Origin of the sequence: Pseudomonas grandcourensis (genome assembly GCF_039909015.1) — a bacterium.
GTDB classification, from domain to species: domain Bacteria; phylum Pseudomonadota; class Gammaproteobacteria; order Pseudomonadales; family Pseudomonadaceae; genus Aquipseudomonas; species Aquipseudomonas grandcourensis.
In genome coordinates, this window is the sequence record NZ_CP150919.1 from 2,903,418 (window position 1) to 3,018,383 (window position 114,966).

Annotated in this window: 98 protein-coding genes and 2 pseudogenes (2 of these 100 running past the window's edge); 53 read left to right on the top strand and 47 right to left on the bottom strand. The window is 59.8% G+C overall.

The features are described from left to right. The 10 genes from AABM52_RS13100 to tssB all read right to left on the bottom strand — a co-directional run. Window positions 1-4, bottom strand: partial view of a DUF2283 domain-containing protein gene (locus AABM52_RS13100; protein WP_008017511.1) — the 5' portion only. The gene continues 248 nt to the left of window position 1, outside the view; 4 of the gene's 252 nt are visible here — the first part of the coding sequence; its start codon is at window positions 2-4; its stop codon lies beyond the left edge, outside the window. Between the two features lie 52 nt (window positions 5-56). After that, the gene (locus AABM52_RS13105) at window positions 57-362 is read right to left on the bottom strand and encodes a hypothetical protein (protein ID WP_347912161.1); all 306 of its coding nucleotides are present in this window, start codon (window positions 360-362) and stop codon (window positions 57-59) included. Between the two features lie 90 nt (window positions 363-452). Next, window positions 453-662, bottom strand: a complete 210-nt coding sequence (locus tag AABM52_RS13110) for a hypothetical protein (RefSeq protein WP_347912162.1) — start codon at window positions 660-662, stop codon at window positions 453-455. A gap of 69 nt (window positions 663-731) precedes the next feature. Further along, a complete protein-coding gene (gene tssH / locus AABM52_RS13115; RefSeq protein WP_347912163.1) occupies window positions 732-3,275 on the bottom strand; it encodes a type VI secretion system ATPase TssH in 2,544 nt (847 codons plus the stop codon). A 2-nt stretch (window positions 3,276-3,277) separates the two neighbouring features. Then, a complete protein-coding gene (gene tssG / locus AABM52_RS13120) occupies window positions 3,278-4,303 on the bottom strand; it encodes a type VI secretion system baseplate subunit TssG (RefSeq protein WP_347912164.1) in 1,026 nt (341 codons plus the stop codon). After that, complete coding sequence (tssF, locus tag AABM52_RS13125; protein WP_347912165.1) at window positions 4,267-6,060, bottom strand: type VI secretion system baseplate subunit TssF; 1,794 nt, start codon at window positions 6,058-6,060, stop codon at window positions 4,267-4,269. The genes tssG and tssF overlap by 37 nt, the downstream gene beginning before the upstream one ends. Further along, a complete protein-coding gene (tssE, locus tag AABM52_RS13130) occupies window positions 6,044-6,484 on the bottom strand; it encodes a type VI secretion system baseplate subunit TssE (protein ID WP_347912166.1) in 441 nt (146 codons plus the stop codon). Before tssE ends, tssF begins: the two co-directional genes overlap by 17 nt. Window positions 6,485-6,499: 15 nt before the next feature. Next, window positions 6,500-6,997 carry an Hcp family type VI secretion system effector gene (locus AABM52_RS13135; protein ID WP_008046674.1) on the bottom strand — a complete coding sequence of 166 codons (498 nt, stop codon included), beginning with the start codon at window positions 6,995-6,997 and terminating at the stop codon, window positions 6,500-6,502. A gap of 77 nt (window positions 6,998-7,074) precedes the next feature. Continuing rightward, window positions 7,075-8,556, bottom strand: coding sequence for a type VI secretion system contractile sheath large subunit (tssC, locus tag AABM52_RS13140; RefSeq protein WP_008017523.1), 1,482 nt, complete (start codon window positions 8,554-8,556; stop codon window positions 7,075-7,077). A gap of 28 nt (window positions 8,557-8,584) precedes the next feature. After that, window positions 8,585-9,127 carry a type VI secretion system contractile sheath small subunit gene (gene tssB, locus AABM52_RS13145; protein WP_008046673.1) on the bottom strand — a complete coding sequence of 181 codons (543 nt, stop codon included), beginning with the start codon at window positions 9,125-9,127 and terminating at the stop codon, window positions 8,585-8,587. A gap of 227 nt (window positions 9,128-9,354) precedes the next feature. On the opposite strand from tssB, the gene AABM52_RS13150 reads away from it, so the two are divergent. The 5 genes from AABM52_RS13150 to tssA are packed head-to-tail and all read left to right on the top strand — an operon-like array spanning window position 9,355 to window position 16,879. After that, a complete protein-coding gene (locus AABM52_RS13150) occupies window positions 9,355-9,804 on the top strand; it encodes a type VI secretion protein (protein ID WP_347912168.1) in 450 nt (149 codons plus the stop codon). Window positions 9,805-9,858: 54 nt separating this feature from the next. Further along, entirely contained in the window at window positions 9,859-11,190 is a 1,332-nt protein-coding gene (gene tssK / locus AABM52_RS13155) for a type VI secretion system baseplate subunit TssK (RefSeq protein WP_347912169.1), read from the top strand. A gap of 18 nt (window positions 11,191-11,208) precedes the next feature. Then, window positions 11,209-11,976, top strand: coding sequence for a DotU/TssL family secretion system protein (locus AABM52_RS13160; protein WP_347912170.1), 768 nt, complete (start codon window positions 11,209-11,211; stop codon window positions 11,974-11,976). Further along, window positions 11,973-15,794 (top strand): type VI secretion protein IcmF/TssM N-terminal domain-containing protein, encoded by a 3,822-nt coding sequence (locus AABM52_RS13165; protein WP_347912171.1) that lies wholly within the window; start codon window positions 11,973-11,975, stop codon window positions 15,792-15,794. The genes AABM52_RS13160 and AABM52_RS13165 overlap by 4 nt, the downstream gene beginning before the upstream one ends. Then, window positions 15,791-16,879, top strand: a complete 1,089-nt coding sequence (gene tssA, locus AABM52_RS13170) for a type VI secretion system protein TssA (RefSeq protein ID WP_347912172.1) — start codon at window positions 15,791-15,793, stop codon at window positions 16,877-16,879. Before AABM52_RS13165 ends, tssA begins: the two co-directional genes overlap by 4 nt. Here tssA and AABM52_RS13175 read toward each other — a convergent pair. The 3 genes from AABM52_RS13175 to AABM52_RS13185 form a co-directional block, all read right to left on the bottom strand. After that, complete coding sequence (locus AABM52_RS13175; protein WP_347912173.1) at window positions 16,876-17,847, bottom strand: 2-hydroxyacid dehydrogenase; 972 nt, start codon at window positions 17,845-17,847, stop codon at window positions 16,876-16,878. The two genes, tssA and AABM52_RS13175, sit on opposite strands and share 4 nt — an antisense overlap. A 184-nt stretch (window positions 17,848-18,031) precedes the next feature. Continuing rightward, complete coding sequence (locus AABM52_RS13180; RefSeq protein ID WP_347912174.1) at window positions 18,032-18,619, bottom strand: TetR/AcrR family transcriptional regulator; 588 nt, start codon at window positions 18,617-18,619, stop codon at window positions 18,032-18,034. A gap of 28 nt (window positions 18,620-18,647) precedes the next feature. Further along, window positions 18,648-19,031 (bottom strand): tautomerase family protein, encoded by a 384-nt coding sequence (locus tag AABM52_RS13185; protein ID WP_347912175.1) that lies wholly within the window; start codon window positions 19,029-19,031, stop codon window positions 18,648-18,650. Between the two features lie 347 nt (window positions 19,032-19,378). On the opposite strand from AABM52_RS13185, the gene AABM52_RS13190 reads away from it, so the two are divergent. The 6 genes from AABM52_RS13190 (at window position 19,379) to AABM52_RS13215 (ending at window position 25,589) form a co-directional block, all read left to right on the top strand. Then, window positions 19,379-20,080 (top strand): TetR/AcrR family transcriptional regulator, encoded by a 702-nt coding sequence (locus tag AABM52_RS13190; protein ID WP_347912177.1) that lies wholly within the window; start codon window positions 19,379-19,381, stop codon window positions 20,078-20,080. 289 nt (window positions 20,081-20,369) lie between these two features. Further along, window positions 20,370-20,852, top strand: a complete 483-nt coding sequence (locus AABM52_RS13195) for a VOC family protein (RefSeq protein WP_347912178.1) — start codon at window positions 20,370-20,372, stop codon at window positions 20,850-20,852. Beyond that, window positions 20,849-22,069: an FAD binding domain-containing protein gene (locus AABM52_RS13200; RefSeq protein ID WP_347912179.1), complete on the top strand. Its 1,221-nt coding sequence runs from the start codon at window positions 20,849-20,851 to the stop codon at window positions 22,067-22,069. Before AABM52_RS13195 ends, AABM52_RS13200 begins: the two co-directional genes overlap by 4 nt. A 31-nt stretch (window positions 22,070-22,100) precedes the next feature. Beyond that, window positions 22,101-22,463 carry a DUF485 domain-containing protein gene (locus tag AABM52_RS13205; RefSeq protein ID WP_347912180.1) on the top strand — a complete coding sequence of 121 codons (363 nt, stop codon included), beginning with the start codon at window positions 22,101-22,103 and terminating at the stop codon, window positions 22,461-22,463. Further along, a complete protein-coding gene (locus AABM52_RS13210; protein ID WP_347912181.1) occupies window positions 22,460-24,115 on the top strand; it encodes a cation acetate symporter in 1,656 nt (551 codons plus the stop codon). Before AABM52_RS13205 ends, AABM52_RS13210 begins: the two co-directional genes overlap by 4 nt. 136 nt (window positions 24,116-24,251) lie before the next feature. Beyond that, a complete protein-coding gene (locus tag AABM52_RS13215) occupies window positions 24,252-25,589 on the top strand; it encodes an OprD family porin (protein ID WP_347912182.1) in 1,338 nt (445 codons plus the stop codon). A 230-nt stretch (window positions 25,590-25,819) separates the two neighbouring features. Here the strand turns inward: AABM52_RS13215 and AABM52_RS13220 are convergent, their stop codons facing one another. From AABM52_RS13220 to AABM52_RS13230, 3 genes are read right to left on the bottom strand one after another with little or no spacing between them, the layout of a single operon-like run. Further along, window positions 25,820-28,075 (bottom strand): molybdopterin cofactor-binding domain-containing protein, encoded by a 2,256-nt coding sequence (locus AABM52_RS13220; protein ID WP_347912184.1) that lies wholly within the window; start codon window positions 28,073-28,075, stop codon window positions 25,820-25,822. Then, on the bottom strand, window positions 28,072-28,536 hold the full coding sequence (locus tag AABM52_RS13225) for a (2Fe-2S)-binding protein (protein WP_347912185.1): 465 nt from the start codon (window positions 28,534-28,536) through the stop codon (window positions 28,072-28,074). The genes AABM52_RS13220 and AABM52_RS13225 overlap by 4 nt, the downstream gene beginning before the upstream one ends. A 5-nt stretch (window positions 28,537-28,541) precedes the next feature. Then, the gene (locus AABM52_RS13230) at window positions 28,542-29,807 is read right to left on the bottom strand and encodes a c-type cytochrome (RefSeq protein WP_347912186.1); all 1,266 of its coding nucleotides are present in this window, start codon (window positions 29,805-29,807) and stop codon (window positions 28,542-28,544) included. A 287-nt stretch (window positions 29,808-30,094) separates the two neighbouring features. Here AABM52_RS13230 and AABM52_RS13235 point away from each other — a divergent pair, with 287 nt between their 5' ends. From AABM52_RS13235 to AABM52_RS13285, 11 genes are all read left to right on the top strand, one after another. Further along, entirely contained in the window at window positions 30,095-30,739 is a 645-nt protein-coding gene (locus AABM52_RS13235; RefSeq protein WP_347912187.1) for a DsbA family oxidoreductase, read from the top strand. 37 nt (window positions 30,740-30,776) lie between these two features. After that, window positions 30,777-31,889 (top strand): alkene reductase, encoded by a 1,113-nt coding sequence (locus AABM52_RS13240; RefSeq protein WP_347912188.1) that lies wholly within the window; start codon window positions 30,777-30,779, stop codon window positions 31,887-31,889. Between the two features lie 53 nt (window positions 31,890-31,942). Continuing rightward, the gene (locus tag AABM52_RS13245) at window positions 31,943-33,085 is read left to right on the top strand and encodes an FAD binding domain-containing protein (RefSeq protein ID WP_347912189.1); all 1,143 of its coding nucleotides are present in this window, start codon (window positions 31,943-31,945) and stop codon (window positions 33,083-33,085) included. 114 nt (window positions 33,086-33,199) lie between these two features. Beyond that, window positions 33,200-34,099: a LysR family transcriptional regulator gene (locus AABM52_RS13250; RefSeq protein ID WP_347912190.1), complete on the top strand. Its 900-nt coding sequence runs from the start codon at window positions 33,200-33,202 to the stop codon at window positions 34,097-34,099. Window positions 34,100-34,590: 491 nt separating this feature from the next. Further along, window positions 34,591-35,871: a serine/threonine transporter gene (locus tag AABM52_RS13255; RefSeq protein ID WP_347912191.1), complete on the top strand. Its 1,281-nt coding sequence runs from the start codon at window positions 34,591-34,593 to the stop codon at window positions 35,869-35,871. Between the two features lie 359 nt (window positions 35,872-36,230). After that, complete coding sequence (locus AABM52_RS13260) at window positions 36,231-37,022, top strand: aldolase/citrate lyase family protein (protein ID WP_347912192.1); 792 nt, start codon at window positions 36,231-36,233, stop codon at window positions 37,020-37,022. A gap of 68 nt (window positions 37,023-37,090) precedes the next feature. Beyond that, a complete protein-coding gene (locus tag AABM52_RS13265; protein ID WP_347912193.1) occupies window positions 37,091-38,011 on the top strand; it encodes a branched-chain amino acid transaminase in 921 nt (306 codons plus the stop codon). A gap of 197 nt (window positions 38,012-38,208) precedes the next feature. Beyond that, a complete protein-coding gene (mdeB, locus tag AABM52_RS13270; protein WP_347912194.1) occupies window positions 38,209-40,917 on the top strand; it encodes an alpha-ketoglutarate dehydrogenase in 2,709 nt (902 codons plus the stop codon). 86 nt (window positions 40,918-41,003) lie between these two features. Beyond that, window positions 41,004-42,347: a dihydrolipoyllysine-residue acetyltransferase gene (locus tag AABM52_RS13275; protein WP_347912195.1), complete on the top strand. Its 1,344-nt coding sequence runs from the start codon at window positions 41,004-41,006 to the stop codon at window positions 42,345-42,347. 453 nt (window positions 42,348-42,800) lie between these two features. After that, window positions 42,801-43,280: an Lrp/AsnC family transcriptional regulator gene (locus AABM52_RS13280; protein ID WP_347912196.1), complete on the top strand. Its 480-nt coding sequence runs from the start codon at window positions 42,801-42,803 to the stop codon at window positions 43,278-43,280. Window positions 43,281-43,444: 164 nt separating this feature from the next. Further along, the gene (locus AABM52_RS13285) at window positions 43,445-45,097 is read left to right on the top strand and encodes a SulP family inorganic anion transporter (RefSeq protein ID WP_347912197.1); all 1,653 of its coding nucleotides are present in this window, start codon (window positions 43,445-43,447) and stop codon (window positions 45,095-45,097) included. Between the two features lie 171 nt (window positions 45,098-45,268). On the opposite strand, the gene acnB is transcribed toward AABM52_RS13285, so the two are convergent. Then, window positions 45,269-47,869 (bottom strand): bifunctional aconitate hydratase 2/2-methylisocitrate dehydratase, encoded by a 2,601-nt coding sequence (gene acnB, locus AABM52_RS13290; RefSeq protein ID WP_347912622.1) that lies wholly within the window; start codon window positions 47,867-47,869, stop codon window positions 45,269-45,271. 458 nt (window positions 47,870-48,327) lie between these two features. Here acnB and AABM52_RS13295 point away from each other — a divergent pair, with 458 nt between their 5' ends. Next, a complete protein-coding gene (locus AABM52_RS13295; RefSeq protein ID WP_056727706.1) occupies window positions 48,328-48,798 on the top strand; it encodes a DUF1289 domain-containing protein in 471 nt (156 codons plus the stop codon). Window positions 48,799-48,945: 147 nt separating this feature from the next. On the opposite strand, the gene AABM52_RS13300 is transcribed toward AABM52_RS13295, so the two are convergent. Then, a complete protein-coding gene (locus AABM52_RS13300) occupies window positions 48,946-49,809 on the bottom strand; it encodes a universal stress protein (RefSeq protein ID WP_347912198.1) in 864 nt (287 codons plus the stop codon). A gap of 162 nt (window positions 49,810-49,971) precedes the next feature. Here AABM52_RS13300 and AABM52_RS13305 point away from each other — a divergent pair, with 162 nt between their 5' ends. After that, window positions 49,972-50,580: a tRNA isopentenyl-2-thiomethyl-A-37 hydroxylase MiaE gene (locus tag AABM52_RS13305; RefSeq protein ID WP_347912199.1), complete on the top strand. Its 609-nt coding sequence runs from the start codon at window positions 49,972-49,974 to the stop codon at window positions 50,578-50,580. 15 nt (window positions 50,581-50,595) lie between these two features. On the opposite strand, the gene AABM52_RS13310 is transcribed toward AABM52_RS13305, so the two are convergent. Then, window positions 50,596-51,087, bottom strand: coding sequence for a GFA family protein (locus AABM52_RS13310; protein ID WP_347912200.1), 492 nt, complete (start codon window positions 51,085-51,087; stop codon window positions 50,596-50,598). Window positions 51,088-51,378: 291 nt separating this feature from the next. Here AABM52_RS13310 and AABM52_RS13315 point away from each other — a divergent pair, with 291 nt between their 5' ends. The 3 genes from AABM52_RS13315 to AABM52_RS13325 all read left to right on the top strand — a co-directional run bounded on the left by AABM52_RS13315 (window position 51,379) and on the right by AABM52_RS13325 (window position 54,574). Then, the gene (locus AABM52_RS13315) at window positions 51,379-52,263 is read left to right on the top strand and encodes a LysR substrate-binding domain-containing protein (RefSeq protein WP_223458118.1); all 885 of its coding nucleotides are present in this window, start codon (window positions 51,379-51,381) and stop codon (window positions 52,261-52,263) included. Window positions 52,264-52,364: 101 nt separating this feature from the next. After that, the gene (aguA, locus tag AABM52_RS13320; protein ID WP_347912201.1) at window positions 52,365-53,474 is read left to right on the top strand and encodes an agmatine deiminase; all 1,110 of its coding nucleotides are present in this window, start codon (window positions 52,365-52,367) and stop codon (window positions 53,472-53,474) included. A 2-nt stretch (window positions 53,475-53,476) separates the two neighbouring features. Further along, window positions 53,477-54,574 carry an extracellular solute-binding protein gene (locus tag AABM52_RS13325; RefSeq protein WP_347912202.1) on the top strand — a complete coding sequence of 366 codons (1,098 nt, stop codon included), beginning with the start codon at window positions 53,477-53,479 and terminating at the stop codon, window positions 54,572-54,574. A gap of 68 nt (window positions 54,575-54,642) precedes the next feature. On the opposite strand, the gene AABM52_RS13330 is transcribed toward AABM52_RS13325, so the two are convergent. From AABM52_RS13330 to AABM52_RS13375, 10 genes and pseudogenes are all read right to left on the bottom strand, one after another. Beyond that, window positions 54,643-55,260 (bottom strand): DNA-3-methyladenine glycosylase, encoded by a 618-nt coding sequence (locus AABM52_RS13330; RefSeq protein ID WP_347912203.1) that lies wholly within the window; start codon window positions 55,258-55,260, stop codon window positions 54,643-54,645. 4 nt (window positions 55,261-55,264) lie between these two features. Beyond that, a complete protein-coding gene (locus AABM52_RS13335) occupies window positions 55,265-56,077 on the bottom strand; it encodes an isocitrate lyase/phosphoenolpyruvate mutase family protein (RefSeq protein WP_347912205.1) in 813 nt (270 codons plus the stop codon). A 35-nt stretch (window positions 56,078-56,112) separates the two neighbouring features. Further along, on the bottom strand, window positions 56,113-57,195 hold the full coding sequence (locus AABM52_RS13340; protein WP_347912206.1) for a trifunctional transcriptional activator/DNA repair protein Ada/methylated-DNA--[protein]-cysteine S-methyltransferase: 1,083 nt from the start codon (window positions 57,193-57,195) through the stop codon (window positions 56,113-56,115). Window positions 57,196-57,277: 82 nt separating this feature from the next. After that, window positions 57,278-57,532 (bottom strand): annotated as a pseudogene (locus AABM52_RS13345) (LysE family translocator); the annotation flags it as partial. A gap of 178 nt (window positions 57,533-57,710) precedes the next feature. Beyond that, complete coding sequence (locus AABM52_RS13350; protein ID WP_347912207.1) at window positions 57,711-58,136, bottom strand: hypothetical protein; 426 nt, start codon at window positions 58,134-58,136, stop codon at window positions 57,711-57,713. Window positions 58,137-58,144: 8 nt separating this feature from the next. After that, on the bottom strand, window positions 58,145-58,666 hold the full coding sequence (locus AABM52_RS13355; protein WP_347912208.1) for a thioesterase family protein: 522 nt from the start codon (window positions 58,664-58,666) through the stop codon (window positions 58,145-58,147). Next, entirely contained in the window at window positions 58,663-59,217 is a 555-nt protein-coding gene (locus tag AABM52_RS13360) for a helix-turn-helix domain-containing protein (RefSeq protein ID WP_339493143.1), read from the bottom strand. Before AABM52_RS13360 ends, AABM52_RS13355 begins: the two co-directional genes overlap by 4 nt. A 541-nt stretch (window positions 59,218-59,758) precedes the next feature. Next, window positions 59,759-60,799 (bottom strand): alpha/beta fold hydrolase, encoded by a 1,041-nt coding sequence (locus tag AABM52_RS13365; protein ID WP_347912209.1) that lies wholly within the window; start codon window positions 60,797-60,799, stop codon window positions 59,759-59,761. Window positions 60,800-60,964: 165 nt separating this feature from the next. Next, window positions 60,965-61,333: pseudogene (locus AABM52_RS13370) on the bottom strand (LysE family translocator); the annotation flags it as partial. Between the two features lie 91 nt (window positions 61,334-61,424). Then, window positions 61,425-62,321: a DMT family transporter gene (locus AABM52_RS13375; protein WP_347912211.1), complete on the bottom strand. Its 897-nt coding sequence runs from the start codon at window positions 62,319-62,321 to the stop codon at window positions 61,425-61,427. 89 nt (window positions 62,322-62,410) lie between these two features. Between AABM52_RS13375 and AABM52_RS13380 the strand changes: the two genes are divergently transcribed. Both AABM52_RS13380 and AABM52_RS13385 read left to right on the top strand, forming a co-directional pair. After that, on the top strand, window positions 62,411-63,742 hold the full coding sequence (locus tag AABM52_RS13380) for a PLP-dependent aminotransferase family protein (RefSeq protein WP_347912213.1): 1,332 nt from the start codon (window positions 62,411-62,413) through the stop codon (window positions 63,740-63,742). Window positions 63,743-63,828: 86 nt separating this feature from the next. Continuing rightward, on the top strand, window positions 63,829-64,416 hold the full coding sequence (locus AABM52_RS13385) for a LysE family translocator (protein ID WP_347912215.1): 588 nt from the start codon (window positions 63,829-63,831) through the stop codon (window positions 64,414-64,416). Between the two features lie 6 nt (window positions 64,417-64,422). Here the strand turns inward: AABM52_RS13385 and AABM52_RS13390 are convergent, their stop codons facing one another. Continuing rightward, a complete protein-coding gene (locus tag AABM52_RS13390; protein ID WP_347912216.1) occupies window positions 64,423-65,268 on the bottom strand; it encodes an AraC family transcriptional regulator in 846 nt (281 codons plus the stop codon). Window positions 65,269-65,301: 33 nt separating this feature from the next. Beyond that, window positions 65,302-65,805, bottom strand: a complete 504-nt coding sequence (locus tag AABM52_RS13395; protein WP_347912217.1) for a VOC family protein — start codon at window positions 65,803-65,805, stop codon at window positions 65,302-65,304. A gap of 266 nt (window positions 65,806-66,071) precedes the next feature. On the opposite strand from AABM52_RS13395, the gene AABM52_RS13400 reads away from it, so the two are divergent. From AABM52_RS13400 to AABM52_RS13425, 6 genes are all read left to right on the top strand, one after another. Next, complete coding sequence (locus tag AABM52_RS13400; protein ID WP_347912218.1) at window positions 66,072-66,320, top strand: transmembrane sensor/regulator PpyR; 249 nt, start codon at window positions 66,072-66,074, stop codon at window positions 66,318-66,320. After that, window positions 66,320-67,474, top strand: a complete 1,155-nt coding sequence (locus AABM52_RS13405; protein WP_347912219.1) for an NnrS family protein — start codon at window positions 66,320-66,322, stop codon at window positions 67,472-67,474. Before AABM52_RS13400 ends, AABM52_RS13405 begins: the two co-directional genes overlap by 1 nt. Before the next feature lie 172 nt (window positions 67,475-67,646). Beyond that, entirely contained in the window at window positions 67,647-68,102 is a 456-nt protein-coding gene (locus AABM52_RS13410; RefSeq protein ID WP_347912220.1) for a (2Fe-2S)-binding protein, read from the top strand. Between the two features lie 7 nt (window positions 68,103-68,109). Further along, window positions 68,110-70,278, top strand: coding sequence for a xanthine dehydrogenase family protein molybdopterin-binding subunit (locus AABM52_RS13415; protein WP_347912222.1), 2,169 nt, complete (start codon window positions 68,110-68,112; stop codon window positions 70,276-70,278). Window position 70,279: 1 nt separating this feature from the next. Further along, window positions 70,280-70,861, top strand: a complete 582-nt coding sequence (locus AABM52_RS13420) for a hypothetical protein (RefSeq protein ID WP_347912223.1) — start codon at window positions 70,280-70,282, stop codon at window positions 70,859-70,861. Between the two features lie 73 nt (window positions 70,862-70,934). After that, window positions 70,935-71,516, top strand: a complete 582-nt coding sequence (locus AABM52_RS13425; RefSeq protein ID WP_347912224.1) for a GGDEF domain-containing protein — start codon at window positions 70,935-70,937, stop codon at window positions 71,514-71,516. 117 nt (window positions 71,517-71,633) lie between these two features. Here the strand turns inward: AABM52_RS13425 and AABM52_RS13430 are convergent, their stop codons facing one another. Next, window positions 71,634-72,059 (bottom strand): VOC family protein, encoded by a 426-nt coding sequence (locus AABM52_RS13430; protein ID WP_347912225.1) that lies wholly within the window; start codon window positions 72,057-72,059, stop codon window positions 71,634-71,636. Window positions 72,060-72,171: 112 nt separating this feature from the next. Here AABM52_RS13430 and AABM52_RS13435 point away from each other — a divergent pair, with 112 nt between their 5' ends. Further along, window positions 72,172-73,038: a LysR family transcriptional regulator gene (locus AABM52_RS13435; RefSeq protein WP_347912226.1), complete on the top strand. Its 867-nt coding sequence runs from the start codon at window positions 72,172-72,174 to the stop codon at window positions 73,036-73,038. 220 nt (window positions 73,039-73,258) lie between these two features. After that, on the top strand, window positions 73,259-74,356 hold the full coding sequence (locus AABM52_RS13440) for an RHS repeat-associated core domain-containing protein (protein ID WP_347912228.1): 1,098 nt from the start codon (window positions 73,259-73,261) through the stop codon (window positions 74,354-74,356). Window positions 74,357-74,423: 67 nt separating this feature from the next. On the opposite strand, the gene fabI is transcribed toward AABM52_RS13440, so the two are convergent. The 8 genes from fabI to gloB form a co-directional block, all read right to left on the bottom strand. Further along, window positions 74,424-75,218 carry an enoyl-ACP reductase FabI gene (gene fabI, locus AABM52_RS13445; RefSeq protein ID WP_046037212.1) on the bottom strand — a complete coding sequence of 265 codons (795 nt, stop codon included), beginning with the start codon at window positions 75,216-75,218 and terminating at the stop codon, window positions 74,424-74,426. Window positions 75,219-75,237: 19 nt separating this feature from the next. Beyond that, window positions 75,238-76,848 (bottom strand): ABC transporter ATP-binding protein, encoded by a 1,611-nt coding sequence (locus AABM52_RS13450; RefSeq protein ID WP_347912230.1) that lies wholly within the window; start codon window positions 76,846-76,848, stop codon window positions 75,238-75,240. Window position 76,849: 1 nt separating this feature from the next. After that, window positions 76,850-77,869: an ABC transporter permease gene (locus AABM52_RS13455; protein ID WP_347912231.1), complete on the bottom strand. Its 1,020-nt coding sequence runs from the start codon at window positions 77,867-77,869 to the stop codon at window positions 76,850-76,852. Between the two features lies 1 nt (window position 77,870). Continuing rightward, on the bottom strand, window positions 77,871-78,944 hold the full coding sequence (locus AABM52_RS13460; RefSeq protein ID WP_347912232.1) for a microcin C ABC transporter permease YejB: 1,074 nt from the start codon (window positions 78,942-78,944) through the stop codon (window positions 77,871-77,873). Window positions 78,945-78,948: 4 nt separating this feature from the next. Then, on the bottom strand, window positions 78,949-80,790 hold the full coding sequence (locus AABM52_RS13465; protein ID WP_347912233.1) for an extracellular solute-binding protein: 1,842 nt from the start codon (window positions 80,788-80,790) through the stop codon (window positions 78,949-78,951). After that, entirely contained in the window at window positions 80,787-82,616 is a 1,830-nt protein-coding gene (locus AABM52_RS13470; protein ID WP_347912234.1) for an extracellular solute-binding protein, read from the bottom strand. The genes AABM52_RS13465 and AABM52_RS13470 overlap by 4 nt, the downstream gene beginning before the upstream one ends. A 174-nt stretch (window positions 82,617-82,790) precedes the next feature. Then, a complete protein-coding gene (locus AABM52_RS13475; RefSeq protein ID WP_347912236.1) occupies window positions 82,791-84,221 on the bottom strand; it encodes a LysM peptidoglycan-binding domain-containing protein in 1,431 nt (476 codons plus the stop codon). A gap of 99 nt (window positions 84,222-84,320) precedes the next feature. Beyond that, window positions 84,321-85,088 (bottom strand): hydroxyacylglutathione hydrolase, encoded by a 768-nt coding sequence (gene gloB / locus AABM52_RS13480; protein WP_347912237.1) that lies wholly within the window; start codon window positions 85,086-85,088, stop codon window positions 84,321-84,323. Window positions 85,089-85,153: 65 nt separating this feature from the next. Here gloB and AABM52_RS13485 point away from each other — a divergent pair, with 65 nt between their 5' ends. The 5 genes from AABM52_RS13485 to AABM52_RS13505 all read left to right on the top strand — a co-directional run bounded on the left by AABM52_RS13485 (window position 85,154) and on the right by AABM52_RS13505 (window position 90,336). Further along, window positions 85,154-85,912 carry a class I SAM-dependent methyltransferase gene (locus AABM52_RS13485; protein ID WP_007988453.1) on the top strand — a complete coding sequence of 253 codons (759 nt, stop codon included), beginning with the start codon at window positions 85,154-85,156 and terminating at the stop codon, window positions 85,910-85,912. Window positions 85,913-86,004: 92 nt separating this feature from the next. After that, window positions 86,005-86,457, top strand: a complete 453-nt coding sequence (gene rnhA, locus AABM52_RS13490) for a ribonuclease HI (RefSeq protein WP_007979123.1) — start codon at window positions 86,005-86,007, stop codon at window positions 86,455-86,457. Between the two features lie 72 nt (window positions 86,458-86,529). Then, window positions 86,530-87,288 (top strand): DNA polymerase III subunit epsilon, encoded by a 759-nt coding sequence (gene dnaQ, locus AABM52_RS13495; protein WP_347912238.1) that lies wholly within the window; start codon window positions 86,530-86,532, stop codon window positions 87,286-87,288. 163 nt (window positions 87,289-87,451) lie between these two features. Continuing rightward, on the top strand, window positions 87,452-89,707 hold the full coding sequence (locus AABM52_RS13500) for an arginine/lysine/ornithine decarboxylase (RefSeq protein WP_347912239.1): 2,256 nt from the start codon (window positions 87,452-87,454) through the stop codon (window positions 89,705-89,707). A 14-nt stretch (window positions 89,708-89,721) separates the two neighbouring features. Then, entirely contained in the window at window positions 89,722-90,336 is a 615-nt protein-coding gene (locus AABM52_RS13505; protein ID WP_347912240.1) for a GNAT family N-acetyltransferase, read from the top strand. Here AABM52_RS13505 and AABM52_RS13510 read toward each other — a convergent pair. Next, the gene (locus AABM52_RS13510; protein ID WP_347912241.1) at window positions 90,302-91,195 is read right to left on the bottom strand and encodes a LysR substrate-binding domain-containing protein; all 894 of its coding nucleotides are present in this window, start codon (window positions 91,193-91,195) and stop codon (window positions 90,302-90,304) included. The genes AABM52_RS13505 and AABM52_RS13510 overlap by 35 nt on opposite strands. Window positions 91,196-91,283: 88 nt before the next feature. Further along, complete coding sequence (locus tag AABM52_RS13515; RefSeq protein WP_347912242.1) at window positions 91,284-91,511, bottom strand: hypothetical protein; 228 nt, start codon at window positions 91,509-91,511, stop codon at window positions 91,284-91,286. A 175-nt stretch (window positions 91,512-91,686) separates the two neighbouring features. Between AABM52_RS13515 and AABM52_RS13520 the strand changes: the two genes are divergently transcribed. Beyond that, window positions 91,687-92,247: an NAD(P)H-dependent oxidoreductase gene (locus tag AABM52_RS13520; RefSeq protein ID WP_347912243.1), complete on the top strand. Its 561-nt coding sequence runs from the start codon at window positions 91,687-91,689 to the stop codon at window positions 92,245-92,247. Between the two features lie 2 nt (window positions 92,248-92,249). On the opposite strand, the gene AABM52_RS13525 is transcribed toward AABM52_RS13520, so the two are convergent. Further along, window positions 92,250-92,930 carry a TetR/AcrR family transcriptional regulator gene (locus AABM52_RS13525; protein WP_347912245.1) on the bottom strand — a complete coding sequence of 227 codons (681 nt, stop codon included), beginning with the start codon at window positions 92,928-92,930 and terminating at the stop codon, window positions 92,250-92,252. Between the two features lie 54 nt (window positions 92,931-92,984). On the opposite strand from AABM52_RS13525, the gene AABM52_RS13530 reads away from it, so the two are divergent. Next, window positions 92,985-94,088 (top strand): DUF2855 family protein, encoded by a 1,104-nt coding sequence (locus AABM52_RS13530; RefSeq protein WP_347912247.1) that lies wholly within the window; start codon window positions 92,985-92,987, stop codon window positions 94,086-94,088. Window positions 94,089-94,137: 49 nt separating this feature from the next. Here AABM52_RS13530 and AABM52_RS13535 read toward each other — a convergent pair whose 3' ends face one another. Continuing rightward, window positions 94,138-95,088: a DUF1853 family protein gene (locus tag AABM52_RS13535; RefSeq protein ID WP_347912248.1), complete on the bottom strand. Its 951-nt coding sequence runs from the start codon at window positions 95,086-95,088 to the stop codon at window positions 94,138-94,140. A 117-nt stretch (window positions 95,089-95,205) separates the two neighbouring features. On the opposite strand from AABM52_RS13535, the gene AABM52_RS13540 reads away from it, so the two are divergent. The 8 genes from AABM52_RS13540 (at window position 95,206) to AABM52_RS13575 (ending at window position 106,366) form a co-directional block, all read left to right on the top strand. Continuing rightward, the gene (locus tag AABM52_RS13540; RefSeq protein ID WP_008016128.1) at window positions 95,206-96,096 is read left to right on the top strand and encodes an NAD(+) kinase; all 891 of its coding nucleotides are present in this window, start codon (window positions 95,206-95,208) and stop codon (window positions 96,094-96,096) included. After that, window positions 96,096-97,067 carry a metallophosphoesterase gene (locus AABM52_RS13545; RefSeq protein ID WP_347912249.1) on the top strand — a complete coding sequence of 324 codons (972 nt, stop codon included), beginning with the start codon at window positions 96,096-96,098 and terminating at the stop codon, window positions 97,065-97,067. The genes AABM52_RS13540 and AABM52_RS13545 overlap by 1 nt, the downstream gene beginning before the upstream one ends. Then, complete coding sequence (locus AABM52_RS13550; protein ID WP_347912250.1) at window positions 97,064-97,933, top strand: rhomboid family intramembrane serine protease; 870 nt, start codon at window positions 97,064-97,066, stop codon at window positions 97,931-97,933. The genes AABM52_RS13545 and AABM52_RS13550 overlap by 4 nt, the downstream gene beginning before the upstream one ends. Before the next feature lie 33 nt (window positions 97,934-97,966). Then, window positions 97,967-98,227, top strand: coding sequence for a DUF1315 family protein (locus AABM52_RS13555; RefSeq protein WP_347912252.1), 261 nt, complete (start codon window positions 97,967-97,969; stop codon window positions 98,225-98,227). Then, window positions 98,224-99,054 carry a DUF2797 domain-containing protein gene (locus tag AABM52_RS13560; RefSeq protein ID WP_347912254.1) on the top strand — a complete coding sequence of 277 codons (831 nt, stop codon included), beginning with the start codon at window positions 98,224-98,226 and terminating at the stop codon, window positions 99,052-99,054. Before AABM52_RS13555 ends, AABM52_RS13560 begins: the two co-directional genes overlap by 4 nt. 10 nt (window positions 99,055-99,064) lie before the next feature. Then, the gene (pepN, locus tag AABM52_RS13565) at window positions 99,065-101,722 is read left to right on the top strand and encodes an aminopeptidase N (protein WP_347912256.1); all 2,658 of its coding nucleotides are present in this window, start codon (window positions 99,065-99,067) and stop codon (window positions 101,720-101,722) included. Between the two features lie 1,178 nt (window positions 101,723-102,900). Then, window positions 102,901-103,953, top strand: coding sequence for a YCF48-related protein (locus AABM52_RS13570; protein ID WP_347912257.1), 1,053 nt, complete (start codon window positions 102,901-102,903; stop codon window positions 103,951-103,953). A gap of 28 nt (window positions 103,954-103,981) precedes the next feature. Further along, a complete protein-coding gene (locus tag AABM52_RS13575; RefSeq protein ID WP_347912258.1) occupies window positions 103,982-106,366 on the top strand; it encodes an RND family transporter in 2,385 nt (794 codons plus the stop codon). A gap of 90 nt (window positions 106,367-106,456) precedes the next feature. On the opposite strand, the gene AABM52_RS13580 is transcribed toward AABM52_RS13575, so the two are convergent. From AABM52_RS13580 to AABM52_RS13590, 3 genes are all read right to left on the bottom strand, one after another. After that, window positions 106,457-111,211, bottom strand: a complete 4,755-nt coding sequence (locus AABM52_RS13580) for a DUF6543 domain-containing protein (protein ID WP_347912259.1) — start codon at window positions 111,209-111,211, stop codon at window positions 106,457-106,459. A gap of 276 nt (window positions 111,212-111,487) precedes the next feature. Then, window positions 111,488-112,207, bottom strand: coding sequence for a FadR/GntR family transcriptional regulator (locus AABM52_RS13585; protein WP_046037183.1), 720 nt, complete (start codon window positions 112,205-112,207; stop codon window positions 111,488-111,490). Window positions 112,208-112,387: 180 nt separating this feature from the next. Continuing rightward, complete coding sequence (locus tag AABM52_RS13590; protein ID WP_347912260.1) at window positions 112,388-114,124, bottom strand: IlvD/Edd family dehydratase; 1,737 nt, start codon at window positions 114,122-114,124, stop codon at window positions 112,388-112,390. Between the two features lie 194 nt (window positions 114,125-114,318). Between AABM52_RS13590 and AABM52_RS13595 the strand changes: the two genes are divergently transcribed. Beyond that, on the top strand, window positions 114,319-114,966 hold the beginning of the coding sequence (locus AABM52_RS13595; protein WP_347912261.1) for an MFS transporter. Its footprint extends 660 nt past the window's final position; the window shows 648 of its 1,308 coding nt (coding positions 1-648); it begins with the start codon at window positions 114,319-114,321; the stop codon falls past the right edge of the window.

Genomic DNA, 114,966 nt, shown 5'->3' on the forward strand with positions numbered 1-114,966 from the left:
TCATTATGCTTCCTCGTTGCTTTAGAAGTCTTCATCTGGCCGGGGGTGTTTTAATGTTATGTCCACCAGACCGTTACTACATGTGTGCCGGTTGCGTCTGTAACGACGGAAACTGAAAATGTATTTAAAATCACCTGATAGTTAAAAAGTGGCATGTAGTAGAAGTCGAATAATTGCTGGCCAAGATAGTTTAGTACAGGAACGGCTATGGTGCTTTGATACTGGTATGTGGCGTTGTAAAGTCTGGTGTTATGTGCCTGTAAGACATAATTTCCTGCGCCTACGGTTGCCTCCACAAAAGACGTGGTTATGCTTCTCTCATACATGCGATCAATGGCGTGCTGTGAGTAGGTTAGTGGCATATCTCCTCCTGAGTTACAGTGTTTTCGTGAGGCTGTCGGATCAGGGTCTGGATAATATTTTTTTATTCCAGCTCCCACTGAATCAAGTTCTTAGTCATCTGCGTCATCACAGTGAAAAAAGAAAAAAGGGGCAGATTTATTTTCACCTGCCTGGGTGATCCAGGCTTGTAGGTTGTTAAAGGAGGTTGTGACCGCAGCTACAATGGCCCCCTGATTTTGCGGGGTTGAGTCGGCCCAGAGTTGCGGGTCAGTGCGGCTGCTATTAATCCGAGCCGCCAGTTGTGTGGTTGTAAATGCCATATAAACACTCCTTGTTTCCACTGCATTGGTTTGCATTGCCCTAAAAACGGGGTGGGCTTCATGCTGTCTTCACTCCAACACCCACTCCGCCAACTTCCCCGTCACCTGCGTCATCAAAACATTCTCGACATCCCGAGCCCCGGCAGCACTGCACTTGGCCAACACCGCCTGCACAATCCCGGCATCGAACTCGAACTGCTTTCCGGTCGCGGCCTTATACCTCCCGCGCAATTTCTCCAGCTTCGCCAACACAATCCCTTCCAGCGTCGCCTCATCCAGCGGTCGATAAGCGACCACGGTCATGCGCGCGAGAAACGCCGGGCGGAAGGCTTGCAGCAGAACCTTGTGCAAGGCTTCGTTAAAGGTATCGGTTCCAAGTTGTGCCACCGGTGTGTCGAGCAACAGTTCGGCGCCCACGTTACTGGTGGCGAGCATCACAGTGTTTTTGAAGTCCACCACCAATCCGGTGCCGTCTTCCATCACGCCTTTGTCGAACACGTTGTAGAAGGCTTCGAGCACATCCGGATGGGCCTTCTCGATTTCATCCAGCAGAACCACCGAATAGGGTTTGCGCCGTACCGCTTCAGTCAGTACGCCGCCACTGCCATAACCGACGTAACCGGGCGGGGCGCCCTTGAGTTGGCTGACGGTGTGGGCTTCCTGGTATTCCGAGAGGTTGATGCTGATCAGGTTGCGTTCGCCGCCATACAGTGCGTCGGCCAAGGCGTAAGCGGTTTCGGTTTTACCGACGCCCGTAGGGCCGACCAGCAGAAACACGCCGACCGGTTTTTGCGGGTCGGTGAGGCCGGCGCGGTAAGCCTGCAGGCGCTGGGCGATGGTACCCAGCGCGATGCTTTGGCCCATGACGCGTAACCCCATGCGCTGGCCGAGGGTGCGCACGGCGTGGGCTTCGTCGGCGAGCATTTTGCCGACCGGGATGCCGGTCCAGCCGGCGATGACAGCGGCGACGGTTTTTGCATCGACCTGTTCCGGCACCAGTGGATCGTCCTGGCGAATGGCGTCGAGTCCGGCTTCCAGGCGCACCAGTTCGGCGGCCAGATGGTCGATGCGGCTGTCGATGGCTTCGTCCGGTTTGTCGCTGTCGGCGCGTTCGCTCAAGGTCAGCAATTCACTGCGGGTTTCCAGCAGTTCGCGCACCGCAACCCGTTCTTCATTCCAGCGCACTTCCAGTTCGCGGATCGCTTGCACATTCGCCACGGATTCGGTTTCAAGCAGGGTGATGCGCTCGCGGTGATCGAGCCCGGTAGCCTGTTCGCGGCGCAGGCGTTCGACTTCGTCCTTGAGGCTGTTCTGCCGGTGACGCAGGCTTTCCAGCGGTGGCGGCACATCGTGCTGACCGAGGGCGACCCGGGCGCAGGCGGTGTCGAGCACGCTGATGGCTTTGTCCGGCAACTGGCGCCCGGAGATGTAGCGGTGGGACAGTTTCACCGCTTCGTGGATGGCCGCGTCGAGCACTTGCACGCCGTGGTGCTGTTCGAGTTTGGCGGCAACCCCGCGGAGCATTTCCACCGCAGTGGTTTCGTCCGGTTCCTCGACTTGCACCAGTTGAAAACGGCGGGCGAGGGCCGGGTCTTTCTCGAAGTATTTTTTGTACTCCAGCCACGTGGTGGCGGCCAGGGTGCGCAACTCGCCACGGGCCAGCGCCGGTTTGAGCAGGTTGGCCGCGTCGCTGCCGCCTTCCGCACCTCCGGCACCGATCAGGGTGTGGGCTTCGTCGATGAACAAGATGATCGGTTTTTCCGCGCTGCGTACGGCGTCGATCACCCCTTTGAGACGTTGTTCGAACTCGCCCTTGACCCCGGCGCCGGCCTGCAGCAGGCCGAGATCGAGCACACGCAAGCTGACTTCCTGCAAGGACGGCGGCACATCACCGGCCGCGATGCGCAGGGCCAGGCCTTCGACCACGGCGGTCTTGCCCACGCCCGGAGCGCCAACCAGAATCGGATTGTTCTGCCGACGGCGCAGCAGGATGTCGATGCATTGGCGAATCTCGCCGTCGCGGCCGACGATGGGGTCGATGCACCCGGCGTGGGCGTCGGCGGTCAGGTCCTGGGTGAACTGCTCCAGAACGGAGTCCTGTTTCGGTGCCGGGCTGCCGGCACTCACCGTACGTTTACCGCCGACGTGCTCGCGAGAGTTTTCGGTCCATTCCAGCAGGTTGCTGCGCAAAGCCTCCCGGGGAATCTTCAACAGTGATGACGCGCTGTTGAGCAACAGGCTGCGGCGCTCGTCACGGTCGATCAAGGCAAGTAGCAGCAACCCTGAGCGAATGCTCTCCAGCCCCAGCACACTGGCCTGCACCACCGCGTCTTCGAGCAACCCGGTGGTGTGCGACGACAATGCCGGAGTGCGCGTGCTGCCGGACTTGAAGAGCTCCAGCGCTTTGTTGATTTCCGCCGTCAAGGCGTCGCGCTCCAGGCCGAAGCGCGGCAGCAGATAAGCGAAGTCTCCGCCCTCGATGTCCAGCAACTCCAGCAGCAGGTGTTCGATTTCAACGTAGTGGTGGCCTCGCTGCAGACAGCGTTGTGCGGCCCGCTCCAGGGCGCGGCGGTTGTCCGGATTGAGGCGTCCGATCAGGCTGGCCAGTTCCATGTTCAGGTGATCTCCAGCTGACGAAGACGGGTTTCGATGCGTTGCACCGCCAGGCTGGTCTGGCGTTGCAGGCCGCCATTCCAGCTGAGCAGTGGCGGCGCCTGGCGACCGAGTTTGATTGGGCCGGCACCGCGCACCAGCAGCACCAGGGTGCAATCCAGGTCCGGGCCAAAATACAGTGCGCTGAGGCTGGCCAGCACCGGGTGGGACTCGCCATCGGGCAGGAACCGCGCCGCCTGGGCAGAGGTCAGCGGGCCAAGGGTCAGGCGGATGCCGGCATGTTCATCCCAGACCCGGGTACCGGCCACTGCCGTGCGACCCAGTTGCAGGTTGCGGCCGCCGGGGATCATGCGGCTGCGACTGGCGGGCGGGATCTCGCGCCAGGCACCTTCGTAGGCGCTGAGTTCAACCGGCAGTTCGAATTGCTCACGCACGATGGCGGCGAAACCGGCGAGGGAGCGGCGCCCATCGGCGAACAGCGCGCTGCACGCCAGCACGGCACAATCAGGTACGGCCTGACGCTCGCGCAAGGCTTTGGGCAGCAACCCGGTCAGGGCCCGCAACTGCGACTGCACCGCTGAGGCACCGGGGACGGTGAACCCCACGGCAATCCGGTGTTTGCGCATCACTTTGTACAAAAGGCTCAGCAGCCGATGCTGAAACAGATCGAGAAATTCAGCGGGCGCGTAATCCTTGGCCCGCGCGCGTTGCTGCAACCATTCCTGATAGGCGTAGGGCAGCGGGCCGTCGGGACCGCCGAGGCCGAACACCGGGGTACTGAGGACCGGTTGCTGGCCGGGCTCCTGGGTCAGGCTTTCGATTTCGCTGGCGGCAAACAGCGGCGTCAACGGGCCGCGCAGGCGCAGTGCTTCCGCTTGCGGGGCGGTGCCGCTGCCCAGAGATTCGGCTTGCGGATGTTCGCGCTCGAGCAGCAACAGTGCCTGCAACAGTTCGAACCCTTGGGGATCCCGGCGCAGTCGTTGGCTCAGGCTCAGAGGGACAGTGGCATGCCGGCTTGGGGTTGCCATGTCTTCACCTCCCTGTCTGATTGAACCAGCACCGTGCGCACGAAACGGTTAGCGGTGGCATAGAGTGAAAAGAACTGCGCAAGCACCGCTGAAAACAACACCGCGCTGCTGCCGACGAAATGCTGCGGGTCAAGTTGCAGGCGCACTTCCAGTCCATTGCGCCAGCCACGCCAGGCGTCTTCGCCGACATGGGCGATGACGCGCTCACAACCGAGGCTGAGCAGGCCTTCGATTTGCCGCCAGGCGCTGGCCTCGTCACGCAGGTTGTGCAGCTGGAGGATTTCCTTGAGTGCATCCAGCGCCTGTGGACCTTCGACCAGTGACAAATGATTGAGGGTCAGTTGTGAGACCAGCCGCCAGCGCGACTCGCCATCCAGTCGCGGCACACTTTGCGGGCTGGGCGGGTTGCGCAGGCGTGCCCAGGCCACCGGGCCCGGGCGTTCAAAGCCTAACGGTGTGCCGGCCGGCAGGCTTTGCGCCAGGTGCCGATTGGTGCAGAGCAGTTCAGCGGTGAGGCTGTAGTCGACGGCCTCGGACAACGGGTCGAATCGGGTGTCCACCAGGCTCACCAGCAAGTCGGTGCCTAGACGATTGGGGGTCATGCCGCTGACACGTCGGGCATGCCAGTAGCACTGTTTATCGGTGCCGCCATGTTGGCTGCCGTAATAGGCCGGAACTCGCTGAACCCCGCGACTGGACGTGGCGCGCATTGCCCGGATGCTATGGATCTCGACGCTGTTTTCCCGGTGGCTGTCGGCGACCAGGCGGTATTCGCTGCGGGTTCCGTCCGGGCGCAGTGGCTCTGAGGTTCGCGGGAACAGATTGATCACCGGCGTGCAGCCCAGTGCAAGATCGCTGGCCTGAAGGTGCAGGCGATTGGTCGGGGCGCGGTCGAAGATGATGTACAGGTAAAGCGCCTGACTGTCGCTGGCGGCGCTCGCCAGTGGCAGGTCGAAGAAGTTGAATTTGTCCGCGAAGGCAAAGTACTCGGCGAGCAGGCGCATGCCGGGGTGCACGCCATCCTCGTCCGGCAGCAACCCTTCATCGCTGGCAAAACCGACGATCTGCGGCAGCCCGACAAGGGCTTTCGGCACGCTGCCGACGGGGCCGGCCAGGACCTTCACGGCATGGGCGCCGAGCAGATCGTAGAGGCAGGCGTTGACCACCGGGGACGCACACAGGTGGACGCGCAACTGTTCGATGCCCAGCGTTGACCACTGGCTGTCACCGAGGCAGCGCAAGCCGAGTCGCAACGCCGAACGCGCCTGGACAACGCCGGTCAGGGCCTGGGCTTCATCGCTGCCCAGCAGCAACGCCTCGGTGATTTCCACCGGCCACAGACGCACGGGTGCACTGGTGCGAAAGTGGATGCTTTCGCCTTTGCCGGTGGTGACGAACAGCGGCGTGTCGCGAGGCAACGGGTAGCCGCCGTCGAGATTGCCTTTGCTCGGGTCCGGCTGGAACTGCACGATCGCGCAGGACGGCAGCGGGCGCATCGCCAATGGATAGAGTTGTTCGAGCAGGGCATCGCTGAACTCGGCGTAGTCGTCATCGAGCCGGCGTTGCAGGCGGGCGGCCAGCAGTGCGAACCCCTCAAGCAGCCGTTCGACGTGGGGGTCGGGGCATTCGTCGGGGGACAACTCCAGCCGCCTGGCCACCTTGGGGTAGCGCTCGGCGAAAATGCCGCCGGCATGGCGCAGCCAGGTCAGTTCCCGCTGGTAGTAATCGAGCAGTTGCGGGTCAATCGAGTCGCTCATGACGCACCTCAAGGCCATCGCTTGCCTTCTCGATGACAAATGCCACGGGCCAGTGCTGCTGGCCGCTGCGCAACTCGCCGAGCAGGCGGATGCTCAGTTGCTGCGGATGGTCGGGGACTGGATTGACCTGAACCTCGCCCAGTTTCAGGCGCGGTTCGAAATGGTTGATGGCCTCGCGCACTTCCCGCACCAACTGCCGTCGGTCATCGCTACGCTGCTGTTGCAGGGCGGTCCAGTCAGCGAGGCCGTAGTCGAGAATGCTCGGTGGCGAGGTCAGGGCACGAGGGCCGCGTCGGGTGTTGAACAGGCGCAACAGTTCCGTGCGGACCGAGTCGAGCAGGTCCTGGAGGTCGAACACGTGTTGCGTGTCGACCTCGCTTGCGGCCAGTCGCTCGAACAGCGGCGGGAGGAGGGAGCCTGCCATGGCCGATGCGCCCGGTTACTTGACGAGCTTGTTGGCGGCCATGTCCCAGGTCGAGGCGGCCGTGCCTTCCTTGGTGCCGTCGTCTTTCTGCGCGGTCAGCTCCCATTTGATTTTGGTGAAGTTCAGCGACAGGGTTTCCACGGGCTTGCCGCCTGTACCGCCGCTGACGCTGACGTTGGACAGCACCACGTTGGTCAGGGTGTAGATGATGAACGGCATCAGTTGACCGCTGCCTTCAGCGGCGTTGCGGCCGATGATGACTTTGGCTTCCGGGATCGGTTTGCCGGCACAGCAATATTCGTTGAGGGAGGGTGTGGAGCTGTCGACGAATTTGGTCAGCGTGAACTCGCCGATGTGCGGCTTGCCGGAGGTCCGTTCCGAGTTGCTGACGTCGTTGGTCACCTGCATGGCCACGTTGTGGCTGTAGGACATGACTTCGATCTTGTCCTTGTAGCCCTCGAGCAGACTGTCGCCTTTGATGTCGCCGCCGAGGTCGAGAATAATTGCATCCATCGCATGAAACTCCTGAAGGTTATCGCGCTAGATAAGCAGGGAACTCCCGTCGGGCCGGCCGACGGGAGCGGGGCAGGTCAGGCGGCGACCGGTGGCGGCAGGGTGGCCACCAGGCGGATCGAGGCGGTCAGCTCCTCAAGCTGGAAGTGTGGCCGCAGGAATACCGTGGCCTTGTAGGCACCCGGCTTGCCCGCGACTTCCGTCACATCGACCCGCGCTTCACGCAACGGGTACTGCGCCTTGATCTCCTGCGGCGCGTTGTCGTTGATCAGAACGTAGTCGGCGATCCAGTTGTTGAGGTAGGTCTGCACGTTGTCGCGGGTCATGAAACTGCCGACCTTGTCGCGCATGATCACCTTCAGGTAATGCGCGAAACGCGAGGCCGCGAGCACGTACGGCAGCATCGCCGAAATCCGCGCGTTGGCGTTGGCCTCGTTGGTGTTGTAGAGCTTGGACTTGTTGGTGGTCTGGCCGCCGAAGAACACGGCCACGTCGCTGTTTTTCTTGTGGCACAGGGCGATGAACCCCAGGTCGTTGAGCTCTTTTTCCCGGCGGTCGGTGATGGCCACTTCGGTCGGGCACTTGAGCGACAGGTCGCCGGAGGTGGTGCGGAAGGTGTGGGCCGGCAAGCCTTCGACCGCGCCGCCGCCTTCAGCTCCGCGAATCGCCGCGCACCAGCCGTATTTGGCGAAGGCTTCGGTGATGCGTTGCGACAAGGCCCAGGCGGCGTTGCCCCACAGGTATTTGCCGTGGTCGCTGCCGTTGACGTCCTCGACATAATTGATGCCTTCCACCGGCGAGGTGTCCGGGCCATAAGGCAACCGCAGCAGGAAATGCGGCAGCACCAGCGAGACGTAGCGAGAGTCTTCGCTTTCGCGGAAGGCGCGCCACTTGATCAGTTCCTGGCTCTCGAACACTTTCGACAGGTCACGGGGCACGGCCAGTTCGGTGAAGCTGTTCATGTCGAACAGTCGGGGACTGGCGGCGGCAATGAACGGCGCGTGGGCTGCGGCGGCGACGTTCGACAGTTTTTCCAGCAGGCCGATGTCCTGCGGGTGCCGGCCGAAGGTGTAGTCACCGACGAGCAGGCTGAAGGGGTGGCCACCGAAGGTGCCGTATTCCTCTTCGTAGATCTTTTTGAACAGCGCGCTCTGGTCGAACTCGACGGCCTTTTCCAGATCGTTCTGCAGCTCTTTCTGGGTGACGTTGAGCAGGCGCAATTTCAACCGGGAACTGGTTTCGGTGTTTTGCACCAACAGGTGCAGGCCGCGCCAGGAGGCTTCGATTTTCTGTAGCTCGGGGTGGTGCAGCACCTCGTTGAGTTGTGCGCTGATCAACTGGTCGATCTGGCTGATGCGATCGTTGATCATCGCCACGGTGTCCTTGTCGATGGCCATGCCTTCGTCGAGGACCTGGGTGGCGAACTCCGCGAGCATGTCGCGGGCATAGTCCTGCTGGCTATCGTCGTGGGCCATGCGGCCTTCGGCGATGATGCGGTCTAGCAGGGACAGGCTTTGCGTGGTGCTTTCACTGGTGTTGGCGCTGGCTGAAGCGGGCATGGCGACGTCTCCCTAAGTGAATGAGTGATCAGGCTTGCGGTTCGGCCGGTGCTTCGCTGTCGCCTGCGGGGGCGGCGGTATCCGGACGGGCAGACTTGATCTCTTGCAGGCCTTCGGTATTAGCGATGACGTCGCGCAGCAGTTTGTCCAGGTCATCGTTACCGTCGAGCTTGGTCAGCAGGTCGCGCAGACGCTGACGCGCTTCGAAGAGGCGCCGCAGCGGGGTCACTTGTTCGACGACCTTCACCGGGTCGAAGTCGTCGATGTGCTTGAAGTTGAGTTCGATGTTGAGCTTGCTGTCGTCGCCAGTGAGGGTGTTGGTGACTTGCAAGGTGGCGCGGGGGGCAATCGAGGCGAGCACTTCGTTGAAGTTGTCGCGGTCGATCTCGGTGAAGCGTCGTTCATTGAGCTTGGGAAGGGGCTCGAGCGGCTTGCCGGAAAGGTCGGCCAGAATACCGACGACCAACGGCAGTTCTTTTTTCTCGATGGCGTTGCCGATTTCGACGTCGTAGGTGATTTGCACCCGGGGTGGGCGGACCCTGTCGAGCTTGTGCTGAGTACTTTCGGCCATGTTGGCTGACTCCGATGCATGAGCGGGCGCAATGCATCGGGAGGCCCGCTCATCGCTTTCCCTTGCTGGACCGTAGGTTAGAAAGGGTGGCAGATGGACCTGTCGTTCCTTTGACAAACCTTCCACATTCGGCATGGGGGGCCGAACTATCCAAGACGCTAGAACAGGTCTATAAAAATGCAAGGGAAAAACTTTTTTGGACCGAACCGGGAAAAGGAAAATTCATTTTGTGTGCACGTTTTTTTGCATTCGCCCTGTTCCTGACCCTCTCCGGGTGCTCGTTTTTCGGGCCTCGGGTGGACCTCGATAACCTGACCCTGGACGTCGCGCCGAAGGCCAACGACGACACGCCGATTGCCGTGGATTTCATCGCCGTCAATGATCCGGATCTGCTCAAGCAGTTGTCGGGCATCACGGCGCGGCAGTGGTTCGCCGAGCGCGATCAATACCAGCGCGACTACCGGCAACTGATGACGGTTTGGGGGCTGGAGCTGGTGCCCGGCCAGTTCATCGACAAACAACCCTTCCCGCTGGGGGGCAAGCGGGCAACTGGACTTTTGGTCTTCGCCAGCTATAACACTCCCGGAGCACACCGGTTACGGCTCGATGACCAGAGCGATGCCTGGCTCAAGTTCGACAGTCGCGAGATGACGCTGGTCAGCAATACTCCGCAGTGAACGCATTGCCAGGCCGCTGGTTTGCGCGGCGACGTAGACGTCGAAGGGAGTCGTATGAGCCTGTTACCTGACGCGGTTTGCTGGCACGAGGGCATGCAATTGCTGCCCCAGCATTTTCAGTTGCAAGGGCTGCGAGCGGAGGCGTTGGTGGCGCATTTTGCCCAGGCCTGCAATCCATGGTTCTGGGGTGTCAATCGGGTCGAGTTCGACCCCGGCGCATTGAGTGCCGGACTGGTGCGGTTGCTCGATCTGCAAGCAACGCTGCCCGACGGTTTGCCGATCAATCTGCAAGTGGGTGTCGGGCCGGCGCTGGAGCTCGATGTCAGCGAAGCGGTCAACGCTTCGGAAAACGCTACGGTTACTGTGTACTTGGCCGTCAGCCCGTTATGGCGTGCCGGTCAATTGCTGCCGCTCAAGGGCCGGCTGCAATCGGTGATCGGCGATGCGTTGCCGGATTTGACCAGCGGTGAGTACCCCGAGTCGATCACGGTATGGCGTCCGAATCCGCGGTTGTGCACGCAACTGAACAAGGCCGACTCAATCTGTTTGCCACTGCTGAAAATCCGCAAGGAGGGTGGTGGTTTCCTTTCGCTGCCCTACACACCGCCCACGCCGTGCCTGCTGCCCGAGTCGGTGCTGGGTCGCCGGGTGGCCGGGCTGTGTGCCAGAGCGCGGGAGAAATGCATGTTCCTGGCCGGCCGTCTGCGCCAGGCGCAACAGGCCGGCAATCAAGACGATGCGCTGGAAATCCGTCGACAACTGACGGCGCTCTGGGCGCGCCTGCCGGAGGTCGAGGGGATGCTGAACAGCCGATTGGCCACCCCACAGGCATTGCACGGTTTGTTGCTCGGGCTGGCCGGTGCCTGGTCCGCGCTGGACCCTTTGGCCGGGGTTCCACCGTTCGCCCCCCTGGATTTTCTCGAGCTGCAGCGCGGTTATGAACCGGTCCTGGACTGGCTCGAAACAACCCTCGAGTTGATCCGCGCCGGCTATCGCAGCCTGCCGTTCGAACGCAGCGAGCAGAGCTTCTCGATTCAACTGCCGGACGATCAACCGAGCCAGCGTCTGGTCATCGGTTTGCGCATGCCCAACGGCAGCAGCGAACAGGCGGCCGGCGAATGGCTGAGCGGCGCGATCATCGCCTCGGCGCCGCATGTTCCCTTGCTCAGTCGCCAGCGCATGAGCGGTTTGCCCCATGAGGCGATGAGCCGTAACGAGCAAGTGGCCTACAGCGTCGGCGACGACACGCGGTTGTTTGTGGTGACGGCCGAGGGTCAATGGTTCGACGGGCAATTGCCGTTGCTGATTGTCGCGCCGGCCGCCAAGCCGGCTAGCAGCCCATGGCAAGTGGTGTTGTTTGTGGCACAGGCCGGTGAAAGTGCCTGATCAGGGAAGGGGCGTCGTATGTTCGAGGGGCATGCCGGGGCGGGTACACGGGGCTTGCGCGAAGCACCGTTGAGCAGCGCATTTCGCGAGGCCTGGTTGCAATGGTCCCGGGAATGGAATCAGTTGCCCAGGGACGGCGACGACGATGCGCTGGTGGAGGCGGTGGCCGACCTGTCGACGCAAATTTCCCAGCGTCTGTGGCGCACGGCGTTCGCCCGGGTTGGCGAAGCGGCCACCGATCAGGTCAAGGCGCTGGTCTATGCCTTTGTCGCCTTGATCGATGAAACGCTGGTGTTCACGCCGTGGCCGGGCCAGTCCGCCTGGCAAGAAAAACCGCTGGAGTCGCGGATGTACGCCAGCCGTCAGGCCGGTGAAAAACTGCCGGCGGCGATCAAGACGTTGCTGGACGAGCAGATTCCCGCGACCCGCGATTTGGCCAATGTCTATTTGCAATGCCTGGTGTTGGGGTTTGAAGGGCGGCTGCGCGGCGAGCAGAGTCAGGCCCAGCATGAAAAATTGCGCCTGGCGCTGTTCACGTTTGCCTGGCAGCACGACGCGGAGTATGCCGATGTCAGCGACCGGCTCGCGCAGCCTTCGACGGTGCCCGCGGTGCAGTTGCCAGTGCGGCAGTCGTTGCCCGATGGCTTTCGCCTTGGCCTGGTCATTCTCGCCATGGTCATGATTCTGACCGGGCTGGGGCAGTTCTTCTGGCGTGACATTCGCCAGGAACTCGACCCGGTGTTGCAGATGACCGACCCGGTGACCACCTCGGAGCAAGACGCATGAGCACGCAGGGGATCGTGGGGCTGGTCATCGTCCTGTTGGTGGTGCTGGCGGTCATCGCGGTGGCGGTCTGGTGGTTGCGCACCCAGAGCGGGGCGGCGATCCGCAGTTTTTATAACGCGGTGCGCCATATGGAACAGGAGCAGGGCGCTCAGGACCGTTATCAGATTCCATGGCTGCTGATGCTCGGCGACGAAACCCAGGGCAGCCAGTTGTGCAACCAGTGGCACTTGCAACCGACGGATAGACCGGCCTGGTTCGGGCGCTGGTGGTCGGACCCAGAAGGCGCGGTGCTGGTGGTGCCACAGGCGTTGTTTTTGCCCGATGAAGGCATGAGTCTTCAGCGCGGCGGCTGGTGGCGCCTGTTGGGGTTGATCCTGCGGCTGCGCAGCAAACGGCCACTGGACGGGGTGATCTGGACCGTGCCGGTCAGCCGCCTGGGCAATGCCGAGCAGGCCGCGAACCTCGGTCTGGCGGCGCGCCGGCGCTTCATCGATCTGTTGCAGCGGTTTGGCCTGAGCCTGCCGGTGTACGTGGTGATTACCGGCATGGAAGAACTGCCGGGTTTTCAGGAGCTGATCTCGGCGCTCCCCACCGAAGCCCGCGAACGCACGTTGGGCTGGTCTTCACCCTTTGGCCCCGAAGCAGTCTGGCAGACGCAATGGAGTGATCAGGCGCTGGACCAGGTGAATCGGGCCCTGTCGGAATCGATCATTGAAATCGGTGCGTTGTCCGGCCATCTCAAGGGCGAGCTGTTTGGGTTGCCGGAACAATTCGAGGCCTTGAGGCACCACCTGCAAACCGTGCTCGAGCCGGTATTTCAGGGCAATGCCCAAGGCGAGGCGCCACGTTTTCGTGGGGTGTACTTCACCGCCAACCAGCCTTCGCAAGACGCCGCCGACGGGTTCTCGGCCCATGACAACGGGTTGCAACACAGTGCCTTTGCCCGGCAATTGTGGCAAAGCCGGGTGGTTGCCGAGCGAGGTCTGGCTCAGGTGGTGCCACGCTTGCTGCGCCTGCGTCAGCGCTGGCAGCGACTGACCGGTGTGGTGGCCTTGGTTGTCGGCGTGGTCTGGGCCGCCAGCATGCTCTGGGTCTGGCAGGACTCGGTCAAGGATGCCCATGAACTGTCGCGTCTGCTGCAAGGCGCACAGAAGAATTACGTTGCAGTCACCGATGAGTCCCATCGGCTGGAGTCGACCCGGCGCAACGTCCAGGGGTTCTGGCGGGTCCTGGAAAAGGCCCCGCGCTGGAGCTTCACCTCGGTGGTGTTTCCCACCTCCTGGTTCTCGTCGCTGGACAGGCAACTGGAGGATCAACTGCGCCTGACTGCCCAGAGCCATATGCTGGAACCGCTGCATGACCTGCTGAAGGCGCAACTGGTGCAACTCAAGGCCATTCGCAACACCGAGCGACGTGGCAACGTCGAAAACGAAGACCCGGCCCAATGGCAAAATTACGTCAAGGCCAAGGACCTGGTGGAGCGCGCGGTACGTCTCGAGCAACAGAATCAATGGTTCAATCAGGCGCTGAACAACCCCAAGGCGCCGCTCGAAGATCTGGCGTTGCTGAGCAATAACGCGCTGTCCCTGAACCTCAATGCCGGCACGTTGCACCGTGCGGGTTTTTACAACCGGGTGTTGCTCGATGCCAATGGCGGTGACCTGAAGCCCCTGGACCTGGCCATGGAACGTGCGGTCATCGAGGAGAATTTTTCCGGGCTCATGGAGCGTTGGCTTGACCAGTACTTTCTGGCCGACAACTTCGTCCGTCAGGCCGGTTATCTCAAGCTGCACCTTGAACGGCTGGAGGCCGGCAGCGGCAATTCCCTGGCGGAACTCGAAGACTTGCGCGCACTGATCGACGACCTGCAAGCGCTGGTGGGGCTGACCAATTCGGCCTGGAGTCGCGGCAAGGGCCAGGACCTGGTGCCAGGTTATCGCGAGATGATGGACAAGGTGCGCCAGAGCAGCCTGCTCGGCCCGCAGGTCGAGCAACAGCTGGACCAGCAAGCATCCAGGTTGCAGCAAAGCTTTCGTGATCAGTGGATCGCCCAGGCCGGGGCGCGGGGCAACTTGCTGGTTCAGCAAGGCAGTGGGCAACTGAGCTTGCAAGTGCACGTCAACCAGTTGAACAACGCGGTACAGGCCCTGTTCAAACGGGATTTCGTGGCCATCGCCTTGCGCGCGGATCAGGCTGCCGCTGTCGTTCAGGGGCAGAACGTCGATGGTGATGATCTCGGTACGGCGCTGAATTATTTTGCCAGCTACAAGAGTTATGCCGCCGAAGAGCTGCCACGCATTCCCCCGGCGTATCGCGATGCGGTGCTTCAGGCGGCGGAGGGGGCGGCGGCCAAGGCCATGTGGTTGAGTCTCAAGGACCAGAACGAGCAACCCCGTGGCGACGATGTATTCAACGTGCTGGCGCCACAGGCCGTGGCTTTGCAAAAAGCCTTCGCGGAGGTCCACCGCAACGATCTGGCCATGCGTGTGCAAAACGCGCTCAACCGTCGCGCCATGGCCCAGGTGGTCAGTGGTCTGGAGGAGATTACCGCGCAGCCGTTGTTCAGCGGACGCAGTGAGATCAGCCAGTGGGACGGCTCGAAAAACCTCGGCCTGCAACTGTTCGGCGCCCTTGATGTGCAGGATTTGAAGCTGAGCCTCAAGCAGCAATTCAACACCATGCTCGGCATCACCGAACGGCGCACCTCGGCGCTGGAGTGGCTGAAGACCCAGCAACAGAATCTATCGGCGCTGGATTACGAGCGTGTCATGCAATTCAGCGCGCTCAACGATGAACTGCTCAAGTACAAGGACCAGAACCCTGCCAGCTCGCCGGCCCAGATCGAGCAGTTGGTGAGCCGGGATTTCATTGAAATGGACGCCACGTCCTGCGCCCAGATTCTACAGACGGCCAGCTTGTCCGGCGGGCGCGGGACGCTGGCCCTGCGGGCCCTGGATCTGCAACAGAGCGCGATGCAACGCTGTCAGTTCTTGCAGCAGCAACAAGCAGCGGCGGCCTGGAACGACCTGGCCAACTATTTCAATCAATACCTGGCCGAGCGCTTCCCGTTTGCCAATGGCGTGCAGGCCACCGACGCCGACCCGGCCCGGGTTCAGCACTTCCTCGATTTGATCGACAAACGACTGCCCGTGGCGCAGGCCGGGTTGCAACTGAGCCAGACGCCGGAACGCCTGGCTGCCGAGGATTTTCTCAACCGTTTGAAGCTGGCCAGCACCTGGCTGGGTCCGCTGTTCGTGCGGGACAAGAGCGGCATCCTCGGCGTTGAAATGGACGTGCGCTGGCGCACCGATCGCGAGGAGGAGCGCGGCGCCGATCAAGTGATTGCCTGGGGCTTGAATGCCGGTAATCAACAAATCAGTTACCCCGGCGAACCACAGCCGAACCTGCGCTGGATGGTCGGCCAACCGGTCCGGCTGACCTTGCGCTGGGCCAGGAACGGCTCGCAACGCCCGGCCAATGATCCGTTGCAGCCCAATTTGATGGTGCGTGATTTCGAAGCCGGTTGGGAGTACGGCGGCCCGTGGTCGTTGCTGCGCTTGATGCGTTCGCACCAGTCGGTGCAACGCCAACCGAACATGGACTTCACCGATTTCCCGCTGACATTGCGCCTGCCGGTAACCGCACAGCCCAGCACCGCCGAGCAGACGCTGATGTTTGTGCGTGTGTCGTTAATGAGCCAGGGCTCGAAATTGCCGCTGTCCATTCCACCGCTGCCCACCCGGGCCCCGCGTTCACCGTTCATGCAAACCAGGGCGACTGCGTCTGCGACGGTCATGACTGAGGAGGAGGGCTTGTGAACCTGACTTCACCACCGCTGCCGGAGCTGATTGCCCGACTGCTCGAACCGATCAGCGAAGAGGCACCCTGCGGCGAGGATTTGCGTTACGAGCGTGAATTCGACCAGGCCCGTGAACTGCGCCGGGAGGACGACACCAGCCTGCCAACGGGGGTCTGGCAGTCGTCGATCAAGCGGGCGCAATGGCCCGAACTGGAAAAGCTGACCACCACGTTGCTGCTCGAGCGCAGCAAGGATTTGATGGTGTGTGCCTGGCTCGGTGAAGCCTGGTTGCATCGGGACGGCCTGGACGGGTTGCCTGGCAGCCTCGCACTGGTCGCGGGCCTATGCGAGCGCTATCCCGAGCAGCTTCATCCCCGGGCCGAAGACGGTGACCAGTCATGGCGGGTCATTCCCCTGGAGTGGCTGGTGCGGCGCTACAGCGAAGTGTTGCTGACAAGGGTGGCACTGATCGATCCGCGTCACGGAGAATTCGAAGGTTACTGTCTGGACGCGTGGCGGCGATTACAGCTGCAACAGGTACTGGTCAATGACAGCAAAGCGGCAAAAACCGCGGCGGAAACGGCACGGGGCGAACAGCAAAAACTCACCGAGCTGATCCGGTCCACGCCTCTGCCGCACTGGCTACGCCGCCAGGACAACCTGCTGGCGAGCCTGCAACATCTGCAACGGCTGCAAGCCTGGAGCGATGCTTACCTTGGCGCCCAGGCACCGGGCTTCGGGGGTTTGCAGGATGTGATCGAAGCATTATTGACACGGGTCCAGGAGTTCATCGCCATGCAGCCACGACTGTTGACCGAAGTGCCTGTCGAGCCGCCATCCCTGGCGGCGTCGGAATCGGCCGGGCCGGCGTCGGCGCCATCCACACATCAGGTGTTTCGCGAGCCGGCGAGTCGCGACGAGGCCTATCGACAATTACTGTTGATTGCCGAGTACCTGACGCGCACCGAACCCCACAGCCCCGTCCCTTACTTGATTCGCAGGGGGGTGGAGTGGGGCAACAAACCGCTGAGTGAACTGTTGGGTGAGCTGATCTCGGCCGATGCCGAATCCCGTCGTCTGTGGACGCTGTTGGGCGTCCTTTAATCGGTGACCGAGTACGGCGTGATCGGCGCGGGCAAGGCAATGGGCGTGAGCACCGGTTGGCCGGAGAAAAACGCCACGAGGTTCTTGCCCACCAGTTCGACGGTGCCTTGGGTGGCTTCCGGGGACAGCCCGGCGACATGAGGCGTGAGGATCACGTTGTTCAGGGTCTTGAGTGCATCCGGCACCTTCGGTTCGGCATCGAACACATCCAGCGCGGCGCCGGCGATCCGGCGTTGCTCCAGGGCGCTGATCAGGTCGGCAGTGGCAATCACGCTGGCCCGGGCGATGTTGACGATAAACCCGTTGGGCCCCAACGCGTCGAGGACCTGGCGATTGATCAGTTGCCTTGTGGCCGGGCCGCCGGGCGTGGCGACGATCAGGAAGTCCGAGGCCCGCGCCAGTTCGGTCGGGGTCGAGCAGAAGGTGTAGGACACATCGCTGCGACGCTGGCGATTGTGGTAGCAAATGTCCATGTCGAAACCGGCGCAGGCGCGTTTGGCGATGGCCATACCGACCGCGCCGAGGCCGAGGATGCCCAGGCGTTTGCCGGCCAGGGAAGGGCGCATGATCTTCGGCCACTCGCCGCGCCGTACGGCGGCATCACAGCGAGGTATGTCGCGCACCAGCGACAGCAGCAGCGCCATGGCATGGTCGGCGACGGACGAGGCGTTGACCCCGGCGCCATTGGTGACGGTGATGCCCCGATTCGCTGCGGCCTGCAGGTCGACGTGTTCATAGCCGGCGCCGATCACGCAGATGATCTTGAGGTTGGGCAGCGCGGCGATTTCATCGGCATACAGCCCCAACGGGCCACGGGTGAGGACGGCGTCGATCTGCCCGGTGTGGCGGGCGATGGCTTCGGCGCGCTCGGCGGGTGTCGGGGCCAGAATCAGGTGAAAGCCCTGATGTTCGAGGATAGGCAGGTAATCATTGATGGTTTCAACCAGTACCAGAACGGTTACAGGCATGCTTGGCTCCCTGTGGACATCGAAAAATCGGCTCGAACGTCACTTGAGATTGCTGATTTCAGGGCGGCTTGGCAACCACCAGCGATCGCAGCCCCCCGGCAGCTCCTGCGCCATTGAGGGCACTGCGCTGAGTGTAGGAGCTGGCGAAGCCTGCGATCTTTTTATCGAACGGGGTGCGGTCGCGTCACTTCGACGCCGTGAGTGTGGCCCGGGCAGCCTCGAGAATTTCATCCGACAGCGGATCGCCGCGGGTGGCCCGGGACAGCATCAGCGCCCCGAACATCAGTGAATACTGCACCAGCGCCTGCTGCCGTTTTCCGGCCTCGTCCTCTGTGTCCAGCAGCGAGCCGAGAGAATCGAGCAGGTTGTTCAGACCTTGCAGATAGGTTTGGCGCAAGCCGCTCTCGGCGGCCTCATGGCACATGTCCCCGGCAAAGGCCACCACCGGGCAGCTGTCGCCCGGATTGTCCCGGCTTTCGTTGGACAGGTAGGTTTCGACCACGGCGCGGCGGGAGGCGTCCTTGCCGTCATGCTCGGCCACCCGCCCCAGCCAGCGTTGCGCGGCCTGCTCGAAAGCCCGGCCGCTGGCCTCTTGCGCCAGGGCTTCCCTGGATTCGAAGTGCCCGTAGAAGCCGCCGTGGGTCAGGCCCGCGGCGGCCATCACATCGACCACACTGATCCCGTGCAAGCCGCGTTCGCGAAACAGCCGGGTGGCGGCTTCGACGATGGTCTCGCGGTTGAGGTCGGCTTGTTTACGGGAAACTCGGGGCATGGGTCATTCTCGGTTTGCAGGTTGAATGTCAGAGGGCGTATTGGGCAATCCCGTTGCCGAACGACCAGTTCTCTTTTTTCACTTCCACCAGATTAATGAAAACGTCCTCCAGACGTACGGCCAGCTCTGCGTTAAGGCTTTCGGCGATGGTTTTGTAGAGGAGTTTTTTCTGCTCGACGGTCCTGCCTTCGCTCATGGTGATCTGGATCACCACCAACTGGTCCGTGCGATTGATGCCCAGGTAACCGGGGTCAAAGATGAAATGCTGCTCATCGTGTTCGGCGAGGATCTGGAAATTATCGTTCTCCGGCACGCCGATGGTGCTGTGCATGGCGGCATAGATCAGTTGCCCGATGCGTTTGGCGTGGGTGGGGTCCTGATGTTTTTTGATGTCGACACGAACCAGTGGCATGGGCAGACTCCAGAAGGAATGCAGGTCGGTTAAAAATACATGATGCTAGACCTTTATCAAGTGCGGACTGCGCTTTGGCGATGAAGCGCAGGTGCACCGCAGATCCTTGTGGGAGCGAGCTTGCTCGCGATGGCGATTGATCAGTCAACATCGATGGCCAGATACGCGTACAAGTTTGATGCGTTTATCGATTTCATCAGTGAATTACCGAGGCCTGAACACTTCTCCAGGAATTGATCTGCTGGCGTCCTCAGAAGCAAGGTCGGGGTTCATAGCCAGCGCATTCTTTTGTTTTGTATGATGGCTCGATGAAGCTCTAGTGAGGCGTTATGCAAGACTCAAAAAACGTGGACGAGAAAGCGCCGGAAAAATCAGCGGACTCACAGGGCATCGTCAAAGCGGCGACTCGACGCCTTTCGCCAGAGGTTCGGGAAAAGCAGATCGTGCAGAAAGCCATCGAGCACTTTGCGACGTGCGGATTCTCCGGAAGCACCCGTGAGCTGGCGCGGCAACTGGACGTTACCCAGCCGTTGCTCTATCGCTATTTCCCCAGCAAAGAGGCATTGATCGACCGTGTTTACGACGAGGTATATCAGTGGGATGCCTCTTGGGAGACGATGATCAAGGATCGTTCGCAGCCCCTTCAGGCTCGCCTGGTTCGTTTCTATACCTCATACGCAAACGTGATTCTGCGGCGGGAATGGATTCGCATCTTCGTTTTCGCCGGATTGACCCGTGAAGGCATCAACGATCGGTATCTGGCCAAATTGCGTGAGCGAGTCTTCATTCCTGTTATTGCGGAAATTCGCCATACCCATGGTCTGGCGCCTTCCTCCGGTGAAACGATCAATGAAAAGGAGCTCGAACTGATCTGGAGTTTGCATGCCAGCATTTTCTATATTGGCGTGCGCAAATGGATCTACGATCTTCCAGTGACCGAGGACATCGATGCGCTGATAGAGCAGATGGTCGATGCGTTCCTCAATGGCGGCCCCCATGTATTGGCTCAAGTCGACAACGACCTCGGCGAAATGCCTCGCTTGAATTGATTTTTCCGCTTGCCGACCTCCTGAGACCCTGCTTTCACCCTTCTTTTTGTCGACCACTCATCACCTGTTTCAGCCTTTGGCCGGATAGGTGGCGGGAGGGCGCGCACCCCGCTATTTCGCTCTGAAAAGCCCTTTCCAGACACTTGGAACTCGCCCTGCCGAGACGACACCACAACGTGGTTAAGGGGCAGCCCCCAAAAAATGTGGTCCTCCGGCTATTTACTTCAATTTCGTCAGGTCTTATTGTTTATCGAGTGATAAATAACTACAAAAAACTGTTGGAGGCACCATGCAAGTCCGAAAACTCGCTCATTACTCGATCCGGTCGTTCGACCTGGAAAAGTCCAGCCAATTTTATGAAAGGGTGCTCGGTTTCACTCCTGGCTACCGGCCGCCGTTCGACTTTCCTGGCGTGTGGTTGTACATGGGAGGGGATGAGCAGGACTTTGGTACGGTCCACATTATCGGGATCGATCCCTCTAACCCCGAGGGTCTGAAGAAGTATCTCGGTGACAAAGAAATCCCGCTGAAGGGCACTGGAACCGTTGATCACATTGCTTTTCTGGTAACAGGCCTGGTTGGGTTCTGGAGTGTCTTCAAAGCGCAGGGCATTGCCTGGCGTGATCGTACCGTTCCGAGTCTGGGCTTGCATCAGGTCTTCATCGAAGACCCTTGCGGCGTCACCATCGAACTCAACTTCCCGGCCTCCGAGATTGAAGCGGTCGGTTCTTACGCCGCCCATGTCGCTGCGACTGTAGAGGTGCAGCCATGATTAATATGCCGAACAAGCGCCGCGCTATTGTCGTCGGTGGTTCGCTGGGTGGTCTGTTTGCGGCGAACATGTTGCTACGCAAAGGCTGGGATGTGGAAGTCTTCGAACGGGTACCGGATGAACTCGCTGGACGTGGCGCGGGGATCGTTACACACCCTGAATTGTTCGAGGCGATGGCTGCAGCGGGCATCCCGCTCGATGCGTCGGTTGGTATCGATGTGCTCTCGCGCGTCACTTTGGACCAGGACGGCGACGTCGTACTCGAGAACGCGCTCCCGCAAACGCTGACCGCGTGGGGCAAGATGTACCAGGTTCTGCGCGCCGCTTTTCCGGACTCGCTCTATCGTTGCGGTGGCAGCGTCGTCACGGTCGAAAGCACTGAGTCCCATGCCAGTGTCACATTGGCTGATGGCACAACTCATCAAGCGGACATCATTATTGCTGCCGATGGTTTTCGGTCGACGATTCGCCAGCAGCTTTTGCCTGACTTACACCTGCAATACGCCGGCTATATCGCATGGCGCGGGTTGGTCGATGAAAGTGTTCTTTCCGACTCCGCCCACGCATCGCTCTTCGATAAATTTGCATTCTGTTTACCCCCGCGCGAGCAAATTTTGGGGTATCCAGTTGCCGGCCAGTCGAACAGCACCCTTGCAGGAGAGCGCCGTTATAACTTTGTATGGTACCGCACCAGCGGCGTCGATGAGTTGAAAGATCTGCTCCGGGATGAGAGCGGAAAACAGTTTGAGGGTGGAATTCCTCCGGCACTGATACGCCGTGATGTGCTCGCCAATATGTATAAGTCCGCCGATACGCTACTTGCCCCGCAGTTTGCTGAAGTCGTGAAGAAAGCAACGCAGCCGCTGTTCCAGCCGATATACGACCTGGAAGTACCGAGGATGAATTTTGGTCGAGTTGCTTTGCTCGGTGATGCGGCGTTTGTGGTTCGTCCCCATTGCGGGATGGGTGTGACCAAGGCGGCCGGTGATGCCTTGGCAATCGTGGAAGCGCTCGAGCGACATGCATCCGTTGAAGATGCCTTGGCGGACTACAGCGAACAACGTTGCCGTTTCGGCGCCTCGATAGTTCAGCACGCCAGGCATCTTGGTGCGTACATGCAGGCGCAGCTGAAAAGCGAGGAAGAGCGCGAAATGGCTGAGTTGTACCGGACTCCAGAAGCCGTGATGCGTGAAACAGCAGTGCCCGTGAAGTTTTAATTCAGTTACACGCCCTTCGCAGGAGAGAACCATGGAACATGCATATCCGCAAGACGGTGGCCCGGCCGTGTCCGCTGAACAGCTTGAAGACACGATTCAAAATCCGATTCTCGAAAACCCGCAGTTTTGTGCATTGGTAAAACAGCGACGAATATTTTCGTGGAGCATGACTGCTCTCATGCTGGCGGTATATTTCGGCTTTATTCTTTCGCTGGCCTTTATTCCTGCCCGCTTGGGTACACCCATCACCGAAGGTCAGCCCATGACGTGGGGCGTGCCGATTGGCTTCGCAATGCTCGCCTTTACGGTTCTTCTCGTTGCTGTCTACGTATGGCGCACCAACACCTGCTACGACCCAAAAATAAAAATAATCATCAGGAGCTTCAAAAAATGAAGCGTCTTCTTATTACATTCTCGGCCATCCTTGCTTCGGCAACTGTATACGCGAGCGATGTCCCCGCCGCAGTGCCCAAACATAATCCCATTGCCATAGGCATGTTCCTGGCATTCGTCGTATTCACTCTATTTGTCACCCGATGGGCCGCGCGTAAAAACAATAGTGTTGCCGATCACTATGCGGCAGGTGGCAAAATCACCGGTTTCCAGAATGGTTGGGCCATCGCCGGAGACTACATGTCTGCTGCGTCGTTACTGGGCATCTCCGCGTTGGTGTTTACCAGTGGCTTCGATGGACTGATCTACTCAATCGGCTTTCTTGCAAGCTGGCCGATCATTCTGTTCCTGATCGCGGAGCCATTGCGCAACCTTGGGCGCTACACCCTGGCGGACGTTCTGTCCTACAGGCTGAAGCAAAGACCCATACGAGCTTTTGCGGCGTCCAGCTCTATCGTGATCGTGTTGCTTTACCTGGTGTCTCAACTGGTAGGCGCTGGAAAACTGGTGGAACTGCTGTTCGGCTTTGATTACACCGCGGCTGTACTGCTCGTCGGTACGCTGATGGTCATCTATGTTTTCTTTGGCGGGATGCTGGCAACCACCTGGATTCAAATCATCAAGGCAGTGTTGCTGTTGACCGGCTGTGTTTTCATGGCTTTCATGGTGTTATCCGAGTTCGGATTCAGCCTGAACCAATTGTTCACTCAAGCCACTCAGGTTCATCCATCCCATGGGGCAATCATGAGCCCCGGAGGTTTGATTTCCGACCCGGTATCCGCCATTTCTCTGGGGTTGGCACTGGTCTTCGGTACGGCAGGTCTTCCACATATTCTCATGCGGTTTTTCACCGTTGGTGACGTTAAAGCCGCGCGCCAAAGCATTCTTTATGCCTCCGGTCTTGTCGGCATAGGGTATGCGCTGATTGTCATCATTGGCTTTGGCACCATTGCCCTGGTTGCGAGCAATCCTGCCTATCACGATGCATCAGGTGGAATATTGGGTGGCGTTAACATGGTTGCCATTCACCTCGCCCATAACGTCGGCGGTAATGTCTTCCTCGGATTCATGTGTGCGGTATCGTTCTCGACGATACTGGCGGTAGTGGCAGGGTTGACCCTGGCTGGCTCGTCAGCTGTTTCTCATGATCTCTATGCACATGCATTGCGCCGCGGCACCGCCAGTGACCGTGACGAAATGCGCGTCTCTCGTGTTACGACCATCGTACTGGGTGTGTTGTCGATCCTCCTGGCGATTGCGTTTGAAAAGCAAAACATCGCCTTTATTGTGAGCTTGACGTTCTCTATCGCCGCAAGTTCCAACTTTCCGGTACTGCTGTTATCGATCTACTGGAAAGGCTTGACGACCCGTGGCGCCGTGATTGGCGGATCACTGGGGCTGGTATCGGCAATTACCCTGTGCATTCTCAGTCCAACCGTTTGGGTCAAGATCCTTCATCATCAGCAAGCCTGGTTTCCTTATGAATATCCGGCCCTGTTTTCAATGGCCGTAGCATTCATCGGTATTTTCTGTTTTTCCATTATCGATCGCTCCGCCGGTGCCATCAGTGAGCGCAATCGATTCGAAAATCAGTTGGTCGACTCTGAACTGGGTACGCCGGCAACATGGAAGGCTCAGCTCAAAGCTGATTGATCCATGTAGTTACTGTCTGCATTAAATAACTCCTGAATAACGGCGCTCATGCTCCATGTGCTGTTGGGGCATTTGTGCCTGAAAAATCGCTGAATAGTTAATACAAAAATAAGAACCTCAACTTGGGTGCACATAAATGAAATGTACTTTGACCGTTGCGGCTGCCATGTGTGTATTGGCGCAGCAAGCCCATGCGGCTGGCTTCATTGATGATAGTAAGGCTGCGCTTAAACTGCGTAATTACTATATCAACAGCGATTATCGTGACTCTGCAACACCCGCGCAGAAAGCCGCCAATCAAAGTTATCAAGCGGAATGGGGACAGGCTTTCCAGCTGGAATTCATCTCCGGATACACCCAAGGCCCTGTAGGGTTTGGTGTCGATGCTTTAGGCATGTTGGGCGTAAAGCTCGATTCAAGCGCCGGCAAGCATGGCAATCCAACGGGTACCAACTTCGGTGGCGTGGTGTTTCCAAGCGACGGCGATCATGCGGTTGACGACTTTTCCAGTCTGGGATTGACCGGGAAAGTGAAGATATCCAAGACCGAGTTGAAGCTTGGTACGCTGGTCCCGAAACTGCCGGTTATCTTCAGCAATGACGGGCGTTTGCTGCCGCAAACCTGGCAGGGAACCCAGGTTACCTCCGCGGACATCAAGGATCTGACCCTGGTAGGAGGTCAAATTGACGGGGTCAAGGGCCGCAACTCCAGCAATAACGAAAATATGTCAATTGCGGGTGCCAACAATCCTGTCACCGGTCGCTTCAGTAATAAATTCATTTATGCGGGCGGCGATTACAAACTGACCAAAGATCTGACCTTGCAATATTATTACGGCAACCTTGAAGATTTTTATAAGCAACACTTTCTAGGGCTGATTCATAACTGGGCAATCGGTTCGGGCGTTCTGACCAGTGATATTCGATATTTCAATAGCCAGGATGATGGTGCAAACGGCCATGACCCTGCTTACTTCACGACAGGCTACTACGGCGGTAATACGATAAAAGGCAAGGTCGACAATAACCTGTTCAGTGGATTATTTACCTATGCCGTTGCCGGTCACACCTTCGGAGCCGGCTATGAGGTTAGCAATGGAAAAAGTGATTTCCCTTATTTGAACCAGGGTGACGGTCCGACCACTTACACCATCACGGAAATGCAGGTCCAAAAATTCGTGCACGCTGGCGAGAAGTCCTGGCAAGCACGCTACGCTTTTGACTTCGCGAAACTGGGCTTGCCCGGTGCGACGGCGGGGGTTGTATACGTTAAAGGTGATGACATCAATACCATCGCATCCAGCAATTCCAGTGAGTGGGAACGCGATATAACGCTGGCCTATGCGGTGCAATCGGGGCCGCTAAAAGGCATCAGCGTCATGTGGAAAAACGCAATGGTACGAAACAACATCCCAAACACCCGCCAACAAGACGAAAATCGGATAATCATTAATTACCAATTGGCATTGTTTTAGGCGTTATCCGATAGAACGCAGGTGAAAGTATATTCAGCGGGTTAGCGGTCCGCTTGACTGACAGGCAGCACTTTCAGGAGTGTTGCGTGTACATGCCGTTCTCTTCCAACGGCATGTTTTATAGAAGAGAAACATTTCCCTTGATTGGGGTAGGGCGGTCAAGTGATCCTTCACCGCCTTTTTTTATTCCGAGTGTGCGATAGGCGACCGATTCAGCACGTCAGGATCGCTCATGATCCCAACGATTCCTGCCAGCCACGTCGAGCCAGTGGAAGATCAAGCATACGCTTGCCGGTGGCATTGCTGATGGCGTTGCCCAGCGCTGCGGCCATTGGGCCCTGGACGATTTCCGCGGCACCGAGAAATGGCTGATCCGGCTGATCGATCATGTGGACCTCGACCTGTTTCGGCACCTCGGGAAAACGCATGATCGGATAGCCACTCCAATCGAAGCTATGCAGGCCATTGGCGTCATAGAGGATTCGTTCATAGAGCGTCCAGCTGGCGGACTGCACGATGCCGCCCTGAATCTGATTGAGCAGCCCATCGGGGCTGACAATTTGCCCCACATCGACGGCGGTAACCACCCGATCAATCGTCACTTGCCCGGTCTGGCGCTGTACATGTAACTGTACGGCGATGGCGCAGTAACCCATGATGTTTTTATAGCGTGCGAAGGCGAAGCCGATTCCGCTGCCGGGGCCTGTTGCTTTTTGCGGCCAGCGGAACGCGCTGGCCACGCGATCCACCACTGCCCGTGCACGCGGATCGCTCAAGTGATTCAGGCGAAATTGCACCGGATCCACAGCGGCCCGAGTCGCCAGTTCATCCACCGTGCTTTCTATGGCGAACACGTTGATATGGGCACCGAGCGAACGCATGGCCGAAGTCCTGAATGGCATGGTCAGCACAAAATTCAGGTCAACCTGCAGGTTGGGTATCTCATACAACGGAACCGCGTTACGGTCGCCATCACCCTCGGGTTGGGCGATCGGGACTGAAGGAGCAGGGGTGAAGGGTTTGGCCAATAGCCACGCCGGTAACAGGCGCCCGGCATTGACGATGCGTTCGTTGTGCGGAGTACTCCAGAGCTCGTATTTCCAGTCACGAAGACGCCCGTTGTCGTCCAGTCCCGCTTCCATTTCGGCCAGCATTGCCGAGCTGTAGGGCTCCCAGAGATTTTCCTGTTCGCGCATCCATTGCACCCGTATGGGCTTGCCAGGCAGTGCCATGGCGATCAACGCGGCATCGGCGGCGGCGTCATCGGCGCCGTTGTGACCATAGCAGCCGGAGCCTTCAGCATGGATGCAGCGTACCTGCTGCACAGGCAGACCCAGCATCTCGGCGATGCCCATGCGCAGAGGATAAACACCCTGGGTGTGGGTCCAGACGGTCAGCGTCCCATCCTTGAACCACGCCACAGCGCAAGACGGCCCGATGGAGCCGTGCATCAGGTATTGCTTGGTCACCCGTGCTTTGTACGCACGCGACTCAGGTTGCGTGAGGTGTCCCTTGGCGCTCACCGGATAGCGCCGCGCTGGCAGTTCGGTGAGGAGTTGATGGATATGTGTCGAGTCAGGTAGAGGATTACCTTCTGTCCAGCGGGCAGTGGCGTAGCCCTCGCGCATCGCCTTGACCGCCAGCCATTCATCGGTGGCGACCACGGCGAGGTAACTGCCGTTGCGGACCAGCTTTACCACACCGGGGAGTTTGTTGAGGGCGGCTTCGTCAATGTCCAGAAGCTGACTGCCGCGCCGGGGTGGACGTATTACGCGGGCATGCAGCATATCGGGCAGGCGCATGTCCTGCACATAGGCCGCACCGCCGCTGACCTTGTCCGGGATGTCCAGCCGAGGCAATGATTTGCCGATCAGGGTGAAACTGCTGGCTGGCTTGAAGGGGGAACTCACCGATGCGAAGCGATGCAATTGAACCCCGACCACCGCTTGTATGTAGGTCATGCTGCGGCCTTGCCCATCGTAGATCACAGCGTCCCGCGTGCTGAGGCTGTCGATGTTGCATCGCCATTTATGTGCCGCGGATTCGAGTAACAACTGACGCACCTGGGCGGCGGCATTGAACAATGCAGTACCGCTGTCGACGATCGTATGGCTGCCGGCGGTGTAACCCTCATTGGGTGTCAGCGCAGTGTCGGCAGTGAGAAAGCGGATGAGACCAGGTGATACTTCCAGGCGTTCAGCGGCGATCTGCAGGAGCGCGGTCTTGACGCCAGTGCCCAGTTCCACTTTGCCGGTGTAGACGGTGATGCCGTCTTTCGCGTCAATGCGGATCCAGGCGTCCAGATAGGGCGTGGCCCGCAGGCTGCCTGGCAGATCAGGCGCCAGGATCGCCGTACCCAAGGTGTCCACTTCGGTGTCAGCGAGGGCGCGCGGGATACCCGGGAGCATTGCGAACCCCATCACCAACGCGCCGTTTATCACAAAGGCGCGGCGGCTCAAGTCGACGTTTTGCGTTGAGGATTTCATACCTTGTCTCCCTGCGCGATGACCGACTTGATAGCGGCAAGGATCCGCACATGAGTGCCGCAGCGGCACAGGTTGGGCGCCATGTGGCGACGGATCGTTTCATCGTCCGGATGAGGGTTGGCCTCCAATAGAGCCTGCGCCCGTACGATCATCCCCGCGATGCAATAACCACACTGGGCTGCCTGTTCGTCGATAAAGGCTTTCTGCAAAGGCCCCGGTTTGTCGGCGCTGCCCAGGCTCTCCACTGTACGCACTGATTTGCCCGCCAGCGCGCCGCAGGGTGTCAGGCATGAAAACACCGGTTTATCGTTCACTAAAACGGTGCAAGCGCCGCACTGACCCAAGCCGCAGCCGTATTTCGCACCATTGAGCCCTACCTGGTTGCGCAGGGCATACAGCAGCGGCATGTCTTGCGGGATGTCCAGTTCATGCGTCTTGCCGTTGATGTCGAGTGTGATCAAGGTTGTTACTCCTGAGCCCGAATGCTCTTGATTGTCTTGTCGAGGTCTGTCCAGGGACTGGTCGGGCAGTTCTCGTTGCGCAAGTACTCGGCAATTGCGGCGAGGTGGGAGTCATCCAGACTGTCTGCGAAGGCAGGCATGTAGTGGCTGGAAGCGGCGGTGGACATCGGGATGCCCTGCAGGATGGTTTGGATCAGGTTACGTGGCGAGTCCGCCGTCACTGCGCTGGTGTTTACCAGAGCGGGCCTCGATTCAATGGCGCGCATGGGGGCGGCGGAGCCGTGGCAACTGGCGCAGGCACCGTCGAACAGCGACGCGCCTGGCAGCGCCCTGGCACCGGGCTTGGCCTCAGGAGGACAGGTCGGTGACGTCACGTCCGAAGAGGTTTTTTTGAGCTCAAGAATATAGCGGGCGATGGCATGGGCATCTTCCACCGGCAATTGCGCGATGCTCAGGCTGACCGGCAACATCGGGCCCGCCGCTGCACCGTGATCTTCGGCGACCTTACCCGTCAGATAGGCGACCAATTGGGCTTCATTCCAGGGGTGTTGAGCTTCGGCCATCCCGCGCAGGGAGGGGGCCGTCCAGCCGTCGACGATACTGCCGTTGAACAGTTCGCTGCTCTTCTCGCCGCCAATCAGATTCAGGGGCGAATGGCAGGATGAACAGTGTCCCGCGCCTTCGACCAGATAGCGTCCGCGGTTCCATTGCGCTGACCGGTCGGGAAGTGGTTCCAACGGATCCCCATGCAGGAACAGCAAGTTCCAGAAAGACACCAGCGCACGGAAGTTCATGGGGAAAACCATATGGTTTTCAGGTGCGGTGTATTTGACCGGGTCCACGTTCATCAGGAAAGCGTAGGCATCCGCGATATCGGCATCATTCAACTTTCGGTAATGCACGTACGGGAAAGCCGGATAGAGAAAGTGACCGTCGCGGGCGATGCCTTCACGCATGGCTCGTTCAAAGGCCTCCAGCGACCACTTGCCGATACCGGTTTCCCGGTCCGGGGTGATGTTGGTGGTGAAGAGTGTTCCGAAGGGCGTTTTCAATGGTAATCCGCCCGCCATGTAGTCGCCTCCTGGCCGCGTGTGGCAGACCGCGCAGTCTCCCGCCTCGACGATGCGCCGGCCTCTGTCCAGGGTTTCGCGTCCGGCACTCCGAGGCTGGCTGACAGTAGCTATTTCCGGCCTCCACATCATCCAGAACGCGAACCCTATCCCCACCACGCCAAGCGCCAGAACGGCACCGATGATCGTCTTGCGCGTCATCGCCTAACCTCTCGAACTGAGTAAACGACAGATTTTTCAATCCGCCGCGTGCGATTGGCGTACGGCAGACTTTCTGCGCAGAGAGCTTAAACAGAGCGCTTGTGATGCAGTACCCCATCAAGGCGCAACGCTACATTGCGCCGGGCGCAACGACAGCAGTGCGCCGGCGCGCAGATCACCTCATCGTTGCGTTTTGCGAAAAGCATCGTTGCGTGGCAGGCGGATTCTCCGGGGGGCACCGGACGCTTACCTTGGGGATGTGAAAACATTCAACCACGGAGGCCGTCATGAGTTTGCACTCATCCACTATTCAGGTGACTTACGACTTCATCTGCCCATGGTGCTGGATCGGTGAAGAAAATCTCGAACGAGCGCTTGCCGCGTCGGGTTTATCAACTGACCGCCACATTCACTTCCTGCCTTACCAATTGAACCCGGTCATGCCTGTTCAAGGCATGGATCGTAAAGCCTATCGCTCTGGCAAGTTCGGAAGTTGGGCGCGCAGCCAGGCCATGGATGCGCAGGTCACCCATGCCGGAAAGGCCGTTGGCCTTGGTTTCCATTATGAGCGTGTTGAAACAACCCCCAACACCATGGCAGCGCATCGGTTGGTATGGCGGGAGCAACAGGCGGGTAAAGACGCTTCATTCCTGGTCAAGGCCATTTTCAAGGCGTACTTCGGCGAGGGACGGGATATCGGCGACCTTAATGTGTTGGCCGATATCGGTGGCGAAACAGGGCTGGACCGTGGGGCCATTGTCGACTTTCTCAACACCGATGAAGGCACTGCTGAAGTTTTGAAGCTCGAAGAGCAAACCAAGGCGTCCGGGGTGCGCTCGGTGCCGAGTATTCAGATCGCGGATGACGTGATCAGTGGCGCGCAGCCCAGCGAAATAATGTTCCAGATACTGAAACGAAACCAGGCAGCTTAAGCCGCTTGTTCATTCCCGATTCATACAGGAAATCATCATGTTCCATCACTTGTTCAGCCCAATCAAACTCGGCCAACTCAACCTCAATCACCGTGTCGCCATGGCCCCTCTGACTCGCTCACGGGCGGGGCAACCCGGCAACGTACCGACATCGATGAACGTCGAGTACTACCGCCAGCGCGCCAGTGCCGCGTTGATCATTACCGAGGCTACTCAGATTTCGCAACAGGGTCAGGGTTACGCCTGGACGCCGGGCATCCATAGCGACGAGCAGATTCAAGGCTGGAAAGCGGTCAGCGACGCCGTGCATGCAGAGGGCGGGCGCATATTTCTGCAGCTCTGGCATGTGGGGAGGGTGTCACACCCCGTGTTTCAACCAAACGGCGGCTTACCGGTGGCACCGACCGCACAGCCGGTCCCCGGCAAGACCTTCATCCTGAACGAGAAGGGTGAGGGGGTGTGGGGTGATGTGCCTGTCCCTCAGGAACTGGACATTCCGGGGATCGAAGCGATCGTTTCCGATTTCCGCAAGGCCGCTCGCAATGCGCTTCTGGCCGGTATGGATGGCGTGGAAATCCACGCGGGCAATGGCTACCTGCTGGACCAGTTTATCAACAGCGACAGCAATCAGCGTAGCGATCGCTACGGTGGAAGTATTGAAAACCGTGCGCGGCTACTGCTCGAAGTCGTGCAAGCCGTGACCGAAGAAATAGGTGCCGAACGCGTTGCTGTGCGCCTGACACCGATGGGACGTTTCATGGGGATGGGCGATGACACCCCGGAACAGACATTTGGCTACATTGCTTCCCGGCTCAATAAATGGAGTCTCGCTTACCTGCACCTGGTGGAACCGATGATGGTCGGCACGGTGCTCGATGAAAGTAATGATCCGCGCTGGGACGCCATCATCAAACAGCTGCGTGCTGACTTCCACGGCGTTCTGATGCTGGCAGGTGGTTACAACGGAGAAACCGCTGAACTGGCCATCGTGCAGGGGCGTGCCGACCTCATCGCTTTCGGTCGCCCGTTCATTGCCAACCCCGACTTGCCGGCCCGCCTGCGCGGGCGTACCGAGCTCAACCTGGCGGACGGTAACAGCTTTTTTGGTGGCGACGCCAAGGGGTACATCGACTATCCAGCGCTGGCATAACGCACCTCAAAACCGGTTGGTGTGGGAATCACCACTCTGCAAGGAGAAGGGTAATGAAAAGTCCGGATGTTCCAAAGGCCCTGGTCATCGGTGGTTCTCTGGGAGGACTGTTTGCCGCCACGGCGTTGCGGGCGATTGGTTGGCAGGTCGATGTTTTCGAGCGATCCCCCGCGGCAATGGATAGCCGCGGCGGTGGCATTGTTCTGCAAGCGGATGTCTTGCAGCACTTCCGCTATGCGGGTATCCAACATACCCATGCGCTAGGTGTCCGGTCCTATGATCGTCTGTATCTGGATCGAGCCGGTGCCATCGTGCATAAAGAACCGATGCCGCAAACGCAGACGTCCTGGAACACACTGTATGGCTCGTTATTTTCTGCATTTCCTGTCGAGCATTATCACCGTGGCAAGACGCTGGTGGATCTGACTCAGAATGAGCACCGAGTGACCGCATTTTTTGCCGATGGCAGTTGTGCTGAGGCAGACCTGTTGGTGGGGGCCGACGGTGCGGGCTCATCCGTGCGAAGCAGGGTGTTGCCCGGGGCGCAACATAGCTATTCGGGCTATGTGGTTTGGCGTGGGCTTGTTGATGAAGACCGACTTCCAGACTTCGCCAAGACGCAGCTTAACCAGGATTTTGTTTTTCAACAGGACCCTGGATCGCTGATGTTGGAATACATGGTGCCGGGCTTGAACGGCTCCGTTAACCCTGGCGAGCGTCGGTTCAACTGGCTATGGTATTTGAAAGCCGCGCAAGGGCCGGAACTGGATGCCGTACTCACTGATTGCGACGGCCAGCGGCGTAGCCACTCCATTCCACCGGGGGCTTTGGCTGCGGAGCAGGAGGCTTACATACGGGAAATGGCGGAGCGGCATGTGAACCCGGCTTTTCGCGAACTGATTCGTCAGACCAAGGACATTTTTGTCCAGGCGATCCTTGATCTCAACGTTCCTCAAATGGTGTTCGGACGTGTGCTGTTGACCGGCGATGCCGCTTTTGTGCCGCGACCCCATACCGCCGGGAGCACGGCCAAGGCAGCCCGCAATGCACTGTTCCTGGCTCAAGCAATCGACAACATTGGCGACCTCGATAAATCCCTGCAGGCCTGGCAAAAACAGCAACTTGCAGAAGGCCGGCGCATGGGGGACTGGGGGATGAGCATGGGCAATCGGATAATGGGCATCACTCCATCCTGATTCAGCGGCTCATGCCGGGCTTGATCAACCACTGATTGAGCACAGCCATGCAAGACCTGCGACGCCTGGTCATGCACAGTCGTTACCTTTCCTTTTCTATCCTGGACGCCGTTTATGGATAAGTTGCTGGCGCTAAAGATGTTTGTCGAAACCGTACGCTGTGGTGGTTATTCGTCAGCGGCGCGCAAACTTGGCATCTCCACTTCGTCTGTGACTCGGCAGGTAGCGGGACTGGAAAGTGAGCTGGGCGCCAGCTTGTTGAACCGCACCACGCGCAACATGAGCGTCACGGTGGCGGGGCAGAACTATTTTGAAAAGGCAGTGGCGATCCTCGAGGCCATCGACGAAGCCGATGCCGTTGTGACCGATCGTGGCAGCGAAGCTCAAGGGCGCTTACGGGCCAGCGTCCCGGTGGAATTCGGCCGACGCATCATCGCTCCTCATCTGGGGCGCCTGCTGGATCGTCATCCCGGCCTGGAGATCAGCCTCTCTCTGAGCGACGAGGTCAGTGACCTGCTCAGCGAGCAAATAGATGTGTCAGTGCGTCTTGGTTCATCGGTCGTCAGTGAGGACATCGTCAGCAAGCGCCTGGGCGATTTCCAGCGTTGGGTTGTGGCGAGTCCCGAATACCTGACGCGTACCGGGCTGCCACGACACCCCCGTGATCTGTTGGAGCATCAATGCCTGCGTTTTGATTACCGCACGGGCCACCACAATTGGACATTCAAGGGCGATGAGGAAATCATTCGCTTGAATGTGCAAGGACGGCTGCAAAGTAACAACGCCGACATTCTGCGCGAGGCAGCGTTGGCCGGGGGTGGGGTGACGCTATTGGCTGATTGGCTGGTGCGTGACGATGTCAGCGCAGGGCGCCTGACGCACGTGCTGCAACAGTATGAGGTCAACCCTGGCAGTGCGAGCACTTGCATTAATGCGCTGTACCTGCCCAATCATCGCGGTTCCAGTCGCATCAATGTGTTCATTGAATTTCTTCAGGAAATACTCACCCCCTGAGCACGAGCTGTGTATGTGGCAAGTCAGCGTTGCGTAGCTTTTGATCGAATCGAAAAGCTGACCGATACCTCCGCGGCTCAGCTTTCGGCCCTGATTGCGCGCTCGGGCAAGCGTTCAGCGCTTGGCGAGCACCGGGTGTATCGGTTGATCGATCGGGGCCTGCGAGGAGAGTAAAGCCCTGGGGGTGGCTCCATCAATTGTGTAAGACGCTGCTCGATCTTCTCTTTTTGGCGCTCTGCTTTGAACTCGGCCACTTCGGGTGGGTGACGTGACCTGGGATATCGAGATTCGGCCACGTCAGTTGATTCCCAGGCAAGCAAGCTCCCATAGGGTTTTTTGTCTATCTGGTACCACCGTTCCTCACCTAAGTCTTTGCTTCTGCTCACTAATCCTCCAGAATCGCGCCCCTGTTTCGGCCGGGCGCTGCCTGTCGGGTATTCCGACGGGTCCTGGCCGGGTGGCAAGTGACCGGAATGTGGAGATCCCACCGGATGAATGATCAGGCCAATAGCGTTAACGAGCGCTATGTAGAAGCGACACCCGCGACGCTTTCGAGCTGGAATCGCCAGGACACCACCTGGATGCTGGGCCTGTTTGGCACGGCGATTGGTGCCGGAACCCTGTTTTTGCCGATCAACGCAGGCCTGGGCGGTTTCTGGCCGCTGCTGGTCCTGGCGTTGCTGGCGTTCCCGATGACGTTCTACGCACACCGCGGGCTGACCCGTTTCGTGCTGTCCGGTCGCGAAGGCGCCGACATCACTGAAGTGGTGGAGGAGCATTTCGGCATCAAGGCCGGCGCGCTGATCACCTTGCTGTACTTCTTCGCGATTTTTCCGATCCTGCTGATCTACAGCGTGGCCCTGACCAACACGGTCGGCAGCTTCATGGAGCATCAACTGCACATCACGCCGCCACCGCGCGCCGTGCTGTCGCTGGTGCTGATCCTCGGCCTGCTGGCGGTGGTGCGTTGCGGTGAGCAATTGATCGTCAAGGCCATGAGCCTGATGGTCTATCCGTTCATCGTCGCGCTGCTGTTCCTGGCGGTTTACCTGGTTCCCCACTGGAACGGCGGCATCCTCGCCACCGCCAGCAGCGTGCCGGCACCATCGGCGCTGCTGCATACCCTGTGGCTGGCGATTCCGGTGATGGTGTTCTCGTTCAACCACTCGCCGATCATCTCGGCGTTCGCCGTGGACCAAAAGCGTCGCTACGGTGAGCACGCCGAGGAGCGCAGTTCGCAGATCCTGTCCCGCGCCCACCTGCTGATGGTGGTCATGGTGCTGTTCTTCGTCTTCAGTTGCGTGCTGACCCTGTCGCCAGCGCAACTGGCTGAAGCCAAGGCGCAGAACCTGTCGATCCTGTCGTACCTGGCCAACCACTTCAGCAATCCGACCATCGCCTTCGCGGCGCCGTTGATTGCCTTCGTGGCCATTTCCAAGTCGTTCCTGGGGCACTACATCGGCGCCAGCGAAGGCCTCAAGGGCCTGATCGTCAAGAGCGGCAAGCGTCCGTCCGCCAAGGCCCTGGACCGCATGACCGCCGCCTTCATGCTGGTGGTGTGCTGGATCGTCGCCACGCTGAACCCGAGCATCCTCGGCATGATCGAAACCCTCGGTGGCCCGGTGATCGCGGCGATCCTGTTCCTGATGCCGATGTACGCCATTCGCAAGGTGCCGGCGATGGCACGTTATCGCGGTCAGGCGTCCAACGTCTTCGTGACGGCGGTGGGCCTGGTGGCGATCACGGCGCTGGTCTACTCGTTACTGGCCTGAGTTTCCCTGTGGGGCAATGAACAGGCTTTCGCGAGCCGGGTCCCTCCCTTAAAAAACGCCGCTCTTGCGACCAGGAGCGGCGTTTTTTTATGGCCGAAACAACGTTCAATTGAACTCATTGGTTTTGGCGTGTCGGGGAATTGAAAGCCTCTTGGCGCGTATTAGCGGACGATCCAGTCGGCGTACATCTCACCAACATTTTCTGATATCAGCATGAAAATTTTGAGGAGACGAAAAAAACGGAATGAATGTTCTGTTACACGTCGTTCCTGATAAAGAAAATGCGCAAAAAATACCCCTGGCATCTGCCTAACATGAGCCACCTGTTAGCGCCGCATCACGATGTCAGGAGGCCTGCCGTGCACCTCGTAAATCCAATCAAGCAGAGTTTGAAAAGCGCTACACCGACCGTAGGTTGCTGGCTAACGCTAGCAAGCCCTGCCGTCGCCGAACTGATTGCCCATTGCGGTTTTGATTGGGTGGTCATTGACGCTGAGCACGGCCCCAGCGATACCCAGGATCTTGCGGCTCAACTGAGATCCATTGACGCGGCCGCCTTTAACGGGGCAAGAGCGGCCGGTGCCGTGCGAGTCACCGCCAACGATCCAAACCTGGTCAAGCGCGCTATGGATTGTGGGGCGCAGACCATCGTCTTCCCGAACGTAAACAGTGCGGCTGACGCGCGAGACGCCGTGGCATCGATGTTATTCCCGCTACACGATGAAGGGGGTGTCAGAGGCGTCGCTGCGATGGTCAGGGCGGGGGTGTATGGGTTGGACAGCCACTATGTCAAATCCGCAAACAACCAGGCGTGCGCCATTGTCCTGATTGAGTCAGTGGAAGGGGTGGAGAACGTCGACGCTATCGCTCAAGTCGAGGGCGTCGACTGTCTGTTCATCGGCACGGCCGATTTGTCGGCAAGCATGGGGCTACTGGGGCAAACCAGGCATGACGAGGTCAAGGCCGCAGTCGAGAAGGTGTTGATGGGGGCACGCATGCACTCCAAGGCCGTAGGCATCTTTGCAACGTCGGTGGAAGAGGCACGCCAATACCGGGAGAAAGGTGTGACCTTCATCGCACTGCACTCTGATGTTGGATGGCTGACCAAGGGCGCGATGGACGCCTTGGACGCACTTGATCTAAAAAAATAATACCCGCCTGATCATCGAAAAGTTTCGATCAATAGCTCGGTTTTTATTATTTACTCTGGAGGCTGTAAATGTCGATGTCAGACCGTGACGGGAAAATCTGGAAAGACGGTGAGTTAGTTGAGTGGCGTGAAGCCAATACCCATATTTTGACTCACACACTTCATTACGGCATGGGGGTATTCGAGGGCATGCGTGCCTATGAAACCACACGCGGACCTGCAATCTTTCGCCTGAAAGAGCATATTCGTCGCCTGTTTAATTCGGCGAAGATCTTTCAGTTGGATATTCCGTTTGATGAAGAAACTATTCGTCACTCGTGCATCGAAGTCATCCGGGCAAATAACTATCCGTCGTGTTATCTGCGGCCATTGGTTTGGATCGGTTCAGACTTTCTGAGTATCGCAGCAAAAAACAACACCATTCATGTCGCGATAGCAGCATGGCCCATGGGCTCTTACCTGGGGGAAGAGGGCATGGAAAAGGGTATTCGCGTAAAAACGTCATCGTTTACCCGCCATCACGTTAATGTATCCATGGTACGTGCCAAAGCGTGTGGCTATTACATCAACTCCATCCTGGCTAATCGAGAGGTGACTTCGCTCGGCTTTGATGAGGCGCTACTGCTGGACACTGAAGGTTATGTCAGTGAGGGCGCGGGCGAAAATGTTTTCATGGTTCGAGATGGCGTTATTTATACGCCCGACCTGGCCTCCTGCCTGGATGGAATCACCCGTGATTCGGTAATGGTTATTGCTCGAGACCTGGGCTTCGAAATTCGAGAGAAGCGTATTACACGCGATGAATTGTACTGCTGTGACGAGGCCTTCTTTACAGGCACCGCGGCTGAAGTTACACCCATTCGTGAACTCGATGGTCGGACCATCGGTACCGGCTCGCGAGGTCCGATCACTCAGCAACTTCAAGAGGTCTACTTTTGCGCGGTGCATGGCACGAATGACAAGTACGCCCATTGGTTGACCTGGGTTTGATAGTCGACTCACCGATAGAGGATATGTTCTTGAGAACAGCCGAGTCGTACTGGCAGATACCGGACTAAACTTGTTGATCAGCGATAGAATAAAAAGTGTGTATCCAGGTGGATAACCAATGATGAATATCAACGCTGAAAGGAATTTTTAAACGTTCCTGGCAGTGGCTGGAATTCTTGGTGTGAGGTGAAGTAAGCATGGATAGTTCCCTGCACGGTACTCCTGAAAATCCCGAGTCTTGCGCCAATGAAAACGACACGCAGGAGTCTGCAGAATGGCGTGACGCACTCCTTTCATTGATTGCCAATAGCGGCCCTGAGAGGGCTCGCAACATCATCGATGAACTGGTCAGTCTTGTTCGCGATCCCAACATCGGTTGGAAACCTTCGTTGGTTACGCCCTACATCAACACTATCCCCGTAGCAAAGCAGCCCGCATTCCCGGGCGATCTGGCAATCGAGGAGCGTCTCTCATCGATCATTCGGTGGAATGCGCTCGCCATGGTTGTGCGTGCCAACCAGGCATATGGTGATTTAGGGGGGCACATCGCTAGTTACGCGAGTGCGGCGGATTTGTTCGAGGTCGGTTTTAACCATTTTTTCAGAGCGAGGAGCGAGTCCTTTGGAGGCGATCTGGTCTTCTATCAGCCTCACTCGGCTCCAGGTGTTTATGCGCGCGCCTTCCTTGAGGGACGACTGGAAGAAACGAACCTCGTGCACTACCGGCAGGAAATCACCGCGGTCGGACAAGGGGTGCAGGGTTTGTCCAGCTACCCACACCCTTGGTTAATGCCGGACTTCTGGCAATTTCCGACAGGGTCGATGGGTATCGGCCCAATCAGTTCGATCTTCCAGGCCCGATTCATGCGCTACCTTCACAACCGTGACCTGCTGAACACCTCTGAGCGAAAAGTGTGGGGCGTTTTCGGTGACGGTGAGATGGATGAGCCGGAAAGCATGTCTGCCCTTACTTTGGCCGCAAGGGAGGGTCTGGATAACCTGATCTGGGTAGTCAATTGCAATCTACAGCGATTAGACGGGCCGGTGCGAGGCAATGGGCGAATCATCGACGAGTTGGAAGCTCTATTTGTCGGGGCAGACTGGAACGTCATAAAACTGGTTTGGGGGTCTGATTGGGACGGGCTTTTCGCCCGCGATACAGATGGAAGTCTGGTGCGCGCCCTTTCGCAAACCGTTGATGGGCAGTTCCAGACGTTTGCCGCGAAAGACGGGCGCTACAACAGGGACCATTTCTTTGGTCAAAACGCAGCATTGGCAAAGCTTGCCCAAGGTCTCACAGACGAACAGATCGATCGGCTGAAACGAGGCGGCCACGATATGGTGAAGATCTACGCCGCCTACCAAGCGGCGGCTGTTCATAAGGGGCAGCCTACGGTCATTCTTGCCCAGACCAAAAAAGGTTACGGGATGGGTGAAGCCGGCCAGGGAAAAATGACGACTCATCAGCAGAAGAAGCTGGATCGCGAAGCGCTTATCGGCTTTAGAAATCGATTCAATCTGCCCCTGACCGATGAGCAGGTTGAGACGCTCTCTTTCTACAAGCCTGCCGCTGATAGTCGTGAAATGCGCTATCTGCTTGAGCGTCGCCAAAGCCTTGGGGGGGTCACGCCCAGTCGGCAAACGGATGTCCCTGTGGTCGCCGTACCGGGATTGGAGGTGTACGCAAGCTTTGCCACTCACGCGCAAGGCAAGGAAATGTCTACCACGATGGCGTTTGTGAGGATGCTCGGCAACTTGCTGAAAGATCCTCTCCTGGGGCGACGGGTAGTTCCCATCGTGGCTGACGAGGCCCGAACGTTCGGGATGGCGAATCTGTTCAAGCAAATTGGTATCTATTCCAGTGTCGGCCAGCATTATGAGCCAGAGGACATCGGCTCCATCCTGAGCTACCGGGAGGCGCTGGATGGCCAAATACTTGAAGAGGGCATCAGCGAGGCCAGTGCCATCAGCTCCTGGGTGGCTGCGGCAACCAGCTACGCCACCCATGGCCTGCCCATGCTGCCGTTCTACATCTATTACTCAATGTTCGGATTTCAGCGAGTAGGTGATCTCATTTGGGCGGCGGCTGACCAAAGGGCCAGAGGCTTTCTGCTTGGCGCCACGGCAGGCCGTACAACACTGGGAGGGGAAGGTCTGCAGCATCAAGATGGCAGCAGCCATTTGATGGCAGCTCTGGTGCCAAATTGCAGAGCGTACGACCCGGCATTCGCCGGTGAGTTTGCGGTAATTCTTGATCATGGCATGCGCCAGATGCTGGAGAAACAGGTTGACGAGTTTTACTACGTCACCCTTATGAACGAAAACTACGCCCAGCCCAATCTTCCTGCTGATGTCGAGCAAGGCATCATCAAAGGCATGTACCTCTTCTGCGAACACGCGTGCGGAGCGGGATTGAACAGAGTGCGGCTGCTCGGATCAGGCACTGTCTTGCGCGAAGTGATGGCTGCAGCAGAACTCCTGAGCGCAGATTGGCAGGTCGACTCTCAGGTGTGGAGTGTCACCAGTTTCACAGAAGTTGCGAGGGACGCCAGAGGTGTAGAGCGTTGGAACCGACATCATCCTGAAGGCGAACAGAAAACGAGCCACGTTAGTGAGTGCTTGCCGAAGGGGAGTCCAATCATTGCTGCGACCGATTATGTGCGCGCGCTACCGCAACTGATTGGCTCCTATGTTGAAGATCACTATGTCGTCCTGGGTACGGACGGTTTTGGTCGCAGCGATACGCGCACAGCTCTGCGCAAGTTTTTTGAAATAGACCGTCATCAGATCGTGCTGAGTGCGCTATGGGGTTTGGTGCATGAAGGAAAACTCAGTGCCGATGCCTGCTCTCGTGCCATTGAAAAGTACGACATCAAATTTGACGAAACAGCCCCTTGGGAATGTTGATTCGAGTTTGCTAAGGGACGCAGTGTAATGGGTGTCGACCATTGCGCTAGTCGAGACTGTCAGACAAAAAAATCTGGATGATCTTCATGACGACGTTGTGCGAAATTCTAGTTCCTGATATTGGCGATTTTAAAGGAATCAGCATTATTGAAGTGCTTGTTGCACCAGGTGATTGGGTGGCAACTGGGCAAACTATCATTGTTGTCGAAACCGATAAGGCAACAATGGATATTCCTGTGTCGCACGACGGCAAAGTAAGCACTGTTCAAGTTGTGGTGGGTGATAAAGTCAGCGAAGGGTCGTTGATTGCCACCGTGGAACATGTCGAGGGATCTGCAGGGAAATCATCTGCAATTGCAGGTGAACAACTTCAGGCCGTTGCCACTCAGTCCCCGGTTTCCGTCCCGGTTGCAATGCCTTCACCTGCACACTCGCCTGTACCGTTGGCATCGTATTCATTGGAAATATCTCATGCGGTCATCGCTGAGAGCGTCACTTCCAATGGGGCGTTGCCGTTTGCGTCGCCCTCAGTTCGTAAGTTGGCCCGGGAGCTTGGGGTGCCACTGAATGAAATAAACGGCACTGGGCCTAAAACACGGATTACCAAGGAGGATGTTCATTCTTTCGTTGCGCAAGTAATGGCCGGGTCGAAAAAAACAAATGCGCAAAACAACAGCCCGACGTCTCAATCCTTCATGGAGGGGCTGTTACCTTGGCCGGTTATTGATTTTTCAAACTTTGGCGAAGTGAGGCGTGTCGATCTGTCTCGACTCAAAAAAATGAGTGGTGCCAATCTTTACCGTAACTGGTTAAGTATTCCGCATGTGACAAATCATGAAGATGCGGACATTACAGAGTTGGAAGATTTTCGTCGCCAACTTAACGAAGAGCACGCTAGGCAAGGCGTCAAAGTGACGATGATCGCTTTGGTCATGAAAGTATGTGTCGCTGCGCTGAAGAGGTTTCCTGAATTCAATTCGAGTCTGGATCGCGATCAGCTCATATTGAAGGACTATTTTCATATCGGTTTCGCTGCTGATACGCCCCACGGATTGGTAGTTCCAGTTATTCGTGATGTTGATAAAAAGGGCGTGTTGACCTTAGCTCGGGAGATGTCCGGGTTATCGGCTAAAGCCCGCGCAGGGAAGCTTGAGCCAGCGGATATGAGCGGTGGTTGTTTCACTATTTCCTCCCTGGGTGGAATAGGAGGCACGTACTTTACCCCGATCATCAATGCGCCAGAGGTGGCAATTTTGGGGCTCGGTCGAAGCAGCAGTCGGGTAACCCTGGATGAGGGACAGGTAGTGCCAAGGCTGATCTTGCCCCTGAGTTTAAGTTGGGATCATCGCGTCATTGATGGGGCCGCGGCAGGCCGTTTTAATGCATTCCTTGCCGAGCAGTTGGCTGATATGCGTCGATTGATTTTGTAATCCTGATTGTTGAAGGTGAAGGCAGTTCAGTGCGTTGTCATTCGAGAAATCATGTTCAAGGGAGGGCCGGTGCTACGGTACGTCGCCGGTAGTGCCAGGGATGCATTAATCGAAAGTATGAGAAGCTTTTGGGGTGGACATGAAAGAGTCTCGTCATCACCGAGTTACGATGCTACTGAACAAGCTGAAGGTGTTTCGTATGGAATTTTCCAAGGTTAACTTAGGCAAAGTACTGATTAATTCGCCGCTGTTATTGCTTGTGCTGATTTTTACTGTGCGATCATGTGAGCGCTGACACCAATGCCGATTTTCGTCCCCAGTAGCCTCTTATGAGAGTGCTCCAAATATCGAATAGGCAAGCAATGGATACGACCTTCTTGCAATTTGATTATACTGAAATCCCCTTGACTATAGATATGAAATGGAGTGTATGTTCTGTGTTTTTGGGGGGGAATGGTTGTGCCAAAGGTAAAAATCGATGCTACGGATCGCCGCATATTGGCGGCGCTACAGCGGGATGCCAGGCTTTCGAGTGCAGAACTTGCTGAGCGGGTGTCACTAAGCGCATCTCCTTGCTGGCGACGGGTCAAAAGGCTCGAAGAGATCGGTCTGGTGCGTGGTTACCATGCCAGTATTAATACCGAAATGCTTGGCTACGCTATCACTGCCTTTGTCCAGGTGGCGCTGGATCAAAAAGATATTGAGCATATGAAAGCGTTCGAGGAGTCGATTACTGCCTTTGAACAGGTGATCGGTTGTCACTGTATTTCGGGGGTCTACGATTACCAGTTAACGATCCTGGCGACCGATCTTGCCGAGTTCAGTGAGTTCGCCAGAAAAAATATAAACGGTTTCCTGGGTGTCAAAGACGTGTGCACCTCCTTTGTCGTAAAGGAAGTCAAAGCGCCAGTGAGCTTGATGGTCGGGCCGTAGGGGAAGAAGTTGCAGGCTATTCATAAAGCGCGTCGATTTAGACAGTATGCTCAGCCTCCGACACAGGACTAGGATCGAAAAAACTATAGATTTCCCTGGCGCATCGTAAAGTGTTTGCCTGGGGAGCTGTCCCTGGCCTGTTGATCTTTCTCTGGAGACGCTTGATGGCTCATGCACCGGACGCATCGGCACAATCCAAGGCTGATTCGCCCAACCGCTGGCAGGACCTGTTGGCCGGGCTGTCGATTGCCGGCCTGTTGTTGCCGGAAGCAGTCGCCTACTCAAGTATTGCCGCGCTGGCACCCCAGGCCGGGGTGATCGCCTTGTTTGCCGGGTTGCTGTGTTATGGCCTGTTCGGCACCAGCCGTTTTGCGATTGTCTCGGCCACTTCATCCTCCGCTGCCGTACTGGCCGCCGTGACAGCGACCCTGGCCAATGGCGACCCCGGGCTTCGCTCGACCCTGGCTTTCGGCCTGGTGCTGGTGACCGGGGCGTTTTTCTTGCTGGCGGGGCTGTTCAAGCTCGGCAGCGTGACTTCGTTTATCGCCAAACCGGTGCTGCGCGGCTTTGCCTTTGGCCTGGCGCTGACCATCATCCTCAAGCAGGTCGCCAGTGTGGTCGGCGTGCATTTGACCGATGCCAACCTGGTGGGCTTCCTGCCGCAATTACTGGAACAACTGCCGCAATGGAACTGGGCTGCAGCGGCGGTCGGCGCCGTGGCATTGGCCTTGTTATGGCTGTTTGCGCGGTTTCGGCGCTTGCCGGGTGGTTTGTTGGTGGTGGTGATTGGCATTGCGGCGGGGCAGTGGCTGGACCTGCCAGCTTATGGCGTGAAGCTGATTGGCGTGATCGACCTGAGCCTGGAGGTGCCGAAGCTGCCGGTACTGCCGTTTGCCGACTGGCTGCGTCTGGGGGAATTGGCGTTCGCCATGGTGATGATTCTGTATGCGGAGTCCTATGGCTCGATCAGTTCTTATGCACTAAAACATCGCGACCGCGTCAACTCGAACCGCGACCTGCTGGCGCTGGGGGCTTCCAACCTGGTGTCTGGTCTGTTCCATGGCATGCCGGCGGGAGCGGGGTATTCGGCGACGTCGGCCAATGAGGCGGCGGGGGCCACTTCGCGCCTGGCCGGTATCGTGGCGGCGCTGGTGGTGCTGGTGATTGTCCTGACGGTGCTGCCTTACATCGCCCTGACCCCGGAACCGATCCTCGCCGCCATCGTCATCCATGCCTTGGCGCGCGGTTTGAGCCTGCAGCCGCTGGGACGCTATTTCATCTGGCGCCGAGACCGCTTGCTGGTGATCTGCGCCGTGGGTGCGGTGTTGGTGCTGGGGGTGCTGGACGGCTTGCTGGTGGCGGTGGCGATCAGTGTGTTGCTGATGCTCAAGCAGATGTCGGCGGCGGATATCCAGATCCTGGGTCGCATCGATGGCGGTCACGACTTTGTCGACCTGCAACGTCATCCAACGGCGCAAGCCGTGCCTGGCGTGTTGATTGTGCGACCGGGGGAAGCGTTGTTCTTTGCCAACGTCGAGCGGATTCTTGGCGGTGCCTTGCGTCTGATCCGGCATTCGCAAACGCCGGTTCATACGGTGATTCTCAGTCTTGAGGAGTCCCCCGACCTGGATGGCACCAGCATCGAGGCGTTGCAGGAGTTTTTTGTGCGGGTGCATCAGGAGGGCAAACGGCTGATTCTGGCGCGTCTGAAGGACGACGCACAGACGGCGTTGGCGCAGGTGCAATCCAGTGGGGTGGTGCTAAGTGGGTTGAGTGTGGATGGTGCGGTGCAGCAGGCACTGAAGGCTGGCGCATAACCTGTGGGAGCGAGCTTGCTCGCGATAGCGGCGGGTCAGTCGACTTGGATGTAACAGACAAACCGCCATCGCGAGCAAGCTCGCTCCCACAGGTGTAGGGTGCTGAGGCAGAAGGCATAAAAAAACGCCGCTCATCTCACGATGGGCGGCGTTTTTCATTGCGTTGCAACGTTAGGCTTGAACGACCGGGATGTTGGCGTTCGCAGCAGCTTCACGGAACTCGGCGATCTGGTCGAAGGACAGGTAGCGGTAGACATCGGCCGCCATGCTGTCGATCTTGCCAGCGTATTCCATGTACTCCTCGACGGTCGGCAGGCGACCCAGGATGGAAGCCACGGACGCCAGCTCAGCCGAAGCCAGGTAGACGTTCGCGCCGTCACCCAGACGGTTCGGGAAGTTACGGGTCGAAGTCGACACAACGGTCGAGTTCGGCTCTACACGTGCCTGGTTACCCATGCACAGCGAGCAGCCCGGCATTTCCATGCGCGCGCCGGCCTTGCCGTAGATGCCGTAGTAGCCTTCTTCGGTCAGCTGGTGAGCGTCCATCTTGGTCGGCGGCGACAGCCACAGACGAGTTGGCAGCTGACCCTTGACCTGTTCCAGCAGTTTACCGGCAGCGCGGAAGTGACCGATGTTGGTCATGCACGAACCGATGAACACTTCGTCGATCTTCTCGCCAGCAACGCTGGAGAGCAGGCGAGCGTCGTCCGGATCGTTCGGCGCGCAGAGCACAGGCTCCTTGATGTCGGCCAGGTCGATCTCGATGATTTCAGCGTATTCAGCGTCTTTGTCCGCTTGCAGCAGCTCAGGGTTGGCCAGCCAGGCTTCCATCGCTTGAGCGCGACGTTCCAGAGTACGTGCATCGCCGTAGCCTTCGCCGATCATCCAGCGCAGCAGGGTGATGTTGGACTGCAGGTATTCGGCAATCGACTCTTTGGACAGCTGGATGGTGCAACCGGCAGCCGAACGTTCAGCCGAGGCGTCAGACAGTTCGAACGCTTGCTCGACGGTCAGTTTTGGCAGACCTTCGATCTCCAGGATGCGACCGGAGAAAGCGTTCTTCTTGCCTTTCTTCTCTACGGTCAGCAGGCCAGCCTGGATCGCGTAGTAAGGAATGGCGTGAACCAGGTCACGCAGGGTGACGCCTGGCTGCAGTTCGCCTTTGAAGCGAACCAGGATCGACTCAGGCATGTCCAGCGGCATGACGCCGGTGGCTGCGGCGAACGCAACCAGACCGGAACCGGCCGGGAACGAGATGCCGATCGGGAAACGGGTGTGGGAGTCACCACCGGTACCGACGGTGTCTGGCAGCAGCATGCGGTTCAGCCACGAGTGGATGATGCCGTCGCCCGGACGCAGGGAAACGCCGCCGCGGGTCATGATGAAGTCAGGCAGGGTGTGGTGGGTGGTCACGTCGATCGGCTTAGGGTAAGCCGCGGTGTGGCAGAAGGACTGCATCACCAGATCGGTCGAGAAGCCCAGGCACGCCAGGTCTTTCAGTTCGTCACGGGTCATAGGACCGGTGGTGTCCTGGGAACCCACGGTGGTCATCTTCGGTTCGCAGTAGGTGCCCGGACGAACGCCGGTCACGCCGCAAGCCTTGCCGACCATTTTCTGCGCCAGGGTGAAACCCTTGGTGCTTTCAGCCGGTGCTTCAGGCTTCTTGAACAGAGTCGAAGGTGGCAGACCCAGCTCGGTGCGAGCCTTCTCGGTCAGGCCACGGCCGATGATCAGCGGAATACGGCCGCCGGCACGAACTTCGTCCAACAGGACCGGAGTCTTCATTTCGAAGGTGGTCAGGACTTCGTCGGTGCCGTGCTTGCAGACTTTGCCAGCATGCGGGTACAGGTCGATCACGTCGCCCATGTGCATGTTGGAAACGTCGAATTCGATTGGCAGTGCGCCAGCATCTTCCATGGTGTTGTAGAAGATCGGAGCGATTTTGCTGCCGAAGCAGAAACCGCCGGCACGCTTGTTCGGCACGAAAGGAACGTCGTCGCCGAAGAACCATAGAACCGAGTTGGTCGCCGATTTACGCGAAGAACCGGTACCGACCACGTCACCGACGTAGGCGATAGGGAAACCGGCGTTGCGCATTTCTTCGATCTGCTTCATCGGACCGGTGACGCCTTGTGCGTCAGGCACGATGCCGTCGCGAGCCATTTTCAGCATGGCCAGGGCGTGCAGCGGGATGTCTGGACGGGACCAGGCATCAGGCGCAGGGGACAGGTCGTCGGTGTTGGTTTCGCCGGTGACCTTGAACACGCGCAGGCTGATCTTGTCGGCCAGGGTCGGGCGCTTCACGAACCACTCGCCGTCAGCCCAGGATTGCAGCACGCCTTGGGCGTGAACGTTACCGTTCTTGGCTTTTTCAGCGACGTCGTGGAAGGCGTCGAACATCAGCAGGGTGTGCTTGAGTTCTGCGGCCGCTACTGGAGCCAGTTCGGCGTCGTCCAGCAGGTTAACCAGAGTCACGATGTTGTAGCCGCCCTGCATGGTGCCGAGCAGTTCAACAGCGCGCTTCTTGTCGATCAGGGGGGACTTGGCTTCGCCTTTGGCGATGGCGGACAGGAAGCCGGCCTTTACATAGGCTGCTTCGTCCACTCCAGGCGGAACGCGATTGGTGATCAGGTCAACGAGGAATGCTTCTTCGCCAGCCGGGGGATTTTTCAGCAGCTCGACCAGGCCTGCAGTTTGTTCGGCGTTTAGCGGCTGGGGAACGATACCCAGTGCTGCGCGCTCTTCGATATGTTTGCGGTAGGCTTCAAGCACAGTTATTACCCTCATCAGTGGTCCCAAATGGGTGTCCGGGACGCTCATCCCGAAATTGCCGTACTCATGCGCTGCATGGCGTTTTGAGCCACTTAGCCAGAATTACCGACAATTCCTTACAGAAGCTGCTTTCAAAGTTTTACGCCTGCAGAACGGGAGCTGATGAGGGTTGGCGTTGGGCTTTTCCCCGCTGGAAAAACCCCTCGCCAACACCGCTCTGAAGGAACGACTGTGCTCGTGACGCTTTGAAAACAGCTTCTAACGGACATTGGCGCCTAAAAAGGCAGGCTGATTCTACGGCAAAAAAAAATTAAAGGTAAGTCAGTGTTTATTGGACTTTGGTGGTGATGCTCAGCAGAGCCCGATTCTCCATAGGCCCTGAACTTTGAGGGGTGATCAATGGCCGACAAAGGGCTAACATGCGGGCCTGTTCTGCTTTTTCGCGTTTTTGCCTATCTATGCCCAATCAGACCATCAAGACACCCTGCGTCGGCCTCTGCTCCACTGTTTACGGTGACCTGGTGTGCCGTGGCTGCAAGCGTTTCCACCACGAAGTGATCCACTGGAACGGTTACAACGAGGAAGAGAAGCGCGCGGTATGGCTGCGTCTTGAGCAGTTGCTGTCGCAGGTGATGGCCGCCAAGGTCGAAATTTTCGATCCAGCACTGCTCCGAATGCAGCTGGAGCAGCGCAAGATCCGCTTCGTGCCCCATCAGTCGGAATATTGCTGGGCATACCAGTTGATCGCGCGCGGTGCGCGGGTGATCAACAACCTGGAAGCCTACGGGATGGTGCTGCTGCCGGAGTTTCGCGAGTGGAACCTGCCGGAACTGCGCGATGCCATTGATCGGGAATTTTTCCTGCTTTCCGAGGCCCATTACCAGCGCTACATTGCGCCGGGGTTTCTGAAAGACGCCTTTGGCGGCTGAGCCGCTGATATGTGGCGAGGGGGCTTGCCCCCGTTGGGTCGCGAAGCGGCCCCTTACATTCTTACTGACCCACCGTGCCACCAAGTATTGCGACTGCTTCGCAGCCGAACGGGGGCAAGCCCCCTCCCCACAAAAGCATGTTCGGCTTCAATGCTTGTCGGCAATCTCCTCAAGATGATCCGCCACTTCCATCGGCTTGAGCACCAGCACGTCGCTCTCGAGCGCATCAAGCACCACTTCCGCCGTATTGCCGATCAACGCCCCTGACAACCCGGTGCGCGCCACAGTGCCGATGACGGTCACCGCCGCCTGGAGCTTGTGCGCCATGAACGGAATCAGCACGTCCGCCGGGCCTTCCTCGATGTGCAGGTGATCATCGTCGATGTCGAATTCCGCCTGGAACGCCCTGCACTGTTCGCGATAGCGCGCCTGGATGGTTTCGCTGAGTTGAAACGTCGGGTCGGCCGCCGACAGCATGGGCGACGGGTGGGCGCTGATCACATGCAGATGGGCCTTGGCCAGGCCGGCGATGTCGTAGCCGTGGTCGATGATGGTGTTGTGCAGATGGCGATGTTCGCCGTCGGCGTTGCCCACGTCGATGGCCGCCAGAATCACTTTGTCTTGCCAGGAACCGGAGGTCTTGACCAGCAGCACCGGCGCCGGACAGTGGCGCAGCAGTTTCCAGTCATCCGGGGTCAGCAGGGCCTTTTTCAGCGTGCTGTCGGGAAAGTGCTGCTTGACCACCAGCCCGCAGCCTTCGGCTTGCTGTACGTCGACAATGGTGTCATGCAGGCTTTCGCGCCACGCCTGCTCGGTGGTGACGCTGTAGCCGATTTCCAGCAGATCTTCCTTGAGCGCCCTCAGGTGTTCGGAGTGATCATGCTTCTTGTCACAGACCAGCAGGTGCAAGTGCGCCTGGGTCTTGCAGGCGATCAATTTGGCGCGGGCCAGGGCCAGGCTCTCATCCGGTGAGGGTTCGATGACCACCAGAATGCTGCGAACGGCTTGCATGTGCGGGATCTCCTGAAAATAAAAAAGCACGGCGTTGCACAACTATAGTTGCTGTCTGCGATTCGGGGACTTGATGCATATCAACGGTTGGCGACTGGTGGTCTGTGGGCAGGCCGGTATAATCGGCGCCCTTCGTTTTGAACCTATTTTTCCGTGAGCCCCATGATCCTTCCCGAAATTCACGAGTTCCTTGGCTGCCGCACCCCCGACGGCTGGATCCAGGCCGCGCTAGCCGATCAGGAAACCCTGCTGATCGACCACAAGAACTGCGAATTCAAGGCCGCCAGCACCGCGTTGAGCCTGATCGCCAAGTATCACTCCCACGTCGATCTGATCAACATGATGTCGCGCCTGGCCCGGGAAGAGCTGGTGCACCACGAACAGGTCATGCGCCTGATGAAACGGCGCAAGATCGAGCTGCGCCAGCTGTCCGCCGGGCGCTATGCGTCGGGGCTGCGCAAGGTGGTACGCAGTCACGAACCGGTGAAACTGGTGGACACCCTGGTGGTCGGCGCCTTCATCGAGGCCCGCAGCTGCGAGCGTTTCGAAGCGCTGGTGCCGTATCTGGACGAAGAACTGGGCAAGTTCTACTTCGGTCTGCTCAAGAGCGAGGCCCGGCATTTCCAGGGTTACCTGAAGCTGGCCTACCAGTACGGCGACGCCAAGGACATCACCCAGGTGATCGACAAGGTCCGCGCCGCCGAGCGGGAACTGATCGAGTCGCCGGACGTGGAGTTTCGTTTTCACAGCGGTGTGCCGGTAGCGGCGTAATCCCGCACCACCCAGTCATGAACGGCTCAAACCCAGCCGTTCATGCCATTGCGCGATGGACTCTTCGGGGTACACATCGAATTGTTTATCCCTTGGCTGCGCCTGGACCTCAACCCACGGCGCCTTCGAACCCAGCATCAGGTGCGTGTGCTCCGGCGGCACTGGTAGCGGGGTGTCGATGGCCGAGGCGAACGGGTGAATCAACTCCGGCCACTGCGGACTGTACAACCACAGACCCGAGCCGCAAACCGAGCAGAAATGCCGCTCTGCGGTGCTGCTGTGGGCGCGTTTGTCGCCGTCTTCCTTGAGCCGCGCATGGTAAATCGCGATGTGTTTGCGTCCGCGAACCTTGAGGCTGGCGGCATCGCCACCGAGGTTGACCGCATAGCCGCCACCGCCCTGGGTCTTGCGGCAGATCGAGCAGTAGCAGCGCTGGTAAGGGTAGGGATGGGCGCAGGTCAAACTGAACGACACCGCGCCGCAATGGCAGGAACCTTCGAGTTGCATGGGAGACTCCGACTGTCTTGAACATACCCCGGACAGCCTAGACCGTCAGGGCTATTCGACCGGCACCAGAATCGCGTTGCCCTCCGGTTGAGGGTTCAACATGCGCCGGGTGCGGGTAGATGTCATGGTCCATAAGGGAAGGTGAAGGGTTGGTGGGTTGGTGGTGAATGGGCCGGCCCCATCGCGAGCCGGCCCCGGGCGGCGTTCCGACGATGAACGATATCGCGGTCCCGCTGGACAGCCACCGCCAGCCAATCCAGCATGTCCCCCTCGAAACCGGGACATGACCTGATGCGACGATTACCTTCCCTGGCAGCCCTGCGAACCTTCGAATGCGCCGCCCGCCACGCCCATTTCGGCCGGGCGGCGGCTGAGTTGTGTGTCACCGACAGCGCGGTCAGCCACCAGATTCGCCAACTCGAAGAGCAGCTCGGCGTGCCGTTGTTCGTGCGCGAGGGCCGGCAGATTCGCCCGACCCTGGCCGCCGGGCGCCTGATGCAGAGCTTGCAGCAGGCTTTCGAACTGATTGGCGATGCCTGCGATGAACTGCGTGACCCTTCATCCCTGGCGGTATTGCGTCTGGCGGTCACCGCGGAGCTTGCGCAAAAGTGGCTGATGAGCCGGCTCACGGATTTCTACGCACGTTACCCGCACATCACCTTGCATCTGTACGAACAGCCGATCGACGCCACGGCGCCCGGGGAAGACATCGACCTGGCGATTACCTACGGCACCGGCCCGGTGGACAGCACCGCGTATTTCGTCCGGCCGCTGCCGGCGTTGCAGTTCTTCCCGGTGTGCAGCCCCGGCCTGTTCAACCAGGGCACGCTGAAAACCCCGAAGGACCTGGCCCGCCACTGTCTGCTGCACGACGACCAGGACGGCAAGACCTGGACGGCGTGGCTCACCAGCCATGCCGGCGACCAACGCCCCGATCGTCAACTGTATTTCGCCCATGCCGGGCTGGCGCTCGAAGCCGCGGCCCAAGGGCAGGGCGTGGCCATGGGCGACAATCTGACGGCCCAGGAGGATTTGCTCAGCGGTCGTTTGGTTCGTCCGTTCACGTCGAGCATGACTGCACTGGGCCAATATGCGCTGGTGTGCGAGCGGGTGCGCCTGGAGCGTCCGGCGGTGGCGCAGATGCTGGAATGGTTCAACGATCAATTGCTCGATTGATGAGTTAGATTCAAGTATTCCGAAATAATCATCGTTGGCGAACCGGTCGCCAACGCCCTTAGCCTGTGGTCATTCCAATCCCCGATTAAAGAGGTTTGACCATGGCCCGTTTGCTCGACACCACTCCCAAACTGGACGGTTTCCGTCTGCCCGGCGAATTCGAAGCCAAGTCCGGTTGCTGGCTCGGCTGGCCGGAGCGCACCGACGTCTGGCGCAACGGTGCCAAGCCTGCGCAGAAAGTCTGGGTGCAGATCGTCACCGCCATTTCCATGAGCGAACCGGTCACGGTTTGCGCCTCGGCGGCACAGTTCGCCACCGCGCGCCGGCAATTGCCGCCGCAAGTGCGCGTGGTGGAAATGACCTGCAACGACACCTGGTTCCGCGACAGCGGGCCGTGCTTCGTGGTCAATGATCAGAGCGGCGAAGTGCGCGGCGTCGACTTCGAATTCAACGCCTACGGCGGCCTCGACGGCGGCCTGTACTACCCGTGGGACAAGGACGACCAGATCGCCAGCAAGATCCTCGAAATCGAAGGCTTCGACCGCTATCGCGCGCCGTTGATTGCCGAACTGGGCGGCATCCAGAGCGACGGCCAGGGCAGTATCCTGACAACCGAACAATGCCTGCTCAACCGCAATCGCAACCAGCACCTGGGCAAGGCCGAAGTCACCCGTCGCCTGACCGATTACCTCGGCGCCGAGCAGGTGATCTGGCTGCCACGGGGCTGCAAGTTCGACGAAACCGACGGCCATGTCGACGACCTCGCGTGCTTCGTGCGCCCCGGTGAAGTGGTGCTGCAATGGACCGACAATCGCGACGACCCGCAGTGGGAAATCTATCAGGAGGCCTACGACATCCTGCGCAGCACCCGCGACAGTCGCGGCCGCGAGTTGATCGTGCACAAGCTGCCGCAACCGGATGTGCTGGAGTGGACCGCCGAAGAAGCCGAAGGCCTGGACCAGCAGGACAGTACCCATACCCGCCAGGCCGGGACGAAGATCTGCGCGTCGTACATCAATTACTACGCCGGCAACAGTTCCATCGTGGTGCCGCTGTTCGGTGATCGCAATGACAAGGTGGCGCTGGCGACCCTGGCCGAGCTGTTCCCGCAACACAGCATCGTCGGCATCGAAAACTCCCGGGAAATCCTCCTCGGTGGCGGCAACGTCGCGTGCATCACCATGCCGCAGTACGCGGGCAAAGGAGTGTAAAAATGGGCCTGCACAAACTGACTCAAGCAATACTGCTGGTGCTTGCACCCCTGTGTGTGCAGGCCGCCGACACCACGAAGCCGGTGGTCAACCTGTACATCTGGGGCGAGTACCTGGCCCCGGACACCTTGAAGAATTTTGAAGCGAAAACCGGCATCCATGTGGTGGCCGACCACTTCGATTCCCTGGAAACCGTCGAGACCAAGCTGCTCACCGGCCGCAGTGGTTACGACCTGGTGCTGACGGCGGGGCAGCATCTGTCCCGGGCCATCGAGAGTGGCGCGGTGCAAACGGTCGACAAGCAGCAACTGCCGCATTTCGCCGGCGTCGGCGAGGAGTTCCGCCAGCACATGGCGGTGTTCGATCCGGGTAACCGCTACGCCGGGATCTACGCCTGGGGCACCACGGGCGTGGGTTATCAGGAGCAGGCCGTCAAACAGCGCCTGCCCGACGCGCCGACCGACAGTTGGGCGATGCTGTTCGACCCGGCTGTGGTCTCGAAATTCGCCGATTGCGGGGTGAGCCTGCTCAATGATCCCAACGAAGTGTTTGCGGCGGTCATGAAGTACATGGGGCTGGACATCAACCGCCAGAATCTCGATGACCTGAAGCTGGCCGAGCAGCATCTGGTGAAGATTCGCCCGTTCATTCGCTACTTCGACAACGACCTGAACATCAGCGACCTGGCCAACGGCAACACCTGCGTGGCGATGTCGTGGAATGGCAACGTGGCCATCGCGGCGGGCCAGGCCGAGGCGGCGGGCAAGCCGTATTCGCTCAAGTACCGGATTCCGAAGGAGGGCACGTTGATCTGGTTCGATGCCATGGTCATTCCCAAGGACGCGCCGCACCCGAAGGCCGGCCTGGCGTTGATGGACTACCTGATGACCCCGGAGGTGATCGCGCCGATCACCGACACCATCCATTACGCCAATGCGATCACGGCAGCGGACGGGCTGGTCGACCCGGTGATTCGCGATGATCCGGGGACGTATCCGACGGCTGCGGTCAGGGCTTCGCTGTATAGCAAGAATGACAATGGCAAGGCGTTCAACCGGGCGTTGATCCGGGCGTTCAGTCGGTTGAAGTCGGGGTTATGACAGGCTTGGGTTTGTGTTGTTGGTAAGGGCGCCATCGCGAGCCTGCTCGCGATGAACGATAACGCGGTTTATTTGCTGGGCACCCGCCACAAATACCAGGAGGCCACCGTGCGGTAGGGGCTCCACGCCAACCCGATCTCGATCATCTGCTTGCGCGTCGGCTGCACCTCCAGCCCCTTGAGCCGTCGATAACCCTCACGCACGCCAAAATCATCGGCCGGCAGGATATCCGGGCGCTCCAGGCTGTAGATCAGCAGCATCTCCACGGTCCAGCGCCCCACCCCGCGCAGGGTGATCAGGCGTTCGATCAGCGCTTCATCGTCCATGGCCAGCGCCGTGGCGTAATCCGGCACCACGCCGTCCAGCGAGGCCTGGGCGATGCCCTGGATGGTCGCGATCTTGCTTGCGGAAAATCCACAACTGCGCAGTCGGTCGAAATCCGTGGCGACGATTTGTTCAGGCCGGGGAAACGAACCCGAACCGAACAGCGCCAGCAACCGGCCGACTATCGCATCGCCGGCCTTGGCGTGCAGTTGCTGATAGGCAATCGCCCTCACCAGCGACTCATACGGATCACGGGCCGCATGGGGCTGGTGCAGGCACGGGCCGATGGCGTCGATGTGGCGGCGCCAGTCGTCATCGATGGCCGCCAGGAAGGCACTGGCCGCCTGATAGCCGTCGGCCATGGGCTCAGGCTTTCCCGGACGGTTTCAACAAGGCGTTCACTTCGCCATAGGTCAAAGCCTTCAGGTCGTGGCTATCGAACTTGCCGGTTTGCAGGAAACTCTTGGCGATGCCGGCCATGGCGCCGTAGAGGAACTCGGCGATCCCCGAGCCTGCGGTCAGGCGGCGTACGCCGAGTGCCTCAAGCGCTTCGGGCGACGGCAGGCCCGGGAACCCCAGCACATTCAGCGGCAGCGAGGTGCCCTGGCACAGCGCCTTGATCTCGTACTCCGCGGTAACGCCGGCGGCAAACAGGCCATTGGCACCGGCCGCCTGATACAGCGCGGCGCGCCTGAGGGTTTCGGCGACGCGATCTTCAGCAGGCACCAGGCCTCGAAGGTAGACATCGGTGCGCGCATTGATAAACAGGTTCACGTTACGTCGGTCGGCCACCTGACGCGCGATTTCAATTTTGCGTACCAGCAACTCCGGCGGCGAAGAGCCGTCTTCGATGTTGATCCCGACCGCACCAGCGGCGATCACCGCATCAACCACCTGGGCCACCCGCTCCAGGTCATCGGAATAACCGGCTTCGATGTCGATGGTCAGCGGCACCGAAATGACCCGGGCAATCGACTCGACCGTCGAGACCAGACGCTCAAGGGGCAGAGTGTTGCCGTCTGGATAGCCATGCACCCAGGCCACCGCCGCGCTGCTGGTGGCCACGGCCTTGTTGCCCAGTTGCTCCACCAGTCGCGCCCCGGCGGCATCGGCGACGTTGGTGAGGATCAGCAAACCTTCTTGATGCAGTTGGTGCAGTTGATTGTCGAGCCTGTCCATCGAGTTTCCTTCCTTATGAAAAATCTGTGGGGGGATCAGAACGCCAATTGCTCCGTGAGCTGCACCTCTGCGTTCTCCAGCCTGAGCAGAAACGCCTTGCGCGGCTGGCCTCCAGCGTAGCCGGTCAACGAGCCGTCGGCGCCGATCACCCGGTGGCAGGGCACGACAATCGATAAGCGGTTATGCCCGTTGGCCAGGCCCACCGCCCGGCTGGCACCGGGCTTGCCCAGGCTCGCCGCGATGGCGCCGTAGGTGGTGGTCCGGCCGTAGGGGATCTTCGCCAGTTCAGCCCAGACCCGGCGGGAGAACTCGCTGCCGGGCATGTGCAAGGCCACGCTGAACTCAGTGAGCGTGCCGGCGAAATACGCGGACAATTGCTCTTCGATCTGCTGCAAATGCGCGTTGTGCCCCGGCGCCACGGCATAACCAAAACGGTTTTGCAGGGCTTCGACCGCCGGGTTCAGTGATGCCTGGTCGAGAAACTCCAGCAGCACCAGCCCGCGCCGTTCGGCCATGGCGATCATTGGCCCCAGCGGTGTGGTCAGGCGCGTGAACAGCAGCGGCTCGCTGTTGGCCGCACGGCCCGGGGTGATGTGAAACGACTTCTGGAAGGCATCGCGAAAACCGCTCAGGGATTCGTAGCCGGAGTCGAAGGCGACGTCATCGATGGAGTCGCCCTGCTTGATTCCGCCCAACGCCATGCCCAGGCGCCGGGCGCGCAGCCAGGCGTGGAAGGTCATGCCGAAATGCTGCTTGAACCAGCGACGCAGTTTCAGTGGTTCGATGCCTGCGGCCATTAGTTGGGCGTCAGTCCAGCGCTGCTCCGGGTCGGCGTCTACCGATTTGAACAGGGTCTGCACCCAGTCCGGCGCGCTGGCGGCGGTGTCCAGCGGTTTGCAGCGCAGACAGGCGCGATAGCCCGCCGCCAGGCATTGTTCGGCGTTGGCGAAGAACTCGACATTTTCCGGCTTCGGGCTGCGGGCGGTGCAACCGGGGCGGCAGAAGATGCCTGTGGTCTTGACCGCCGTGAAGAACACCCCCTCGTAGGAGGTGTCTCGCTCGAGCATGGCGCGAACCATCTCGACACGGGGCGGAAGCAGCGTTTTTTGTAGGTTCATGGGCGCAGCATAGATCGCGTCATGGATGGCCTCCACCGGAAAATCGACAGTGAATTTCCGATTTTCACAATGATCCGTAGGATCAAGCGCGTCTCGCCATCAGAAGTACCGACGCCGCTGCTGACAGTAGGCCTGCACAGCAACGATTAAACATCCGCTTGCCCGACGGCCTGGCGAACCAGCGGCGCATGTGCAGGCCCATGTAGGCGTAAGCGCCGATGGCGATCCATTCCAGCACCAGAAACAGCGTACCCAACACCACGAACTGCGGCGCAATGGCGTGGGTCGAGTCGACGAATTGCGGCAGGAATGCGGTGAATATCAGGATGGCCTTGGGTTTGCTGGGGCGTAGCTTGATTTCGCCCTGAGCTGATGGGCCGTTTTCAACCCAGAGCAGACATTCCTCATGTGGCCGTAGAGTCCAGCAGGCGCACCAGAACCAGCCAGAAACGCAATGTCATCGAATTGCTAGGCGGAGCCAAGAAGGGTATTTGCATGCACTGAGCACCGTCGCCTCACGCGAAAAGGTGAATATTTGCGAGGATAAATCCGACGACATAGGACAGGAATGCCAGCGAGATGCCTTGCAAGGGGCGGGTGAACCAGTACAGTTTCGCCATCACAAGGTAGGCACCAAGCACGATCAAACCTGTGAATCCGAGGAAATAAGAATGAAAGAGCAGCATCGGCTGCTGAAGTGCCAGATATCCAAAAATCACTCCGAACAAAATTGCACCCAGACTGTGGCTCGCGTTGAAGCCGATCCATGCTTTCCACACGCTTGTTTGGCGGCTGATGACGGGGGAGGTCGTTTTAAGTCGTGCTAGTAAGTCGGTGTCACGCGGATGGAGTTTGTCGCCAACGTAGGTGTAGGCCAGATGCACCAGGCCTAACAACATGATGATTCCTGCACTGATCGTTATGAGTATTTGCGCAAGCATGGCGGTTCCTACTCAATGTTCATCAGGCGTTCGGTTTCGACCCACGCGGAAATCGACGCGGGAAATTCAGGCGAGGCCGGATTGAGACCCATCGCATTGCGCACGTCCGCGCTGCTCACGAAACCGTCTCTGCCGACAATCGCGCCTTTGCTGTGGCCGTGTGCCATCATCCTGCCATCCTGCAGAAACTCGAACGCCATGTAGTTCCAACGCGCGTCCCAGCATTTCATCGAAAAGCGTAGGGTATAAACCGCGAACGGCTTCAGGGCGCGACGGTACGAAATGATGCTACCGCCCAGCATGGGGCGCCATCTCTTGCGTAGCGCGACCTCGATGAATCCGGCGCGGGTGAAGTATTCGATCAGGGCCAGGTCAGTGATCGTCATGTAGCGACCGTTGTTCATGTGGCCGTTGATGTCGAGGTCATTGGGCCAGACGCGCATGACCAGCTCGATGGTTTCACCCATCTGGATCGGCGATTTAAAACGGGCTCGTAGCCAGGTCCAGAACAGCCGAAAGTAAAGACTCATGCTGATTTCTCTTTCTTCGATTTTTTTGGCGCAGCTATCGGCCGCGGTTCGATGCGTCGCTGTTTTTCGTAGGCGGCGACTAGTGGGGCAATCCGTGGATCGGTACTGCCGGGGCCCGGAACCCAGTCAAGGTCGCGCAGGGTTAGCGCTTTGCCAGACCGATTGCGAGGTCGCATGGGCTCGAGCACTTCGCCCGATTCGCGCTCGACGATCTGGATCGGAATCGAATCGGGAGTTTGTAGCCAGCGGTCGCCCCACTGTAGCAATGCGATTAGGACGGGCAGGAGATCTCGTCCCTTTTCGGTTAGATGGTAGGCCTTGCGAAGCGCATCGTCGCGGACCGGCGCCTGCACCAGAATATCGGCGGCAATCATTGCATTCAGGCGCGTGGTCAGGATGTTGCGTGCGATGCCGAGGTGCAACGCAAACTCGTCGAAACGGCGTGTGCCGAATACGACTTCGCGAATCAGGAGGAGTGTCCAGCGATCGCCCAGCACCTCAAGAGCGCGGGCGGCAGAACAGAGGGACTCGTTGACTCTCAGGCGTGGCATAGGACTTCAACTGCAAGAAATGTAGTCTCGACTCTATGTTTTTTAGTTTCAGTAAGCAACTATTTTAGTTTCTTAATAAAACTTAATCTGTGTTTTCCGCAATTCTTTTAAGGCCACCATGCAGGTAGAGAATGGGAGTGCCAAAGCCGTGGGAAACCTGTTCGGCCTTGCATCCGTGAGGGATAGTCACGGTGCTGAATGGACCAAACGAGCGTTGAAACAATCAGTCGCATCAGTGCGAATGGCGGCTTTTGAACTCATGACCGAGCGTCCGGTCCTGGCTGTTATTTGCCTGTCACGACCGCAGCCGATTGCAGCTAGATGCGAAGAGCCGCCCGAACTTGTATTAATTTTTTAGCCAATTCAGCCAGGGCGTTTCAGGGACTCCGGATCGAATGACACATTTGCAATACTGCTAGCGTCAGGTACTGGTTGAGTCGATTTCGCGTAGAGCCATTGTCATGCTTCGTGAGGCGCGCCCACCTGATCTGTACGCAGGCAGCGCGCGCCAAGTGCTGGCCGTTAATTGAATCCCCCATTTTCAGTTGCGAAATGACTGCGCCAGAAACTCGGTGATCAGCGATGCAATCTGCAGCTGGATCAACGCCCGCGGTCGAGCGTCATCGCCATCCTGGCAAATGATGCCATCGCCTGGTGCGTCTTCTTCGAGCAACGCCACCGCGCCAGGTTTGCATATCGACGAAAAGCTGAAGTGGCTGGCGTCCTTGATCTCGACGTAACGATTCGTCGCCGGGGGCAAGCGCTTGGTCAGGTCGGCGGACTCCAACCGCGCGGGAAGGTCTTCAGAGGGCGCGCCCGCTGCGATCACCAGTGTCGGCACCGGCAATGTCGCCAGACTTTCATTGGTCAGGCCGCGTGACAGGCCCAGGTCCAGGGAAACGATGGCGGTGACACGTTTGTCGCTCAGATCGGCGACCAGCCGGGCTTTCGATGCCGGGGTGCTGTCGGGGTTGATCTGTTTGTAAACGCTGCAGCTGGCCAGCTGCGGATGGGTGATGCAGTCCTGGACAAAACGGTCGGGATCGAATCGGGCTCCGGCGATTTCCAGGGCGGTCCAGCCGCCAAGTGAATGACCTACCACTGCAATCTGACGCTTCGCCACTAACCCAAAGTGTTCCGGCTGAGACATGACCGCATCGATGGCCCGCTGCAGGTCGACGGGACGCTGCCACAACTGTGCCGCGGCTTTAGGGTTGCGATCACGGGTGGTGGTGCCGGGGTGGTTGACTGCCACCACGATGTAACCCTGATGGACCAGTGCACTGGCCAGCCATGACTGGTTCCCCCAATTACCGCGAAAGCCGTGGGAGAGCACCACCAATGGATGCGCGCCTGCGGCCGGAGGAGCATCGCGGACGGCGAGGGCACCGACAAACACCGGAGTATCAGCGATCAACTGCGGTGTGGCAGTGGTTGCACTCGGGTACCAGACGACCAACTCCAGCGGGCGGTCATTTTGCTTGTCTGGCAACGTCGAGGCCCGGAAGCCTATGGGGTTGTCACCAGCGAATGCATGTATGTTTAGGCAGATAAGGAGCAGGGCGCCGAGCACTATTTTCATTGTTTTATCTTCCTTGATGGGATCAGCGTCGATTGGACTCGATCAGGTGCGCGGGAAACATATCAGCCATCGTGTCGGCATACACAGAATTTAGTTGTGTTGCATCGACCGGTTGAATCCACAGCCGATAGCAGCCTATTGGGCGATTTTATATTGCCCATCATTAGGCTTGCCGGCCGCCACCAGGAATTCCTGCCGGGCCAGCGCCAGCGTGCCCACGGGCGCAGTGGTGACCACGTTTTCGACGCCAGGATCGGCGCGCCACAATTGCCAGGCGAGGTAGAACAGGTAGGCCGCGCCGAGGATCTTGATGGCGTAGAACAACAGCTCAGAGGTTTGCAGCACCACCGCCAGTCCCGCCGAGGCCAGGGCAATCATCCCGGCGAACGCCAGCAACCGGCCGATGCCGGCCACACACGCGATGCGGTAGCCATAGCGGGTCGAATTGCTGACCGACAGCAGGTTGTTGGGGCCAGGTGCCATGTTGAGGGCAAAGCAGGCCGGCAGAAACAGGGTGAGGGTGGCGAGGTCCATGGTGGGCTCCTGTAGCAAGAGCGCTGTTTTTATCACGGCTCACCCCTGGCCAGACCCATACAGTCATGGGCGCAAACCACCGTACACAGGGCTATCTGGCGAACTTTTTCGCCCCGGCGACGCAGAGGATCACGGCGACGGTGACACCCAGCATGCCTGCGCTGACCTGTTCATGCAGCAGGGTGGCGGCCAGGGTCAGCCCGAAAAACGGCTGAAGCAGCTGCAATTGCCCGACGGCGGCGATGCCCCCTTGGGCCAGCCCGCGATACCAGAACACGAAACCGATCAGCATGCTGAACAGCGAGACGTAAGCCAGGCTGAACCAGGCCGGCGTGCTGATGCCGGTGAACGAAGCCGGCAAACGCATCCAGCTCAGCACGGCCACGACCGGCAGCGACAGCACCAGCGCCCAGCTGATCACCTGCCAGCCACCCAGGGTGCGCGAAAGCTTCGCGCCTTCGGCATAACCCAGGCCGCAGGCGAGGATGGCCAGCAGCATCAGGATGTCGCCCTGGGGGGAGGCGGTCAGCCCCTGTGACAGGGCAAATCCGACCACCAGCAGGCTGCCCAGCACCGAGAAAATCCAGAACGCCGCCCGTGGCCGCTCGCCGCCGCGCAGGACGCCGAACACCGCCGTCGCCAGGGGCAACAGGCCGACGAAAACGATCGAGTGCGCGGACGTCACGTATTGCAGGGCCAGCGCGGTCAGCAAGGGAAAGCCGATGACCACGCCCAGGGCAACGATAATCAGCGGTATCAGTTGCTGGCGCGCCGGGCGTTTTTCCTTGAATAACCACAACAGGCACAGCGCCAGGACCGCAGCGATGGTCGCGCGTGCGACCGTCAGGAACACCGGGTCAAACTCCAGCACCGCCACCCGAGTCGCCGGCAGCGAGCCGCTGAAGATCACCACGCCGATCAGGCCGTTGATCCAGCCGCTGGTGCTGTTCTCCAGCGTCCGGTGTTGCAGGTTCGAGGTCCGTTCCATTTGGCTCACGCTCATTGTCTGATTGCACGAAACTCATCGTATGAGCGACTATCGATACAATCAAAAAATTGTCATGGATACATCTCGGCATGCCTCGATCCCGCTACAAGACGCTGGTAGATGCCTTTGCCGCCGACATCCGTTCCGGGCGTTTGCCGCCCGGCACGCGCCTGCCGACTCACCGGCAACTGGCTACAGAGCACGGTCTGGCACTGGTCACCGCCAGCCGGGTGTATGCCGAGCTGGAGGGCATGGGCCTGGTCAGCGGCGAAACCGGACGCGGAACCTTTGTCAGGGAAACCTCGTTGCCGCCGGGGCAGGGCATCTCGCAGCACGTGGTGGCGGCGGGGGTGATCGACCTTAACTTCAACTACCCGTCGTTGCCCGGGCAGGCCGACCTGTTGCGCACGGCCTTGCGTCAACTGGCGTTGTCCGGTCACCTGGAATCGCTCCTGCGCTATCAGCCCCACGCGGGACGCCTGCACGAGCGGGCCTCGGTCGCGCGTCATCTGCTCGACCGCGGGCTGCGCGTGCCGGCCGAACAGGTGTTGATCGTCAGCGGTGCTCAGCATGGCCTGGCGGTGGCGATGATGACGCTGCTCAAGCCCGGCGATGTGATCGCCGCCGATGCGTTGACCTATCCCGGCTTCAAGACGCTGGCCGAAACCCTGCATCTGGAAGTCTTGCCGATTCCGGTCACGGACACCGGGCCTGATCTGCCGGCCCTGGAAAAACTCTGCCGCAGCCGATCGGTACGGGCTGTGTATTCGATGCCGACCTTGCATAACCCGCTGGGCTGGGTGATGGACCTCGATCGGCGCGAGCAGTTGGTGGCGATTGCGCGCCGGCATGACCTGACGATCATCGAAGACGCCGCCTACGCGTTCCTGGCCGAAAACGTCCCGCCACCGTTGGCCGAGCTGGCACCGGAGAGGACGGTGTACGTGTCCGGCCTGTCGAAGAATGTCGCCACCGGGCTGCGCGTCGGTTTCATCGCTGCGCCCGCGCAATGGGTTGTCGCCTTCGAGCGCACGATCATGGCGACCACCTGGAACACCCCGGGCGTGATGACCGCCATCGTCACGGCCTGGCTCGACGACGGCACCGTCAGCCAACTGGAGGTGCAAAAGCGCACGGACGCCCGGGCCCGGCAAGCCCTGGCCCGCGAGGTGCTGGCAGGACTCAGGACCATCAGTCACCCGAACTCTTATTTCATCTGGCTGCCGCTGGCGGAAGACGCACGGGCCGACCAGATCGCCATGGCGCTGATGCGCGAGCAGGTGTCGGTGTCGCCGGCCGAGCCCTTTGCGATTTCGGCCCATGTGCCGCACGCGATACGCCTGGCGTTGGGCTCGGTGGACATGGACTCGCTGCGGATTGCCCTGGGCAAGGTCAAGAACGTCGTTGGCTTTTACTCATAGCGCTGCAGGGCAGTTTTCTTCAATACGCGAATCGCTCGGCTCTTTACCTTGAGGGCCTCGTTCAATTCGATGGAAGAAGGTGTGCAATGAGTCTGATGATGTCCATGGCGGCGTTTGCGCTGGTCGCTTCCATCACGCCGGGGCCGGTCAACATTGTGGCGTTGAGCTCCGGCGCACGCTTTGGTTTCCGGGCCAGCCAGCGTCACGTGGCAGGGGCCACCCTGGGGTTTGTCTTGCTGTTGGTGCTGATGGGGCTGGGCCTGCATGAGTTGTTGCAGCAGTGGCCGGCGCTGACCCAGGTGGTGCAATGGGCGGGGGTGGCCTTTCTGTTGTACATGGCCTTCAAGCTGGCGGCCGACAGTGGGCAGGTGCAGGCCAGTGAATCGGCACAGGCGCCATCGATGCTGTATGGCGCCATCATGCAATGGCTCAACCCCAAGGCCTGGCTGGCCTGTGTGGCCGGCATGGGCGCCTTCGTCGCCGATGGCGAGGCGCACCTGGTCTGGCAGTTCGCCGCGATTTATCTGGTGATCTGTTATGTGTCGGTCGGTTGCTGGGCGTATGCCGGGACGTTTTTGCGCGGTTTCCTCAACAACCCGTCGGGTATGCGCCTGTTCAATCGGGCCATGGCTTTGTTGCTGGTGGTGAGTGCGGTGTACCTGTTGTTGCCGTAACGGCAATCACGAAGGACTCACCCCCCGATACTGCCCCGGCGTCGCCGCCAGATGCTGTTTAAACGCCCGTTGAAAATGCGCCTGATCGGCGAACCCCGCTTCCAGTGCCACGTCCGCGATCAGCTTGCCGCTGCGCAATCGATCCTGGGCGAACTGGATGCGCCGGTTCACCAGGAACGCGTGGGGTGTCATGCCGTAATGCTGCTTGAAGGCACGGATCAGGTAGGACGGTGACAGTTGCGCCGCTTCGCAAATGTCTTCGAGCCTGAGGGTTTGCGTGCAGTGGTCGCGGATGTAGTCGGCCGCGCGCTCCAGCTTGAAGTTGGGTTCGCGCAGCGGCGGGTCGGCCGGGTTGAGTCGTAGCTGAACCTCGGTAAAGAACTCCACGGCCACGCTGTGTTTGCGCAGCACGTCTTGCTGTGGATCGATCAGCACTTCATACAAGCCCGCGAGGCCGGCAAACAGCTGGGCGTCCCGGGTATGGGTCAGCGTAAAGCGGCGAAACGCCGCGTCATCGCTGAACCCGAGCTGGTGCTGTAAATCGGTCAGCCACGGCGTATCGACGTACAGCATCAGGTACGACCAGGGTTGGTCTTCGATCGGGTTGCAGGCGTGGACGTCGCCGGGGTTCATCAGCACCACCGTGCCGACGCTGACCTCGAATGTCGACTGCTCATGCAGATAAGTGCTGCGCCCGGCGGTGATCGCCCCGATGGAAAAGTGCTCGTGGGCGTGCCGGGTGTAGCAGACTTCGCGCCCGTCGGCGATGGCGCGGGCTTCGATGAAGGGCAGGGCATCATCGCGCCAGAAGCGCGGGGCCTTGTCGGCGTTCTTGGCAACGGCGTGCTTCATGCTCGCTCCTCGGCAGGTCAGCGCCCGAGTGTATTAGCTCTCGCCGTCAAAGGCTCGTTGCAGTACGGCAATATCGAGTTTTTTCATCTGCATCATCGCCTGCATGGCCCGTTGGGATTTCTTCGTGTCGGGGTCCTTGATCATCTCCATCATCGCGACGGGGACGATCTGCCACGACAGCCCGAACTTGTCCCTGAGCCAACCGCATTGCTGGGCTTCGGGCGCGCCACCGGCCGACAGATTGCCCCAGTAATGATCGACCTCTTCCTGGCTCAGGCAATTGACCTGAAACGAAACCGCCTCGCTGAACTTGAACAAAGGCCCGCCGTTGAGACCGGTAAAACTCTGTCCGTCGAGCTCGAAGCTGACGGTCATGACCGAACCCTCGGGCCGGCCGTGGAACTCGAATCCGGCGTGGCCGTAATGGGTGAGGGCAGTGATTTTCGAATGGTCGAAGATCGAGCAATAGAACTTCGCCGCCTCTTCGGCCTGATCGTCGAACCACAGGCAGGGCGTGAGTTTTTGTACGCGTAGCATGGTGCCAGCTCCTCTGCAGGTAACGTATGTTCCGGACTTTCAGCGTAGTCAGCCTCTGCTCGTCTGGCCGTACCGTAGATCGAGAAAATTGTCAGAGGGTTAAGTGAGCGTAGTCATAATGACTTTGATTGGAGTCAAACAGACTATTCTGGTGGTGTGTCTTTATGACTCGTATGTGCGCAAGTGCTTGGACCTAAAGGGGTAAAAACCTGGCACGGGACTTGAAGGGGTAAAGGTACAACTGAACGCCTTCAGGAGTTCGCACAATGTTCAACTTCTTCAGCAACCCTCAGAACGTCCTTCAATGGTCGAGCCGTGTACTAGGCGCGGGCCTGGCGATGCTGCTGGTCGGCATTTACGGTGCCTATCTCTACGACGGCCATCTGGCGATCACCGTGCTGGTGGCGATGCACGCCATGACCATTATTGGCCCGACCCTGTTGAAAATCGGCTATGTCATGCGCCTGCTTTCCCAGTATCGCCTGAGCCAATTCCCGGCCCGAGTGGTGGCTTGATGCGCAAACTGGCGGCTGCACCGCTCTTCAGCCTGGGCTTTCGACCCTTCTTTCTGGCCGGCGCCGGGTTCGCGGCCCTTGCCATCGCGATCTGGGCCTTGTGGCTGTACGGCCGCTTGCCCGGTGCGCAACCGGTGGGTGGCATGCTCGCCTGGCATCGACATGAAATGCCATTCGGATTTGCCTCGGCCATCATTGCCGGGTTCCTGCTGACGGCGGTGCCCAACTGGACCGGTCGGTCGGGGCTCAAGGGCTGGCCGCTGATCGGCCTGGTGCTGGTGTGGCTGCTGGCACGGCTGGCCTGGCTCCTGCCGATACCTGTGCCCTTGCTGCTGGCGTTGCAGGTTCCGTTTTTGCCGTTGCTGGTGTGGGCGTTGGGGCGCGACCTGCTGGCCGCGCGCAAGCGCGAGAATTATCCGATTCTGTTGATGGTGATGCTGCTGGCCGGGTGTCAGGCGTTGACGTTGCTGGGGTTTGCCGTTGATGACGCCAATCTGCAACGCCATGGAGTGCTGGCTGCCTTGTGGCTGGTGGGCGCGCTGATGAGCGTGATCGGCGGGCGGGTGATTCCGTTCTTTATCCAGCGCGGCTTGAACCGTCCCGCAGCGCCTGCGGCTCATCCGTTGCCGGGCAAGGTGTTGCTGATCAGCGCCATGCTGGCGGCGGTGTCTTTTGCCGCCGGATTGAATGACGTCCCACGGGTGTGGCTGGCGCTGTTGTTTGCGTTGATCAGCGGTTTGCATCTGCTGCGATTGTGGCGCTGGCATGATCGCGGCCTGTGGCGCGTGCCGCTGCTGTGGTCGCTGTACCTGGCTTATGCCTGGCTCGCGGTGGCGACGCTGGCCATGGCGCTGTGGCACCTGGGCTGGATGCCGCAACAAAGTCTGGCCACCCATTCGCTGGCTGTCGGCGGTATCGGCGGGTTGGTTCTGGCGATGATCGCGCGGGTCAGCCTGGGGCATACCGGGCGCTTGTTGCAGCCGTCAAAGGCGATCGTTGCGGGGTTTGCCCTGTTGTTGCTGGCGGGTGTGTGTCGAGTGTGGCTGGTGCCGTTTTCCGATCAGGGTTTGGCGCTGTCGGCGTTGCTGTGGTGTAGCGCTTTCGGTGTTTTCGTCTGGCGCTACACCGGCATTTTATTGGGGCCGAGGCTCTAGCGAAGACCTTCAGGGCCGCCCTTCGAGGCGGCTTTTTCATGACCGGTGGTCGATGCGCCACGGCCTGCCGGCAAATTTGCGCTTAGCTGAAGGGATAGCCCGAGGCGCGCGCAGGTTTTACAAGGCCGCAGCGACGCCCCTTCAGATCACCCTGAGTCTGAGGAACCGCGCCATGCTCACCCTGAACATCAATGGCCAGGACCAGGAGCTGGATGTCCCCGCCGACATGCCGCTGCTCTGGGTCTTGCGCGATGTCGCCCACCTCACCGGCACCAAGTTCGGCTGCGGCATCGCCCAATGCGGGGCCTGCACCGTGCACGTCGATGGCGCACCGCTGCGCTCGTGCATTACACCGGCCACGGCCGTGGCCGATGGACAGAAGATACTCACCATCGAAGGCCTTTCCGCAGACGGTTCGCACCCGGTCCAACAGGCCTGGGCGGAACTTGACGTGGTCCAGTGTGGCTACTGCCAGTCCGGGCAGATCATGTCGGCGGCGGCCTTGCTGGCGAAAATTCCGCAACCGACCGACAACGACATAGATCAGGCGCTGTCCGGCAACATCTGCCGTTGCGGCACTTACCCGCGAATTCGCGCGGCAGTCAAGCGCGCCGCCGAGCTGGGATGAGGTGGCCATGAACAGCATCAACGGACTATCGCGTCGTGGTTTTCTCAAGGGCAGTGCCGTGCTGGGCGGTGGATTGGTGGTGGCGTTTGCCATGCCCGGTGCCCACCGTTTCGCCATGGGCGCGGAGAACCAGGGCAACGTGTTTGCGCCCAACGCCTTCCTGCGCATTGGCAACGACAACAGCGTCACTGTGTTGCTCGGCCATTCGGAAATGGGCCAGGGCATCTGGACCGGCCTGACCATGCTGATCGCCGAAGAACTGGACGCCGATTGGACGAAAATCCGCGTCGAGCATTCCCCGGCTTCGGCTGCCGATTACGGCCTGCCTGCCTTTGGCGGAATGCAAATCACTGGCGGCTCGACCTCGACCTGGATGGAGTTCGACCGCTATCGCCAGGCCGGCGCGGCGGCGCGCTTGATGTTGATCGATGCGGCGGCCAAGCGTTTCAACGTCGCGCCGTCCGAGATCCGTACCGAATCGGGGGTGGTCATTGCCGGTGAACACCGTGCCACCTATGGCGAACTGGCCGATGACGCCGGGCAATTGCCACGGCCAGACCCGGCCTCGATCAAGCTCAAGGATGCGAAAGACTGGCGGCTGATCGGCAAGCCCACCAAGCGTCTGGACACGCCGGAGAAAATCACCGGCCGGGCGAAATTCGGCATGGACGTGCAGTTTGACGGGCTGATGACCGCGATGGTCGCCCGTTCGCCCACCTTCGGCGGCAGCGTCAAATCCTTTGAAGGCGCCGAAGCGCTGGCGATTCCGGGCGTGCACAAAGTGGTGCAAGTGCCGACCGGCATCGCGGTGATTGCCGATCATTTCTGGGCGGCGAAGCTGGGGCGCGATGCGCTGAAAATCGAGTGGAATCCGGGGCCGAACGCCGCGCTCAATAGCCAGGCGTTGCTGGAAAACTTCCGCAAGCTCGCCACCACCCCCGGTCTGAACGCCGGCCAGGCGGGGGATACCCAGGCTGCGCTGGCGAAAGCGGCCAAGAAGATCGACGTTGAATACAGCGTGCCTTATCTGGCCCATGCGCCGATGGAGCCGCTGAACTGCACGGTGAGCATCACCCAGGACAAATGCGAAATCTGGACCGGCACCCAGTTCCAGACCCTGGACCAGATGGTCGCCGGGAAAATCACCGGGCTCAAACCGGAACAGGTGGTGATCCATACCGAATTTCTCGGCGGCGGCTTCGGGCGCCGGGCCAATCCGACGTCGGATTTCGTCAGCGAAGCGGTGTATGTCGCCAAGGCCGCCGGTGCACCGGTGAAAACCGTGTGGGCGCGGGAAGACGACATCCGCGGCGGCTATTACCGCTCGGCGTTCCTGCACCATGCGCGGATCGGGCTGGGAGCCGACGGCCTGCCGCTGGCCTGGAAGCATGTGATGGTCGGGCAATCGATCATGGCCGGAACCTCGCTTGAGGCGAGCATGGTCAAGGACGGCATCGACAAGACCTCCGTCGAAGGCGTGGTCGACAGCCCTTACCTCGAAGGACTGGCCAATCACCAGATCGAACTGCATTCCCCGAAGACCGGCATCAGCGTGTTGTGGCTGCGTTCGGTGGGGCACACCCACACCGCGTTTGTCATGGAGTCGCTGATCGATGAACTGGCCACGGCGGCCGGCAAGGATCCGGTGGAATATCGGCGCACCTTGCTCAAGGATCATCCGCGCCACCTCGGTGTGCTGAACCTCGCGGTGGAGAAGGCCAACTGGACGGCGCCGCTGCCGGACGGCCATGCCCTGGGTGTGGCGGTGCATGAGTCGTTCGGCAGCTATGTGGCCCAGGTGGCCGAGGTGTCACAGGACAACCTTGCCATCCGCGTGCACCGGGTGGTGTGTGCGGTGGACTGCGGCATTGCGGTCAACCCCCAGAGCATCGCCGCGCAGATGGAGTCGTGCATCACCTTTGGCCTCAGCTTCGCGTTGCACAGCAAGCTGACGCTCAAGGACGGACAGGTGGTGCAGTCCAACTACCACGACTATCGGGTGCTGCGGCTCAACGAAATGCCGGTGGTGGAAGTGCATATCGTGCCCAGCAGCGACAAACCCGGCGGTATCGGCGAAGCCGGTGTGCCGCCCATGGCGCCGGCGGTGGCCAACGCGGTGTTTGCCTTGACCGGGCAGCGCCTGCGGGAGCTGCCCTTGCAGCTGTCGGGGGTGTGAGATGAAACGACATCACTGGTTGCTTGGGGCGTTGATCCTGATCTTTCTCATCGCCTACGCATCCCACGTGTTCGCCGATGACCGCGAGGCCTTGCAGGCGTTCGACACCGTGCAGAAAGTCTTCCAGAGCCCCCGTTGCCAGAACTGCCACATTCCCGGGGATTCGCCGCTGCAATTCGATGCCGGCGTGCCCCACGCCATGAATGTCGTGCGGGGCATGGATGGCAAGGGCTCGGCCGGGTTGCCCTGTGCAACCTGCCATGCGCAAAGCAATCCGCCGGCCAGTTACGGCCCCCACGCGCCACCCGGGGCTCCGCACTGGAGTTTGCCGCCGGCCGCGCACCGCATGGCCTGGATCGGCCTGCCAGCGAACAAGTTGTGCGAGATGATCAAGGATCGCTCCAGCAACGGCGATCGGGATTTTGCCGCGCTGATCAAGCACGTCAGCGACGACAAGCTGGTGCTTTGGGGCTGGAATCCGGGCGGCAATCGCGCGCCGGTACCGGTGCCCCACGATGTCTTCGTCACCCGGTTCAAACGCTGGGCCGATGCAGGAGGACCGTGCCCGGTGGCGGGTAGCTGACCAGCGGCACGCTAACAGGGAGTCAATGCGGGTATGGGCCACTCTAATGTGCATACCCGCCAAGGAGTGAACGATGTTGATCTCAGGCAAAGCGGGAAAATCGGGTCGATCCGCAAACCCGTTGCTCACGCCACAGCAAGAACGTGAACGGCTGCGGGATCTGGCGCGCCAGGCCGAGCAAGAGCTGGCGGGCGTGCAAATGGCAAGCATGGACGAGCTGACGCTGCTGTCCAATCGCCATGGCTTCACCGCGCTGGCCCGGCTCGGGCTAGACGCCTGCCGGGAGCTGGGGACGCCGGCGACGCTGCTGTACTTCACCCTTGATGAATTCAAGCGCATGAGTTATCTGTATGGCCGGGCCAAAGGTGACGATGCGCTGAAGACATTCGCCGATGTCCTGCGTATCGGTTTTCGTGAAAGCGATGTGGTCGGCCGGCTCGAAGGCGACCGGTTCGTGGCGTTGCTGACCGGTTCCAGCGTCGTGGAGATTGAGGCGATCAAGGCCCGGCTCAATGAGATGCTCGATGAGCGCAACGCCACGGCGCATCGCAGTTATGAGATTCGGTTCAGTGTGACCCAGGTCGAATATGACCCCATTGTTCATGACTCGATCGAGGAACTGCTGGAGGAGGCCGAGCGTGTGATGAGCCGCTAGGGCGGTGTGGTGTTGGCGGGCCTCTTCGCGCGCAGGCTCGCTCCTACAGGTTTTGTGAACGCCACAAATCCACTGTGGGAGCGAGCCTGCTCGCGATGGCGTCCTGACAGGCACCACCTATTTGGCAAACAACTGCCCAATGTCCTTGAACGCCTTGAACTCCAGCGCATTACCGCAAGGATCAAACAGAAACATCGTCGCCTGTTCACCCACCAGCCCCTGAAAGCGAATCCCCGGCTCGATCACGAAGCGCGTCCCCAGTGACTTCAAGCGCTCGGCCAACGCCTCCCACTCAGCCATCCCGAGTACCACGCCAAAATGCGGCACCGGCACATCGTGACCATCCACGGCATTGGTGTGCGCGGCCTCTTGCGCAGGGTTTTTCGGTGCCAGGTGAATCACCAGTTGATGGCCGAAGAAATTGAAATCCACCCAATGGTCGCTTGAGCGGCCTTCTTCCAGGCCAAACACTGAACCATAGAAATGTCGGGCGGCCGGCAAGTCGTAGACTGGAATGGCCAGGTGAAAAGGGGACAGTTGCATCAGGCGAACCTCGGTGTGGGTGGGAATGTGTCGAGTTTAGCCCTGTGTTTTTTGATTGAAAGACGATATTTTTTGCATCGAGCTCAAATTATTTCGATCAATCGAGGTCGCCATGCTGCGAGAACTGAAAACCTTTATCGCCGTGGCGCGTTACGGCACGTTCGCCGCGGCCGGTATGCACATCGGCCTGACACAGTCGGCGGTCAGCGCGCAGATTCGCAATCTGGAACAGGCCCTTGGCATCCGTCTGTTCGACCGCACCGGCCGCCAGGCGCTGCTCAATGCGGCGGGGCAGCGTGCGTTGCCGATGGCCAGGGAAATGCTCGAGACCTTCAGCCGCATGGCTGTCAGTGACGATGTCAGTGAGTACCGTGGCGAACTGAAAATCGGCGCGGTGGCCACCGCCCAGACCGGCCTGCTGCCCCAGGCGCTGGTGCGCTTGCGTCAACAGGCGCCCTTGCTGGAACCCAAGCTGGTGCCCGGTGTGTCTCTGAACCTGCTGAGCCAGGTGGACACGGGAGAAGTGGACCTGGCGATCCTGATCAAGCCGCCGTTTGAGTTGCCCAAGGAATTGTCCGCGCAGGTGATTCGTCGCGAGCCCTTCGTGCTGATCGTACCGGCGGACCTGAACGGCGAAGATCCGCTACAACTGCTCGCCGAGCACCCTCATGTGCGCTACGACCGCAATTCGTTCGGCGGGCGACTGGTGACGCGGTTTCTGCGCGAGCGGCAGATCGAGGTGCAGGTAGCGCTGGAGCTGGATGAGCTGGAGGCGATTGTCAAAATGGTCGAGTGTGGCTTGGGGATTTCGCTGCTGCCGGAGGCCGGGTTGTGGCTGGAGCATGGGGCGAAGGTCAGGGTAATCCGCTTGGGCGAGCTGACCTTCTATCGAGAGATTGTCTTGTTGCAGCGTTACAGCCAGCGTAATCAGCCGATTCAGCGGTTGTTTGCGCAATGCCTGACGCCGAAAGCGAATTGAACATAACCCCCTGTGTTTGTCCGGGAAATTGCAGGCAAAAAACCATCATTACTCTTCGATGCTGCCCATGGCTGCGGCGCTGAAACCACCGCCCACGTACATGATTTCACCGCTGATGCCTGCGCACCTTTTCCGTTTCAACCTATCAGTTCTGCTAGTACCCAATAGTCGAAACAGGGCGGATAGTGATTTATCCATACTCCATGAATGGATCGATCCTATGTTGACTCAACTGCGGTCACTGCTCTGCGAATATCACTACGATCCTCTTGATCGCCTGAACAGTCATGCCCAACCGAATGCCCCCGTGCATCAGCGGTTTTACTGCCAAAGTCGTCTTGCCACCGAGATACAGGGGGCATTACGCAACACCATTTTCCAGTCGGGTGATCAGGTTCTGGGGCAACAACAGCGCCAGGGCGACTCAATCGACGTCGCGCTACTGGCCACTGATCAACAGCGTTCAGTCCTGCAAACACTCCAGAAAGACAATCTGCCGCAACCCATCGCTTACTCACCCTATGGCCACCATCGAGCCGAAAGCGGCTTGAGTAGTTTGTTGGGTTTCAACGGTGAGCGGGCAGATCCCGTGACCGGGCATTATTTGCTGGGTAATGGATACAGGGCGTTTAATCCGGTGTTGATGCGGTTCAACAGTCCGGACAGTTGGAGTCCGTTTGGTAAGGGGGGATTGAATGCTTATGCGTATTGTGAAGGGGATCCGATTGGGCGGACGGATCCGACAGGGCATGTCGGGAATATTTTTAGTAGGTCTTTATTTAGGTTTATGAATACTGAAGATATTTATGGGGTGGTAATAAAAAAATATAATCTTATTGGTTATAAGGTGGCTAAAACAAGTGATCTAAGCGAAATGACTGCGCGAGGAGGAGCTTCGCGGGGCAAGGCTGGTTTCAAGGTGGAAAGCAGTGAGACTGCTGCTTATCATAAGCAGGACAAGACTACGGAAAACATGACTCTTTCCAATTTGTCGGAATGGACAGATATACACAGGGTTTACTTGGAAAGTGATCATTTGCCATCCGTAAAAAACTTTAAAGAGGTACTGCCTTATGCACGTGAGCTAGAAGGGAGAGGCTCCGGATTCATGCCGCTTGAAGTTCCAGCTGAAAATATTAACAGGATGTTGTTTTCAAGGTATAACAGATGGGGTGAAGACTTTGTGGCTGGTCAAAATGTATTTTCTGAAATAAGTGACAGATTGTATGTGATACGTAAGACGGATAAACAGGTCAGCAGACAAGTGCTTGAACGTAAAAAGGTAAAAATTATTGGTATTGAGGAATTGGAGAGTTAGTTTTTAGTAAATTGATATTATAAGAAACCCGCCAAAAGAGGCGGGTTTTTTATCGGCTGACCGAAGATTACTCTTCGATGCTGCCCATGGCCGTGGTGTTGAAGCCACCGTCCACGTACATGATTTCACCGCTGATGCCGGACGCCAGGTCCGAGCACAGGAAGGCGCCGGCGTTGCCGACTTCGTCGATGGTGACGTTGCGGCGCAGCGGGGTTTGCGCTTCGTTGGCGGCCAGCATCTTGCGGAAGTTCTTGATGCCGGAAGCGGCGAGGGTGCGGATGGGACCTGCCGATACGCAGTTTACGCGGGTGCCGTCCGGGCCCAGGGAGCCGGCCAGGTAACGTACGCCGGCTTCCAGGGAAGCTTTGGCCATGCCCATGACGTTGTAGTTCGGCATGGTGCGCTCGGCGCCCAGGTACGACAGGGTCAACAGGCTGCCGTTGCGGCCTTTCATCATTTCGCGGCCGGCCTTGGCCAGGGCCACGAAGCTGTAGGCGCTGATGTCGTGGGAGATGCGGAAACCTTCACGGGTGGTGGCTTCGGTGAAGTCGCCGTCCAGTTGGTCGCCCGGGGCGAAGCCGACGGAGTGCACGATGCAGTCCAGGCCGTCCCACTTCTTGCTCAACGCTTCGAAGACCTTGGCGATCTCTTCATCGCTGGCCACGTCGCACGGGAAGCACAGTTCAGGGCTCGAACCCCAGCCTTGTGCGAACTCTTCGACACGACCCTTGAGTTTGTCGTTCTGATAAGTGAAGGCAAGCTCAGCGCCCTCGCGATGCATGGCGGCAGCGATGCCGGATGCGATGGACAGCTTGCTGGCGACACCGACGATCAGTACGCGCTTACCGGCGAGAAAACCCATGTGTTGCTCCTCTTTCAGGTTATTGCGCAGTGGCCGGAGCCAAAAAAGCGGCTTCCAGCAACTGCTGTGTATACGGATGTTGGGGGGCGGCAAAAATGCTTTGCGCGTCTCCCTGTTCGACCACTTGGCCATGCTTGACCACCATCAACTGGTGGCTCAGCGCTTTCACCACAGCCAGGTCATGGCTGATAAACAGATACGTCAGGTTGTACTTGCTTTGCAGTGAACGCAAAAGCTCCACTACCTGGCGTTGTACCGTGCGGTCGAGGGCCGAAGTCGGCTCGTCCAGCAAAATCAACGCCGGTTTTAACACCAATGCCCGGGCAATGGCGATTCTCTGCCGTTGCCCGCCGGAAAATTCGTGGGGGTAGCGGTGCCGGGTTTCCGGATCCAGACCTACCTCCTTGAGTGCTGCAATGATCGCTTGTTCCTGTTCCGCCGCGGTGCCCATCTTGTGGATCCGCAGGCCTTCGCCAACGATGTCATTCACGCACATCCGCGGGCTCAGGCTGCCGTATGGGTCCTGAAACACCACTTGCATCTCCCGCCGCAGCGGCCTGACCTGTTGCTGCGTCAGGCAGTCTAGCTGCTGGCCTTCAAAACGAATGGCGCCTTTGCTGGCGATCAACCGCAAAATCGCCAGGCCCAGGGTCGATTTACCGGAACCGCTTTCTCCCACGATCCCCAGGGTCTGGCCCTGGGGCAGGCTGAAATTGATGCCGTCGACCGCCTTGACGTAATCCACCGTGCGCTTGAGCAGGCCCTTCTTGATCGGAAACCAGACTTTCAGGTCCTCGACCGCCAGCAAGGGCGGGCCGATCACGTTGCTTGCAGGCTTGCCGCCGGGCTCCGCTGCCAGCAGTTCCCGAGTGTACGGATGCTGCGGCGCGCGGAACAATTCTTCGCACGATGCCTGTTCGACGATGCAACCTTGCCGCATGACACATACGCGATGCGCAATTCTTCGAACAAGGTTCAAATCATGGCTGATCAGCAGCAGTGCCATGCCCAATCGGGCTTGCAGTTCCTTGAGCAATTCGAGGATTTTCAGCTGGACGGTCACGTCCAGCGCGGTGGTCGGCTCGTCGGCGATCAGCAGTTCCGGTTCGTTGGCCAGGGCCATGGCGATCATCACCCGCTGGCGCTGGCCGCCGGACAATTCGTGGGGCAGGGCCTTGAGGCGCTTGTGCGGTTCGGGGATGCCGACCATCTCCAGCAGCTCCAGGGTGCGCTTGGTCGCGACCTTGCCGGTCAGGCCCTTGTGGATGCCCAGCACTTCGTTGATCTGCTTCTCGATCGAGTGCAGCGGATTGAGCGAAGTCATCGGCTCCTGAAAGATCATCGCAATCCGGTTGCCGCGAATGTGGCGGATGGTTTTTTCTTTCAGGTCCAGCAGGTTCTGCCCGGAATACAAGATGGTGCCGGACGGATGCCGCGCGAGCGGGTAGGGCAGCAGGCGCAGGATCGAATGCGCTGTTACCGATTTACCGGAACCGCTCTCGCCGACCAACGCCAGGGTTTCACCGCGCTTGATGTCGAAGCTGACACCTTCGACCGCCAGCTGGCAGCGATTGCCGACGACAAAATCGACGGACAGGTCGCGCACTTCGATCAGATTTTCCTGATTCATTTCACTTCCTCGGGTCGAAGGCATCGCGAGCGGACTCGCCGATGAACACCAGCAGACTCAACATCAAGGCCAGCACGGCAAAGGCGCTGATGCCCAGCCACGGCGCCTGCAGGTTGGATTTGCCCTGGGCCACCAGTTCACCCAGGGATGGGCTGCCCGCCGGCAGGCCGAAACCGAGGAAGTCCAGGGCGGTCAATGTGCCGATGGCGCCGGTGAGGATGAACGGCATGAAGGTCATGGTCGAGACCATCGCGTTGGGCAGGATATGGCGGAACATGATCGCACCGTTCTGCATGCCCAGGGCGCGGGCGGCGCGCACGTATTCCAGGTTGCGCCCGCGCAGGAACTCGGCGCGCACCACGTCCACCAGGCTCATCCACGAGAACAGCAGCATGATCCCCAGCAGCCACCAGAAGTTGGGCTGCACGAAACTGGCAAGGATGATCAGCAGGTACAGCACCGGCAGTCCGGACCAGATCTCCAGGAAGCGCTGCCCGGCCAGATCGACCCAGCCCCCGTAGAAACCCTGCAAGGCGCCGGCGATCACGCCGATGATCGAGCTGAGTACGGTCAGGGTCAGGGCGAACAGCACCGAAATGCGGAAACCGTAGATCACCCGGGCCAACACGTCGCGGCCCTGATCGTCGGTGCCCAGCAGGTTGTCTGCCGAGGGCGGGGCCGGGGCCGGGACTTTCAGGTCGTAGTTGATGCTCTGGTAGCTGTAGGGAATCGGCGCCCACAGCACCCAGGCGTCCTTGGCCTTGAGCAGTTCGCGGATGTACGGGCTCTTGTAGTTCGCCTCCAGGGGGAATTCGCCGCCGAAGGTGGTTTCCGGGTAGCGCTTGAGCGCCGGGAAGTACCAGTTGTTGTCGTAGTGCACCACCAGCGGCTTGTCGTTGGCGATCAGCTCGGCGCCCAGGCTGGCGCCGAACATGATCAGGAACAGCCACAGCGACCACCAGCCACGCTTGTTGGTCTTGAACAGTTCGAAGCGTCGGCGATTGAGAGGGGACAGGTTCATCTCAATGCTCCCGGCTTTCGAAGTCGATGCGCGGATCGACAAAGGTGTAGGTGAGGTCGCCGATCAGTTTCACCACCAGCCCGAGCAGGGTGAAGATGAACAGCGTGCCGAACACCACCGGGTAATCACGGTTGATCGCCGCTTCGAAACTCATCAGGCCGAGGCCGTCGAGGGAGAAGATCACCTCCACCAGCAACGAGCCGGTGAAGAAGATGCCGATGAGGGCCGAGGGGAAACCGGCGATCACCAGCAGCATGGCGTTGCGGAACACGTGGCCGTACAGCACGCGGTGGTTGGTCAGGCCCTTGGCCCTGGCGGTGATCACGTACTGCTTGTTGATTTCGTCGAGGAAGCTGTTTTTGGTCAGCAGGGTCATGGTTGCGAAGTTGCCGATCACCAGTGCGGTCACCGGCAGCGCCAGGTGCCAGAAGTAGTCGAGGATCTTACCGCCCATGCTCAGTTCGTCGAAGTTGTTCGAGGTCAGCCCGCGCAAGGGGAACCAGTCCAGGTAACTGCCGCCGGCGAACACCACGATCAACAGGATGGCGAACAGGAACGCCGGGATCGCGTAGCCGACGATGATCGCCGAGCTGGTCCAGACGTCGAAGTGGCTGCCGTGCCGCGTGGCCTTGGCGATCCCCAGCGGGATCGACACCAGGTACATGATCAGCGTGCTCCACAGCCCGAGGGAAATCGACACCGGCATTTTTTCCTTGATCAGGTCGATGACCTTGGCGTCGCGGAAGAAGCTGTCGCCGAAATCCAGCGACGCATAGTTCTTGACCATGATCCACAAGCGTTCCGGCGCCGATTTGTCGAAGCCGTACATGTGCTCGATTTCCTTGATCAGCGCCGGGTCCAGGCCCTGGGCGCCGCGATAGGCGGAGCCGGCCACAGAGACTTCGGCACCGCCGCCAGCGATGCGGCTGGTGGCGCCTTCGAAACCTTCAAGCTTGGCGATCATCTGCTCCACTGGCCCGCCCGGGGCGGCCTGGATGATCACGAAGTTGATCAGCAGGATGCCGAACAGGGTCGGAAAGATCAGCAACAGTCGCCGAAAAATGTACGCCAGCATCTGATTACTCCGTGCCCGCAGGATCGGCCTGCAGTGTGGTTTCGACTTCTATCGCCGGCTTGATATCGGGCTTGACCCACCAGGTGGCCGTGCCGATGTCGTACTTGGGCGAGACCTTGGGATGGCCGATGTGGTTCCAGTACGCCACGCGCCAAGTCTTGATGTGCCAGTTGGGTATTACGTAATAGCCCCATTGCAGCACCCGGTCCAGTGCACGGGCGTGGGCTACCAGGCTGTTGCGCGAATCGGCGTTGATCAGTTGCTCGACCAGTTGATCGACCACCGGATCCTTCAGCCCCATGGAGTTGCGGCTGCCGGGCTTGTCGGCGGCGTCCGACATCCAGAATTCCCGCTGTTCGTTACCCGGCGAGTTGGATTGCGGGAAGCTGCCGACGATCATGTCGAAATCCCGGGAGCGCACACGGTTGATGTACTGCGAGACGTCGACCCGGCGAATCACAAGGTCGATGCCCAGGTCGCTCAGGTTGCGCTTGAACGGCAGCAGCACCCGTTCGAATTCGGTCTGGGCCAACAGGAACTCGATGACCACCGGTTTGCCGGTGGCGTCGACCATCTTGTCATCGACGATGCGCCAGCCGGCCTCCTGCAACAGTTGATAGGCTTGCCGTTGCTGGGCGCGGATCATGCCGCTGCCGTCGGTAGTCGGGTTCTGGAACGCTTCGTTGAACACCTGCGGCGACAGCTTGGCGCGGAACGGTTCGAGGATCGCCACCTGATCGGCATCTGGCAGGCCGGTGGCGGCCATTTCCGAGTTCTCGAAATAACTGCGGGTACGCGCGTAGGCACCGTTGAACAGTTGCTTGTTGGTCCATTCGAAATCCAGCAACAGCGACAAGGCCTGGCGCACACGCACATCCTGGAACACCGAGCGGCGCATATTGAACACGAAGCCTTGCATGCCGGTGGGGTTGCCGTTGGGAATCTGTTCCTTGACCAGTCGACCTTCGGTGACTGCCGGAGTGTTGTAGGCATTGGCCCAGTTCTTCGCGGTCATTTCCAGCCAGTAGTCGAACTGTCCGGCCTTGAGCGCTTCCAGGGCGACGGTGTTGTCGCGGTAGTAATCGGTGGTCATCACGTCGAAGTTGTAGAAGCCGCGATTGACCGGCAGGTCCTTGCCCCAGTAATCCTTGACCCGCTCGTAACGCACCGAGCGTCCGGCCTTCACTTCGCTGACCTTGTACGGGCCGCTGCCCAGCGGGATTTCCAGGTTGCCCTTGTTGAAGTCGCGGTCGGCCCACCAGTGCTTGGGTAGCACCGGCAACTGGCCGAGGATCAGCGGCAGTTCGCGGTTGTTGGTGTGCTTGAACTTGAACAGCACGGTCAGCGGGTCTTCGGCGATCGCTTCGGCCACGTCGTTGTAGTAGCCGCGGTACATCGGTGCGCCGTCCTTGGTCAGCATCTGGAAGCTGAATACCACGTCCTCGGCGCGAATCGGATGGCCGTCATGGAAGCGTGCTTCGGGGCGCAGGTAGAAGCGCACCCAGGCGTTGTCCGGGGATTTCTCGATCAGTCGGGCGATCAAGCCGTACTCGGTGAACGGTTCGTCCAGGCCTTGCTTGGCCAGGGTGTCGTAGATCATGCCGATATCGTCCGCCGGCACGCCTTTGCTGATGAAGGGGTTGAGGCTGTCGAAGCCGCCGAAACCGGCCTGACGGAAAATCCCGCCCTTGGGCGCGTCGGGATTGACGTAGTCGAAGTGTTTGAAATCGGCCGGGTATTTCGGCGGTTCGTTATACAGGGTCACGGCATGTTGCGGGGCGGCGCTGACCAGCCCGGCGAACAGCAGACCGCAGGCCTGCAAGAGCAGGGCACGGATGGGTTTCATTGATCTTTCTCCGAAGATTTCAGCCACCACGCGTTCAGGCCCAGAGTGTAGGGCGGCGTGGTGACGAAGGCGAGCCGGTTGCGGTACGCCAGACGGTGATTATTGAGGTACCAGTTGGGAACGATGTAGTGCTGCCACAGCAGCACGCGGTCGAGGGCCTTGCCGGCGGCGACCTGCTCATCGCGGGTCTGGGCGGCCAGCAACTGGTCGAGCAAACGGTCGACCACCGGGTTGGCAATGCCAGCGTAATTCTTGCTGCCCTTGACCCCGGCCTGACTGGAGTGAAAGTACTGCCATTGTTCCAGGCCCGGGCTGAGCGTCTGGTTGAGGGTCATCAGAATCATGTCGAAATCGAACTGGTCGAGGCGCTGCTTGTATTGCGCGCGATCGACCGTGCGTAGTCGCGCATCGATGCCGATGCTGGCCAGCGTCTCGACGTAAGGCTGGAGGATGCGTTCGAGGTTCGGGTTGACCAGCAGCAGTTCCAGGCGCAACGGCTGTCCGGCGGCGTTTTGCAGGCGCTGGCCATTGAGTTTCCAGCCAGCTTCGGCGAGCAAGCCGAGGGCTTTGCGCAGTGTCTCCCGGGGAATGCCGCTGCCGTCGGTCTGCGGCAGGCTGAACGGTTCGGTAAACAGCCTGGCCGGCAGTTGCTCGCGATAGGGCTTGAGCAACAGCCATTCATGCCCGACCGGCAACCCGCTGGCCGAGAATTCGCTGTTGGGGTAATAGCTCATGGCGCGTTGGTAGGCGCCGCCGAACAGCGTGCGGTTGGTCCATTCAAAATTGAACATCAGCCCCAGGGCTTCACGGACCTTGGCATCCGAGAAAGCCGGACGGCGGCTGTTCATGAACAGGCCCTGAGTCTGGGTCGGGATCTGATGGGGTATCTGCGCCTTGATCACCTCGCCGCGGCGTATGGCGGGGAAGTTGTAGCCGGTGTCCCAGTTCTTTGCCTGATGCTCGATATAGATATCGAATTCACCGGCCTTGAATGCCTCGAACGCCACGTCGCTGTCGCGGTAGAACTCGACTTCCATGCGGTCGAAGTTGTACTTGCCGCGATTGACCGGCAGGTCCTTGCCCCAGTAATCCTTGGCCCGTTCGAAGACGATCTGCCGACCTGGCGTGACCGAAGTGATGCGATACGGCCCGCTGCCCAGCGGCGGCTCGAAAGTGGTGGCCTTGAAGTCGCGGCCTTTCCAGTAGTGCTGCGCCAGCACCGGCATTTCACCCAGGCGCAGGATCAGCAGCGGATTGCCGGCACGCTTGAACACGAAACGGATGCGCTGCGGGCTGAGGATGTCGACCCGCGACACTTCCTGAAGGCTGGTGCGGTACAGCGGATGGCCTTCCTTGAGCAGCACGCGATAGGAGAACGCGACGTCGTAGGCGGTGATGGGCGTGCCGTCATGGAAGCGTGCTTCAGGACGCAGGTTGAACACCACCCAGCTGCGGTTCTCGTTGTACTCCACCGATTGGGCGATCAGGCCATAGCTGGACGCGGGCTCGTCGCCCGAAGGCGCGTACTGCCCCGTGCCGACCATCAGCGGCTCGTTGAGCTCGTTGATGCCGTACTGCAGGAAACTCGGCGTGGTGACCGGGCTGGTGCCCTTGAAGGTGTAGGGGTTGAGCGTGTCGAAGGTGCCAAACGCCATGACCCGCAACGTACCGCCCTTGGGCGCTTGCGGGTTGACCCAGTCGAAGTGGGTAAATCGGGCCGGGTACTTGAGCGTGCCGAACTGCGCATAACCATGGCTTTCGCTGATCGTCGCGCTTGCGGTGCAGCTCAAGGCCAGGCTGATCAGGAAGAGGAGGGGACGCTTCAAATAGGGGATCCGGTCCGGGCGGCTTGGGCTTTGTGGACCGTACAGTAACAGCTTGTATGGGCAGGAAAAAGACGGGGGGTAAATGCGCAATATCGGCCGGGCCACAATCAGGTTTTGTGCTGCCCATAAAAACTGCGCAGACACAAAAAAGCCCCTGGATTCAGGGGCTGTTTTTTAATGCGGATTGGCCACCGTCAACATCTGGCCAGGCTTGAGCGCCTGGCCGACACGCGGGTTCCAGCGCTTGAGGTGTTGCATCTCTACGTTGAAGCGCTTGGCCACGATGTACAGCGAGTCGCCTTGCTGGACCTTGTACGTGGTCTGCTGCTTCTTGGCATTGGCTGCAATCACGGTGTTGACGCGCCCGGAGTTGCGTTTGCCGGTGTCCTGCATGACCAGGGTCTGGCCGGGCTTGAGGTTCTTGCCGGTCAGCTTGTTCCAGCGTTGCAGGTCCTTCACGTCGACGTTGTTGGCCTTGGCGATGGAGCCGAGGCTGTCACCCCGTTTGACCCGGTAGGAACGCTTGAGGCTGGCGACCTGGGTGTCGTCGGCACCTTCGAAGACCGGCTTGAGCGATTTCTTGCTGATCAGTTCTTCAGGACGCATGGTCTGCAGGCTGCTGGTCAGCAGTTGCGCCTTGGAGGTCGGGACCAGCAGGTGCTGCGGGCCGTCGATGGTGGTGCGTTGCTTGAAGGCCGGGTTGAGCTGGAACAGTTCGTCTTCGTCGATGTTGGCGACTTCGGCAACCTTGGACAGGTCCATGCGCTGGTTGATTTCGACGACCTTGAAGTAAGGTTCGTTGGCGATCGGGTTGAGGTTCACGCCGTAGGCTTCAGGCGCCATCACCACCTGGGACAGTGCCAGCAACTTCGGCACGTAGGCCTGGGTTTCGGAGGGCAGCGGCAGGTTCCAGTAGTCGGTCGGCAGGCCGAGGCGTTCGTTGCGCTCGATGGCCCGGCTGACGGTGCCTTCACCGGCGTTGTAGGCCGCCAGGGCCAGCATCCAGTCGCCGTTGAACATGTCGTGCAGGCGAGTCAGGTAATCCAGCGCGGCGGTGGTCGACGCGGTGATATCGCGACGGCCATCATAGAAACGGGTTTGTCGCAGGTTGAAGTAACGCCCGGTGGACGGGATGAATTGCCAAAGACCCACCGCGTCGGACCGGGAATAGGCCATCGGGTTGTAGGCACTTTCAATCACTGGCAGCAGGGCCAGTTCCAGTGGCATGTTGCGTTCTTCAAGGCGCTCGACGATGTAGTGAATGTAGAGGCTGCCACGTTCGCCGGCGTTTTCGAGGAAAGATGGATTGCTGGCGAACCACAGGCGCTGTTGCTCGATGCGTGGGTTGACGCCCAGCCCGTCCTGCAGCTGGAAGCCTTGGCGCATGCGCTCCCAGACGTCCTGGGGAATTTGCGGGCTGGGTTTTTCGCTGAGCCAGATCGGCTTCTGCTTGGCGCGCGCGGCGATGTTCTGCGTGTGCGCCGCATCGGTCTGCGGCGCATGGCTGGAACAGCCCGCCAGGGTGGCGGACACAGCCACCGCTATGGCTTGAGCCAAGCGGGTCAATGCGTCTGAACTGATGGCTTTGCGAATAGGTGACGACATTGGCTGGAAGTAAGTTCCGGGCAAAAATGTCGGGCGATTCTAGAAAGCGCACCCTGCGCGGTCAACCTTTCAGAATTGTTGCAATCTTGAGAAGTCCCTTTAGAACCTGTCTTTCCACGCTCGAAGCGCAGCAAAAACCATATCGGGCACCGAGTTATCGGTGCCGGTCCGTTCGTCCGCTTTTTCTTTAACGGATGTTTCACCGGAGCGCAAAAACGGATTTGTGAGCTTTTCCAGCGCCAGTGTCGAGGGCAGCGTCATGATGCCGGATTCCCGTTGGTGGGTGACTTTGGCCAGGCGTTCGGCGGTGTGCGGATTGTTCGGTTCGACGGCCGCGGCAAACTTCAGGTTGCTGAGGGTGTACTCGTGGGTGCAGTAGACCAGCGTGTCATCCGGCAACCCGGCCAGGCGTGTCAGCGAGCTGTACATTTGCTGTGGCGTGCCTTCGAACAGGCGTCCGCAGCCGGCGGCAAACAGTGTGTCGCCGCAGAACAGCAACCCGTGGTGGTAATAGGCGATATGCCCCAGGGTGTGGCCAGGGACCGCGAGGACGTCGAAGTCCCAGCCGAGCACGCTGACCTTGTCGTTGTCCTTGAGCGCAACGTCCCGCGCCGGGATCGTTTCGCTGGCCGGGCCATAGACTTTCGCGTCCGTCGCTTTTTTCAGCTGTTCGACGCCGCCGACGTGGTCATGATGGTGATGAGTGATCAAAATATCACTCAGTACCCAGCCCGGATTGGCCGCGAGCCAGGCTTGGACGGGGCCGGCATCACCCGGGTCGACGACCGCGCAGCGCTTGCTGCCGTGGTCTTGTAACAACCAGATGTAGTTGTCGGTGAAGGCGGGCAGGGCAGTGATCTGTATCATCGTCGGATTCGCCAAGCGGAAAACATTGGCGCATCTTAGAACTTCCTGGCGCGTTGGAGAATGCAATGACTGATAAAGCGTTCGCACAAGCCGATCCTGACTGGCTGGCGTTGATCAGCGCCGCCCGCGAGTGGCTGGCCGGTCCCCTCGGGCAATTTCTGCTGGACGAAGAGCGGCGCATGCTCGAAGACGAGCTCGGGCGGTTCTTTGGTGGCTATCTGGTGCATTACGGTCCCTCGGCCCAGACCCCGCCGTCGGCCCCGCAGGTACAGCGCAATGTGCGCCTTGGCGCGCCGTTGCCCGGGGTCGAAATCGTTTGTGAGGAACAGGCCTGGCCGCTGAGCGAGCATGCCGCCGATGTGGTGGTGCTGCAGCATGGCCTGGATTTCTGCCTGTCACCCCACGGTCTGCTGCGCGAGGCGGCAAGCAGCGTACGCCCTGGCGGGCATTTGCTGATCATCGGCATCAATCCCTGGAGCAGTTGGGGCCTGCGCCATGTGTTTGCCCAGGATGCGCTGCGCAAGGCGCGCTGCATTTCGCCGTCGCGGGTCGCGGACTGGCTGAACCTGCTGGGCTTCGCGCTGGAGAAACGCCGCTTCGGGTGCTATCGTCCGCCGCTTGCGTCACCGGCATGGCAGACCCGCCTGGCCGGTTGGGAGCGCAAGGCCGGTGACTGGCAATTGTCGGGTGGTGGCTTCTATTTATTGGTGGCGCGCAAGATCGTGGTGGGCCTGCGACCGGTCCGTCAGGAACGACGCGAACCGATGGGCAAGCTGATCCCGTTGCCGATGGCCAAGGTCAACCGGCGCAACATCGAACCGTAATACACACTTTTCATTTGCGGCCGGGCCTGTCCCGGCTTCGGGCGTCGTCGGTCAGCGATCGGCGGGCCAGCGCATTTTCTGGATAGATTGGTATGAGCGATAGCGTAGAACTGTTCACCGACGGCGCCTGCAAAGGCAACCCGGGCCCTGGCGGCTGGGGCGCACTGCTGGTGTGCAAGGGCGTCGAAAAGGAGCTGTGGGGCGGCGAAGCCAATACCACCAACAACCGCATGGAACTGATGGGCGCGATCCGTGGCCTGGAAGAGCTCAAGCGTCCCTGCGAGGTGTTGCTGGTGACCGACTCCCAGTACGTGATGAAAGGCATCAACGAGTGGATGGACAACTGGAAGAAGCGCGGCTGGAAAACCGCGGCGAAGGAACCGGTGAAAAACGCTGACCTGTGGAAGTTGCTCGACGAGCAGGTCAACCGCCACAAGGTCACCTGGAAATGGGTGCGCGGACACATTGGCCATCACGGCAACGAACGGGCCGACCAGTTGGCCAACCGTGGTGTCGATGAAGTGCGTGGGTACAAGCAGGGCTGATCAACCTCCCGTACGGTGAGCATGTTAAGATTCGCCCTTTTGCACGATTGACCGATTGAGAGCTGAGCACTGATGGCCACCAGATCCGTTGTACTCGACACCGAAACCACCGGCATGCCGGTGACCGACGGCCACCGGATTATCGAAATCGGTTGTGTCGAGTTGATCGGCCGACGCCTGACGGGCCGGCACTTTCATGTGTACCTGCAACCCGATCGCGAAAGTGACGAGGGCGCCATTGGCGTCCACGGCATCACCAATGAATTCCTCGTGGGCAAGCCGCGTTTTGCCGAGGTGGCCGAAGAGTTCTTCGAGTTCATCAAGGGCGCGCAGCTGATCATCCATAACGCGGCGTTCGACGTTGGCTTCATCAACAACGAATTCGCCCTGATGGGCCAGCAGGACCGCGCAGACATCACGCAGCACTGCTCGATCCTCGACACCCTGATGATGGCCCGGGAACGTCACCCGGGGCAGCGCAACAGCCTCGACGCCCTGTGCAAACGCTATGGCGTCGACAACTCCGGCCGTGAACTGCACGGCGCCTTGCTCGACTCCGAGATTCTCGCCGACGTTTACCTGACCATGACCGGGGGGCAGACCAGTCTGTCACTGGCCGGCAACGCCTCCGATGGCAATGGCTCGGGTGAAGGGGCGGACAACTCGGCCACCGAGATTCGCCGTTTACCGGCGGACCGCCAGCCGACGCGCATCATCCGCGCCAGCGAAGACGACCTGGCCCGCCACGCGGCGTGCCTGGAAATCATCGGCAAATCCGCGGGTGCCCCGGCGTTGTGGGTGCAGTTGGCTGAGGCTGAAGCGCAGGCGTAGATGTTTCGAAACGAGGCTGCGATCTTTTGATCTTCGAATAACTGCACCGCTGGCATGCATCTGATGACCCATTTCAGGGCATCCCGCTCGCCACATCCTCTGCAACACTCTACCCTGAGGTGATTGGCAGGCTCTGGTCTGCCGCCTCAGGACACTGAGCCTCATGTACAAAGACTTGAAATTCCCGGTCCTGATTGTCCATCGCGACATCAAGGCCGACAGCGTCGCCGGCGACCGCGTGCGGGGGATAGCCCGGGAGCTGGAGCAGGAGGGGTTCAGTGTCGTTTCGGCGGTGGACTACACCGAAGGACGGCTGGTGGCGTCGACCTACCATGGCCTGTCCTGCATGTTGATTGCCTCTGAAGACGCCAGCACCCATTCCCATTTGTTGCAAAACATGGCCGAACTGATCGGTCTGGCGCGGGTGCGGGCGCCGGATCTGCCGATCTTCGCCCTGGGTGAAAAGGTGACCCTGGAAAACGCGCCCGCCGACGCCATGGCCGAGCTCAATCAGTTGCGCGGCATTCTTTACCTGTTTGAAGACACGGTGCCCTTTCTCGCCCGGCAGGTGGCACGCGCCGCGCGCAAGTACCTCGATGGCCTGTTGCCGCCGTTTTTCAAGGCGTTGGTGCAACACACGGCGGATTCCAACTATTCCTGGCACACCCCCGGTCACGGCGGTGGCGTGGCGTATCACAAAAGTCCGGTCGGGCAGGCGTTTCACCAGTTTTTCGGGGAAAACACCCTGCGCTCGGATCTTTCGGTGTCGGTACCCGAGCTTGGCTCCTTGCTCGATCACACCGGCCCCCTGGCTGAAGCCGAGGCCCGCGCGGCACGTAATTTCGGCGCCGATCACACCTTTTTCGTGATCAATGGCACCTCCACGGCCAACAAGATTGTCTGGCACTCGGTGGTGGCCCGCGATGATCTGGTACTGGTGGATCGCAATTGTCACAAGTCGGTACTGCACTCGATCATCATGACCGGCGCGATCCCGCTGTATCTGTGTCCGGAACGTAATGAACTGGGGATCATCGGCCCGATTCCCCTGAGCGAGTTCAGCCGCGAATCGATCCAGGCCAAGATCGACGCCAGTCCGCTGACCAAGGGGCGTTCACCGAAGGTCAAGCTCGCGGTGGTGACCAATTCGACCTATGACGGCCTCTGCTACAATGCCGAGCTGATCAGGCAGCAACTGGGCAATAGCGTCGAAGTGTTGCACTTCGACGAGGCCTGGTACGCCTATGCGGCGTTTCATGAGTTCTTTGCCGGGCGTTACGGCATGGGCACCTCCCGTGATGAACACAGTCCGTTGGTGTTCACCACCCATTCGACCCACAAGTTGCTGGCGGCCTTCAGCCAGGCTTCGATGATTCACGTGCGCGATGGCGGTGCGCGGCAACTGGACCGGGATCGCTTTAACGAAGCGTTCATGATGCACATCTCGACCTCGCCGCAGTACGGCATCATCGCCTCGCTGGATGTGGCGTCGGCGATGATGGAAGGGCCGGCCGGGCGTTCGCTGTTGCAGGAAATGTTCGACGAAGCCCTGAGTTTTCGTCGGGCGCTGGCCAATTTGCGCCAGCACATTGCCGCCGATGACTGGTGGTTCTCGATCTGGCAACCGCCTTCGGCGCAAGGCATCGAGCGGGTCGTCACCGAGGACTGGTTGCTGCAGCCCGATGCCGACTGGCACGGCTTTGGCGGCTTGACCGACGACTATGTACTGCTCGACCCGATCAAGGTCACGCTGGTGATGCCGGGATTGACCGCCGGTGGCGCCCTCAGCGAGCGCGGGATTCCGGCGGCGGTGGTCAGCAAGTTCCTCTGGGAGCGTGGCCTGGTGGTCGAGAAGACCGGGCTGTATTCGTTCCTGGTGTTGTTCTCCATGGGCATCACCAAGGGCAAGTGGAGCACGCTGCTCACCGAGCTGCTGGAGTTCAAGCGCAGCTACGACGCCAACGTCAGTCTGGCCAGCTGCCTGCCCTGCGTGGCGCAAGAGAATGTCGCGCGCTATCAAGGCATGGGTCTGCGGGATCTGTGCGATCAGTTGCATGCCTGTTATCGCAGCAATGCCACCGCCAGGCACCTCAAGCGCATGTACACAGTACTGCCGGAAGTCGCGATGAAGCCGGCGGACGCCTATGATCAGTTGGTGCGGGGTGAAGTCGAAGCGGTGTCGATCGATGCGCTGGACGGGCGGATCGCCGCGGTGATGTTGGTGCCGTACCCACCCGGCATTCCGTTGATCATGCCGGGTGAGCGTTTTACCGAGTCGACCCGCTCGATCATCGATTACCTGGCGTTTGCCCGCACGTTCGATAGCAGTTTTCCGGGGTTCGTTGCTGATGTGCACGGATTGCAACACGAAGATCAGGGCAGTGGACGGTGCTACACCGTCGATTGCATCAAGGAATGAGGACCTTTCCCAGTATGCAGCCGGTTATAAATCCGAATTATCCAGGGTTGTCGGTACGGGTTGCCGACGAGGGTTTTGCCGCCTATATCTGGGGCAGTGATTTCAGTTTTGAAGTCGCGGCCTACGGTGCGGCACAGATAGGAGCGCCGGTGGCACAGTGGCCGGTCACCCCGATCACGCCTTATCGCAAGTGCTACGGCATCGACCCCGAGGAATTCAGCAGCTATCGCGATGCCGCCGACAGCGCGATTTTCATGGCGTATCTGGATGACCAGCCCGTGGGGCACCTGGTGGTCAGCACCAACTGGAACGGTTTTGCCCATATCGACGAACTGGCGGTGCATGCGCCGGCCCGACGGCATGGCGTGGCCAAGGCCCTGCTGGATGTGGCGCAATTCTGGAGCCGCAAGAAAAAACTCCCGGGCATCATGCTCGAAACCCAGAACAACAACCTTGGGGCCTGCCGGCTCTATGAGCGTTGCGGTTACGTGATTGGCGGGATCGACCACCTGCGCTATCGCGGCATCGACCCGAACACCGCCGAAGTGGCGCTGTTCTGGTATCGATTGTTCGAAAACCCGCTGGAAAACTCGCTCAGTTCGCCAGCATCGCCGCGGCTTGTTCCGTGACAATGGCCAGCAGCGCCTGAACCGCCGCAGAGGGTTCGGCGTTTTTCAGGGTCAGGGCATAGAGACTGATCGGGACCGCCGGTGCCAGCGGGCAGGCGTCCAGTCCCGAGGCTTTGGCGCCGAGGGCGGTGAAGGGGTCGACGATGGCCAGGCCTTCACCGGCCTCGACCATGCTGCGCATCATCTGATGCGTCTGGACCCGGGTCTGAATCACCGGGGCAGGGCGCAAACCGTGCAGTTTGTTTTCCAGTGCCGGGCTGAGCGGGTCGTGCCCCTCCAGGCCGATCATCGATTGGCCGGCCAGATCCTGCAGTGAAATGTATTTCTGTTTCGGTTGCAGCCAGCCATGGGGGGCGAGCAACTGGAGTTTGCCCTGGGCAATCACCTGGCATTCGAGGTCGGCGTGATCGGGGGCATGCAGGCTCAGGCCCAGATCGCTTTCACGCAGCAGCAGGCTTCTGACGATGTCGCGGGTCGGCTGGCTCAGCAGTGTGCAAGGCGCCTCGGGCAGGCGTCGGCGCAGGGCCGCGATGCTGTATGGCAACAATTGATTGGCCAGAGGCGGGGTGCAGATGATGCGCAGCGGCGGCGCCAGGTATTGCCTGAGGCTGTTGGCCAGGCGCTGCACCGGTTCGAGCGCGTCGTAGACCCTGGCAATTTCCACCTGCAGTTCCCGGGCTTCACGGGTGGCCTGCAATCGCCCGCGAACGCTGGCGAACAGCATGAAACCCAACTGATCCTCGGCGTCGCGCAGCAAGCGCTCGACTTCGGCCACCGGCAACTGCAGCCATTCGGCGGCGGTGCCCAGGTGACCGGTCTGCAAGAGCGCCTGGATCACTTCGATATGGCGTAAGCGCATGCGTGAAGTCCATGTTCAGCAGGTGGAGGAGTCAGTGGCTGAATCCTACCCCAAGTCCGCGCATATGACTTCTGCTCATAACGACGGGTTATGAAACGCTGGCGGTTTGCGGTTCGCGGGTAATGGTCACGCCGGTTTGCACCAGCATGAATTCATTGTCGTCGACCTTGTTGACACGGTCGCCAATGGCCAGCTTGTAGGTGGTGACAGGGCCTGAACCGCCTACCGCCGGGGTGGAGTCCTGGAACTCGTGCACCGAATAAATACGGCCTTCCGCGTCTCTTGCATGGAACTGACCGACGAGTACTGCTGCCATCTGCTTAGAACCTCTGGAGATAAATCACTCAATTTACGGCACTGTAGACCGTGCTTGAGGGAGGTAAGTTTTCCTACAGGAAAAAAATAGTCAGGGACGGTGTTTTCGGTCGCCCGCTGCTTGAATCGTCATCTATAACTACAAGCTCTTCCTATCGGACAGTCGAGAAACTCTTATGAGCAACGTCTATACGATCGCCGTCGTGGTCGGCAGCTTGAGAAAGGAATCGATCAACCGCAAGGTCGCACGGGCCCTGGCGGAGCTGGCGCCGGCCAATCTCAAGCTCAATATCGTCGAAATCGGCGATCTGCCGCTCTATAACGAAGACATCGATGGCGCTTCACCGCCGGCAGCCTACAGCACTTTCCGACAACAGGTGAGCTCATCCGACGCGGTGTTGTTCGTGACCCCGGAATACAACCGTTCGGTGCCGGCGCCGTTGAAAAATGCGATTGACGTCGGTTCTCGCCCTTATGGCAAGAGTTCGTGGAGTGGCAAGCCCGGCGCCGTTATCAGTGTTTCGCCGGGGGCCGTCGGCGGGTTTGGTGCCAATCACAACCTGCGTCAATCGATGGTGTTTCTGAATGTGCCGATGATGCAGCAGCCGGAGGCCTATCTGGGGAACGCCGGTTCGGCATTCGACGAGGCGGGCAAGCTGTCCGAGTCGGTCAAGCCGTTCTTGCAGAGCTTCATCAATGCCTATGGGCAATGGGTCGAGCAGCACAAGAAAGTTTGAGGTTAATTGACCAACGCTTTGTCCTGCGAAGTGCTGGCCAATCGGCTGCAAATCATCGTTTCCATTTCCGACAGCCAGGCGGCAGTCTGCTCTGCCGCCGGTTGTGCCGTGACGCAATAGCGGCGACCGCCCCAGGCCATGATGATCCAGGCGTGAACGGTCGGGGCCGATGGCAGCATCGGCAAATCATTGCAGGCTGCAAAGGCTTCGCGCCACTTTTGCGACAGTTCTTCATACACCCTTCGATGGTGCTTGGGTTCGGCGATCTGATGCTCGATGAGCGACACCGCATGGTTGAACAGGGGTTGTCGGGCGTCGTCAGGGTCGCAGGTCAGGCGCACAAGGCGCTTGATGCGGGATTGCCAGTCAAGGTCGGTTGGCTGGATGACGTCTTGATCCATTTGCGCCAGCAAGATATCCAGGCGATGCCGGATGTAACCCGACAGCAGGGCCTCCTTGCTCGGGAAATAGTCATACAGCGTGCCAATCGCCACGCCGGCTTCCAAGGCCACTTCGCGGGTGGTCAGGCCTGACCAGCCATCTCGCTGCCAAATCCGAACAAAAGCCTCGTAAATCGCCTCGACGGTGAAAACCGCCCGGGCCTGACTCGGCCGCTTCAGCGGCTTGGCGCGGGAATTGAGGGTGGGCAAGCCGCCCTTGGTGTTTCCGAACCCACGCTTCATCGGCTGTCATTACTCTTGAGTGACCCGCCACTGTGTCGCAGCAGGAGTCCGAACATGCAAGATTTCACCACGGTAACACGCCTGATTACCCGTAAAAACGCCCTGGACCAGAGCCGAATAGAGCAGGAGCAACGTAGCCTGATTCCGGCGGACGGCGAGGTGATCTTGAAGATTGATCGTTGCGCATTGACCACTAACAACATTACGTACGCGGCTTATGGCAATTCCATGAACTACTGGGGATTCTTTCCTACAGGCCTGGCGGATTGGGGCCACGTCCCGGCTTGGGGGTTTGCCGACGTCATTGCGTCAAAGGTGGACAGCATCGAGGTGGGCGAACGTTTCTACGGTTACTTTCCGCTGGCCAGCCACCTGTGGATGCGCCCGGAGCGGGTCACCGAGCGTGGCTTTTACGATGGGGCCGAGCACCGATCGGGGCTGACCTCGGCGTACAACCAATACACACGTTGCAGTTGGGATTTGTACTACCGCCCTGAAACCGAGAATCTGCAGATTCTGCTCAAGCCGTTGTTTCTGACCTCATCGATGCTGGCGGACTTCCTGCAGGACAATCGGTTTTTCGATGCGACCCGCCTGGTGTTCTCCAGCGCTTCCAGCAAAACCGCCTACGGCACGGCAGTCTGCCTGGAAAATCATCCGCAACTGGAGCGTGTGGCACTGACGTCCGCCGGCAACAAGGCGTTTGTCGAAAACCTTGGCTGTTACGAACACGTGGTGTCCTATGCCGAGTTGGCCAGCCTCGCCAATGACCGTCCTACGCTGTACGTGGACTTTTCCGGCGACCTGAATCTGCGTGATCAGATCCACCAGCACTTTGCCGGGCAACTGGTCTACAGCTGCTTCGCCGGCTCTGCGCAAAGTACTGATGAGGCACGGCTGACGGCTATCGAGGGGCCGCAACCGGTGTTCTTTTTTGCGCCGATCCAGATCCGCAAGCGCAATGCCGAATGGGGGCCGGAAGGGGTCAGCCAGCATGTCGGCGAAGGGTTGAAGCGGTTTTTTCAGCAAGTCACGGAAAGTGAAAAGCCATTGCTGGAGGTCATTGAAAGTCGGGGTTACGAGGCGGCGCAAAGCGTCATTTCCCGCTTGTTCCATGGCCAGGTCCCACCTGTCGAGGGGCATGTGATTCGCTTGTGATGTGATTCGGCGAGGTTTTCCGTTTAGGCCAGCTCATACACAGCAAAGCTCAACCCTGTCCCGGCACATTCGGCCAAAGGTCCGCCACCAGAAACAATCGCTCGGCTTCTTCCCAGTCACCGCTGGCATTCTCCGTCAGGCGCACCAGCAGTTGTGCCGGTGCCAACGGGTCCAGGTCATTCAGCCAGGCCTGCATCTGTCCGGGGTTCCAGGTGTGTTCCGCCGAATAATGCGCCGGCGCCAGCCAGGCGTGGCGGGGCAGGGGTTGCCAGCGACCGGGCGGGCTCTGGGCCAACAGCGCCGGCCAATCCTTTTGATGCAACCAGCGACCGCGCAAATGCTGCGGATGGGCACCCGACGGCGAGGCGGCCTGTCCGGGCCACGGGTACAGCAAGTAACCCCCGAGCCACAAATGCGCGCTGAAGGCCTGAATATCCAGCGCCGCCAGTACTTCACGGCTCTCGGGGCGAGCGGAAATCGGCAATTGATGCTGGCTCAGGTGCGCCAGTTTGCGGTCGAGCCGGTCGTGACAGCCCGGGCCCAGCCACTGGGCGGTGTCGTGTCCGTCGCCGGATTGCGGGCCGAGGTAGAGCTTGATCGCCAGTTCCAGGTGATGCACGCCGTTGCGGTCGCGCAGCAGCATGTCCAGTTCACCCAGGGTGTGCCCCTCGCGGCGAATCGGCAGGTTGGCGGCAATCAGTTCTATGCCCGGTGCATGCTGCACGGCGAATTGCCAGAGGCGTTCGTAATACAGGCCCAGGCGTCGGGTGCGGGCCTGGGCCAGCCAGTGCAACAGGCCATAACTGTCCCGATCCAGCTGCCGCAGCCAATGCTCCAGCCGATCCGGTGCCTGCACCCAGTCGCTGCCGGCCAGCGGGTGGCGCTGTGGCCACGGGGTTTCGTTCAGCATGGGCGGCGCGAGGATGACCCACGCCAGGTCACGCACTTCGGGATGGCGTAACTGATGGGGCAGGTGGAGCAAATCGGGAAATAGCATCATCTTGCGAGCATAGCCTGAAACCCGGGCACACCCTTGAAGCTGAAAGGATTTTGTCTACGGGCGGCTTTCGCCCATAATCGTGGTTTTCGCCGCCACGCAGATCCCCGCAGGAGCCCCATGGAGCAATTTCGCAATATCGGCATCATCGGTCGCCTGGGCAGTTCCCAGGTGCTGGATACCGTCCGCCGACTGAAACGGTTTCTGCTCGATCGTCACCTGCACGTGATCCTCGAGGACACCATCGCCGAAGTGCTGCCAGGGCACGGCTTGCAGACCTCGTCGCGCAAGATGCTCGGCGAAGTCTGCGACATGGTCATCGTGGTCGGTGGCGACGGCAGTCTGCTCGGCGCGGCCCGGGCACTGGCCAAGCACAATATTCCGGTGCTCGGCATCAACCGCGGCAGCCTGGGTTTCCTCACCGACATCCGTCCCGACGAGCTGGAAACCAAGGTCGCCGAAGTGCTGGACGGCCACTATCTGGTGGAAAACCGCTTCCTGTTGCAGGCCGAGGTCCGCCGCCACGGCGAGGCCATCGGCCAGGGCGATGCCTTGAACGATGTGGTGCTGCACCCCGGCAAATCCACGCGAATGATCGAATTCGAGCTGTACATCGACGGCCAGTTCGTCTGCAGCCAGAAGGCCGACGGCCTGATCGTCGCCACGCCGACCGGTTCCACCGCCTATGCGCTGTCCGCCGGTGGGCCGATCATGCATCCCAAGCTCGACGCTATTGTGATTGTGCCGATGTACCCCCATACCTTGTCGGGTAGACCGATCGTGGTCGATGGCAACAGTGAGCTGAAAATCGTCGTGTCCAAGGATATGCAGATTTACCCGCAAGTCTCGTGTGACGGGCAGAACCACTTTACCTGCGCGCCGGGCGACACCATTACCGTCAGCAAGAAAGCCCAGAAACTGCGGCTGATCCATCCGCTGGACCACAACTACTATGAAGTCTGCCGGACCAAGCTCGGCTGGGGCAGCAAGTTGGGGGGTGGAGGCGACTGATGCTCGATCCCGCGCGTAGCTACGACCTGATCGGTGACGTGCACGGTTGCGCTCTGACCCTGGAGCACTTGCTCGACCGACTCGGTTATCAAAAGCAGGGTGGCGTCTGGCGACATGCTTCGCGCATGGCGGTGTTCGTCGGCGATATCATCGACCGCGGCCCGCGGATTCGCGAGGCACTGCATATCGTCCACGACATGGTCGAGGCCGGCCAGGCACTGTGCATCATGGGCAACCATGAGTTCAATGCGCTGGGCTGGAGCACGCCGGCGCTGCCCGGCAGCGGCAAGCAGTTCGTGCGCGAGCACACGCCGCGCCATGCCCGCCTGCTGCACGAAACCCTGACCCAGTTCGAACACCATCCGGGTGACTGGCACGACTTCCAGCAATGGTTCTACAAATTGCCATTGTTCGTCGATGCCGGGCGTTTTCGCGTGGTCCACGCCTGCTGGGATGCCGGGCTGATCGAGCCGCTGCGCGCGTTGTTTCCCAACGGTTGCGTCGATGAGCACTTTCTCCAGGCCTCGGCGGAGTCGGGCTCCTTTGCCTGCACCGTATTCGACCGGCTGCTGCGCGGCACGGACATGCGCTTGCCCCATGGCCTGACCATGACCAGCGGCGACGGCCTGGTACGTTCGTTCTTCCGGACCAAGTTCTGGGAAGACGATCCGAAAACCTACGGCGACATCGTGTTCCAACCGGATGCACTGCCGGAGCCCGTGGCCATGACGCCACTGTCGTCCACCGAAAAGAACAGTTTGCTGCGCTATGGCATCGATGAGCCGCTGTTGTTCGTCGGCCATTACTGGCGCAGCGGCAAGCCGGCACCGATCCGGCCGAACCTGGCCTGTCTGGATTACAGCGCGGTGCTGTACGGCAAACTGGTTGCCTACCGACTGGACCAGGAAACCCGCCTGGATCCGCAAAAATTCGTCTGGGTCGATGTCGAGCGGCCGGAGGTGCTGCAATGAGTGCTGTAGCGGTATTGCGTCTGCCCCTGGCGGTGGACTTGAGCGGGTTCGTCACCTTGCTCAAACGCATGCAGGTGCCCCACCGGGTCAGTGAAGAAGCTGGCGAGCAGGTGCTGTGGGTGCCGGACAACATCAGTGAAGACGTGCGTGCGCTGTACGAACGTTTTCCGGCGGGTGACCCCGATCAGCAGCTGGACATTCCGGTGGCGCAAACCGTCAAGCGCCCGGGGTTCGTCGAGCAGTTGAAATACGCCAGGGCCACCGCGCTGGTATTGCTGCTGAGCCTGATCGTCGGCGCGGTGACCATGCTGGGCGACAACCTTGAAACGATGCGCTGGCTGACCTTCCTCGAATTCCGCGTGGTCGGCGAGTACCTCCACTTCACGCCACTGGCCGACAGCCTGGCGGCGGGACAGTGGTGGCGCCTGGTCACGCCGATGCTGATCCACTTCGGCATCCTGCACCTGGCGATGAACGGCATGTGGTACTGGGAGCTGGGGCGGCGCATTGAGTCGCGCCAGGGCAGTATCAACCTGATCGGCCTGACCTTGCTGTTCAGTCTGGTGTCCAACTTCGCCCAGTATTTCTTCAGCGGTCCGACCCTGTTCGGCGGTTTGTCCGGCGTGCTGTACGGCCTGCTCGGGCATTGCTGGATCTTCCAGCTGCTGGCGCCGAACCCGGCTTATCGCCTGCCCCGTGGCGTGCTGGTGATGATGCTGGTGTGGTTGCTGCTGTGCCTGTCCGGGCTGGTCTCGATGATCGGCTTCGGCGAGATCGCCAACGCGGCCCACGTCAGCGGGTTACTCATCGGATGCTTCACCGGTTTGTTGGGCGGTTTGTATAACCGCCGTAAACTGGCCGCCTAATTTAAGAACATGCAATAAAGAGACGGAGACCCAATGTCCTCTTTTAACGAAATGATCAAGAACATCACCCACGAGATCTACGAGAGCCTGAAACTGGCCGTGGAAATCGGCAAATGGTCCGACGGTGGCAAACTCACCGCCGAACAACGCGAGCTGTCGCTGCAGGCGATGATCGCCTGGGAAATCCAGAACCTGCCCGAGGACCAGCGCACCGGCTATATGGGCCCGCAGGAATGCAGCTCCAAGTCGATTCAAGTGCCCAATATCCTGTTCAAGTCGGATGCCATCCATTGATCGAGCTTGGCCGCGGTGCAATCAGCAAAATGTCGGCGCGCCTGGACGGGCCGAACGTGCAATATGCTTTCCGTCTGGGCGAAACCGAGGTCCCGGTCAATCCGTTGATCGGCACCACGGTGCGCCTGGAATACCTGGGGGCGATCCACTGCACCCATTGCGGACGCAAGACCAAGACCAGTTTCAGCCAGGGCTACTGCTACCCGTGCATGACCAAACTGGCCCAGTGCGACGTGTGCATCATGAGCCCGGAGCGCTGCCACTTTGACGCCGGAACGTGTCGGGAGCCGGAGTGGGGCGAGAAGTTCTGCATGACCGACCATGTGGTGTACCTGGCCAACTCGTCGGGGGTCAAAGTCGGGATTACCCGCGCGACCCAGTTGCCAACCCGCTGGCTCGACCAGGGTGCGAGCCAGGCCTTGCCGATCATGCGCGTCTCGACCCGCCAGCAGTCCGGTTTTGTCGAGGATCTGTTCCGCAGCCAGGTGGCCGACAAGACCAACTGGCGTGCTTTGCTCAAGGGCGATGCGGCGGCGGTGAACCTGGCCGAGGTCCGCGATCAACTGTTCGACAGCTGCGCTGAAGGCTTGCTCGGGCTGCAGCAGCGATTTGGCTTGCAGGCGATCCAGCCGGTGACCGACGTCGAACCCCTGGAAATCCGCTACCCGGTCGAGCAGTACCCGGCGAAGATCGTCAGCTTCAACCTGGACAAGAACCCGATTGCCGAAGGCACGCTGATGGGGGTCAAGGGCCAGTACCTGATCTTCGATACCGGCGTGATCAATATTCGTAAATACACGGCTTACCAGCTCGCCGTGCATCAGTAAGGACTCCAGCATGCGCACCGAACAACCGAAGATGATCTACCTCAAGGACTATCAGGCGCCCGAGTACCTGATCGACGAAACACACCTGACCTTCGAGTTGTTCGAGGACCACAGCCTGGTCCATGCGCAACTGGTGATGCGCCGCAACCCCGAGCGTGGCCCGGGCCTGCCGCCCCTGGTGCTGGACGGCCAGCAGCTGGAACTGCTGTCGGTCACCCTGGCCGACCAGGCGCTTTCCGAGGCGCAGTACCAGTTGACCGAGAATCACCTGACCCTGCACCCGACCAGCGCTACCTTCACGGTCGACACCAGCGTCCGGATCCACCCGGAAACCAACACCGCGCTGGAAGGCCTGTACAAGTCCGGCACGATGTTCTGCACCCAGTGCGAGGCCGAAGGCTTTCGCAAGATCACCTATTACCTCGACCGTCCGGACGTGATGAGCACCTTCACCACCACGGTCGTCGCCGAACAACACAGCTATCCGGTGCTGCTGTCCAACGGCAACCCGATCGCTTCCGGTCCTGGCGAAGAGGGCCGGCACTGGGCGACCTGGGAAGACCCGTTCAAGAAACCGGCGTACCTGTTTGCGCTGGTGGCCGGTGACCTGTGGTGCGTCGAAGACAGCTTCACCACCATGAGCGAGCGTAACGTGGCGCTGCGCATTTATGTCGAGCCGGAAAACATCGACAAGTGCCAGCATGCAATGAACAGTCTGAAGAAATCCATGCGTTGGGACGAAGAGGTCTACGGTCGCGAGTACGATCTGGACATCTTCATGATCGTCGCCGTGAATGACTTCAACATGGGCGCCATGGAGAACAAGGGCCTCAACATCTTCAACTCCAGCGCCGTGCTGGCCAAGGCCGAAACCGCTACCGACGCCGCGCACCAGCGGGTCGAGGCGATTGTCGCCCACGAGTACTTCCACAACTGGTCGGGTAACCGCGTGACCTGCCGCGACTGGTTCCAGCTGTCGCTGAAAGAAGGCTTCACCGTGTTCCGCGATGCCGGTTTCTCCTCGGACATGAACTCGGCCACGGTCAAGCGCATCCAGGATGTGGCGTACCTGCGCACCCACCAGTTCGCCGAAGACGCCGGCCCCATGGCCCACGCCGTGCGCCCGGACAGCTTCATCGAGATTTCCAACTTCTACACCCTGACCGTGTACGAAAAGGGCTCGGAAGTGGTCGGCATGATCCACACCCTGCTCGGTGCCGAAGGCTTCCGCAAAGGCAGCGACCTGTACTTCGAACGCCACGATGGCCAGGCCGTTACCTGCGATGACTTCATCAAGGCCATGGAAGATGCCAATGGTGTCGACCTGACCCAGTTCAAGCGCTGGTACAGCCAGGCCGGTACACCGCGTCTGGCGGTGAGCGAGTCCTACGACGCAGCCGCGAAAACTTACAGCCTGACCTTCCGCCAGAGCTGCCCGGAAACCCCGGACAAGGTGCAAAAACTGCCGTTTGTGATCCCGGTCGAGCTGGGCCTGCTGGACAGCAAGGGTGGCGAGATTGCCCTGCGTCTTGCCGGTGAAGTCGCAGCCCAAGGTACAACCCGGGTCATATCCGTGACCGAAGCCGAGCAGACTTTCACCTTTGTCGACATCGCCGAACAACCGCTGCCGTCGTTGCTGCGCGGCTTCTCGGCGCCGGTGAAGCTGAGCTTCCCGTACAACCGCGACCAGTTGATGTTCCTGATGCAGCACGACAGCGACGGCTTCAACCGTTGGGATGCTGGTCAGCAACTGTCGGTGCAGGTGCTGCAAGAGCTGATTGCCCAGCAACAGAAAGGCGAAGCGCTGGTACTCGATCAGCGTCTGGTGTCGGCGCTGCGCACGGTGCTCTCGGATGAGTCGCTGGATCAGGCCATGGTCGCCGAAATGCTCTCGCTGCCAAGCGAGGCGTACCTGACCGAGATCAGCGACGTGGCGGATGTCGATGCCATTCACACCGCCCGTGAATTTGCTCGCAAGCAATTGGCCGAGGCGTTGTTCGAAGGTCTGTGGCTGCGTTATCAAGCCAATCGCGAATTGTCGAAGCAGACGCCGTACGTGGCCGAAGCCGAGCACTTTGCCCGTCGTGCCTTGCAGAACATTGCGCTGTCGTACCTGATGCTCAGCGGCAAGCCGGAAGTTGTGGCGGCGACTCTGGAGCAGTTCGATGCGTGCGACAACATGACCGAGCGCCTGACCGCGCTGGCCGTGCTGGTCAATTCTCCGTTCGAATCCGAGAAGGCCAAGGCGCTGGCCAGCTTCGCCGAGCACTTCAAGGACAACCCGTTGGTCATGGACCAGTGGTTCAGTGTCCAGGCGGGCAGTGTGTTGCCTGGTGGCCTGGCACGGACCAAGGCGTTGATGCAGCACCCGGCGTTCAACATCAAGAACCCGAACAAGGTACGGGCGCTGGTCGGTGCGTTTGCCGGGCAGAACCTGATCAACTTCCATGCGGCCGACGGTTCGGGGTATCGCTTCCTCGCTGATCTGGTGATTGAGTTGAATGGCTTCAATCCACAGATTGCTTCTCGGCAGTTGGCGCCGTTGACTCGCTGGCGCAAGTACGACAGTGCTCGTCAGGTTTTGATGAAGGGGGAGCTTGAGCGGATTCGGGCTTCGGGGCAGTTGTCCAGTGATGTGTTTGAAGTGGTCAGCAAGAGTTTGGCTTGAGTCTGTTGTTGACCTTGGCGGCCTTCGGGCCGACCAGGCTCTTGGTTGATTGAGTACATATCCGTTTCTGCGGTAATGGCGGCTGGCGGTTTCGCCCTTACGGCGAGTCCCTTTTGGCAAACGCCCCAAAAGGAACCAAAAGGTCTCGCCCTTACGTACGGCCCCTCGCTTAGGCTCGGGGTTCCTTCGCTGCGGTATTCATCCGGGGGCATTGCCCTCCGGTCGGCTTCGCTTCGACCTACATGCAATGTGTTCGACTGCGTCGAACGGCGCTGCGCGCCAATCCCCAGATAAACACCTCCACTCAGCCTTCCGAGGGGGCGGGTGGATCAAGATCAAAAGCTGCAGGCGAGCTAACGCTCGGCCTGATGAGTGGTGAGGAGCGACGCGGTGGTGTGGGCTGCTCTGCCTTTGCTCTTCTGTGGGAGCAGGCTTGGTCCGGGCGGCGTTCCGACGATGGCGGCCTGACAGCCAACTGAGTCTCATCTGGTTGCACCCAATTTTTCAGAAACCCCTATCTGCTTTGGCTTTGGCTTTGGCTTTGGCTTTGGCTTTTGATCTTGATCTTGATCTGGCTTTTGATCTTTTGCCCCTTCGGCAGGCCGAGCGTAGGTGTTCATCAGGGGGTTAGGCGCGTAGCGCCGTTCGACGAAGTCGAACACATCGAGAGGAGGTCGTCGCGAAGCAGACCGGAGGCGATGCCCCCTGATGGACACCGTAGCGAGGGAACACCGAGCCTTGGCGAGGTGCCGTACGTCGGGGCAAAGCCTTTTGCTTACTTTTCGGCGTTTGGAAAAGTGAGTCGCTGTAAGAGCGAAACCGTCAGTAGCCGTTACCGCAGCAATGGATATGTACACCGATTGGATAAGCAGCCGTTACCGCAGTAACGGATATGTACACCGAACACCGAACACCGAACACCGAACACAACCACCATACCCGCAATCACCCCACCTGATACCCAACCATTCAGAACACCCCCCCATCCCCCCGGTTAACAAAAGATAACGTGGCGTCGATTGTCAGACATTAAAAAACACCGATAGGATAGGCCAGCTTCCGAAGGGGCTCTGGATTGCGGGTTTCAGGACTATGCTCTGAAACAGCCGGTCCAGACACGCACCCTTGCGGCGCCCAGAAAGGTTGAACGACCTAACAATAATAATGGGAGAAGGTCTATGAGTGAGCCTGTCATGGGTGTGGGTACCTGCCGCCCGCCGGCATTACGCAAATTCGCGTTGCTGGCCACAGCGCTCTCGCTGTTGGGCTCTGCCATGCTGTCGGCACCTGCGCTGGCCGCGGCGGCGCCAGCATCCGATGTTGTTTATTCCATTGAATCCGCCAAGGCTGCCAAAAGCCTGATGCTCGATGTCGTCCACGCCGGCAAGCGCCTGGTGGCGGTTGGGGATCGTGGGCACATCCTGTATTCCGATGACCAGGGCGCCACCTGGACCCAGGCCAAGGTCCCGACCCGGGCCCTGCTGACGTCGGTGTTTTTCGTCGATGACAAGCACGGTTGGGCCGTCGGTCATGACGCGCAGATCCTCGCCAGCGAGGACGGCGGCGCGACCTGGACCAAGCAGTTCGAAGATTTGAAACGCGAATCGCCGCTGCTCGATGTCTGGTTCAAGGACGCCGACAGCGGCTTTGCCGTGGGCGCTTATGGCTCGCTGATGGAAACCACCGACGGTGGCAAGCATTGGGAAGACGCCAGCGACCGCCTCGACAACGAAGACCAGTACCACCTGAACGCGATCGCCGCGGTCAAGGACGCCGGGCTGTTCATTGTCGGCGAGCAGGGCAGCATGTTCCGTTCCGCGGACTGGGGTCAGACCTGGGAGAAACTCGAAGGTCCGTACGAAGGCTCGCTGTTCGGCGTAATCGGCACGGCGCAGCCCAATACGCTGCTGGCCTACGGCCTGCGCGGCAACCTTTACCGTTCCACGGATTTCGGCACCACCTGGGACCAGGTCGAGCTCAAGGCTGAACGTGGCGACCTGGAGTTCGGGCTGTCCGGCGGCACGCTGCTCGACGACGGTTCCATCGTGATCGTCGGCAACGGCGGTTCGGTGATTCGCAGCAGCGACAATGGCGAAACCTTCAAGGTGGTCAACCGTCCGGACCGTATTTCGGTCTCGGCAGTGACTGCGGCAGGCAATGGCAATCTGGTTCTGGCCGGGCAGGGCGGCGTTCGCGTCACTTCGCCGAACGGCACCGAGTCGGGCAAATGAGCCGGGTTAATAATAAGAAGGCGGAGCTATGACTTCCTTGAGTACTCATCACCAGGACAAGGCGACGTTCCTCGAGCGCCTGATCTTCAACAACCGCCCGGCAGTGATCACGATCTGCCTGTTGGTCAGTATTTTCCTGTTCTGGCAGGCGACGCTGATTCGTCCGTCCACCAGTTTCGAGAAAATGATCCCGCTGGAGCATCCCTTCATCCAGAAGATGATGGAGCACCGCAACGATCTGGCGAACCTGGGCAACACCGTGCGGATCTCGGTGGAAGCCACCGATGGCGACATCTTCTCCAAGGAGTACATGGAGACCCTGCGTCAGATCAACGACGAGGTGTTCTACATCTCCGGTGTCGACCGTTCCGGCCTCAAGTCGCTGTGGAGCCCGAGCGTTCGCTGGACCGAAGTGACCGAAGAGGGCTTCGCCGGCGGCGAAGTGATTCCGCAGAGCTACAACGGCTCCCAGGCCAGCCTCGATTTGCTGCGCAACAACGTGCTCAAGTCCGGTCAGGTCGGGCGGTTGGTGTCCAACGATTTCAAGTCGAGCATCGTCGACATTCCGCTGCTGGAGTCCTACCCGGACCCGCAGGACCAGGGCAAGCTGCTGGCGCTGGATTATCGCCAGTTCTCCCACGAGCTTGAGGACAAGATCCGCACCAAGTTCGAAGCGCAGAACCCGAACGTGAAGATCCACATCGTCGGTTTCGCCAAGAAAGTCGGTGACCTGATCGATGGCCTGGTGATGGTGGTGATGTTCTTCGGCATCGCCTTCGTCATCACCCTGATCCTCCTGCTGTGGTTCACCAACTGCCTGCGCAGTACCGTCGCCGTTTTAAGCACGACGCTGGTGGCGGTGGTCTGGCAACTGGGCTTGATGCACTTCTTCGGCTTCGGGCTCGACCCCTATTCGATGCTGGTGCCGTTCCTGATCTTCGCCATCGGTATTTCCCACGGCGTGCAGAAGATCAACGGGATCGCCCTGCAATCGAGTGAAGCGGACAATGCCCTGACGGCGGCGCGTCGCACCTTCCGTCAATTGTTCCTGCCGGGGATGATCGCGATCCTCGCCGATGCCGTGGGTTTCATCACGTTGCTGATCATCGATATCGGTGTGATCCGTGAACTGGCCATCGGCGCCTCCATCGGTGTGGCGGTGATCGTGTTCACCAACCTGATCCTGCTGCCGGTGGCGATTTCCTATGTCGGCATCAGCAAACGTGCTGTCGAGCGCAGCAAGAAAGACGCGGTGCGCGAACACCCGTTCTGGCGCCTGCTGTCGAACTTTGCCAGCGCCAAAGTCGCACCGGTTTCCATCCTGCTGGCACTGATCGCCTTTGGCGGCGGCCTGTGGTACAGCCAGAACCTGAAAATCGGCGACCTCGACCAGGGTGCCCCGGAGCTGCGTCCGGACTCGCGCTACAACAAGGACAACAACTTCATCATCAACAACTACTCCACCAGCTCCGATGTGTTGGTGGTGATGGTCAAGACCAAGGCCGAAGGCTGCTCGCGCTACGAAGCCATGGGGCCGATCGACGAGCTGATGTGGAAGATGCAGAACACCGAGGGCGTGCAGTCGGCGATTTCCCTGGTGACCGTGTCCAAGCAAATGATCAAGGGCATGAACGAGGGCAACCTGAAATGGGAAACCCTGTCGCGTAACCCTGATGTGCTGAACAACTCCATTGCCCGCGCTGACGGCCTGTACAACAACAGCTGTTCCCTGGCGCCGGTGCTGGTGTTCCTCAACGATCACAAGGCCGAGACCCTGGATCGTGCGGTGCATGCAGTGCAGGAGTTCGCCAAGGAGAACAACAAGGAAGGCCTGGAGTTCATCCTCGCGGCCGGTAACGCCGGGATCGAGGCGGCCACCAACGAGGTGATCAAGAAGTCCGAGCTGACCATCCTGATCCTGGTGTACATCTGCGTGGCGGTCATGTGCATGATCACCTTCCGTTCGTGGGCGGCGACCTTGTGCATCGTGCTGCCGCTGGTGCTGACCTCGGTACTCGGCAACGCTCTGATGGCCTTCATGGGCATCGGCGTGAAAGTCGCGACCCTGCCGGTCGTGGCGCTCGGGGTGGGGATTGGTGTGGACTACGGCATCTACATCTACAGCCGCCTGGAAAGTTTCCTGCGTGCCGGCCTGCCGCTGCAAGAGGCGTACTACCAGACGCTGAAGTCCACCGGCAAGGCGGTGCTGTTCACCGGTCTGTGCCTGGCCATCGGTGTGTGCACCTGGATCTTCTCGGCCATCAAGTTCCAGGCCGACATGGGCCTGATGCTGACCTTCATGCTGCTGTGGAACATGTTCGGTGCGCTGTGGCTGTTGCCGGCACTGGCGCGGTTCCTGATCAAGCCGGAGAAACTGGCGGGGCAGAAGGGCAATTCGTTGTTCGCCCACTAACCGTTTCGTTGCCCTGACACCGAAAGCCGCGACCTGAAAAGGCGCGGCTTTCGGCGTTTCTGGCGGCGTACTTTACGGTTGGCGAATCAACTACCGAACAGGCAACAGGTCCAGAAACAACCTTTGATCCCGTGGTGGGGTAATGGGGCTGTAGAGGTCGCGGATGATCACCTTGTTGTCCGGCCCGGCCTGGGCAATCAGATCCTTGAGGGTCATGAAGCGATGTTCGGGACGTTTGAGGTGGGCGATGGTGTAGGTCGAGGGCGCGCTGTTCGCCTGGGCGTAGTGGAAATGCGCGTACCACAGCACCCTGTCCGAGTTTTTCTCCCGAATGGCGAACTCCGTCAAATAGTCTTTGGCAGCCGTCCGCTTGAGTGCCTGTACCAGCCCGATGTCCACCGCCTGACGATCGCGAAGGTACTCGATGCTTTCCTGTCGGGGACGTTGGACCTTGTATCCCTCGATGCAATGTTGCTGGCCTTTGAGCCGGGTTTCGCTGGCGGTGTTGCGCAATGATTCAAGCACGTTGTCGATTTGCGGGTTGACTGGCTGGGCGTGCTCCAGTTCGCGGGCCAGCGTTTCGATCCGTTCGGCCTGGTGTTCCAGCATATCGCTCCAGTCGCGGGGGTTGAGTTCATCCCGTCGTTGCGGATCATTGAGCTTTCTTTTCTGAAATTCGATTGAACGTTCAATGGCCGGGATTTCGTCGATCAGTCGCTGCCCCTCCGTGCGCAGCGCGGCAACAGTACGCGGTTGCGCGGCGTGCACAGGCCGCACCGGCGCGGCTTCGACAATTTTGACCCATCCCTCATTGGGGTGCTCCATGAACCGTCCACTGACCTGGAGGGTGACCGGGTTTCGGGTGACGATTGTCGGAAACGGCATGCCTGCGCTCGCCGGTTCGAGCTCTCCCACCAAGGCGCCGTTATCCCGTGACTTGAACACCCGTTTGGTCTTCGACGGTGCTTTGACGGGTGTGAAGGCGACGGGCAATATCGGCAGAAATTCGTCCTCGCGCAACAGATCGGCCAGTTCGCTCTCGGCACTGTCCCGTGCGATCTCCAGACGCCCCATCAGCAGCGCCATATAGCGGGGGCGGATCAACGGCGACTCAAGCTCCAGCAGTGAGGTGTTGATTTGCAGGCGTCTTTTGTAGTGCCTGATCAGGTTGATCAGGACGTCCTTTCGCTCTTGGGAGGTAAAACCATCCGTGCTCAGCAGTTCCAGATGGGAGTCTTCGAGCGCTGACATGGCACCCAGACGGTCTTCATGAACCTTGAGAAAGTACTGCTCCTGCGGGGTTTTCGCCTCGACGGTGGTGTCGATGCTCAAGATGTTGAGTACGTCGAGCGACTCGAGGATGGCGGTGACCCGGTTGGAAAACCTTCGGTCAGGATGGCTTTTGAGGTATTTCAGGCGTTGTGCCGGCCCGGTCTTGAAGTCCTGCGCAAGCTCTGTCAGAACCCCGTCCTGTGTAATGATTGCCTGGGCATGTCGCTCTGAGGCGGCAAAAAGGGTTTGCAGAAGGTCGTACATGCGCTGGGCGGATTCGATGTCATTGCTGTTGTGTTGCAACTCGATCAGCGACTCGCCTTGCTCGGAAACGAAACTGGCCAGGTAGAGGGTCGCCAGCCGATAGATCCTCAGTCCGTAGGAGGACAGGATCGCCGTGTACTCACCGGTCGCTTTTCCTTCGAACTCGAAGCGCACGTCAACGTCCTTGAGTTGTCGATAGGCCTGGATCAAATCGCGACGGGCCTGGATCAACTGATCGACAATGACCTGATCTCTTTCCTGCAATACCTGGAAATTCAGCCGGCTGCGGGATCGCGCAATGGCCTTGAGCCGATGGTCTTCGATAAGGGCCCGGTCCTCGGGCGATGCGCGAAGTCGTATGCGGGCGGTTTCCAGTTCGTTGTCGGCGCTGTCGTAGGCGATTCTTGCGGCTTCCAGTTGCCGGTCCATATCCTTTGCCTGTCTTGCCAGCGTCGATACGGTCCCGCCGATTTGGTTGACCTCAACGGTGGCTTGCTCACGTTTCCTGTCTATTTCCGCCAGTTTGGCTTTGAGTCGATTCTTGGGGCCTCCGCCCTGCAGCTTCAGACCCGTGTCCAGCGACCAGCTGCCTTGTCCGTCGGTCTTGAGCTTGAAGCCGGGATGGAGCGGTTTTTCGGGGTGAATGATGTAAACGTCGCCGAACCCTGGAACGATACTGACCTTGAACAGCAATCCTCCCAGTGAGGCATGCCATTGATGCTCGATACGGTACAGCCCTTTTAACATGCCGATTTCAATGGGGGTGGGAACCGGGACGGGCCAGGCGACCTTGAGTTCGAGCAATGCATTCAACAGCCGCTGGCTTGAGGAATCCCTGGCGGTAGAGTGAATGAAATCGATGTGCGTGTGATCAGCGGCCGGCGGTTCTGCGGGCAAGCCGACCACACCTTGCTCGATGACGGCCGTCGGCGGAGCGACATCCTGGGGTGGACGACGCAGGCGGGCGAGGCGCGCTGGCAGCTCTGCCGGCCGGGGTGCGGGTGTCAAAAGCCCGGGCGGATGGGGTTGGGGCGACACATGCAACAGGATCAACCCGACATTGAGCAGCAGATCGACCCAGGCCAGTTCCCGGGCTGTCGGGTCATTACTGTGCAGCGCCGTCACATCGCTTTTCAGGGCGACGGCCAGCTGCAGCATCCAGCCAGCCAGCATCGCCGGGCCACGAAGCACTGGCAGGAGCAAGGCGTTGAACAGCAACCAGCCGCCCTCGCGCACGATGGCCCAGCGGTTTTCGGCGTTGGAAACCGATTCTCTGTCAGCCAGGTCAATGAGCGCCCGTGCGTTGCTGGCGTAGAGGTACTGCGTCAGATTCCCGGTGGCCAGCGCCTGTACCAGCGAACCAGGTACTTCTTCGGTGCTGGAGCCCTGAGCCAACTGCGCGGGCTCCGGTTTTTCCCAACGGACGGTGTCGTCTCCCGTGCCGAAACGAAGGATATGGGGGCTGTTGAACCCGTCATTGCTGTAGATCGGCCTGGCCCTGTCCGGCAGCCAGCTCAGTACGCTGTCTTGCAGGGGGCCGGCATGTGCAATGGCGTTGAACAAGGCTTCACGGCTTGGGAACTGCTGCAAGGCGTCCTGGTATACGGGCCGATAAAGGATGTGCGGGCCGATGCCGGTGTCGCGCGGTTCAATGATGAACATGTTGTCGACGACATCGGCGGCCGCGCCGGCCTTGCGGGTAAAGGCAAGCGCGCGGATGACGATGTCCCGGCCGTCGACGACGCGCTCGGGTGCATGGGTGTGCAAGACGGCCTTGATATAACGGTAGCCCTGGAAGCTCAGTCCGTGCTCGCCGCGGATCCTGTGTTCCAGCGCCTGAAGCGGCAGCTGTACCTTGAGCGCCTGGCTAAACTCGATTTCGCGACGTTGCGATTCGCTGTTGTCTTCGAGCAGCAGGGTTTTGAGGGTGTTCGGGTAACGTTCGCCGATGTTCACTCGGCTGATAAGCCCTTCGGTGCTGCTGAACAGACCTTTTTCACCCAGGATGTAGTCGGCGGTCAGCCACGACGGGACGGCTTTTCCGGTCTTGTCCGTGATGGTCATGCTGCCCGAGGGCGTGGCGCTGAGGTTGTGGATGGCCAGTTCGGTCAGCGTCATGGGAACGCGGGTGATGAAGCCGCTGCCCAGATCACCGGCCGCCACCCGGAAATCGAGCAGCAGATCGCCAGGTTCGCAATCGGAATCTGGATGGTCCAGGCGCATCTGATCACGCAAGGCGTTGTTGGTGAAATCATGCAGGTTTTCGATGCCGTCGAGGAAGGACATGCCGCCTGTCTGTCGTTGCCATTGCGCCTGTTCGACCAGCAATTGACGATATTCGGCACGCTCGCTGTCGCTGGCGTCCTTGAGCCATTGGGGCAGGGTCGCGCGTATTTTTTCGACAGGTTGCTGGTCAGGCGCCGGAGCATGGCTGAAGCAAGGGGCCGGGTCGGTGCTGGCGGCGAAACGTTCTTCCAGTGCGCGAACCCCTTGGTCGGCGGGAAGCCGGATGGCGTCCAGGTTCTCCAGCTGACGCTCCAGCAGCAACGCCGCCTGAGTATCGAAGATATTTCCATCGGGCTCGGAACGCTTGATGACGATTATGTCGGCGATGAACTGGCGCTCCACCTCACGGCCCCAGGCCTGATTGAACGCTTCCATGCTGGGGTACGACTCCAGACGGCCTGAAACACGGTACAAAAAGACCTGGCTTCCTTGCACCACGAGCAGGTCCGGCGTGGTGAAGGACGTGCTTTCGCCATTGCGGATCAAGCAGGTTTCCAGGCAATAGGCATGCACAAAACCGTCAGGGTGGGGGATAGCCTGGCGCTCACGACGGTCGGGATATCGAGCCAGTTCGTAGAGTGCGGCCCGGTCATCTTTTTGAGCCTCGGGAAGAAGGCTTGCCGCACTGTTCAGACCGCTTGCCAGCAGGTCACCCAGCCATTGCCAGTGGCTGACTTTGGTGTCGTGCGCCTGGTTCCAGTAGGCCGTCAGGGCATCCTGAAACCGGGTGCCCAGAGTCAACGCCAATGACTGGATTTTTTCCTGGATAACGCCCATGTCGGGACGTTTCGGTCCTTGCGCTTCGTAGGTCAGACGCGAGGGCGCGCGGTTGGTGAGGAAGTGTACGCGTCCGTCAATTTCTGCCGTGAGATTCAGGGATGTGTTGTTGCCCAGATAGTCCAGGGCCACGTCGATCAATAGCTTGAGGTCCCATCCCCCGGTCTGGTTGGGTATGGCGAGCCGGGTGACATCCAGGTCCAGGGCCAGAGGCGGGTAGTGCTCCAGGATACTGGCTTGAAGCATTTGTCCGGCGACCTGGCGCAATGTCGGTCGGCTGGCGAATCGAAGGGCGACTGCTTGAGCGGGAGCGTCGCTGGTAGCGGGGCGTGTGGGTTGCCCCTGAGTCTCGTCTGGCGGGACGGCGGATTGATTCTGCATATCGGATACCGTTCTGTAGCGAAAGAAGTGTGGTTTCGCTGCCAGAATGGCGAGTTTATCGCAGGCGAGTGCGGTATCCGGCTACCACCGGAGTACTCGAAAAGTGTGCGGATCGTGCCTGGTGATCGGCCGATATATCGCTCAGGGCAGCTCGGAACCGAGTACGACATTCAGCGCGCTGCGGGCATCGTCCAGTTGCACCAGCGTCGCATGCCGCGCACCGAGGGCGTCGCGGTTTTCTATGGCGGTCAGGATTGCCTTGTGCCGGGGCAGCGCCAGTTCATGCAGGTTCGGCCGCTGGTTGGAATGTTTCAGGGCTTCGGCGATGGCCACAGAAAGCATGTTGCACAGGTTGGCCAGCAAGTCGTTGTGCGTGGCATCGGCGATGCGACTGTGGAAGTCCAGGTCCGGCTGCAACAACGCTTCCGGCGTCGGCGCGGCTTCCATGCGCTGGTAGGCCTCACCGATGGAGGCAATGTCCGCTTCCGTGGCGAATTGCGCGGCGAGGGCGGCAGCGGCCGGTTCGATGATGCTGCGCACGCTGGTCAGTAGGTCGAAAAACTGATTCTGCGGACTGCTTTGCATCAACCAGTGCAGCACGTCCGGATCAAGCATGTGCCAGTCCTTGCGCGGCTTGACCACGGTGCCGACCCGCGGGCGGGAATACACCAGGCCCTTGGCGACCAGCACCCGGGTGGCTTCACGCAGCACCGGCCGGCTGACCGCATACTCTTCGCACAACAGCGCTTCGGCGGGCAGTTTGTCGTCCGGCAGGAAACGTCCCGAGACGATCTGCATGCCCAGTTCCTGGACGATGCGCGAGTGCATGCTTTTGCGGTCGGAGGGTTTGCGGTAATCCATGGGAAACGGCGCGGTCCTGTGCGAATAGGTGTCGCGCATGATAGCAGGCGCGGACGGTGGGCGATCCAGCCCTTGAAAAGATCGCAGCCTTCGGCAGCTCCTACAGAGATCCGATTCACCACAATGAATGTGTCTGACCTGAATCCCGTAGGAGCTGCCGAAGGCTGCGATCTTTTGCTTTTAGTGGGAGTGACGCGGCACTTCAGCCCCGCGGCAACCGACCAGGAAGTCGAAGTCACAACCCTGGTCCGCTTGCAGCACATGCTCGATGTACAGCTGGCGATACCCACCGACGATCAGGTTCTGCGGCGGTTGCAGGTCAGCCATGCGCGCGGCCAGGTCGGCGTCCGGAATATCCAGGTGCAAGCGGCCGCTGGCGCAATCAAGTTCGATCCAGTCGCCTTCTTTCACTGCGGCCAGCGGTCCGCCGGCAGCGGCTTCCGGGGCGACGTGCAGCACAACAGTGCCATACGCCGTGCCGCTCATGCGCGCATCGGAAATACGCACCATGTCGGTCACGCCCTGGGCCAGCAGCTTGGCCGGCAGGCCCATGTTGCCCACTTCGGCCATGCCCGGATAACCCTTCGGCCCGCAGTTCTTCATCACCAGGATCGAGTTGGCATCCACGTCCAGTTCCGGATCGTTGATCCGTGCCTTGTACATGTCGAAGTTCTCGAACACCACTGCGCGGCCTCGATGCTGCATCAGTTCGGGCGTGGCGGCGGACGGCTTGAGCACGGCGCCCAGCGGGGCCAGGTTGCCGCGCAACACACAGATGCCGCCATCGGCGCGGATCGGGTTGTCGAGGGTGCGGATCACTTCGTCCTCGCCATAGATCGGCGCGTCCCTGGTGTTCTCGCCGATGGACTTGCCGTTGACGGTCAAGGCATTCGGGTTCGGGATCAGGTTGGCTTCGCCAAGGCGACGCAGCACGGCCGGCAAGCCACCGGCGTAATAGAACTCTTCCATCAGGAAGCGCCCGGACGGTTGCAGGTCGACGATGGTCGGCATGCCGCGACCGATGCGGGTCCAGTCATCCAGGTCCAACTCGACGCCAATGCGCCCGGCGATGGCCTTCAGGTGGATCACCGCATTGGTCGAACCGCCGATGGCTGCGTTGACGCGAATGGCGTTTTCGAAGGCTTCCCTGGTGAGGATCTTCGACAGTTTCAAGTCTTCGCGCACCATTTCCACGGCACGCATGCCGGACATGTGCGCCAACACATAACGGCGCGCATCCACGGCCGGGATCGCCGCGTTGTGGGGCAGGGAAGTGCCCAGTGCTTCGGCCATGCAGGCCATGGTCGAGGCGGTGCCCATGGTGTTGCAGGTGCCGGCCGAGCGGGACATGCCGCCCTCGGCCGCGAGGAAATCGTCGATGCTGATGGTGCCGGCCTTGACCTGTTCACTGAGCTGCCAGACCACGGTGCCGGAGCCGATGTCCTTACCCTTGTGCTTGCCGTTGAGCATCGGCCCGCCGGTGACGACGATGGCCGGTACGTCACAACTGGCGGCGCCCATCAGCAAGGCCGGGGTGGTTTTGTCGCAACCGGTCAGCAGCACCACGCCATCGATCGGGTTACCGCGAATGGCTTCTTCGACATCCATGCTCGCCAGGTTGCGGGTGAGCATGGCGGTAGGGCGCAGGTTCGATTCGCCGTTGGAGAACACCGGAAATTCCACCGGAAAGCCCCCGGCCTCGATCACCCCGCGTTTGACGTGCTCGGCAATCTGGCGGAAATGCGCGTTGCACGGGGTCAGTTCCGACCAGGTGTTGCAGATGCCGATGATCGGCTTGCCATGGAACTGGTGGTCGGCGATGCCCTGATTCTTCATCCAGCTGCGGTACATGAAGCCGTTCTTGTCGGCTGTGCCAAACCATTGGGCGGAGCGCAGGGTGGGTTTCTTATCAGACATGATCGGTTCTCTTATTGTATGACTATATTGTTCGAGCTGAGGCGTAACATAAGCTCAAATTCCGCGCTTTGGAAGTATTGTTGAGTAAATAGTATTACTATATAGTCCGCTCAAACGGAGGGATGGCCCTGGTGAATTTTTCGCGAGAGGCGTCCCCCGAGGTTCCATAAAAACAACAATCGGAGACCGATCTCATGAGCCAGGAACTGCGGCTTATCCGTCGCATCACGCTGAAACTGATTCCCTTCCTGATCCTGCTGTACCTGATCGCCTATGTGGACCGCTCCGCGGTGGGCTTCGCCAAATTGCACATGGGCGCCGACATCGGCCTGGGCGATGCCGCCTACGGTCTTGGCGCCGGGCTGTTCTTCATCGGCTACTTCCTGCTGGAAATCCCCAGCAACCTGATGCTCGACCGCTTCGGCGCACGGCGCTGGTTCGCGCGGATCATGGTTACCTGGGGCGCCATCACTATCGGCATGGCCTTCGTCCAGGGGCCGAGCAGCTTCTATGTGATGCGCTTTCTGCTCGGCGCCGCCGAGGCCGGGTTCTTCCCGGGCGTTCTGTACTACATCACCCAGTGGTTCCCGGTGCGCCATCGCGGCAAGATCCTCGGGTTGTTCATCCTGTCGCAACCCATTGCGATGATGATCACCGGCCCGGTGTCCGGTGGCTTGCTGGGCATGGACGGTGTGTTGGGGCTGCACGGCTGGCAGTGGCTGTTCATCGTCATTGGCTGCCCGGCGATCCTGCTGACCTGGCCGGTGCTGCGCTACCTGCCGGACGGCCCGCAGCAAGTGAAGTGGATGGACCAAGCGGAAAAGGACTGGCTGAACAGCGAG

What these genes read in the sequence shown, in the direction of transcription:
- AABM52_RS13535 (WP_347912248.1), bottom strand. Translation starts at nt 95,088, where the DNA reads ATGATGCTATTTCCCGATTTGCTCCACCTGCCCCATCAGTTACGCCAT.
- AABM52_RS13335 (WP_347912205.1), bottom strand. Translation starts at nt 56,077, where the DNA reads ATGGACAGGCTCGACAATCAACTGCACCAACTGCATCAAGAAGGTTTG.
- AABM52_RS13325 (WP_347912202.1), top strand. Translation starts at nt 53,477, where the DNA reads ATGGGCCTGCACAAACTGACTCAAGCAATACTGCTGGTGCTTGCACCC.
- AABM52_RS13195 (WP_347912178.1), top strand. Translation starts at nt 20,370, where the DNA reads ATGCAAGTCCGAAAACTCGCTCATTACTCGATCCGGTCGTTCGACCTG.
- AABM52_RS13245 (WP_347912189.1), top strand. Translation starts at nt 31,943, where the DNA reads ATGAAAAGTCCGGATGTTCCAAAGGCCCTGGTCATCGGTGGTTCTCTG.
- tssG (WP_347912164.1), bottom strand. Translation starts at nt 4,303, where the DNA reads ATGGCAACCCCAAGCCGGCATGCCACTGTCCCTCTGAGCCTGAGCCAA.
- tssH (WP_347912163.1), bottom strand. Translation starts at nt 3,275, where the DNA reads ATGGAACTGGCCAGCCTGATCGGACGCCTCAATCCGGACAACCGCCGC.
- AABM52_RS13515 (WP_347912242.1), bottom strand. Translation starts at nt 91,511, where the DNA reads ATGGCAGCAGTACTCGTCGGTCAGTTCCATGCAAGAGACGCGGAAGGC.
- AABM52_RS13530 (WP_347912247.1), top strand. Translation starts at nt 92,985, where the DNA reads ATGCAAGATTTCACCACGGTAACACGCCTGATTACCCGTAAAAACGCC.
- AABM52_RS13280 (WP_347912196.1), top strand. Translation starts at nt 42,801, where the DNA reads ATGGTTGTGCCAAAGGTAAAAATCGATGCTACGGATCGCCGCATATTG.
- AABM52_RS13350 (WP_347912207.1), bottom strand. Translation starts at nt 58,136, where the DNA reads ATGCTTGCGCAAATACTCATAACGATCAGTGCAGGAATCATCATGTTG.
- AABM52_RS13205 (WP_347912180.1), top strand. Translation starts at nt 22,101, where the DNA reads ATGGAACATGCATATCCGCAAGACGGTGGCCCGGCCGTGTCCGCTGAA.
- AABM52_RS13160 (WP_347912170.1), top strand. Translation starts at nt 11,209, where the DNA reads ATGTTCGAGGGGCATGCCGGGGCGGGTACACGGGGCTTGCGCGAAGCA.
- fabI (WP_046037212.1), bottom strand. Translation starts at nt 75,218, where the DNA reads ATGGGTTTTCTCGCCGGTAAGCGCGTACTGATCGTCGGTGTCGCCAGC.
- AABM52_RS13215 (WP_347912182.1), top strand. Translation starts at nt 24,252, where the DNA reads ATGAAATGTACTTTGACCGTTGCGGCTGCCATGTGTGTATTGGCGCAG.
- AABM52_RS13365 (WP_347912209.1), bottom strand. Translation starts at nt 60,799, where the DNA reads ATGAAAATAGTGCTCGGCGCCCTGCTCCTTATCTGCCTAAACATACAT.
- dnaQ (WP_347912238.1), top strand. Translation starts at nt 86,530, where the DNA reads ATGGCCACCAGATCCGTTGTACTCGACACCGAAACCACCGGCATGCCG.
- AABM52_RS13330 (WP_347912203.1), bottom strand. Translation starts at nt 55,260, where the DNA reads ATGGCCGACGGCTATCAGGCGGCCAGTGCCTTCCTGGCGGCCATCGAT.
- AABM52_RS13110 (WP_347912162.1), bottom strand. Translation starts at nt 662, where the DNA reads ATGGCATTTACAACCACACAACTGGCGGCTCGGATTAATAGCAGCCGC.
- AABM52_RS13430 (WP_347912225.1), bottom strand. Translation starts at nt 72,059, where the DNA reads ATGCAACTGTCCCCTTTTCACCTGGCCATTCCAGTCTACGACTTGCCG.
- tssF (WP_347912165.1), bottom strand. Translation starts at nt 6,060, where the DNA reads ATGAGCGACTCGATTGACCCGCAACTGCTCGATTACTACCAGCGGGAA.
- mdeB (WP_347912194.1), top strand. Translation starts at nt 38,209, where the DNA reads ATGGATAGTTCCCTGCACGGTACTCCTGAAAATCCCGAGTCTTGCGCC.
- AABM52_RS13585 (WP_046037183.1), bottom strand. Translation starts at nt 112,207, where the DNA reads ATGGATTACCGCAAACCCTCCGACCGCAAAAGCATGCACTCGCGCATC.
- AABM52_RS13520 (WP_347912243.1), top strand. Translation starts at nt 91,687, where the DNA reads ATGAGCAACGTCTATACGATCGCCGTCGTGGTCGGCAGCTTGAGAAAG.
- AABM52_RS13395 (WP_347912217.1), bottom strand. Translation starts at nt 65,805, where the DNA reads ATGCTACGCGTACAAAAACTCACGCCCTGCCTGTGGTTCGACGATCAG.
- AABM52_RS13455 (WP_347912231.1), bottom strand. Translation starts at nt 77,869, where the DNA reads ATGAACCTGTCCCCTCTCAATCGCCGACGCTTCGAACTGTTCAAGACC.
- AABM52_RS13250 (WP_347912190.1), top strand. Translation starts at nt 33,200, where the DNA reads ATGGATAAGTTGCTGGCGCTAAAGATGTTTGTCGAAACCGTACGCTGT.
- AABM52_RS13380 (WP_347912213.1), top strand. Translation starts at nt 62,411, where the DNA reads ATGCCTCGATCCCGCTACAAGACGCTGGTAGATGCCTTTGCCGCCGAC.
- AABM52_RS13390 (WP_347912216.1), bottom strand. Translation starts at nt 65,268, where the DNA reads ATGAAGCACGCCGTTGCCAAGAACGCCGACAAGGCCCCGCGCTTCTGG.
- AABM52_RS13545 (WP_347912249.1), top strand. Translation starts at nt 96,096, where the DNA reads ATGCTCGATCCCGCGCGTAGCTACGACCTGATCGGTGACGTGCACGGT.
- AABM52_RS13460 (WP_347912232.1), bottom strand. Translation starts at nt 78,944, where the DNA reads ATGCTGGCGTACATTTTTCGGCGACTGTTGCTGATCTTTCCGACCCTG.
- AABM52_RS13425 (WP_347912224.1), top strand. Translation starts at nt 70,935, where the DNA reads ATGTTGATCTCAGGCAAAGCGGGAAAATCGGGTCGATCCGCAAACCCG.
- AABM52_RS13570 (WP_347912257.1), top strand. Translation starts at nt 102,901, where the DNA reads ATGAGTGAGCCTGTCATGGGTGTGGGTACCTGCCGCCCGCCGGCATTA.
- AABM52_RS13230 (WP_347912186.1), bottom strand. Translation starts at nt 29,807, where the DNA reads ATGACGCGCAAGACGATCATCGGTGCCGTTCTGGCGCTTGGCGTGGTG.
- AABM52_RS13450 (WP_347912230.1), bottom strand. Translation starts at nt 76,848, where the DNA reads ATGAATCAGGAAAATCTGATCGAAGTGCGCGACCTGTCCGTCGATTTT.
- tssE (WP_347912166.1), bottom strand. Translation starts at nt 6,484, where the DNA reads ATGGCAGGCTCCCTCCTCCCGCCGCTGTTCGAGCGACTGGCCGCAAGC.
- AABM52_RS13255 (WP_347912191.1), top strand. Translation starts at nt 34,591, where the DNA reads ATGAATGATCAGGCCAATAGCGTTAACGAGCGCTATGTAGAAGCGACA.
- AABM52_RS13405 (WP_347912219.1), top strand. Translation starts at nt 66,320, where the DNA reads ATGCGCAAACTGGCGGCTGCACCGCTCTTCAGCCTGGGCTTTCGACCC.
- AABM52_RS13500 (WP_347912239.1), top strand. Translation starts at nt 87,452, where the DNA reads ATGTACAAAGACTTGAAATTCCCGGTCCTGATTGTCCATCGCGACATC.
- AABM52_RS13375 (WP_347912211.1), bottom strand. Translation starts at nt 62,321, where the DNA reads ATGGAACGGACCTCGAACCTGCAACACCGGACGCTGGAGAACAGCACC.
- AABM52_RS13285 (WP_347912197.1), top strand. Translation starts at nt 43,445, where the DNA reads ATGGCTCATGCACCGGACGCATCGGCACAATCCAAGGCTGATTCGCCC.
- AABM52_RS13485 (WP_007988453.1), top strand. Translation starts at nt 85,154, where the DNA reads ATGACTGATAAAGCGTTCGCACAAGCCGATCCTGACTGGCTGGCGTTG.
- AABM52_RS13440 (WP_347912228.1), top strand. Translation starts at nt 73,259, where the DNA reads ATGTTGACTCAACTGCGGTCACTGCTCTGCGAATATCACTACGATCCT.
- AABM52_RS13555 (WP_347912252.1), top strand. Translation starts at nt 97,967, where the DNA reads ATGTCCTCTTTTAACGAAATGATCAAGAACATCACCCACGAGATCTAC.
- AABM52_RS13300 (WP_347912198.1), bottom strand. Translation starts at nt 49,809, where the DNA reads ATGCAAGCCGTTCGCAGCATTCTGGTGGTCATCGAACCCTCACCGGAT.
- tssB (WP_008046673.1), bottom strand. Translation starts at nt 9,127, where the DNA reads ATGGCCGAAAGTACTCAGCACAAGCTCGACAGGGTCCGCCCACCCCGG.
- rnhA (WP_007979123.1), top strand. Translation starts at nt 86,005, where the DNA reads ATGAGCGATAGCGTAGAACTGTTCACCGACGGCGCCTGCAAAGGCAAC.
- AABM52_RS13240 (WP_347912188.1), top strand. Translation starts at nt 30,777, where the DNA reads ATGTTCCATCACTTGTTCAGCCCAATCAAACTCGGCCAACTCAACCTC.
- AABM52_RS13505 (WP_347912240.1), top strand. Translation starts at nt 89,722, where the DNA reads ATGCAGCCGGTTATAAATCCGAATTATCCAGGGTTGTCGGTACGGGTT.
- AABM52_RS13400 (WP_347912218.1), top strand. Translation starts at nt 66,072, where the DNA reads ATGTTCAACTTCTTCAGCAACCCTCAGAACGTCCTTCAATGGTCGAGC.
- aguA (WP_347912201.1), top strand. Translation starts at nt 52,365, where the DNA reads ATGGCCCGTTTGCTCGACACCACTCCCAAACTGGACGGTTTCCGTCTG.
- AABM52_RS13410 (WP_347912220.1), top strand. Translation starts at nt 67,647, where the DNA reads ATGCTCACCCTGAACATCAATGGCCAGGACCAGGAGCTGGATGTCCCC.
- AABM52_RS13310 (WP_347912200.1), bottom strand. Translation starts at nt 51,087, where the DNA reads ATGCAACTCGAAGGTTCCTGCCATTGCGGCGCGGTGTCGTTCAGTTTG.
- AABM52_RS13465 (WP_347912233.1), bottom strand. Translation starts at nt 80,790, where the DNA reads ATGAAACCCATCCGTGCCCTGCTCTTGCAGGCCTGCGGTCTGCTGTTC.
- AABM52_RS13415 (WP_347912222.1), top strand. Translation starts at nt 68,110, where the DNA reads ATGAACAGCATCAACGGACTATCGCGTCGTGGTTTTCTCAAGGGCAGT.
- AABM52_RS13540 (WP_008016128.1), top strand. Translation starts at nt 95,206, where the DNA reads ATGGAGCAATTTCGCAATATCGGCATCATCGGTCGCCTGGGCAGTTCC.
- AABM52_RS13175 (WP_347912173.1), bottom strand. Translation starts at nt 17,847, where the DNA reads ATGCCTGTAACCGTTCTGGTACTGGTTGAAACCATCAATGATTACCTG.
- AABM52_RS13360 (WP_339493143.1), bottom strand. Translation starts at nt 59,217, where the DNA reads ATGCCACGCCTGAGAGTCAACGAGTCCCTCTGTTCTGCCGCCCGCGCT.
- AABM52_RS13340 (WP_347912206.1), bottom strand. Translation starts at nt 57,195, where the DNA reads ATGAACCTACAAAAAACGCTGCTTCCGCCCCGTGTCGAGATGGTTCGC.
- AABM52_RS13525 (WP_347912245.1), bottom strand. Translation starts at nt 92,930, where the DNA reads ATGAAGCGTGGGTTCGGAAACACCAAGGGCGGCTTGCCCACCCTCAAT.
- AABM52_RS13105 (WP_347912161.1), bottom strand. Translation starts at nt 362, where the DNA reads ATGCCACTAACCTACTCACAGCACGCCATTGATCGCATGTATGAGAGA.
- AABM52_RS13590 (WP_347912260.1), bottom strand. Translation starts at nt 114,124, where the DNA reads ATGTCTGATAAGAAACCCACCCTGCGCTCCGCCCAATGGTTTGGCACA.
- AABM52_RS13265 (WP_347912193.1), top strand. Translation starts at nt 37,091, where the DNA reads ATGTCGATGTCAGACCGTGACGGGAAAATCTGGAAAGACGGTGAGTTA.
- AABM52_RS13180 (WP_347912174.1), bottom strand. Translation starts at nt 18,619, where the DNA reads ATGCCCCGAGTTTCCCGTAAACAAGCCGACCTCAACCGCGAGACCATC.
- AABM52_RS13315 (WP_223458118.1), top strand. Translation starts at nt 51,379, where the DNA reads ATGCGACGATTACCTTCCCTGGCAGCCCTGCGAACCTTCGAATGCGCC.
- AABM52_RS13385 (WP_347912215.1), top strand. Translation starts at nt 63,829, where the DNA reads ATGAGTCTGATGATGTCCATGGCGGCGTTTGCGCTGGTCGCTTCCATC.
- AABM52_RS13575 (WP_347912258.1), top strand. Translation starts at nt 103,982, where the DNA reads ATGACTTCCTTGAGTACTCATCACCAGGACAAGGCGACGTTCCTCGAG.
- AABM52_RS13420 (WP_347912223.1), top strand. Translation starts at nt 70,280, where the DNA reads ATGAAACGACATCACTGGTTGCTTGGGGCGTTGATCCTGATCTTTCTC.
- AABM52_RS13305 (WP_347912199.1), top strand. Translation starts at nt 49,972, where the DNA reads ATGATCCTTCCCGAAATTCACGAGTTCCTTGGCTGCCGCACCCCCGAC.
- tssC (WP_008017523.1), bottom strand. Translation starts at nt 8,556, where the DNA reads ATGCCCGCTTCAGCCAGCGCCAACACCAGTGAAAGCACCACGCAAAGC.
- AABM52_RS13550 (WP_347912250.1), top strand. Translation starts at nt 97,064, where the DNA reads ATGAGTGCTGTAGCGGTATTGCGTCTGCCCCTGGCGGTGGACTTGAGC.
- AABM52_RS13435 (WP_347912226.1), top strand. Translation starts at nt 72,172, where the DNA reads ATGCTGCGAGAACTGAAAACCTTTATCGCCGTGGCGCGTTACGGCACG.
- AABM52_RS13580 (WP_347912259.1), bottom strand. Translation starts at nt 111,211, where the DNA reads ATGCTTCAAGCCAGTATCCTGGAGCACTACCCGCCTCTGGCCCTGGAC.
- pepN (WP_347912256.1), top strand. Translation starts at nt 99,065, where the DNA reads ATGCGCACCGAACAACCGAAGATGATCTACCTCAAGGACTATCAGGCG.
- AABM52_RS13355 (WP_347912208.1), bottom strand. Translation starts at nt 58,666, where the DNA reads ATGAGTCTTTACTTTCGGCTGTTCTGGACCTGGCTACGAGCCCGTTTT.
- AABM52_RS13475 (WP_347912236.1), bottom strand. Translation starts at nt 84,221, where the DNA reads ATGTCGTCACCTATTCGCAAAGCCATCAGTTCAGACGCATTGACCCGC.
- AABM52_RS13135 (WP_008046674.1), bottom strand. Translation starts at nt 6,997, where the DNA reads ATGGATGCAATTATTCTCGACCTCGGCGGCGACATCAAAGGCGACAGT.
- AABM52_RS13510 (WP_347912241.1), bottom strand. Translation starts at nt 91,195, where the DNA reads ATGCGCTTACGCCATATCGAAGTGATCCAGGCGCTCTTGCAGACCGGT.
- tssK (WP_347912169.1), top strand. Translation starts at nt 9,859, where the DNA reads ATGAGCCTGTTACCTGACGCGGTTTGCTGGCACGAGGGCATGCAATTG.
- AABM52_RS13275 (WP_347912195.1), top strand. Translation starts at nt 41,004, where the DNA reads ATGACGACGTTGTGCGAAATTCTAGTTCCTGATATTGGCGATTTTAAA.
- AABM52_RS13295 (WP_056727706.1), top strand. Translation starts at nt 48,328, where the DNA reads ATGCCCAATCAGACCATCAAGACACCCTGCGTCGGCCTCTGCTCCACT.
- AABM52_RS13165 (WP_347912171.1), top strand. Translation starts at nt 11,973, where the DNA reads ATGAGCACGCAGGGGATCGTGGGGCTGGTCATCGTCCTGTTGGTGGTG.
- gloB (WP_347912237.1), bottom strand. Translation starts at nt 85,088, where the DNA reads ATGATACAGATCACTGCCCTGCCCGCCTTCACCGACAACTACATCTGG.
- AABM52_RS13210 (WP_347912181.1), top strand. Translation starts at nt 22,460, where the DNA reads ATGAAGCGTCTTCTTATTACATTCTCGGCCATCCTTGCTTCGGCAACT.
- AABM52_RS13235 (WP_347912187.1), top strand. Translation starts at nt 30,095, where the DNA reads ATGAGTTTGCACTCATCCACTATTCAGGTGACTTACGACTTCATCTGC.
- AABM52_RS13220 (WP_347912184.1), bottom strand. Translation starts at nt 28,075, where the DNA reads ATGAAATCCTCAACGCAAAACGTCGACTTGAGCCGCCGCGCCTTTGTG.
- AABM52_RS13200 (WP_347912179.1), top strand. Translation starts at nt 20,849, where the DNA reads ATGATTAATATGCCGAACAAGCGCCGCGCTATTGTCGTCGGTGGTTCG.
- AABM52_RS13185 (WP_347912175.1), bottom strand. Translation starts at nt 19,031, where the DNA reads ATGCCACTGGTTCGTGTCGACATCAAAAAACATCAGGACCCCACCCAC.